Below are 115,343 nucleotides of genomic sequence, written 5' to 3'. Positions count from 1 at the left end.
CACCAGAGCCGCATTCGGGGCAGCGCGCTGTATGTCAAGCGCGGCGAGGACGCCATTATCCGTCTAAAAGACGGTACCTATACGACATGCGAGCCGGGCAGCAACTCATGGACCGTCAAGGGCAATAACGTTACGTTGAACCCGGCGACCGGCCTGGGCTATGCCACCAACGCGACCCTGCGTGTCAAGGACTTCCCAGTCCTCTATACACCATTCATTTATTTCCCAATCGACAATCGTCGTCAGTCAGGCTTCCTGCCGCCGACCATTGCCTCGTCGAGCGATAACGGTCTGACCGTCGTAACGCCCTACTACTTCAACCTGGCGCCCAATTACGACGCAACTCTGTACCCACGCTACATGACCAAGCGCGGCCTGATGATGGAAGGTGAGCTCCGTTATCTGACACGCAGCAGCGAAGGTCAGATCAGCGCGGCGTATCTGAACGATCAGGAAAATGATCATGAAGGCATGCCGGAAGCAACGGACAGGCGCTGGCTGTACGGTTGGAAAAACCGCACAGGCCTGGACTCCCGCTGGCTGGCAGAAGTCGACTACACCAAGATCAGCGATCCGTATTACTTCCAGGATCTGGATACCGATCTAGGCATCAGCAAACCCACCTACGTCAACCAGCAGGGCCAACTGACGTACCGTGGTGATACCTATACGGCGCGCTTGAACGCACAGGCTTACCAGCTCGCTACGGTATCCGACGTGACACCATATAACCGCCTGCCACAACTCACATTGGATGGGCGCCTGCCTTACAACCCAGGCGGTCTGCAGTTTACCTATGGCACCGAATTTGTTCGGTTCCAGCGCAGCTTGGATGACCAGATCTACTTCGACCTGGACGACAACGGTAATGAAATTAATCGTCGTCCTCGCCCTGATGCAAACCTGTTTGGTTTGACGCGAGCCGAAGGCAATCGTATCCATGCTGAGCCTGGTATTTCCCTGCCAATGAATGCCAGCTGGGGTTATTTAACTCCGTCTGTTCGGTATGCTTACACCCGTTACGACTTGGACCTTGACGCCCAAGGCAAAAGCGATTTGAGCTCTCCATTATCAGCTGGTCGCCGACAATTTTCTGGCTCCAGCCTACAAAGCTTTAATGACAGCCCAAGCCGCTCCGTCCCGATCATCAGCATCGATAGTGGTCTTTATTTTGATCGTGAGTCCAATCTGTTCGGTGAGGGTGGCAAGCAAACCTTGGAGCCTCGTGCCAAATACTTGTACGTTCCGTACAAGGATCAGGACGACATTCCAGTATTTGATACCAGCGAGTACACCTTCAGCTATGATTACCTGTGGCGTGACAATCGCTTTACCGGTAAGGACCGGATTGGCGATGCCAATCAGTTAGCACTGGGCGCAACATCTCGATTCATCGAGCCAAGTGGATTCGAACGAGCCAATGTCAGCTTTGGTCAGCTATTCTACTTCCGCGACCGCCGCGTACAGCTGCCAGGTTTGACGGAAGATGATATTGCCTACGCCCGCAGCCTTGGTCAGGACGTCGACAATCCTCAGGCTGACTCCTGGCGCTCGCCTTATGCGTTGGCCGGTATGTACCGCTTTAATCGTGATTGGCGCGTCAATGGTGAATTCAATTGGGATCCGACCATTAACCACACGGACTCTGGCAGCGTAATGTTCCATTACCAGCCAGAAAGCGATCCCCGGAAGATCGTCAACGCAGGCTATCGCTACAGAAGCAATACACGCGTCTATGATCCAAACCTGGGCCGTTTCGCTTATAACAGCAGCGACTACAAAATCGACCAGCATGACTTTTCAGTTATCTGGCCGATCGTTCCGCAGTGGTCCGCCATTGCCCGCTGGCAGTTCGACTACAACAAGAGCCGTACGCTTGAGGCCTTTGGCGGCTTCGAATATGACAGCTGCTGCTGGAAGCTTCGTCTGATCAACCGTTACTGGGTCGATACGGATGACGATGCCTTCTACAGCTCACAAACGTCCAAGTCTGACCGCGGCGTCTTCCTGCAGATCGTCCTGAAAGGGCTCGGCAACGTCTTTGGTGGTAAGACCGAAGGCTTCCTGGATAAAGGCATTCAAGGCTATCGTGAACGTGAAGACCAAGCTATGTAACGCCATGCGCCCACTTGCTCTAGGTGTGGCGCTGACTATCAGCTCAATGGCCCATGCTGCCGTGGTACCGCTGGACCGAGTGGTTGCCATTGTAGACAACGATGTGGTGATGGAGAGTCAGCTCAGGCAGCGTCTGACCGAGGTGAAGCAGAACATTGCCAAGCGGGGCGGCGAAGTACCGCCCGACAGTGCTGTAGAAAATCAGGTACTGGAGCGGCTGATTCTGGAAGACATACAGCTGCAGATCGCTGAGCGTAGCGGCATTCGTATCTCGGAAGACGAGCTAAACCAGGCGGTTGCCACAATCGCTCAGCGCAACGGACTGAGCGTGGCTCAGTTTCGTCAGGCGCTGGCTCAGGATGGCCTGACCTATGACGATGTGCGCGACCAGGTACGTCGTGAGTTAACTATCAGTCGCGTACGGCAGCGTCAGGTAGCCCAGCGCATTCAAATCAGTCAGCAGGAAGTGCAGAACTTCCTGAACTCCGACCTGGGCCGCATTCAGCTATCAGAAGAATACCGCTTGGCCAATATTCTGATTCCTGTAGCGGATAGCGCTTCTTCCAGTGAAATCCAGGCTGCTGGCCAAAAGGCCATGCAGATCTATAACAAGGCTCGTCAGGGTGCTGACTTTGGCGAACTTGCCATTGCCAACTCGGCTGGCGATAACGCCTTGGATGGCGGTGAGATAGGCTGGCGGAAAGCCGCCCAGCTTCCACCTCCCTTCGATCAGATGATCAGCTCGATGAAGCCAGGTGACGTCACTGAGCCTGCTCGTGTCCCGGGCGGTATTATCATCCTCAAGGTTGAGGAGAAGCGTGGCGGCGAAAGCTCGGTGGTTGACGAAGTTCATGTTCGCCATATCCTGCTAAAGCCAAACGAAATTCGCAGCGACGAGGAGACACGTCGTCTAGCGGAACGCCTGCGTGAGCGCATCGAAGGTGGTGAAGACTTTGCCGAACTGGCCAAGAGCTTTTCGGAAGATCCCGGTTCGGCACTTAACGGTGGCGACCTGAACTGGATCAACCCGGAGTCTCTGGTACCTGAGTTCCGCGAGGTCATGAACAGCACCTCTGCTGGCCAGCTGTCTCAGCCTTTCCGTACGCAATATGGCTGGCACATTTTGGAAGTCCTGGGTCGTCGTGCTACGGACAACAGCGAGCAGGTTCGTCAACAGCAAGCCCTCAACCTTCTGCGTAACCGCAAATACGATCAGGAGCTGCAGCTGTGGCTGCGCCAGATCCGCGACGAGGCTTACGTGGAAATCAAAAAGTGATAGGGCCAAAGCGCTTTGCTTTGACGCCCGGGGAGCCAGCAGGCATCGGTCCGGACCTTTGCCTGCTGCTTGCTCAGCATCCTCAGCCCTACCCTCTTATTGCTATTGCCAGCCAGTCTCTACTTGCCGAGCGAGCCCAGCAGCTCGGCCTCTCAATTTCCCTTATCAGCGTTACGCCATCTGACTGGCCTGTAGAGCCCACTAACGCCGGGGCGCTTTATGTATGGGACACACCACTAGGCGCACCCGTGGTGGCTGGCCAATTGAGCCCTGCCAATGGTCACTATGTTCTGGAAACCCTGACTCGGGCCGCGCAGGGCTGCCTCAATGGCCACTTTGCCGGCATGATTACCGCACCGGTTCACAAGGGCGTGATCAATGAAGCAGGCGTTGCGTTCTCCGGACATACCGAATTTCTTGCCGACCTGACCCATACTCCGCAGGTTGTCATGATGTTGGCAACAAGGGGCCTGCGCGTGGCTCTTGTCACTACGCACTTGCCCTTACGTGAAGTGGCGGACGCCATCACTGGCGAGCGTGTCCAGCGTGTAGCGCGGATACTTCAGGCTGACCTGCAAGAGAAATTTGGTATTCCGAAGCCGCGAATTCTGGTCTGTGGCCTCAATCCCCACGCCGGCGAAGGCGGACACCTGGGCCGGGAAGAGATCGAGATCATCGAGCCTGCACTTGAGCAGTTGCGTGAAGAAGGCCTTGAACTGATAGGCCCTTTGCCAGCTGATACACTATTCACACCCAAATACCTCGATCACTGCGACGCCGTGCTCGCCATGTATCACGACCAGGGCCTGCCTGTGCTCAAGCACAAAGGCTTTGGTGCCGCGGTCAATATTACCTTAGGCCTACCGATCATTCGTACATCGGTCGACCATGGTACCGCCCTAGATCTGGCCGGAACGGGCCAAGTCGATACCGGCAGCCTGAGCGTTGCCCTGGAGACGGCCTATCAAATGGCCGAAACACATATCAATGACTGAGCTTTATCAACACAAGGCGCGCAAGCGTTTTGGACAGAATTTTCTTCATGATGCCGGCGTCATCCACCGCATCCTGCGCGCCATCAATGGAAAGGCAGGTGAACATCTGCTGGAAATCGGCCCTGGCCAAGGGGCGCTCACGGAAGGACTGCTGTCCAGTGGCGCAACGCTGGATGTCATAGAGCTTGACCAGGATCTTATCCCCCTGCTCAAGCTAAAGTTTGGCCTGAACCCTCAGTTCACCCTCCATCAGGGTGATGCCCTCAAGTTCAATTTTGCCGAACTGGTTAGTGGCGAGAAGCTGCGTGTCGTGGGCAACCTGCCCTACAACATTTCCACCCCATTGATCTTCCATCTTTTGGACCATGCAGACGTTATCTCCGACATGCACTTCATGCTGCAGAAGGAAGTCGTCGAGCGGCTGGCAGCAGAGCCAGGCGGCGGCGATTGGGGACGTCTGTCAATCATGGTTCAATACCATTGCCGCGTTGAGCACCTGTTCAATGTAGGCCCTGGTGCATTCAATCCTCCACCCAAGGTGGATTCGGCCATTGTGCGCCTTGTTCCACATACCGAACGTCCGTATACCGCTAAAAATCCAAAGATGCTTGAGCGAGTCGTACGTGAAGCGTTCAATCAGCGTCGCAAGACTCTGCGCAATACACTCAAGAGTCTCATGAACAGTGATGCCATCGAGGCTGCCGGCGTTGAGCCGGGTCTACGCCCCGAGCAACTCGATATCGCAGCCTTTGTCCGCTTGGCCAATGCCTTGGCAGATCAGCCACAGAGCAACTAAGGTCATCTGAATAACCTGAATATTTAAGAGGTCAGCCTCAGTGTCCGACCCACGCTATTCCATTAAAGTGGCTGTTTCCACACGCTACCTGCCGGAGCAGTCTCAGGAGGCGCAGAATCGCTTCGCCTTCGCCTATGACGTCACCATTACCAATGAGGGCAGCCTGCCGGCACAGCTGCATGCACGCCACTGGATCATTACCGATGGCAATGGTCGGACCCAGGAGGTACGCGGTGCTGGCGTGGTAGGCGAACAGCCTGTACTCGCACCAGGAGCGACGCACCAATACAGCAGCGGTACGGTGCTCGAAACCCGCGTAGGCAGTATGCGTGGCAGTTATCAGATGGAGGCCAGTGACGGCCATACCTTCGATGCCGTTATTGCGCCCTTCCGCCTCGCTGTTCCAGGTTCCTTACACTGATGACGCTTTATGCCGTTGGCGACTTGCAAGGTTGCCTTGACCCGCTCAAGTGCCTGCTCGAAGAAGTAGACTTCGATCCTGCGCAGGACCGTCTCTGGCTGGTTGGTGACCTGGTCAACCGTGGCCCGCAATCACTGGAAACGCTGCGTTTCCTGTATGACATGCGGGAATCCATCGTCACCGTACTGGGCAACCATGACCTTCATCTTCTGGCGGTTTCGCTCCATCCCGAACGCATGAAGAAAAGCGATACGCTGCGCAAGATCCTCAAGGCGTCAGACTGCGACGAGCTGCTCTCCTGGCTTCGCCAGCAGCCGCTTCTTCATTACGATGAGCCGCGCGATACGATTCTGGTTCATGCTGGTCTGCCGCCGCAGTGGACGCTGGAAAAGGCACTCTCCCTGGCCAAGGAAGTAGAAGCTGTCCTACGGGATGATGAGCGCTTTCCACAATTCATAGACGGCATGTACGGCAATGAGCCGGCACTCTGGGAAGACAGCCTGGAAGGGGCCACTCGCTGGCGTGTTATTACCAACTACCTGACGCGCATGCGTTTCTGCGCACCGGACGGCACGCTGGAGTTGAAAACCAAGGAAGCCTCCGGCAGTGCGCCTGACGGCTATGCCCCCTGGTTCAGCCATGCTGGTCGTCTGACGCGTCAGCATCGGCTGATCTTTGGCCATTGGGCGGCACTTGAAGGCCGCTGCGATGAGCCGGGCGTGTTTGCGCTGGATACCGGCTGTGTCTGGGGCAACAAAATGACCTTAATGAATGTCGATACCGGCGAGCGCCACAGTTGCGCCTGCCAGGAAGGAGGCTAAAGATGAGCGAGTTTCACTGCATTGATCCTGAACAGGCGCTGGAGCTGCGCCAGCGTGGCGCAACAGTTGTGGATATCCGCGATCCTCATAGCTACGCCACTCTGCATATTGCGGGCTCTCAGCGGATCGATAACCAGACCCTGCCCGACTTCATGGCCCAGGCCGATATGGATCAGCCGCTGGTTGTTGTGTGCTATCACGGTCATTCAAGCCAGAGCGCTGCCGCCTTTTTTTCCCAGCAGGGCTTCAGTGAAGTCTACAGCCTCGATGGCGGCTTCGAAGTCTGGCGAAGCGTATATCCCGACGAGACGGAAAGCGGCTCGTTTTGATTGATCCTTCAAGTGCTTAGCACACGCTTTTGACGATCCCGTTACACATAAGTCTAAAGAGGGGCTTCCACATCTCCATAATCGGACTATTCTTGGATTAGGCCTTCCCATTCAGGGAGCCGGATTTCCGGCGGGCCATCGGTACGACCATTAGGTGTTCGGGGGAATTCCAAACGGTTGCTCCGTCGACTGTTGCTGTTTTCCGTGCACGCGTACGACCGATCCCAGCCGGCTCGAGGGTATCCAGCGAGGAGACGTCATGAGCATTTTCAGTCACTTCCAGGGGCGTTTCGAAGCGACTCGTCAGGAAGAATATTCCCTTCAGGAATATCTTGAGATCTGCAAGAAGGACCGTACTGCCTATGCCAGTGCCGCTGAGCGCATGCTCATGGCTATTGGTGAACCGGAGCTGGTAGATACCGCCAGCGACCCGCGCCTTTCGCGCATCTTTTCCAACAAGGTGATCCGTCGTTACCCTGCTTTTGCAGACTTCCACGGGATGGAAGATTGCATTGAGCAGATCGTTTCGTATTTTCGGCACGCAGCCCAAGGCCTCGAAGAGAAAAAGCAAATTCTTTATCTCCTGGGTCCTGTAGGGGGCGGTAAATCGTCATTGGCGGAAAAGCTCAAGCAGCTGATCGAGCGTATTCCGTTCTATGCCATCAAGGACTCTCCGGTCTTTGAATCTCCGCTGGGCCTATTCAATCCTGATGAAGATGGCCAGATTCTTGAAGAAGACTATGGCATTCCTCGCCACTACCTGCGCAGCATCATGTCGCCTTGGGCAGCCAAGCGATTGCAGGAGTTCGGCGGAGATATCAGCAAGTTCCGCGTTGTAAAGCTGCACCCCTCCATCCTTAACCAGATCGCTATCGCCAAGACCGAGCCAGGCGATGAGAACAATCAGGATATTTCTGCACTTGTCGGCAAGGTCGATATTCGCAAGCTTGAGGAATATCCGCAAAACGATGCAGACGCCTACAGCTACTCAGGCGCTTTATGCCGAGCCAACCAAGGCTTGATGGAATTTGTGGAAATGTTCAAGGCACCTATCAAGGTGCTGCACCCACTCCTGACCGCGACTCAGGAAGGCAACTACAACAGTACCGAGGGTCTGGGTGCCCTGCCCTACAGTGGGATCATCCTGGCGCACTCCAACGAATCAGAATGGCATACCTTCCGTAACAACAAGAATAACGAGGCCTTCATCGACCGTATCTACATCGTCAAGGTCCCGTATTGCCTGCGTGTTTCGGATGAGATGAAGATCTACGACAAGCTCCTCATCAACAGCTCTCTATCCAAAGCTCATTGCGCGCCCGATACGCTCAAAATGCTGGCGCAGTTCTCTGTACTTTCACGCCTGAAAGAGCCTGAGAACTCGAATATCTACTCCAAGATGCGAGTGTACGACGGTGAAAACCTGAAGGACACCGACCCCAAGGCCAAATCGATTCAGGAGTATCGCGACACAGCAGGTGTCGATGAAGGCATGAACGGTTTGTCGACCCGTTTTGCCTTTAAGATTCTTTCACGTGTCTTCAACTTCGATGCCAACGAGATTGCAGCCAACCCTGTTCATTTGCTGTATGTGCTTGAGCAGCAGATCGAGCAGGAGCAGTTTCCGGCAGAAGTCCGCGAGCGCTACATGCGCTTTATCAAGGAATACTTGGCACCTCGTTATGTCGAGTTCATCGGCAAAGAGATTCAAACCGCCTACCTTGAATCGTACAGCGAATACGGACAGAACATTTTTGACCGCTACGTGTTGTACGCCGATTTCTGGATTCAGGATCAGGAATACCGTGACCCGGAAACGGGTGAAATTCTCAATCGCGCGGCGCTGAACGAGGAGCTGGAGAAGATCGAGAAGCCGGCAGGCATCAGCAATCCAAAAGACTTCCGCAACGAGATCGTCAACTTTGTGCTGCGCGCGCGTGCCAATAACAACGGCAAGAATCCCAGCTGGCTCTCTTACGAGAAGCTGCGCACGGTCATCGAGAAGAAGATGTTCTCGAACACCGAGGATCTCCTGCCGGTTATCAGCTTCAACGCCAAGGCAAGCAAGGAGGACCAACAAAAACACAACGACTTTGTGACTCGCATGGTCGAGCGTGGCTATACCGAGAAGCAAGTGCGGTTGCTGTCCGAGTGGTATCTGCGGGTACGGAAATCGCAGTAAAGAACGCAGTCGTATCGTCACAGGCAGAGGCGGCGTGACCGTGCTCTGCCGTGACCTGTCCGGCGGTAGGCAAATCGCAATATGCCAAGCCTATCGTAGGACCGCGGACTGCTCCATTTCCGAGCCCGGAGGGCGTCTATGAGTTATGTCATCGACCGGCGTTTGAATGGCAAGAATAAGAGCACGGTAAACCGTACACGTTTTCTGCGGCGTTACCGCGAGCACATCAAGAAGGCGGTCGAAGAGGCCGTGAGCCGCCGTTCCATTACCGATATGGAGCATGGCGAGCAAATCAGTATTCCTGGCCGCGACATTGATGAGCCCGTGCTGCATCACGGTCGGGGCGGCAAGCAAACGACCGTTCATCCCGGTAACAAGGAGTTTTCTTCAGGAGACCGCATTCCCCGCCCCCAAGGAGGCGGTGGTGGTGGCGCAGGCCAAGGCAAGGCCAGCAACAGTGGCGAAGGTATGGATGACTTCGTGTTCCAGATCACCCAGGACGAATTTCTCGACTTCATGTTCGAGGATCTTGAACTGCCGAATCTGGTGAAAAAACAGCTGACCGGCAGCGACACGTTCAAGACGGTACGTGCTGGTATCAGCAGCGAAGGGAATCCGTCGCGCATCAATATCATCCGGACTTTACGCTCCGCTCATGCCCGGCGAATTGCTCTGTCGGGCGGGAGCCGCAACAAGCTGCGCGAAGTCAAGGCAGAGCTTGCACGCCTGCGTGTCGAGGAGCCGGACAACATCACTGATATCCAGACGCTCGAAGCCGAGATTGTGCGTCTGCGCGCCCGGATCGATAAGGTCCCGTTCCTGGATACCTTTGACCTCAAGTACAACCTGTTGAGCAAACAGCCTACGCCAAGCTCAAAGGCAGTGATGTTCTGTCTGATGGACGTTTCCGGCTCGATGACTCAGGCGACCAAGGACATCGCCAAGCGCTTTTTCATCCTGCTCTATCTGTTTCTCAAGCGTAATTACGAGCGAATCGATGTGGTGTTTATTCGTCACCACACCAGCGCACGTGAAGTGGATGAAGAGGAGTTTTTCTATTCCCGTGAAACGGGCGGCACGATTGTATCCAGTGCATTGAAGCTCATGCAGGAAATCATGGCGGAGCGGTACCCCATCAACGAGTGGAACCTGTATGCCGCGCAGGCCTCGGACGGTGACAACTGGAATGACGACTCGCCTATCTGCAGGGATATCCTAGTCCGCCAGATACTGCCGTTCATGCAGTACTACACCTATGTAGAGATCACGCCACGGGAACATCAGGCCTTGTGGTACGAATACGAACAGGTGCGCGGGGCGTTTCCCGAGTCCTTTTCGCAACAGCAGATCGTATCGGCTGCCGATATTTACCCGGTGTTTCGTGAACTGTTCCAGCGGAGGCTTGTGTCATGAAGCGTCAGCCTATTTCCACCGGCTCGGAATGGACATTTGAGCTTGTACAGACGTATGACCGGGAAATCGGTCGTATCGCTAAGCGCTATGCCCTGGATACCTATCCCAACCAAATTGAAATTATCACAGCCGAGCAGATGATGGACGCTTACGCGTCTGTTGGCATGCCTATCGGCTATAACCATTGGTCTTATGGTAAGCACTTCCTGCATACCGAAAAGCATTATAAGCGCGGGCAGATGGGCCTGGCCTATGAAATCGTGATCAATTCAGATCCTTGCATCGCCTATCTGATGGAGGAAAACACCATCACGATGCAGGCCCTCGTAATTGCCCACGCCTGTTATGGGCATAACAGCTTCTTCAAGGGCAATTACCTGTTCCGGACCTGGACAGACGCCAGCTCCATCATCGATTATTTGGTGTTCGCCAAGCAGTACATCACACAATGCGAAGAACGCCATGGCATTGATGCGGTAGAGGACCTCCTCGACTCCTGCCATGCACTGATGAATTATGGCGTGGATCGCTACAAGCGGCCCTATCCCATTTCCGCTGAAGAGGAGCGCCGTCGGCAAAAAGAGCGTGAAGAACTCCTGCAGCGCCAAGTAAATGACCTCTGGCGCACCATCCCCAAGATGGGCGACAAGGATAAACACGAAGAGGATGCGCGTTTCCCCTCCGAGCCTCAGGAAAATATTCTCTATTTCCTTGAGAAACATGCCCCGTTGCTAGAGCCCTGGCAGCGTGAAGTTATCCGGATCGTGCGCAAGATCGCTCAGTACTTCTATCCGCAGCGGCAAACGCAGGTAATGAATGAAGGCTGGGCAACCTTCTGGCATTACACCTTGCTCAACGATCTCTACGATGAAGGCCTCGTAACCGATGGCTTCATGTTCGAGTTCCTGCAGTCTCACTCAGGCGTGATCTACCAGCCAAGCTTCGACAGCCCCTATTACAGCGGCATCAACCCTTACACCCTGGGCTTTTCCATGTTCCGCGATATTCGCCGGATCTGTGAGAATCCTACCGAAGAAGACAAGCGCTGGTTTCCGGATATCGCAGGCAGCGACTGGCTCTCTACCGTTACGTTCGCGATGAAGAGCTTCAAGGACGAAAGCTTTATTCTTCAATTCTTGTCGCCCAAGGTTATCCGGGATCTCAAGCTGTTCAGCATTCTGGACGATGATCACCGTGATGAGCTGGAAGTCGCGGCAATTCATGATGATCGGGGTTATCGCCTGATTCGTGAGCAGCTGGCAGCCCAGTACAACCTGGGCAATCGTGAGCCTAATATCCAGATCTGGAATATTAACCGTCGCGGTGATCGCTCGCTCACGTTGCGGCATACCCAGCATGATCGCAAACCCCTGGGCGATTCTACCGAGGAGGTACTCAAGCACTTGCATCGCTTATGGGGCTTTGACATTCACCTTGAAACCGCTCAGGGCGATCAGATCGTCAGCACCCAGCACGTTCCGCCCCGGGACGGCCACCGGGACCTTGACTCTCGGCGTACCGACATCGCTATCTCACCCATCTAAATCCAAGGCCTCCTGTGAGGCCTTGTTTCTTTACATCCTTTTTGGCGTTTACCTACTTCATCGTTATCCTGCTGCCTTCAGGAGGTGAAGCATGCAGATATACAAGGTGGGTGGCGCGGTCCGGGATCGATTGCTAGGGCAGCCCGTTACGGAAGTCGATTGGGTTGTTGTCGGAGGTACCGCTGAAGAGCTTACCGCTCAGGGTTTTCGCCCCGTCGGTGCGGACTTTCCCGTCTTCCTTCATCTCAAGACCGGTGAGGAATACGCCCTGGCGCGCACTGAACGTAAAAGCGGTCGTGGCTATGGCGGCTTCACCTTTTTTGCAGACCCGGACGTCACCCTGGAAGACGATCTCATCCGCCGCGATCTGACCATCAACGCAATGGCAGAAGACGAAGCGGGCCACGTGATTGATCCCTATGGCGGCCTGAAGGATCTACATGCACGTCTGCTGCGCCATGTGTCCCCAGCGTTCATGGAAGACCCATTGCGGGTGCTGCGCGTAGCTCGTTTTGCGGCCCGCTATGCTCCGCTTGGGTTCAATGTCGCTCCGGAGACCCTTGAGCTGATGCAGCGCATGGCGGCCAGCGGTGAACTGGACGCCCTGACACCCGAGCGCATGTGGAAAGAAATCTCTCGGGCGCTGATGGAGTCAAGGCCGGATGTTTTCATTCAGACCCTGCATGTCTGTGGTGCGCTGGCTGTACTGATACCCGAGATCGACTCCCTGCTCAAAGCCGATGCCGATCCGTCTACCAGCCATACCTTGCGGGTACTGCGCCAATGCGCCAGTCATAAGCAACCCCTTCCCATACGCTGGTCATGTCTACTCATGCAGGTGAAGGGCGATCAGCACGAGCCAAACCAGGTTACCGACACGATCGAAGCCATCAATAACCGCTTCAAGTTGCCGCGTGACTGTAGTGAGCTGGCGTTATTGGTCAGCCAGTATCACCCGCACGTCCAGCGTGCATCCGAGCTGAGCTCAACAGCGCTCCTGGCGCTATTCCAGTGCTTCGACCTGTTCCGTCGGCCGGCTCGCTTCGAGGAATTCCTTCAAGCCTGTGAAATGGACCACTATGACGCAGCACTCCCCTATGCGCAGGCAAATTACATGCGCTCGGTTGCGCAGGCTGCACGCGCAGTAACAGTACAACCTTTATTGGAGAGAGGATTTAAAGGCGCCGAACTTGGAGAGGCTTTGAAGCAGTCGCGCCTCGAGGCCATCGAGGCGTATTGCCGTGACTACTCAGCTGGAAAGGCCTGACACAACGTGGCTGGCGTCAATGACTGTCCACGCCATGTAAACGGTACCGGCCATAAACGCTGGACCTTGGGCATCGCAGCCCAAAGAGAAGCGTAATCACGGCCATCGACAGGATGCCTGACTGTGGCGGCCAATAACGAGAGCGGCCAAAGCACGAAGGCATTCTTGAGAATTTCTGCCCGCGGCAGAATCAGCCCATCCAGGTTTCCTACGAGATCGCCATAGGTCAGAATGTCGATATCAAGCGGCAAACCTGTACGATCTGCCGCGTATCGGCCATTGTCAGCTTCGATGTGCTTTAAGCGAACACTCAAGTCAGCCAGGGACAATTCTGTCTGGACCTTGACGACCAGGTTGAAGAACGGCTCGCTCTTGATACCCACGGCCTCGCTTTCAAAGACGGGAGAGCATGCCAGCTCTCCGCATAAGGCGGACAAGGCCTCCAATGCCGCCGTCAGATGCTGCTCACGCGCGGTATTACTACCAAGGCCCAGGTATACCGTGGTCAGAGACATCCGCGCTCGATCTCCACACCAACCCCTGCCGCCGTCGGTACGGCACCCGGCTTGGTAATTTTCAGCCGCAACCCGGGCAATTGAAACTCCTGCATCAAGAGACTGGCCAGACGCTCGGCAAACGTCTCGACCAACTGGAAGCTCGACTGCTGGGCGAACGCTGTAATACGTTCTGCCACCGCGGCGTAATTCAACGTCTTGTCCAGTTCATCGCTCTCGGCGGAAGAACGAATGTCCCACGCCATGGTGACATCCAGACGCAAGCACTGACGAATTTCGCGTTCCCAGTCATACACACCAATAACGGTGTCAACTTCCAGTCCCTCGATGAATACCTTGTCCACGACCCTCTCCAGCGCCCATATGCGCATTATTTGAAAAGCCCAGCCACCGTATCGCGGTCAGACGAAGATTCCCATTAGAATCTGAAGGGACTGCCCCTCCGGGAACATCATCATGGTTTGGTTGCTGGCCACTTTTGCCTACCTGCTCGGCTCCGTATCGTTTGCCGTCCTGCTCAGCCGCGCCTTTGGCCTTAACGATCCCAGAACCAGTGGATCAGGCAATCCCGGTGCAACCAACATGTTTCGTCTTGGTGGCAAGCGCCTTGCCATCCTGACATTACTAGGCGACCTGAGCAAAAGCCTCGTCCCTATTCTCCTGGCACGTACCCTGGGCCTGTCAGAGGTCGAGCAGGCCTGGATCGGTCTGGCAGCAGTACTGGGCCATGTCTATCCGCTCTACTTTCAGTTTCGCGGCGGCAAAGGCGTCGCCACAGCGGCCGGTATGTTGCTAGGCCTGTATCCCTGGGCTGCATTGCTGGCGGCTGGCATCTGGGGAATCGTCTTCGCAATGACCCGTATCAGCTCCCTGGCTGCACTGGCCGCCACGTTGCTGTGCCTGCCGCTTATCGCCTGGCAACAACATGCCGCGTTATTGCCTCTGCTCGCGCTGACCATCCTTATCGTGCTTCGCCACCGTGCCAATCTCAAAGCCTTGCTGGCAGGACGAGAACGTCACTTCTAGAGAGCGTGACAGCTTTTGTCCCAAAAGATTTGCCAGACCACGCCCTTGACGTTACTCAGACCGCCGGTAACTGCTCCATTGGCCAACGTGCCTGCACCTGAATGGCGGGGCCATCCTGCTGACCGGCCAGCAGACGCTGGCAACCGGCATACGCAATCATGGCGCCGTTGTCCGTACAGAAACGTGGGCGGGCATAAAAGACATGCCCACGTAGCTCCTTGAGCATGGTCTCCAACGAGGTTCTCAGCGCAGTATTGGCGCTGACACCGCCAGCAATTACCAGAGACTTGAGGCCTGTTTGCTTAAGGGCACGCTTGCACTTGATCGTCAGCGTCTCGACGACCGCACGCTGAAAGGCCAAGGCGATATCGCAACGCGTCTGCTCACTGTTATCCCCTGCCGCCTCGCATTGCTGCCAGGTGTTGAGAGCAAAAGTCTTTAAACCGCTGAAGCTGAAATCCAGACCAGGCCGGTCTGTCATCGGACGCGGAAAGACAAAGCGATCAGGATTGCCATTGAGCGCAAGTCGAGCAATCTCCGGCCCGCCTGGATAACCGAGCCCCAGGAGCTTGGCAGTCTTGTCAAAGGCTTCCCCTGCGGCATCGTCTACCGACTCGCCCAGGAGCTGATAACGGCCGATACCGTCCACCCGTACAAGCTGCGTATGGCCACCAGACACCAACAAGGCGACGAACGGAAACTCCGGTGGCTGCTCCTCCAGCATGGGGGCCAGCAGATGGCCCTCCATATGGTGAACTCCCAACGCCGGAACGCCCCATGCCAGACTCAGCGCCTGGGCAAAGGAGGCGCCTACCAGCAGCGCACCGACCAGGCCCGGACCGGCCGTATAGGCAATGGCATCAACGTCGGCTGGCTTGCTACCAGCCTCAGCCAATACCTGATTAATAAGAGGAAGCATTCGTTTTACATGGTCACGGGAGGCCAATTCAGGCACTACCCCACCATAAACACGATGCAAATCGATTTGACTGAATAGCGCATCGGACAAAAGTCCACGTTCGCTGTCAAAGAGTGCGACACCTGTTTCGTCGCAGGACGTTTCGAGTCCCAGAACACGCATGGGCAGATGGCCTTCGGCCTGACAATGAATGAAGACAGGCATGATAATCCCACCCATTTGCTCAGACCAGTGCTTTCGTCCGGAAGCTTTGCATTTACCCCGGCGAAGCGTTACTATCCGCAACCCTTAAAAACCGACGCTTTATATGGCTAAGGCCTCAAGCGTTGAATCAACCCCCGGTAAACATTGAAGGTACGACCTGGATGCCCGCCGTCAAAGTCAAAGAAAACGAACCCTTCGACGTAGCCCTGCGTCGTTTCAAGCGCTCTTGCGAAAAAGCCGGTGTTCTGGCTGAAGTTCGCAGCCGCGAGTTCTATGAGAAGCCTACTTCCGAGCGTAAGCGCAAGGCAGCTGCTGCTGTTAAGCGTCATGCCAAGAAAGTGCAGCGCGAACAGCGCCGCCGCGAGCGTCTGTACTGATCAGACGCCTGCAAGGCTAACGGCTCCGCCCGACCACTGGTCGGGCTGAACGTCTGTGATCTGCCAATTCCGCACCACCTGTCAAGCATATCCCATGCCTGGCGCATTCCTGTTGAACATCCTTTCGCAACGTGCGTTAGTATGCTCAAGCTCGATAATCGAGTACGTAATTCAAGCAAGCGACCTGCGCATGGAAGCAACTGTTTTTCATCGCGTATGCTAATGGCCCTCCCTGAGCCGAATGCACCATGGCCGGATTGATCCCTCAGAGCTTTATCGACGACCTACTCAACCGCACCGACATTGTCGAAGTGGTAGGGTCACGCATCAAGCTAAAAAAGACCGGCAAGAATTTTAGTGCGCTCTGCCCTTTTCATAACGAAAAGAGTCCCTCGTTTAGCGTAAGCCCGGATAAACAGTTCTATTACTGCTTCGGCTGCGGCGCAGGCGGAAATGCCCTCGGCTTTGTCATGGATCATGACAATCTGGAGTTTCCCGAAGCTGTTGAAGAGCTAGCCAGAAAAGCTGGCCTTGATGTTCCCCGAGAAGAAAGCAGCAGTGGCGGCCCACGCAAGCCGCGACAGATGGTCGACTCCCCGCTGTATGCGCTACTGGCTGATGCAGCCACGTTCTATCGTCAGTCGCTCAAGAGTCATCCCCAGCGTAAAGCCGCAGTGGATTACCTGAAGAAACGCGGCCTGACCGGCGAGATCGCACGCGATTACGGCCTGGGGTTCGCACCGCCTGGCTGGGATAATCTGCTCAAGCATCTGGCAGGTGACGAGCTTCAGCAAAAAGCCATGATCGAGGCTGGTTTACTGATTGAAAATACCGAAAACGGCAAACGCTACGATCGTTTCCGTGATCGGGTCATTTTTCCGATCAAGGACAGCCGTGGGCGCGTTATCGCGTTTGGTGGCCGAGTCCTGGGCGATGAGAAACCCAAGTACCTTAACTCTCCGGAAACGCCTGTTTTCCATAAGGGTCAAGAGCTGTACGGGCTGTTCGAGGCTCGCCGAGCCAACCGCGATCTTGACGAGATCATTGTCGTGGAAGGCTATATGGACGTGATTGCCCTGGCGCAGCAAGGCATACGAAATGCTGTTGCCACCCTGGGTACGTCTACTAGCGAGGAGCACATCAAGCGCTTGTTTCGTCTGGTGCCTCAGATCCTGTTCTGCTTTGATGGCGACAAGGCCGGTCGTAGCGCAGCATGGCGCGCACTGGAATCAGCGCTCCCCACCCTACAGGACGGCCGCAAGATCCGCTTTCTCTTTCTTCCCGAAGGCGAAGATCCAGATTCTCTCGTCAGATCAGAGGGCCCGGACGCGTTTCAGGCACGTTTCGTCCAGCAGGCGCTGCCACTGGCCGAGTATTTCTTTCAGCAACTGGCAGCCGAGGCTGACCCGTCTACTCTGGAGGGAAAGGCGCACCTGGCGACATTGGCCATACCGCTGATTGAAAAGGTCCCGGGAAATAACCTGAAAGCGCTCATGCGCCTGCGCCTGACCGAGCTGACCGGGCTCAACAACGAGTCGCTCAATCAGTTTGCCAGCGCACCAGCCGCGACACCACGGCCTACGGACGAGCCTTACTACGAGCAGGATGCCTATTACGATAGCGGCTATGACTCACCTGCGCCTGCCGCGCCCTATCCGAGCAGTCGCACAGGCAAGCCCTCGTATGGAGGGAAAAATGGGTTCCGCGGCAAGAAGTCGTTCGGCTTCAAAGGTGACCCTGCCATGCGTGCCCCACGCGAGCCGGTAAAGGTTGAACCGCCTACGCTTGCCGCATTACGCAGCCTGGTACACCGCCCTTCGCTGGCCTTGCAGGTTCAGGATGCAAAGAACATTGCCGAAGAAAATGACCAATACGCACAGCTTCTTGTTGCCCTGGTTGATGCCTTGCAGAAGAAGCCCGAACAGAGCACGTTGCAGCTGCTGGCACGCTGGCACGGCACTGAACAAGGCAAACTATTACGTGTTTTAGCCGAAAAAGAGTGGTTGATTTCAGGTGATAACCTTGAACAACAGTTTTTCGACACCATTACTAGGCTTGCAGCAAGCCAGCGTGAACGCAGCCTTGAACAGCTGCTCCGCAAGGCGCGCCAAAGCGAACTCAGCATTGAAGAGAAGGACCGTCTGCGCGAGCTTCTTAGCCGCCCAGCTGTGCCATCAACCTGATTCTGGCAAGAAAGCCGCCTGATCGGCTATAATACTCAGCTTATTTTTGCCCGCCTATGCCTTCGTGGAAGGGTGTTTATGTCCGGAAAAGCGCAACAGCAATCTCGTCTTAAAGAGTTGATCGCCCGCGGTCGCGAGCAGGGTTACCTGACGTACTCGGAAGTCAACGATCACCTGCCGGAGGATATCTCCGATCCAGAACAGGTGGAAGACATCATCCGCATGATCAACGACATGGGGATCAACGTATTCGAAACAGCTCCGGATGCGGATACCCTACTGCTCGCAGAAGCGGATACCGATGAAGCCGCCGCTGAAGAAGCCGCCGCCGCACTGGCAGCAGTTGAAAGCGATGTTGGTCGTACCACCGATCCCGTGCGCATGTACATGCGTGAGATGGGTACCGTTGAACTCTTGACCCGTGAAGGCGAAATCGAAATCGCCAAGCGTATCGAGGAAGGTATCCGTGAAGTCATGAGCGCTATCGCTCACTTCCCGGGCTCGGTTGAATACATTCTCAGCGAATATGATCGGGTTACATCCGAAGGTGGTCGCCTGTCTGACGTTCTCAGCGGCTACATCGATCCCGATGACGGCACGCTGCCTGAGAGCGAAAGCGATGACATTCCTGTGCCCAAGGCTAAGGATGCCGCTGCAGCCCAGAGCGACGACGAAGAAGAAAGCGAGAGCGATGACTCCGAGGAAGAGACCGAAAGCGGTCCGGACCCGGAAGAAGCTCGTCAACGCTTCGCAGCCGTAGCCGAACAACTGGAGAAAACCCAAAAGGCGCTCCAGAAGCATGGCCGTAGCAGCGATCAGGCCATTGAAGAGCTGGTGGCCCTGGCCACGCTGTTCATGCCGATCAAGCTGGTACCCAAGCAGTACGAGATACTGGTAGGCCGCGTTCGCGAGTCGCTGGATCGTGTTCGTGCCCAGGAACGCGCCATCATGCAGCTGTGTGTACGTGATGCACGTATGCCCCGCGCTGATTTCCTGCGTTCGTTCCCGAGCAACGAAACCAACCTTGAGTGGGTAGACAAGGTTCTCAAGAACAAGCCCAAGTATGCCGAGGCGATTGAGCGCCTGCGTCCTGATATCCAGCGCAACCAGGAAAAGCTGATTGCCCTGCAAAAGGAGCTTGATCTGACAGTTGCTGAGATCAAGGAGATCAACCGCAACATGTCCATCGGCGAAGCCAAGGCTCGTCGGGCGAAAAAAGAGATGGTTGAGGCCAACCTGCGTCTCGTGATCTCGATCGCCAAGAAATATACAAACCGCGGCTTGCAGTTCCTTGATCTGATCCAGGAAGGCAACATCGGTCTGATGAAGGCTGTAGACAAGTTCGAATACCGCCGCGGCTACAAGTTCTCCACCTATGCGACCTGGTGGATTCGTCAGGCGATTACCCGTTCCATTGCGGACCAGGCACGGACCATCCGTATTCCGGTTCACATGATCGAGACGATCAACAAGCTCAATCGTATTTCCCGCCAGATGTTGCAGGAAATGGGTCGCGAGCCGACGCCGGAAGAGCTGGGCGAGCGTATGGATATGCCTGAGGACAAGATCCGTAAGGTATTGAAGATCGCTAAAGAGCCAATCTCCATGGAAACACCGATTGGTGATGATGAAGATTCGCACCTGGGTGATTTCATCGAAGATTCCACCATGCAGTCTCCGATCGAGGTAGCGACCAGCGAAAGCCTGAAGGAAGCGACTCGCGATGTACTGGCAGGACTGACAGCTCGTGAAGCCAAGGTACTGCGCATGCGTTTCGGCATCGATATGAATACTGACCATACGCTTGAAGAGGTCGGTAAGCAGTTCGATGTAACACGCGAGCGTATTCGTCAGATCGAAGCCAAGGCCTTGCGTAAGCTGCGTCATCCGTCCCGTAGCGAGCATCTTCGCTCGTTCCTCGACGAGTAAATGAAAAACCGGAGCAAACGCTCCGGTTTTTTTATGCGCTTTATTTTGCCATTTGCTTCTATATGGGTATAATGCGCCCCTCTCGTAGGGCCTGTAGCTCAGTCGGTTAGAGCAGAGGACTCATAATCCTTTGGTCGAGAGTTCGAGTCTCTCCGGGCCCACCAGAAATTCGAAAGTATTACAGGGGCGTCGCCAAGCGGTAAGGCAGCAGGTTTTGATCCTGCCATGCGTTGGTTCGAATCCAGCCGCCCCTGCCATATCTCAGCGCCAAGCGCGCAATAAAAAGGCTTACCTCGGTAAGCCTTTTTATTTCTGCTCTCCTTACGCCTTCAGACCTGACGATCCAGAGGCCGAGCCCTGCGCGGAATGCACGCCTGTCTCTACCAGGGCCAGCCTCGGCTTAGCCGATTCAGTCGCCGTCGACTCGCTGAGAGGAAGCGTCACGCTGAACGTAGCCCCCTGCCCTTCGATGCTGCTGACACCTATCTTGCCACGGTGCGCCTTGACGATCTGATCGGCGATATAAAGTCCCAAGCCCAGCCCTGCAACGCCTTCGCTTCCACTAGCGCGCTCAAACTGGCGGAAAATACGCTCCTGATTCTCAGGCGAGATACCGATACCAAAGTCCCGTACGCTAAGTACAGCACAGCCGTCCTTGACATCCAGTTTCACATGAACAGGCTTGCCTGCACCGTAGCGCATGGCATTGGTAAGCAGATTGGCAACAACCTGCTCGATTCGGAATTCGTCCCACTCCCCTTCGATGTATTCGGGAAGCTCTACCGTGACGTCACAGCCAGTCGCGTTGAGTTGCGGCATGAAATTTTCGACGATACTGGAAACCAGTTTCACCAGATCGAAACGGGAAGGTCGGATAGACAACTTGCCCGTCCGGATACGGGATACGTCGAGCATGTCATCGATCAGACGTACCAACTTCTGTACCTGACGCTCGTCCCGCTCGACCATCTCCATCAGCTTTTCAGGCGTAAACGCTGCCATGTTGTTCTTGCCCAGGTAGATTTTGCGCAGCTGGGCTTCGAGAATCAGGGTATTGAGCGGGGTCTTCAGCTCATGAGAAACGATAGACATGAAATCGTCGCGCATCCGCACCGCATGCTGCAATTCAACTTGCGTCTGGCGCAGCTCGGCCAGCAGCACCTCCTGCTCCTGGCGGCTACGCTCAAGCGCCTCAAGCTGATGCCGCATGCCCTTGCGGTGCCGGTACAGGTCCACGAATACGCTTACCTTACTCTTGACCGCATGGATGTCGAGCGGCTTGTAAAGAAAGTCTACAGCTCCGCTCTCATAGCCTTTGAAGGCATAGTTGCGGTCATGACCGGCAGCACTGACAAAGACAATTGGAATATGTTTGGTCTTCTCAGTACTTCGCATCATTTCGGCAAGCTCGAAGCCGTTCATGACCGGCATCTGCACGTCCAGAATGGCAAGCGCAAATTCGTGCACGAGCAATAGCTCAAGCGCAGCCTCGGCAGAACCGGCCTTGAATACAGAAAGGTCCTCGTGTTTCAACAACGCCTCAAGTGCCAAAAGATTCTCTGGAAGATCGTCAACGATGAGAATCTTTGCTGTATTCACTTCTTTAAGCATTGTTCTGTTCCAGCTCGACGAGCAATGTATTAATGTCTCTGACAGGCAAAATGAAATCAGGAGTAAACAATCTGAGAGCAGCTTCCGGCATCGTAGGCACGAAGGCTTCAGCCGGATCCTGAACAACGGTCAACCCACCGGCACGGTGGATCGCTCTCAAGCCTGCCGCGCCGTCCTCATTGGCTCCGGTCAGTAGAACACCACAAAGGTGCTCGCCAAATACGTCTGCAGCACTTTCGAACAATACGTCGATTGAAGGCCGCGAAAAGTGCACACGCTCTTCCCGGCTCAGGGAGAGCGTTTTGTCCTGTTCGATCAGCAGATGGTACCCAGGCGGCGCAAAGTACAGCGTGCCAGGGTGCAGCGGTTCCTTTTCATCTGCTTCCTTGACGTCTATCTCCAGACGCAGCCGGAAAATTTCCGCTAGTTTACTGTCCTTATCCTCGGGCATGTGTACTACCACGACGATAGGCAGGCGAAAAGTTTCGACCAAGCCGACCAATAGTACACTAAGTGCTTGTAGCCCACCCGCAGAAGCGCCTACAACAATTGCTTCAATTTGCCGCTGCGGCAGCGAAAAGAGGGTATCCGGCCCTTGTTTCATGACGATTATAACCGCCTGAAAAGTCGTTCTTTTTTGACGACCGGTTCGAAATGACCCGCATAGGCAGAGAAATCGAGCGACTCCTTGCTGCCAAGTCCGAGAAAGCCCCGGTGGCACAGCGACTCATGAAACAAACCGAACGCGCGATTCTGCAAGCCCTTATTGAAATAGATCAGGACATTTCGGCAAGAGATGAAATGTGTCTCGGAAAACACCATGTCCGTAGCCAGGCTATGGTCGGCAAAGGTGACATTGGCCATCAGTGACTTATCAAACAGCGCCCCATCATAGGCGGCTGTGTAATAGTCGGAAAAGGAGCTCTTGCCGCCGGCCTGCTGATAGCTTTGTGTGTATTTACGCACCCGCTCCAGCGGAAAGACGCCCTGCCGGGCACGATCCAGCGATTGTGGATTGATATCGGTAGCGTAAATCAACGTACGGTCCAGCAGCCCCTCTTCCTTGAAGAGGATGGCCATGGAATAGACTTCTTCCCCCGTACTGCAACCGGCAATCCAGATCTTGAGCGATGGATAGGTCTTTAGCACAGGGACTACGTGCTCTCGAATGGCCAGATAATAGGTGGGGTCACGAAACATCTCGCTGACCGGAATTGTCAGAAACTGGAGCAGCTCGCTGAACAGCTGCGGATCATGCAGCACGCGAGCCTGCAGCTCTGAAATGGTTTCGCATTCAAACTTCGACAGCGCATGGAGCACTCGGCGCTTGAGCGAAGCGCCGGAATAGTCCCGAAAGTCGTAGCTGTATTTGAAATAGATACCCTCGATGAGCAAGCGCAGCTCAATATCCAGGGTACGGTCGGGACACATGGTTACAGCTTCTCCAGTGACGGCATCCATACCCTGATTAATGAGAACAGCCGGTTCAGATCGACAGGCTTGGCCAGATAGTCATTGGCACCGGCACGCAGACAACGCTCCTGGTCGTCCTTCATGGCCTTGGCAGTAATGGCAATAATGGGTAGTTTTTGCAGGTAAGGAATCTTGCGAATTTCCTGCATGGCCTGATAGCCGTCCATCATTGGCATCATGATGTCCATGAGTACAAGGTCGATACCCTCGATTGTTTGTACCTTCTCCACCGCCTCAAGACCATTGCGGGCGATTTCGACGATTGCTCCCTTCTGCTCGAGCGCACTGGTCAGGGCGAAGATATTGCGTACGTCGTCATCTACCAACAGGAGCTTGCGACCTTCGAATGCCTTGTCGCGGCTGCGGGCAGTCTTGAGCATTTTCTGGCGCTCAGGCGGCATGTCGGCTTCGATTTTGTGCAGGAAGAGTGTGACCTCATCCAGCAGACGCTCGGGCGAACGGGCTCCCTTGATGATGATCGAACGCGAGTACTTCATCAGGTTCGCTTCTTCGTCACGGGTCAGACTGCGCCCGGTATAGACAATGACCGGCGGGAAGGAGCAGATTTCCTCATTGGCCATGCGCTCAAGCAGCTCGTTGCCTTCCATATCGGGCAGCTTGAGGTCGATTACCATGCAGTCGTAGATATTGTTGCGCAGCAGCTCAAGCGCTTCCTGGCCAAGCTCTACTGCCGTGATTTCCACATCAGAATCACCGATGAGCTTGGTAATGCTGTCGCGCTGTAGCGCATCGTCTTCGACCAGGAGAATGCGCTTCATCTTCTGCGAAAACTTGGCTTCGAGTCGACTGAAGACGGTCTTGAGTTCATCACGGGTGGTGGGCTTCATGGCATAGCCAACGGCCCCCATATGCATGGCTGCTTCGACTCGATCCTCGACCGACACCACATGCACCGGAATATGCCGTGTATGGGGGTTTTCCTTGAGCCGCTCAAGCACGGTAAGGCCTGAATGGTCGGGCAGGCGCATGTCCAGCAGGATGGCATCCGGCGTGAACTCGGTTGCGATGTCAAAGCCTTCATCAGCTCCGTGCGCCACTAGGCAGCTGTACTTCAGTTCATGGGCCAGATCGTAAAGAATACGCGCGAATTGCGGCTCGTCTTCAATCACCAGTACCTTGCGATCCGGGAAGGGGAAGCTTTCGCGGTCGTCCGGGAATGGTCTCGGTCGGGCCGGGCTTATTTCGTCAGCCGTCACTGGCGCCGATGACGGCGCGGCAGCAACGGATGCAGCAACCGCGACTGGAGCTGGCGCCTCGCTGGCAGAACGCGGTGCGGGAGCGGCCTGAACACGGGAAGCAGGTGCGTCGGCAATGAGTGGCTGCTCATATTGCAGGGGTAGGCGCAAGGTGAAGGTACTGCCCTGCTGCGGAACGCTCTGCACTTCAATAGAGCCCCCCAGCAGCTTGGCCAAGTCGCGGGAAATGGAAAGTCCCAGACCGGTACCGCCGTAACGACGGGTCGTTGCGCCATCGGCCTGACGGAAGGCTTCAAAGATGACTTCCTGCTGATCTGGCGCAATCCCAATGCCCGAGTCGGTGACCGCGAACGCGACCTGATTCTGGTCGAGCGTCACCTTGAGCGTGACGCCGCCTCGCTCGGTAAACTTGAATGCATTGGAAAGCAGGTTTTTGAGAATCTGTTCGATACGCTGCCGATCCGAGTACACAAAGCCAGGCAGATCGTCGGCAAGATCCACCGTGAAAGACAGCTCACGGCTATCGGCCACGGGATTGAACGAGTTTTTCAGGGTGTCGACAACACGCTTGACAGACACCTGCTCAGGCCTGATTTCCAGCATGCCTGCCTCGACCTTGGAAATGTCGAGGATATCGTTGATCAGGTTGAGCAGGTCATTGCCAGCAGAATAGATGGACTCTGCAAAGCGGACCTGCTCGGCAGTAAGGTTCGCATCCGTGTTATCGGCCAGCAGCTTGGCCAGGATAAGCGAGCTGTTAAGCGGTGTCCGTAGTTCATGGGACATGTTGGCCAGGAATTCGGACTTGTACTGGCTGGCACGCTCAAGCTCGCGGGCCCGCTCTTCCAGCTCAGTCTGCGCTGCATTGAGCAGGCTGTTGCGCTCGTCGAGCATGTCGCGCTGCTGTTGCAGCTCATGGGTCTGCTCGGAGAGCTGCTCGTTGGTCTGTTCAAGCTCCGCCTGCTGCTGCTCGAGGTGCGCCTGAGATTCCTTGAGCGCACGGGACTGCTCTTCGAGCTCTTCATTGGCGGTGCGGAGTTCTTCCTGCTGTACCTGCAATTCTTCGTTGAGCTGCTGGGTTTCAGCCAATAGCTTTTGCAGGCGCTGACGGTATTTACCGGACTCGATGGAGGAACCAATCGCCGAGGAGACAAGCTTGAGCAACTCGGTATCCCGCGCTTCCAGACTGCGGGTAAAGCCGAGCTCCACCACACCATTGACCATACCATCACTTTCAATCGGTACGATGAGGGCCGCTGCAGCAGTAGTCTCGCCAACAGCCGAGCTGACCTTCAGATAATCACGCGGCAGATCCTTTAGCTCAATGATGCGCGACTCCAGAGCCGCTTGTCCCACCAGGCTTTCACCCAGGGCCAGCGTGCGTCTCGTGGAAAGGTTCTCTTCGCTCAACGCATATTCGGCTACGCGTTCCAGCTTGCGGTTATCGTCCTGGACGATATAGATCGCTCCCGCAGAAGCGCCCAGATAACGGGCCAGGAATTGTAGGATGCTTTGCCCTAGCAGAGGCAGTGTCTGCTGGCCAATTACCTGTTCGGAGAGCTGCATCTGTCCAGCACGGTACCAAGCCTGCCGTTGCATTTGCTCGGTATGATCAAGCTGCTGATCCAGCGCTGTGGTGTAGGTATTAGACAAGCGCGTCAGTTCACGGCGCCCCAAGAAGGCCAGCAGACCGCTCAGCAAGAGGCTAACACACAGAAATGACGCAACAATGATGATGGTGGCCTGACTGGCCGTTGAACTACGCTCGGCTCGTTGCTGCTGCTCGAATGCAATGAAATCATTGAAGTCGCGACGGATAGCATCAATCAAGTCTTTGCCTTCGCCGTCGCGTACGTGCTTCATGAAGTCGCCGTTCTGCTGATTCAACGCGATCATTCGTGTTGCATATTCGCGCCAGGAACGATGCAAGCTTTCAATGCGCTCAAGCCGACGTAGCTGGACTTCGTTATCTGACACCAGACTTTTCAGCTCATCCAACTGAGGCTGAAACGTAGCCTGTGCACGCTGGTAGGGCTCAAGAAAGGATTGATCATCACTTAGCAGATAACCCCGCATACCTGTTTCCAGATCTACCGCGAGCCTGAATACATTGTTACTGCTACTGATAACCCGATCGGTATGCTCGATCCACTGGTTTACAGAAAGAAGGTAATAAACGACAGCAACAAAGAACGCCGAAGTAAGAAAACCGATTCCTAATGGCAGAGTCAGGTTACGGCTCAGGATTCGACGAAAGCTTTGCTGATCGACAGGCGACTCACGATTCATGCGTTACTCAATATCAGTCATGAATGAAAAAGCGGCCACCTGCTGCAAGGCAGCCGCAGTACGGCAAGCATGCACGAAAAAACGAAAAGCGAAGCGGCCCGCGTTAAATTAATTCAATCGCGGGCCGAATTATCCATTGCTTGGACTAGCGCCGAGCGATGATCCAGACAGCATGAATAATGCCTGGAATATAGCCCAAAATGGTCAGCAGGATGTTCAACCAGAAAGCGCCTCCGAGACCAACTTGGAGGAAAACGCCTAGGGGCGGAAGGATGATGGCGCAGATGATTCTGATCAGGTCCATTTGCAAGCTCCTCGTAACAGGCCGTCGAAACAGCTATAGGACCTATTGCACGGGAGTCGGTTCCTCGAATGCCAGGCAGAAAAAACCCCGCCGTAGCGGGGCTTTGCAGACTATGGAGGATTTCCGTATCGGGCACCGTCCTGGTGCAGTCCTCTAACTCCCTGTTTTAACTTGGGCGCTTCCTGCGCTGAACTCGATAGCTGAATGATATTCCCTATAAATGTAGGGTTAATAGAGCCAAGTCATGCAACATCCTGTAAGTATTTGCTTACATCAGAACTGTGCGGCCTCCAGCTCATACAGCACGCCGCTGCCTGCCCTTACCGAAGCCGTCAACGAATGAATGCGAGGCAGCAGTCGGGCAAAGTAGAACCGCGCCGTTGCGACCTTGCTATTGCGCAGCTCGGCATGATCACTTTTCAATGCGGCTTCAGCCATGCGTGCCCACAGGTAGGCATAGGCGGTATAACCCAACACATGCAGGTACTCCACCGATGCTGCACCTATCTCGTTCGGATTGGTTTTGGCCTCGTTCATGACCCACTCGGTCAGGGCGTCCAGGTTATCCAGCGCTGCTCGCAACGGTTCGGCAAACTCGGACGATTTGCTATTCAGTGTTTCGATATAGGCTCTGACCTCTTCCGAGAAAGGCCGATACAGGCTTCCCGCCGAACCTACAACCTTGCGCCCCATCAGATCCAGCGCCTGGATACCGTTGGTGCCCTCGTATATCTGGGTAATACGAACGTCTCGTACCAACTGCTCCTGTCCCCATTCACGAATGTACCCATGCCCACCAAAGATCTGCTGGCCATGCACGCAAATCTCGAGCCCCAGATCTGTCAGGAAAGCCTTGGCTACAGGAGTCAATAGCGCCACCATGCCTTCGGCACGTGAGCGCGCCTGAGCATCGTTGCTGAACTTGGCGATATCGAGCTGCATCGCAACATAGGTAGAAAATGCACGACCGCCTTCGTTCAGAGCCTTCATGGTCAATAGCATGCGACGCACATCAGGATGAACGATGATAGGGTCAGCCGCCTTATCGGGCGCAGACGGGCCGGTTGCCGCGCGGCTTTGCAGGCGTTCACGGGCGTACTCAACGGCACTCTGATAGGAACGCTCCCCTGCTCCCAGCCCTTGAATACCTACACCCAAGCGTTCGTAATTCATCATAGTGAACATGGCAGCCAGCCCTTTATTGAGCTCACCGACCAGATAACCCTTGGCGCCATCAAAGTTCATCACGCAGGTACTGGAGCCGTGAATACCCATCTTGTGCTCAATGGAGCCGCACGCCAGGGTATTGCGCTCGCCAAGGCTGCCGTCCTCATTGACCAAGACCTTTGGAACGAGGAAAAGTGAAATGCCTCTGGAGCCGGCGGGTGCGTCCGGAAGCTTCGCAAGCACCAAGTGGATGATGTTTTCCGTCAGGTCATGCTCACCGGCTGTAATAAAGATCTTCGTACCGGTAATGGCATAACTGCCATCCGCCTGCGGTTCGGCACGGGTGCGGATGATGCCCAGGTCTGTGCCGGCATGGGGCTCGGTCAGGCACATGGAGCCTGCCCATACACCGGAATAGAGGTTGGGCAGGTACCTCGTTTTCAGCTCTTCGCTGGCATGGGCATGGATGGCTAGGCAACCGCCCGCTGTGAGCATGGGGTACAGGCCAAAGGATAGATTGGCCGCATGGACCATTTCCTCGACCTGAGCAGAAATCACTTTGGGCATGCCCATACCACCGTACTCGGGGTCACCGCCTACGCCTACCCAACCGCCTTCGGCATAGACGGTATACGCCTCCCGGAAGCCTTTTGGCGTAATCACCTTGCCCCCTTCCCAACGGCAGCCCTCTTCATCCCCATTGCGGTTGAGTGGAGACAGGGTGCGGGCAGCCACCTTGGCCGCTTCTTCCAGGATGGCGTCGGCCGTCTCGGTATCGACCCGTTCCGCCAGCTCAGGTAACTGCTGCCACGCCTCCTGCACCCTGAACACATCGTTGAGCAGGAAACGGATATCACGTAGGGGAGCTTGGTAGTCAGCCATGGGGCAATCCTCCAGCAGAGGCGCAGGGTATCCGGCGCTTTTTTGTGAGTATTCCCTGAGTGTAGCGAACACGCTAAAAGAGCCATAGGTTCATGATGCGACCAGACAGTCAGCTTCGGTCACCCACCTGATCCTTGCTTGAGCCAACGAAAAAGGGACGCTGTTAGCGTCCCTTTTCAAGGCTTTTACAAGCCTGCCTTGGCTTTCAATCGCCACTCGTGAAGCAGCGGCTCGGTGTAACCGTTAGGCTGTTCGCGTCCCTTTAGAACCAAGTCCCGGGCGGCCCGGAAGGCATAGGACGTTTCGAAGTTGGGCGCCATGGGGCGATACAGGGAGTCACCTGCGTTTTGCTCATCCACGATACGGGCCATCCGCTGCAACGTTTCGATCACCTGTGCCTGATTAGTTACGCCGTGGCGCAACCAGTTGGCAATATGCTGGCTAGAGATACGCAGTGTGGCGCGGTCTTCCATCAGGCCGACGTTATGGATATCCGGCACCTTGGAGCAGCCGACACCCTGGTCTACCCAGCGCACGACATAACCCAGAATGCCTTGGGCGTTGTTGTCCAGCTCCTGCTGAATCTCCTCGGCAGACCAGTTGGCAGACTCGACAACCGGAATGGTCAACAGATCGTTCAGGATGCTGTCACGAGCGGCGTTGACATCGACCTGCTCCAGTTCTTGCTGGATCGCCTGCACATCGACCTGATGGTAATGCAGCGCATGCAGGGTCGCAGCCGTAGGCGATGGCACCCAGGCGGTATTGGCGCCTGCTTTGGGATGACCAATCTTTTGCTCCAGCATGGCGGCCATGAGGTCAGGCATGGCCCACATGCCCTTACCGATCTGGGCGCGGCCACGCAGCCCGCAGGACAAACCAACCAGGACGTTGTTGCGCTCGTAGGCGGCGATCCACTTGCTTCCTTTCATGTCGCCCTTGCGCAGCATCGCACCCGCTTCCATGCTGGTGTGCATCTCGTCACCGGTGCGATCCAGGAAACCTGTATTGATAAAGGCCACGCGGGAAGCCGCCTCGGCAATACAGGCCTTGAGGTTGACGCTGGTACGGCGCTCCTCATCCATAATACCCATCTTGATCGTGTCGGCAGGCAGTCCCAGCATGGACTCGACCCGTCCAAACAATTCAGCCGCAAAAGCCACTTCCTTCGGTCCGTGCATCTTTGGCTTCACGATATAAATGGAGCCGGTACGGGAATTGCCACGGCGCGCCAGATCATGCAGGGCGATGGTCACGGTCATCACCGCATCCATGATGCCTTCAGGAATCTCCTGACCATCGGCATACAGAATGGCCGGGTTGGTCATCAGGTGACCGACATTACGTACGAACAGAAGCGAGCGGCCGTGCAGCGACAGGCTCTCACCGTTGGCCGCCGTATACTCACGGTCCGGGTTGAGCGTACGCGTGAAACGCTTGTCACCCTTGGTCACTTCTTCAGCCAGATCGCCCTTCATCAGGCCCAGCCAGTTACGGTAAGCCAGGACCTTGTCCTGTGCATCCACAGCAGTAATCGAGTCCTCCAAATCCATGATGGTGCTGACGGCCGACTCCATCAGGATGTCCTTCACACCAGCACAGTCGGTCTGGCCGATCTGGGAGTGGCGATCGATCTGAATTTCAAAATGCAGGCCGTTGTGCTTGAGCAGAATGGCCGATGGTTCGGACGCATCGCCCTGATAGCCGACAAAGGCGGACGGGTCGGCCAGCTCGCAGGCACCATTTTTCATGTCTACCACGAGACGGCCGCCGTCGACCCGGTAGCACGTAGCCTCTTTATGGGAGCCTTTGGCCAGCGGAACGGTCCGGTCCAGGAAGTCGCGGGCGTAAGCGATGACCTTGGCTCCCCGCGCGGGGTTATAGCCCTTGGTCTTCTCGGCGCCTTCGTCCTCTGGAATGGCGTCGGTGCCGTAGACTGCATCGTAAAGTGAGCCCCAGCGCGCATTCGCAGCGTTTAGGGCATAACGCGCATTGAGCACCGGTACAACCAGTTGCGGACCAGCCTGCTGCGCGATTTCAGTATCGACATTGGCTGTGATCGCCTGGACCTTCTCCGGCTGCGGCAGCAGGTAGCCAATCGACTCCAGAAAGCGGCGGTAGGTTGCCATGTCCTTGATTGGGCCAGGATTGGCACGATGCCAGTCATCCAGCTTTGCCTGGATCTGATCACGCTCGGCCAGCAGTGCCTGGTTACGCGGTGCCAGGTCATGCACCAGAGCATCGAAGCCCTGCCAGAAAGCAGCGCTATCGATTCCCGTACCGGGCAACACTTGCTCCTCGACAAAGCGATGCAAGGAGGTGGCTACCTGTAAGCGATGGCAAGAAGTGCGTTGAGTCATGTCGTAATCCCTGTGTTCTTCTTATCAGTTCAACCCAAAACAGCCGCAGCACCCGCTTTGGCCACCTGTGCATCCTGATCGGCCTTGACGCCTGAAACGCCTACCGCGCCGACAACCTGTCCCTCGACCATGACCGGTACACCACCCTCCAGCATGCCAGCCAACACCGGCGCGGACAGAAAAGCGGTGCGTCCGCCATTGATCATGTCTTCAAACCCTTTGGACTCACGGCGCCCCAGGGCTGCGGTCCGGGCTTTTTCCGTAGAGATGTAGCCGCTGGTTGGCGCGGCATTGTCGAGCCTGAGCAGCGCCAGCGGATGTCCGCCATCGTCCACTACCGCAATGGAGACGGCCCACTGGTTGCGCTCGGCCTCGGCGCGTGCGGCCTCCAGGATGCGATTCACTTCAGTGACGGTCAGGACGGCTTTGCTTTGCATGCAGATTCTCCACGTGAGGATGGTAGGGTTCGGAATTCAGAGCGGCATCGACAATCTCGATCCAATGTCGGACCGGTGTACGACTAACACCGCCCAGATGGGTCTGGCAACCAATATTGGCAGTAACGATCAGATCGGGCTGCCCACTCTCGAGCGCGGCGAGCTTGTTGTCTCGCAGCTGACGAGACAGCTCCGGCTGAGTGAGCGAATAGGTGCCGGCAGAGCCGCAGCACAGATGGGCGTCCGGCACTGGCGCCAGCGTATAGCCCAGACGCTGCAAGACCTCCTCTACAGCGCCGCCCAGCTTCTGGGCATGTTGCAGGGTACAGGGGCAATGAAAGGCCAACCGGTGATCCGCATTCACCACCAGCCGCTCCAACGGCTCGGCACGAACCACCTCGACGATATCCTTTGCCAGTTCGGATACCCGGCGGGCCTTGGCGGCATAGGCGGGATCATCCTTCAGCAGATGACCGTAATCCTTGACGAATGCGCCGCAACCGCTGGCCGTCTGTACAATTGCCTCCGCGCCTGCTTCCACAGCAGGCCACCAGGCATCGATATTGCGGCGGGCACGGTCAAGCCCGTCATGCTGGGCATTAAGGTGAAACTCAACGGCGCCGCAGCATCCTGCTCGCGGCGCATCGACCACGCTAATCCCCAAGCGATCCAGCACCCGCGCCGTTGCAGCGTTGGTGTTGGGCGATAGTCCTGGTTGAACACAGCCCTCCAGCATCAACACATGTCGCTCATGACGTACCGCCGGACGCTCTCCCGCGGGGAGCGGATCGGCAGGAAGCTTGCTCTTTAGCGCATCCGGTAAGAGTGGGCGCAGTGTTTGCCCTGCGCCCGCCAGTGCCTTGAATAACGCAGGACGCGGCAGCACGGTGCGCAAGCTGGCACGCAGGAGGCGCTCACTCATGGGGCGAGGCACGCGGCGCTCCAGCTCGGCACGACCGATATCCAGCAGATTGTGATAAGTCACGCCGGACGGACAGGTCGTCTCACAGTTGCGACAGGTCAGACAGCGGTCCAAGTGCAGTTGTGTTTTCGTTGTTACGGGTCCGCCCTCCAGCATCTGCTTGATCAGGTAGATACGTCCGCGAGGCCCATCCAGCTCATCGCCCAACAGTTGATAGGTCGGGCAGGTCGCGTTGCAGAAGCCGCAGTGTACGCAGCTACGCAGTACACGTTCGGCCTCCGCTGCCTGCGGTAGGCGACGTGCTTCTTCACTTAGTATTGTTTGCATTACAGCTCCGCATACAGTCGACCAGGATTGAACAGCCCATGCGGGTCCATTTGCTGCTTGAGCTGACGCTGATATTTGAGAAGCGCAGGTGCCAGTGGGTGGAATGGCTCGCGCGTGATATCAGGCGTGAAACAGGTGGCATGCCCCCCGACCTGCTCGACAAGAGGCCTGAGCGTGGCGGCATCCATATCGCTTTTCAGCCACCGCTGGGCACCGCCCCAATCCATCAGGACCGAGCCGGGCAGCTCCAATACGGGGATGTGATTGGGTAGCGACAGGCGCCACAGTGGACGTGGATCAGCGAAAAATTCCAGTCGGTGCTCGCGCAGATCCGTCCAGTACGCAACGGACAGGTCTTCACCTCCAATGCGATCCCGAGCGGCCGCGACAGAACCCTCACCGCCCTCCAGACGAATATGTAATGCGCGGCCATCATGGCAGGCCCCTGCCAGCGGAATGGCCTGGCGCTCCCACTCGGCCAGCTTGCTCAGCGCGCGCGGGGCATCCAGCTCCACCCTTAGACGGGTACACGTCCGCGGCTTGGGCAGAACCTTGAGAGACACCTCGGTGATCAGCCCCAGACAACCAAAACTCCCGGCCAGCAGACGAGACAGGTCATAGCCCGCCACGTTCTTCATGACTTCACCGCCAAAGCGCAGGTGCTTGCCCTCGCCTGTGATGACCCGGGTCCCCAGAACGAAATCCCGTACCGAGCCTACCCAAGGCCGACGCGGGCCGGAAAAGCCCGTCGCAATCATGCCGCCTACCGTCGCGCCCGGTCCGAAATGCGGCGGCTCGCAGGGCAGCATCTGGCCGTTGGCTTCCAGCGCAGCCTCCAACTCAGCCAGTGGAGTGCCCGCCCGTACCGTTACTACAAGCTCAGTGGGATCATAGGTAACGATGCCTCGGTGGGCGCGCACATCGATTTCCATACCGTCTACCGGTCGGCCCAGGTGACGCTTGCTGTCGCCGCCCCGGATGCGTAGCGGCTGACGTTGCTCAATAGCCTGCAGCACTTCGTCCTGAAGCGTCTGAGAAGCATCATGGGAAGCAGTCATGGCGTCCATCAAAAGCGCTCCAGTTCAGGAAAAGGCAGCTTGCCGTGATGTACATGCATGCCGCCAAACTCAGCGCAGCGGTGCAGCGTCGGCACGTTCTTGCCCGGGTTGAGCAATCCCTTCTCATCAAAGGCTTTCTTGACGGCGTGAAATAACGTCAATTCATCAGGCTTGAACTGCGTACACATGGAGTTGATCTTTTCTCGCCCTACGCCGTGCTCACCGGTGATGCTGCCACCTACCTCCACACACAGGTCGAGGATCTTGCCGCCCAGCTCTTCTGCGCGCTCAAGTTCGCCCGGCTGATTGGCATCAAACAGGATCAGCGGATGCATGTTGCCGTCCCCGGCATGGAAGACGTTGGCAACCCGCAGGCCGTAGTGCTCGGACAGATCCGCAATTCCCTTGAGAACGCCCGGCAATGCACGGCGGGGAATGGTGCCGTCCATGCAGTAGTAATCGGGAGAAATCCGGCCTACTGCCGGGAATGCGTTTTTGCGGCCTGCCCAGAATTTCTGCCGCTCGGCCTCGTCCCGGGCTAGCCGAATCTCGGTGGCCCCGGCCCGAGCCAGGACATCACGAACGCAATCGCAGTCAGCATGAACGTCAGACTCCACCCCATCCAGCTCACACAGGAGGATAGCCTCGGCGTCCACCGGATAGCCTGCATGGATGAAATCTTCCGCCGCTCGAATGGAAAGGTTATCCATCATTTCCAGACCGCCAGGAATGATGCCTGCAGCGATGATATCGCCGACTGCTCGACCGGCTTTTTCAATATTGTCGAAGCTGGCCATCAACACCTTGGCCGTTTGTGGCTTGGGCAGAAGCTTGACGGTCACCTCCACCACCACACCTAGAAGCCCTTCCGAACCTGTGAACAAGGCCAGCAGATCAAATCCGGGCGTGTCGAGCGCCTCACTACCCAGGGTCAGACGTTCTCCCTCAATGGTCACGACGTCGACCTTCAGGATGTTATGAACCGTAAGGCCATATTTCAGACAGTGCACGCCCCCTGCGTTCTCAGCCACATTGCCGCCAATGGAACAGGCGATCTGGGAGGACGGGTCCGGGGCGTAATACAGCCCGTAAGGATTGGCTGCCTGGGAAATCGCCAGGTTGCGCACGCCGGGCTGAACCCGTGCACGGCGCGCATCCGGGTCAACCTCAAGGATCCGATTGAATTTCGCCATGACCAGCAGCACGCCCTGCTCCAGCGGTAGAGCACCACCGGAAAGCCCCGTCCCTGCTCCCCGCGCAACGACCGGGACGTTACGCTCATGGCAGAGCCGCATTAAGGTCTGCACCTGCTCAATGGTATTCGGGAGCACGACGGCCATGGGCGTCGTGCGGTATGCCGACAAGCCATCGCACTCGTAGGGTTTCAGGTCTTCGCGTGCGTGGAGGATCTGAACGCCAGGCAGCGCTGCCTCCAGTGCCTTAATCAGACTGGCCTTGTCGACCTTGGGCAGTACGCCATCGACGCGTTCGTCATACAGGATATTCATTGCCAGAGTACCGATCTTGTTGTTTTTGTGCCGGAGGGCCTGGGCCTTTCAAGGCTACGTGCTTTTCTTTTACTCTCCGTTTGCCAAGACGTCTATGCCACTAAAAGCTGGTCAGACCAGTTTTTCAATACTCAGCCTTAGCCGAAAGTCTTAGCCCCACAGGCGCCATGCACCTTGACGAAAGACCAGGCACTCATGCCCACTAAGCCTTTACCAACTGGTCAGACCAGAGCCATGAGCACTCTTGAAGTCACCAAGCGAAGACAGGTTGCCGATGCTGTAAGCGAGCAAATCGAACGGTTGATCGTCGATGGCGTATTAAAGGTCGGGCAAGCCCTGCCCTCCGAGCGTCGCCTGTGCGACAAGCTGGGGGTTTCGCGGGCGGCCCTGCGTGAAGGACTCGGTGTGCTGAGAGCAAGGGGCATCATTGAAACCAGCCAGGGCCGCGGCTCCTTTGTAGCTCGCCTCAGCGCCTCGAATGACACCAGCCCACTGCTGCACCTGTTTGGCAGTCAACCCCGTACGCTCTTCGACCTGCTCGAAGTGCGCGCCCTGCTCGAAGGAGAAGCCGCCCGGTTGGCAGCCTTGCGCGGTACGGAGGCGGACTTTGTGTTGATTGGCCGACGTTATCAGGCGCTGTGCGAGGCTTGTGAAAACCCGGAAGCGTTGGACGCAGATACTCATGCCCGATTGGACCATGCGTTTCATCTCGCCATCAGCGAGGCGTCACACAATCCCGTCCTGGTGCATACCCTCCAGTCGTTGAATGATCTGCTGCTCGGATCGGTGTTTGCCTGTATCGCCAACCTCTATCACCGCCCGCCGCAACGCAGGCAGATCGACCGCCAGCACACCCGCCTCTATCAGACTGTTACCCAGCGTTTGCCCGATCAGGCCCGTCGCGCGGCGCTCGACCATATCCACAGTATTCGTGACAATCTGCGGGAGATCGAACAGGAAGAGCAACGTCTGGTTCGCGCAACAATGCGGCTGGAGGGATGGGTCTAACCATTCGGGCAGGTTTATTGCCCTATAGCCATTATTGCGACACAGCTCACGGTAATGTATGGTCTAGTTCGGCACTCTCCGCGCCCTGTTCTTCAAGGAAAGAAGGCTCAGCAGGATGCTGGACGCAAATGAAAGCCATATCACCCTTTCGCTCGAAGGCCTGTCGACAGACCTGCAGGTCCTGAGCTTTGAAGGCCACGAAGCCCTCAATCAGACGTATCGTTTCGATATCGAGCTTGTCAGCGAACAGCCTGATCTCGATCTGGAAAGCCTGCTGCACAAGCCGGCCTACCTTGCTTTTGGCCCTAGCGGCTTCGGTGTTCACGGGCTGGTCTACCGCGCCGCTCAAGGCAACTCAGGCAAGCGCCTGATGCGCTACCGTGTCAGCCTTGTGCCTCAACTGGCCTACCTGGCGCACCGCGTTAATCAGCGCATTTTCCAGCAGCTTACCGCCCCCAAGATCATCGAAGCGATCCTCAAGGAGCATGGCTTGTTTGAAGGAGCCTACCGCTTCCAGCTTGGCAAGACGGTCTATCCACCGAGGGACTACTGTGTTCAATACGATGAGAGCGACCTACATTTCATCCAGCGTCTCTGTGAAGAAGAAGGCCTGAGCTACCACTTTCAGCACAGCAGCAGCGGTCATGTGCTCGTTTTTGGAGATGATCAAACGGTCTTCCCCAAGCTCTCATCTGTGCCTTATCAGCAAGACTCTGGCTTAGCGGCTCAGCATGAAGTCGTTCGCCGTTTCGGTGTGCGCCTGGCGACGCGAACCAGCCGGGTTACACGCCGCGATTACAACTTCGAGAAGCCACGCCTGTTGATGGAGGCAGCCTACCAGGGTCCGTCCTCCCCTGATCTGGAGGACTATGACTATCCGGGCCGCTTTACCGATCGTACCCGGGGCAAACACCTTGCCCAACGCGCATTGGAGCGCCATCAGGCTGATTCACAACTCGCAGAGGGACAAAGCGACGCGGGCTTGGTCAGCGGATACTTTCTCCCGTTGAGCAACCACCCACGCACGTCCTGGAATGCCCTCTGGCTTATCCAGGAAGTCTTCCATGAAGGTCGCCAACCTCAGGTATTGGAAGAGTCCGTCATCAGTGATGTCTCCAAAGAGGATGGTTTCACCCAGGGCTACCGCAACCGCTTTACCGCTACCCCATGGGATATCCCCTACCGCCCGGCTCTTGAGCATCCCAAGCCCGCTGTTTTGGGAAGTCAGACGGCCGTCGTGACAGGTCCCCAAGGCGAAGAAATCCATTGCGATGAATACGGTCGCGTAAAGGTCCAGTTTCATTGGGACCGCGAAGGCCAAGCCAACGAGCAGACCAGCTGCTGGCTTCGTGTAGCCAGTAATTGGGCCGGTGACCGCTACGGTGGCATCGCCATTCCCCGTATTGGGATGGAAGTGCTGGTGACGTTTCTTGAGGCTAACCCTGATCAGCCCTTGATCACCGGCTGCCTGTATCACAAGGAAAACGTCATCCCATACGACCTGCCCGCTAACAAGACACGCACCGTCTTCAAAACACTCAGCACACCGGGCGGTGGTGGGTATAACGAACTGCGCATCGAAGACAAGAAAGGTCAGGAACAGATTTATATCTACGCCCAGCGAGACTGGGACGAGAACATTGAGCACGACCAGAAAATTCGCGTCGGCCATGAGCGCCACGACCGTATCGAGGCGAATAGCTACACGGAGTTCAAGGCTGAAGAGCACCACACAACAGACCTGGACCGTAAAACCGAGATCAAGGCTAATGACCACCTCACGGTGGGCCAGACCCAGCACATCAAACTGGGCAATGGGCAATACATCGAGACCGGTAATGAAATCCACCTGTATGCCGGAAGCAAAGTCGTCATCGAAGCAGGCCTTGAACTGACCGCCAAGGCAGGCGGCGCCTTTATAAAGCTGGATCCTAGTGGCGTTACGTTGATGGGGGCAGCGGTAAACATCAACTCAGGCGGAAGCCCTGGTGTTGGCTCCGGCATTCAGATCCTGGGGCCGCTTGTTCCATGGGCAGCGGATAGTAATAAGGCGGGGAAACCACCCAAGCTAGCACTAGCCAATGTACAACTGCAAATGGCTATAAGGGCCCGGCAGTTAGGTGCAAGCCGTTGCCCAATATGCGAGGCATGTCGTGAAGGTGTATGTGATATAGGACATTCAGCAAGATGAGCCCCGTCTATTCGTGGATCCAAACCCAAACAAATAAGCAGCGATCGCTTTATTTAATTATTGACTCATTAGCCGAACCTAACCCTATACCGGAGCTATTCGGCTCAGGGGCCATCAAGGAATACGCCAATCTTTACCAGGGTACGCCTTATGAAGAGCTTTCTGCCATCGCGCCTTGGCTAATCAGAATTGAAGACATGGGCAACGTAGCTATTCAACGTCTAATTCAACATCCAGAAAGGGACTGGGGTTGGTTAGCCTGTACAGAATTTCATGAATTTTCTGCTATAAAAAAACACTTACAGGCCAGGATAGAAATACATGAAGATGAGCAAATATCCCTTTACCGTTTTCAAGACCCCCGCGTAATAGCTAGAAGCCTCGCCTATTTGAAACGTGAACAAGCTCCTTATCTTCTAGGACCCTTTGAAAGTGTTTTATATTGGCACTTGGAAAAATGGAAAGAATATAACAATCCAAACCCTAGCCTCTCTCAGTTACCAGAAGCGCCTTTCCCTTGGCTCTACTCCGAACCAGACGAGATAAAGCAAGAAATTAATATCCTAAACCTGGAACAGTGGCTATGGGAAAACCAACCAGCCGAAACAACTGAGCTGGCCAAGAAACTACATATACGCACATGGCTGAAAGACTGTTTAACTAAAGTTGAAATCTACCAATGGAAAGATGCATATCAGCTATTTTTCCTGCTTATGCACAACAGATTAAACCAACTCAATCACCCAGCCTGGGAGCCCCTACCAGACGAGCTTCCCTTAGCACACTTTAATCGCTGCCAGAGTTTCTTCAGGCCTCAAGAAAAATGAAAAATTTTATTCTACTTTTAATTCTATCAGCCCTTACATCTTGCTCTTGGGTTGGCACTTTCATAAAGGAAGGCGCTATTAGTAGTGTCAGTTATTCTAGTAGCAAGCACTTTGATCTAACAGGCAAAATCCCTGAAAACTACTCTTTTCAAACTACTGCCTACTACCAACAGAGCGAACCAGCCACCTGCACTTTTTATAGTGTGGGAATGGGTGGCTATGTTCCTCGCACTCACATTGAGCAACATCGAGCAGAATACAAAGACAAGCCACAGGACTTTAGCTATCGGATACCACTGTCGTATCACGAGGCCGGATGCGAAATGAAGTTGGTGAATGTAGATCTAACCGTGTTCGCTAAATACAGTCCCAAAGATGGGGATTTTGGTCGCGATGGTGGACGAATAGGTGTTTATACAAATTTGCCGGAAACAGCTAAGCATTTTCCTGCCAGCGGAAGGCTGAGTTTAAAGGGAAAGTGCATGTGGCTATTTCGGCTAATGGGTAAAAACGACGTATTCACTAAAGGCCTTGTATGTCATGGCGCTGACGAAAACTGGCAAGTACCTGACGACTATGACAAACGTGACGGCGTAGGCACTTCGGTAAGACGCGATGAGCTTGACGGAAAAACCATTAATGTTGAAATCCAAAACTCTAAAGAAGAGCGTCCATTTTTCAGAGGATCTTGGTTAAAAACAGAATCTGGTTGGAAGCCCTGTATTGAAACAAAGAAATATATAAGATGCCAAACCCCTCCCACTTTTAGGGAATTCATTATGGACGGCCGCGTGTGTACGGTCTATCCGAACTGCACGGAATAAAACTCATGGATGAGACATTCAATAAAGCTTTTAATAGCCAAAGACAAAGCTGCCCCCGAAAAAATAATTGGGTTAGCTTCCGTTTGGTTGATGAATTTGGACAAAGCGACCCTTACGCAAACCTATCCTATTCTCTAATAGATAGCCAGGGCCAGGAATACACTGGGACTCTTGATGAGAAAGGATATGCTAAGATTAGTAATATTTACTGTGGACCTTCTATCCTCAGATTCCCTGAAAAATACAAAGGAGACATTGATAGCTGGTACGACAAAATAACAACCCGTGAAAATTTCTCTCTTCCTATTACACAACTACAAGCTGCAGCAGAGCAAACCCAAAGGCGAAACAGCAATCAATTAAGTACAAACCCTAAGTTGGCAGTCAAGGAGAATGCTGACTTTTATCGAGTAGAAGTACGTGACTTAGTGGAGATTACTAGTCATCTCCCCCCTGCATCTAATATATTAGCACCACGCCCTTCAATCAGACTTGCATCTAATTCAAATCAGCATGACGGTAAATCTTTTGGCATTGGTCTTGCACCTAATAAACATCACCTATTAGAAATCAAAGCTTTAACAGCTCGCCGACCATTACTCTCTCTAACATCAGAATTCTCAGCGCTTGATGCCTATCAACTCTCACTGCTTACTACTCTAGCTTATTCAGATTTTGGAGAGAAATATGCTGAAGGCCAAGATATGCCTCCAACTTATCCTTTCCCTGGCAGCATTGGCTATATCTTAAACAGCAGACTAGCACACATCGAAACTGGCGCATTAAATGAAGAGCCTGCGCGCTTTAAAGACGTTACTCCTTACCATCTTATTTTAGAAGAAGTTCCCTACTCCAAAAGGTTAGAAATCATTCCCTTCGACCCACTCTATTACACAAAAGAAAATGAACAAAAAAAACCTTGGCAGTTGCACAGTCTAAACGACACAAACACTAATACCCAAGCGTATATTAGCCATGATGATCGAATGATTTTAATTGGTATCAGGGGTACGCAAGAGTGGCCAGACTTCGCGCGCGATATAGATGCTAAACAAGTCCCTTATGAAGAAGGCATAGGGCAGGCGCATCGCGGATTTTATAAGGCCTTCCTTGCGGTTAAAGAATTTGTAAAGCCTTACCTATTCAACTTTTATTCTGGTCAAAAGATTGTCGTAAACGGCCATAGTTTAGGGGGGGCCATTGCACTTTTATTAGCTGAATGGCTACGTCGAGAGGAACGTAATTATGATGTATTATTGTACACCTACGGCGCACCTCGCGCTGGCGATAGAAAATTTGTCGAAGGTGCATCCGAACTAATCCATCATCGGCTTGTTAACCATAACGATCCTATTCCAAGTCTACCTGCAACATGGATGGACACAGACCAGCGAATATTTATCCCTGGAATAGCGGCACTTATTACAGGGGCGACAGGGATAGGCGGCGCGGCATTTTTGGCGGGTGTTGTCAATCTAAAAGGTGACAGCTATCAGCACCACGGGACACTCCATCACTTTCTACCGCTCCCTATTGGCAAAGGGGAAACTACCTCAGTGCTTTGGCAACCGGAATGTTCAGGAATTGAAGAAGCCGGGTGTACTTATTATGCAGCCAACATTAAAAATGATATGCCTGACAGAGCGTTATTCGTTGCACAGCTAGCTTCCATGTCGCAACACTTTACAGTGGCTGGATATGTTCCGGCTTGTCATGCAACGCTGTTACGCTGGAAAGCTAGCGCTGCGCAGGGAGGTCAAAGCTTGACCAAACGCGAGCAAGAATGGTTAGAAAAGGAAATCTATAGTTATCAAAAAAACTTAGAGTTATGGGAAAAGCAAGCCTGGCAAAAATATGACGCCCTACACCGACACCAAGAAGTTTCCTTAAGTCTACGCAGGCAGCAATTCGAACAAGCTATTAGCTTCGCCGCTGCCGAAAGGAGACGCTTACCCCGTACCTTAGGCCGTATCAGGGAGCTAGCTCAAAAGCCTATTTCGCTTGAAAATGTATACGGATCTCAAATAAACAATCCTATGCTTTTAAGCCTAATAAGCCGATGGCAACAACACGATGAAAACCTACCGTCCAAAACACCTCAACTAGCCTCTATACCTAGAACATATAAACCCAGTTACGTCTAGTTGACCTACAAAAGGCTTAAGCTAACCGCTTCATAAGTGCGGTTAGCGGCCAATTTCTTAGAAGACATATCTCTAACATCAAAAACATCAAAAACATCAAAAACATCAAAAACATCAAAAACATCAAAACACCAACTTAATGTAAAACTTAAAGGTCAAAAATCAGGCAATTTAAATATTTCTAACCGACAAACGATAAAATAATTTGCATCTAAATACTTACATGAAATTAACTATAGGCGAAATTACAACCAACCATCTACATCAAAATTTACTTCTCCCATAGCTTAAATAAAAATTTGATAGATTCATAATCCTTATGCTCCTCTCGATCATTCGAGCAGCCTACCAATACGCCATGTGAGGCCTGCTACTAAAAATACGCTCCTAAAAGTCACATGAATGCCGCATCTAATTATAGATGAAATGGAGTCAGGACTTTACTAAATAGCATTAGCAAAAAGATATGGAAACCCAACTAATCTTTGCGGAGCCGTAGCAAATGCAAGCTCGACAAATTTTCTTGATCTCACCATATTACGAAAACATGAGAAATTATTTATTAGAAGATATCGAACTCTTAAAAATCACCAAACCGCAAGCGGATACGCCTGAAGAAGCCGAGTCAGTTGCAACTATGCTAATAGCTCGAAATGAGTTTATGGCCTGGATTCTTGATTATACAGCTGGACAGCAAATACAGCAGATCGAAGACTCTTTCGAAAAAGTAATTTCTGCCTACGAGAACTATCAACTAGCTCTCGGGCGTTATGAAAATGAACCCAGGATGTCGCCTCTAGGTCTTGACCAACTTGAAGATTATGAAGATTGCCTCCAACTGATCGGAATAGCTGTATTACTTAATCGCAAGGATCTCCTAGAGCGTATTACTAAAATTGTTGATCCAGGATATGCAGCTGAAGATACGCTTTATGAAGAGCTTGTAGGAAGTGTACTACCCAATCGTGCAGAAATTGATGAATGGTACCATGATAAGCCTTACACTACCTTGATACATGCAATGTATGCCGAAACTAAAGATGAGGCCTCAAAACTTCTAAATCAGTATTGTAAAGAATGGTATCCGTCATTCAAACGTACAACGTGGCATGATACCCATCTTAGTATGACCTCAACCGAAGGTGCTTACTTCGGTTACTGGGCTTTCGAAGCCGGCGCTGTAGCCTATCTTTATGGCATAGATGACAGCCAAATCAGTCACATGGTGTATCCCAAAGATTTGGTCGCTTATGCTCGCAACCAAAAAATAGGTCAATGAACCATAATTCAAGGCTTATGCAGGAGAAACCTTCTTCTGACCAGACTCTTGATCTTTAATACCAGGCAAACTCATTACAAGGTTTCTGCCTAATTATTAAAGGATCAAACAGAGGCAACGATCTAATAAATTATCCTAAGAAAAAGCGCTGTAGCTAAAGCAGGACCGTATGAAGGCACATCTGGCGGTAAATACAGCCTCCTATCTGAGATATCCAAGAAGTATGTAGACACACACGGTGTACCTTATGGCTCTTGGTAAATAACTTTTTAATACGCAAATAAAATTAAGTCGTTCAAATTAAAGATGCCCACCCATTTAGGTGGGCAATCTTGTTAGCACTCCATATAAACCACCTGCGTATGGGTGTATTCATACAACCCATGCTTTCCATCCGCGCCGCCAATCCCTGACTTGCGTACGCCTGCATGGAAGCCTTGCATGGCTTCGAAGTTTTCGCGGTTGATGTAGGTTTCGCCAAAGTCGATTTCGCGGCAGGCTTGCATGGCTTTGCTCAGGCTGCGGGTATAGACGGATGAGGTGAGGCCGTATTCGGAGTTGTTTGCCAGGGCGATTGCCTCGTCCAGGCTGTCAACGATCTGGATTGGCAGGACGGGACCAAAAATTTCCTCACGCATGATCGCCATATCCGCTCGGCAACCGGCCAGCACGGTAGGCTCGTAGTGGAAGCCTTGGGGAATATCTGCGACCTTGCCACCGGAGACGACCGTAGCGCCCTGACTGACTGCCGTACGCACACGTTCGGCAACTTTATCGAGCCCGGCCTGATTGATTAGCGGGCCCATTTCTACCGAGGGGTCGGCAAGCGGATCTCCGTAGCGCGTTTCACTCATGGCAGCACTGACACGTGAGATGAATTCATCGGCTACGCCACGCTCGACGTATACGCGCTCGGCACAGTTACAGACCTGTCCGGTATTGATGATGCGTGAGCCGCGGATGGCGCGGACGGCGAGATCTAAATCAGCGTCGGCCAGCACGATAGCCGGTGCCTTGCCGCCGAGTTCAAGGTTGAGCTTGGTGAGGTTGGGTGCAGCCGACGCCATGATGCGGGCACCCGTAGCCACACTGCCGGTAAAGCTGATCATGTCGACACCAGCATGGGCGCTGAGCGTTCCCCCGACCTCCCCTGCCCCACTGACGACATTGAACACGCCAGGAGGCAAGTCCGTTTCGGCGACCAGTTTGGCAAATTCGAAACAGTTGATCGGCGTCTCTTCGCTGGGTTTGATGACGATGGTGTTGCCCGTTACTAAAGCTGGAGCCATCTTGCGGGCAATGAGAAAGAACGGGAAATTCCAAGGCAGGATGCCGGCGACCACACCCAAGGGCTTACGGAACAGAAAAATGTTTTCGTTGGGCCGGTCGCTGGTGATGATTTCACCTTCAATGCGGCGTGCCCACTCGGCCATGTAGTCAATGTAATCAGCCGTGAAGTTGACTTCGACTTCAGCCAAGCCGCTGACCTTGCCCTGCTCCTCAGTGAGGATGCGCGCCAGCCGAGGCGCATGCTCGCGGATCTTGGCGGAGATTTTGCGCAAGTACCCAGCGCGCTCTATAGCGGGCTTTTTTGCCCAGGCTTTTTGAGCAGCGCGTGCGGCCTCAATGGCACGGTTTACATCATCGCCATTAGAGGCAGGCACGTCGGTCAAGCGTGCACCATTGGCGGGATTGAAAACCCCTAAGTGTTCGCTGCTAGCCTGAAAGGCACCGTTGATGAAATTCTGATACGGTTGGGTCATGGCCGAGTCCTCTTGTTTTAATAGGTTCGCGAAGGCGCGCTGACGGCCGGGCCTTCCTTGTAACGACGCAGATTATCCAGGGCTGCCTGACGCATCAGGCTGATATCGATGCCCACGGCAATGAACTGGCAGCCCCAGCTCTGGTAGCGGCGAGCGTCATCCTCTTGAGGGGCAAGAATGCCGCTGATTTTGCCCGCGCCGCGGGTGGCATCGATGGCGTGCCGGATCTTGGCCTGCACATCGGGATGACCCGGGTTGCCGGGATAGCCCAACCCCGAGGACAGGTCAGCTGGACCGACAAAGACCGCGTCGACCCCTTCTACCGCGGCAATCGCTTCGACGTTCTCGACCCCCTTGGCCGACTCTACCTGTACGATCAGGCAAAGCTCCTCATGGGCAGTAGCCAAGTAATCCGGTACGCCGTCCCAACGGGTTGCACGGGCCAGCCCACCGCCAACCCCACGAATACCATGGGGTGGATAACGCATGGCCCGGACCAACTCACGCGCCTGCTCGGCTGTTTCCACCATAGGCACCATCAGGGTCTGGACGCCGATATCGAGTAGCTGCTTGATCAGCACGCTGTCACCGGTTACGGCCCGTACCACGGGCTGAGTGGCATAGGGTGCGACGGCCTGGAGCTGCGCCAGGATCGTGGGCACGGTATTGGGTGCGTGCTCACCGTCAATGAGCATCCAGTCGTAGCCAAGGCTGGCAATGATTTCCGCCGCGTAGCCTGTAGCAAAGCCGGCCCAGATGCCGTAGGTGGTCTGGTCTTTCTTGAGCGCTGCCTTGAAGGCGTTATGTGGCATCTGCATAAGAAGTCCTGTTGTGTTGAACGTTAAGGGATCAGCGAGAAGCCAGATGGCCTCCTTTTTCAGGAAGCTTGACGACAAAGAAGTAACTTGCGGCGCCGAGCAGTGCGATCAGGGCTGCGATGACCAGGGCGAGTGTGAACGAGCCGGTCTGCTGCACGACCATACCGGTCACGACTGGAGCAAAGGCACCGCCAAAATAGCCGCCAAAGTTCTGGATGCTGGCGAGGGAGGCCACCATGCGTGACGGTACTGCCACGCTGACGAGGGACCATGTGCCGGCTACTGCTACATTCAGGCAGAACAGTGCCGCACTGAATAACGCCATGACCGGGACGACGCCCTGGGCATAGGCGCCAAGGACCGTGAAGAAGCCTGCGCCGATCAGGCCGCCGCAGATCGGCCATTTACGGCTGCGGCTGACGCTGGCGCCGCCACGGATCACGCGGTCAACCAGGAGCCCTCCGCTGATCACACCCGCCGCTCCGGCGAGGAACGGAATACTGGCGACCCAACCTGCGCTGGCAAGGGACAGATGATGGGTCCGCTCCAGATACGCAGGCAGCCAGGTCAGGTACAACGACAGCATGTAGATGATGCCGACGTAGCCAAACACGATGCCCCAGGTCACACGCAGCTTGAAGAGTCCACGCCATTCAGCAAAGGTCATACGGCCCGTGCTTTCACCCTTGGCCATGCCTTCGTCGAGATAGTGTTGTTCCTGCGCGGTAAGGCTGACCTCATCACGGTTGCGATAGACGGTGTACCAGACGATTGCCACGCCCACACCCATGACGCCCATGGCGATGAACATCGCCCGCCAGCCCAGGCCCAGAAGCAGCGCGGCGAGAATCGGCTGGGCAATTGCCGGCCCGAGGGAGGATGCCATGTTGAAGATGCCAGACGGCAGCCCTCGCTCCTTGATGTTGAACCACTCGCTGACAACCTTAGCGCCGGCCGGAAATTGAGGGGCCTCACCGATACCCAGGCCGATACGCGCCAGGATCATGTGGTTCAGGCTACTGAGTAATCCCAGCATGCCTTGCGCAATCGACCAGAGGCAGATTCCCAGGCCCAAGGTGAGACGGGCGCCGAAACGGTCAAGAATGCCGCCGATGGGCAACTGCGCGACGGCATACGCCCAAGAGAAGACAGAAAGTAAAAGCCCCATTTCGGTAGGGGTAAAGGACAGCTCTTGGCTGATCGTCTGATTGGCAATCGCTAATGTGCTGCGGTCAAGGTAATTGACGAAACCCGACAGCACTAGAAGCGCCAGTGCCACCCACTGGATGCGCTTGAGCCGGGCGCTTTTGACCGGGATGGCCGCTTCCCTTGCAGGAGGCGCATTCGCCGCTACACCCGTTGTTGCACCCGCTGTTGCCTGCATATTGTTGTTATTCATAAGGCATCTCCAAGGATCGAATTGGAGCAATGCTCCGCATGAGATTGCTACTGCAGATTCACGAACATGCCTCCATCTACCAGTAAGGAAGCGCCAGTGACGTACCTGGCCATGTCCGATGCGAGGAATACGACCGGGCCAGCCAGATCGCCCGGCTCCCCTAGGCGGCCAAGAGGTGTCCGTTTAATCATGTAGTCGCGCTTCTCCTGATCGGCCAGGTCGTCTTTATTGATATCGGTCTCGATAGTGCCCGGCAGTACGGCATTGCAGCGTATACCGTACGGGCCAAGGGCAATGGCACAAGACTGCATGAGTGACAGCAGCCCGGCCTTGGTGGGTGTGTAGTGCGTCTGCATCGCGCCGCCCACCAATGCGCTGATCGAGCTGACGGCAATGATCGAGCCTCCCCTTCCTTGCTCCTTCATTTGATTGGCCGCTGCCTGTACGGCGAAATAGGCACCATTAAGATTGGTGTCTACGGTCTTGTAATAGACCTCGCGTGGCATATCGAGAAAGGCATGAAAGGGACAGATGCCCGCGTTGTTGACGAATACATCCACACTGCCAAATGCCTCCACTGCCGCCTTGACGAGCTTGCTGCCGGTGTCCGGGTTGGCGGCATCGGCCCCTACGTCGACCGCACGGCTACCGGCCTGCTCGATTTCCTGAATCAACGAGGCCACCTGCGGTTTGCTGGAATCGCTACCGCTGTGCCCGATGACGACTTTACCGCCTTGGCGAGCGCACTCCAGTGCAATGGCACGGCCTATCCCACGGGAGGCGCCGGTAATGATGACGGTCTTGTCTGCGAGCAGCATGGTTATCTCCTTGGGTTCGATAAAGTCAGGGCCGAGTCGTCTCTACTTCAAATAGTTGCCATACCCCACCATAGCAATCGAAGCCAGAATGACCACGATACCTGCCAGCAGGATGCGCTTGTTACGTGCCGAGGTGCCGTGCCATTCACGGAAATACAGCCCCCACAGGTTCGACACGACAATGATGAAAGACATGTGCAGCACCCAGGAGCTGGCGTCGTTGTTGAGCCGACTCTCGCCCATGCCATAGAAGAAAAACTGCAGAAACCAAATCGTGCCGGCGCTGGCTGCCAAGAGGTAATTGCGCAGGAGCGGCGTCCGCGAGTCAGTGTAGTTGTAGAACGAGCGATTACGCCGATTGAGCAGCAAGCACCAGATGGCATTGGTGGTCAGCCCGCCCCACATGATCAGCATGAAGGTGATGTTGTTCTGGAACAGGCTGTTGGTGCCCTGCGCCACGGCCGCCTCGGCGAGAGGTCGACCGGCCGAGATTCCGTAGCTGAAACAGGCACTGAGCACGCCCGAAATGATGGCAACGGTCCACCCCTTGGCCAGGGAAAACTCCGCCACACTCGCCTGCTTGGTCGCCTCGGAGACCTCGCGCTCCTTGATGACACCCGCCCGCCCACAGATGGCAATGCCCACAAGCGAAATGGCAACGCCCGCCAGCACCCAATGCCCGCCAGCGCTGGCGACCAGTTCGGTAAAGGAGCCTCGGGTTTCGTCGGTAAACAGGTCCTTGTAGATCGCAGGCATCAGGGCGCCCAGCGCGGAGGTCAGGCCCATGATGATGGACATGCCCAGCGAAAGCCCCAAATAACGCATGGTTAGGCCAAACGTCAGACCACCAATCCCCCACAGCACACCGAAGGTATAGGTCCAGAGCAACGTGGACGTATCGGCCTCGGCGATGATGTGCGTGAAGTTGGGGACAGTCAGCACGGCCGCCACTAATGGTACGAACAGCCAGGAGAACAGGCCGCCAATGATCCAGTAGCTCTCCCAGGCCCAGCCCTGCACTTTCTTGTAAGGGATGTAAAAGCTGCCGGAAGCAAAGCCGCCGATAAAATGCAGGATGACACCCAGCAGGATGACCTCCATCACGCGTCTCCTGCCGTCAGTGTAAAGACTGGCAAGAGCGGCACGCTCACCGGTGACTCGTCCGGGTTCGTTGCCATAATGTCTGCCATGTAATGCCACCAGCGCTTCATCACTGGCAAGTTGGGCAAGTCATCTAAAGCATGCTCACTGCGGTGCGTCAGTACGGCGTAGAGTGCATGCGTCTCAGGGTCAAGAAAGATGCGGTAGTCCTCGACCCCGGCGGCCAGCAGCGCGTCGACCAGCTCAGGCCAGATCTCATCGTGCCGGCGCTGGTACTCCTCAGCCTGCCCGGGATGCAAGGTCATACGGAACGCTTTTGTTGGCATTATGGCGGTTCCTTGTCTGGCGGCGCGGTTCCTCCGCGCCGCGCTCCTTTATCAGTGATCGTAGGGTCGATGTAGCTGGCACTCGGGGTTTAGCCGTACCCCAAAGCCGGGCTTGTCCAACACGGAGGCTTTCATGCGGCCATTGACCGGAATCGGCTCATCCAGGAGCTGCGGGTTGAACATCGGCACCACCTTGTCCGCCTTGGGAGCCATCATCAGGAATTCCGAGAATGGGCTGTTGGTGCGGGTAATGACGAAGTGGTAGCTGTAGACGGAAGAGCCATGGGGCACTACCAGCGCGTTGTGTGCATCAGCCAGCGCCGATATCTTGATAAGCTCGGTAATCCCGCCACACCAGCCCACGTCCGGCTGGATAATGTCGCAACAGCCCATCTCCAAGAGCATACGGAAGCCCCAGCGGGTCGCTTCGTGTTCTCCCGTAGTGACCAGCATCCCGCTCGGCACTTGCTGACGGAGGGCGGCGTAGCCCCAGTAATCATCCGGCGGCAGTGCCTCTTCGATCCACTTGAGGCCAAACTCGCTTGCCGCGTTGGCCAGGCGGGTAGCGTAGTTGAGGTCAAGGCTCATCCAGCAGTCGAACATCAGCCAGAAGTCGTCTCCCACCCGCTCACGCATGGTGGCCAGCGTTTCGATGTTCTTGCGCAGCCCTTCTTCACCTTCAGCGGGGCCGTGCTGAAGCGCCAGCTTGCCGCCGATAAAACCCATCTCTTTGGCAAGGTCGGGTCGGGCACCGGTCGCGTAGAATTGCAGCTCATCCCGTACGGGACCGCCCAAGAGCTGGTGAACAGGCTCCTGACGAATCTTGCCGAGCAAATCCCACAAAGCCAGGTCCACGCCAGAAATGGTATTGAGAACGATGCCCTTGCGCCCGTAGTAGAGGGTTGCGTTGAACATCTGGTCCCAGATCTTTTCGATGTCCGTTACCTTGGCGCCTTCGATGAAGCGCGCCAAATGCTTCTCGACGATAAAGGCGCCCAACTCACCACCCGTGGTAACAGCAAAGCCTACCGTCCCGTCGCTGGCCTCCACTTCCACCACCAGAGTACCTAGTACGTTAATGCCAAAGCTGCGGCGGCTCTGCCGGTACTCGGGATACTTTGCCATGGGCGTAGAGATATGGTCGTCGATCCAATGACCATCGCCTTGGTCGTGATAATCCGCACCGCCGCCCCGTAGAGTGAAGGCACGGACGTGTTTAATGGTGGGCATGCTCATGGGCGTCTCCTGGCAACGGATTGAGGGGCGTAGCGGCGCGTTTAATGGGCGTCGAAGGACTGAAGCGGTGAATAGCAAGAATCAGCAAACCGGCCAGGAGGCTGGCACCGGCAAGGAAGTAGAGGCCGGCAGCGGTCGAGTCAAAGGCCGTCTCGGCCCAGCGCTTGAGGTTGGGTGCCATAAAGCCGCCCAGCGCGCCGATAGAGTTGATCAGGGCGATGCTGCCCGCCGCCGCGCTACCGGCGAGGTAGGCTGAGGGAAACGTCCAGAAGATCGGCTGGACGGCAATGAACCCAGAGGCGGCAAAACACAGAGCGACCAGCGCCAGCAGCGGCGAGCCGAACGCTACCGAGGCGGCAATACCTAATCCGCCCATAGCGACGGTAAGCGCCGCGGTTGCACGGCGATTACCGGTGCGATCCGAATAAGCAGGTATTAGGTAGGCTGCTGCAAGCGCACAGACCCAGGGAATGGAGGTCACCAGTCCGACCATAAAGCCGACCTTCTGCCCTAGCAGTCCCGCCACTTGAGTCGGCAGGTAAAACACCACACCATAAACACTGGTCTGGATCAGGAAATAGATCAGGCACAAGTACAGAACGCCGGGATGCGTCAGCACCTTGAGCAGGCTCTTGCCGTGGGCGAGCTTTTCGCGGTCCTCACGGTCAAGCGTCTCCTGCAGCGCCCGACGCTCTTCGCCGGTCAGCCACTTGGCATCGCTCGGGCGATTGTCCAGATACCAGTAGGCCCAGACACCTACAATGGTTGCCAGGAGTCCTTCCACCATGAACAGCCATTGCCAACCGTGTAGCCCCACCATGCCATCGAACTCAAGCAGCAGGCCGGAGAGTGGGCTTCCGAAGATAAATGCCAGCGGTGCGCCAAAATAAAAGAACCCCATAGCCCTGGCGCGGGCCTGATGGGGAAACCAGTACGTCAGGTAGAGAATCACACCCGGGAAGAAACCGGCCTCAGCGACACCCAACAAGAAGCGCAGCACATAAAAGGTCATCTCGTTGTGGGCAAACATCATTGCCGCCGAGATCAGACCCCACGTCACCATGATGCGGCACATCCAGAGCCGAGCACCGACCTTGTGCATGATCAGGTTACTGGGCACCTCCAGAAAGGCGTAGCCGAGAAAGAAAATTCCCGCGCCAAAAGCAAAGGCTGCATCGGAGATGCCGGTGTCGGCTTGAAAAGCCGCCTTGGCAAAGCCCACGTTGGCACGGTCCAGGAACGCGAGCACGTACATGAGCAGCAGAAACGGCAGGAGCCGCCAGAAGACTTTTTTGATGATGTGCGGAGACAATGTGTTCACGCCAGTTTCCTCTTGGAATTGTTATGGGGCGTGGAGCAACGTACGAAACGGCAAACCCTAGCGCGCAGGTAATGGCTGTCGATGGCGTAGAGCGCTAGGAAAAGAAAAACGAGTGCGGATGTGACGGCAGTTGCGTGCAGAATCGACATGAAGCAAGCGAGTCATGACGTTCACCTTGTTTTTGTTGTAGGTGCCTTGAATCTAAGCGTAGAAGTGATGCCTGACTAATCGAAATAAATTTACATTCGATACCCTTTATGCATCGGTCATGATTGCTGTGCCTGTCGTGACTTCCAGCGATAGGCCTGCCTGGAGTTGAGATAAAACACTTTCTCCTGAGCTACCGATGTTTTTGTAGCCAGGTAGGCCTGCGTCAGGCCAATGGTTTTATCCAGCGAGACGAGGTGATCGCTGTTGGGCCAGTCACTGCCAAACAGGATGCGATCTTCGCCGAATAACGACCACAATCGGTCCAGGTGCTCCTGGTAATACGCAACGTCCAGCCCCGCTGTTCCTTGTATACGCTGCGGCACCTCGGAGAGTTTCATGAAGACCGTTGGTCGGGCAGCGAACGTCTCCAGGTCTCGCCAGTACGCGCGCTCTTCAGCAGGAGGGACCTGGGCATTAGGCAAGTGATCCGCCACGATACGAAGGTCTGGGACAGCATCACTTACCTTGAGCAGCGCAGCGATCAGGGGTGGCGTCGGGTTGGCACTGTCCAGTGCTCTGCCGCTTTGAGCCAAAAGGCGTAACCCCTCGATAAAGCCAGGCTTTCGAAGGTCTTCTGTTAGATCACGATCCCATAGGTTGCCGTAGCGCATCCCCAGAAAGAGGGGCTCGGCTGCCAGCCGGTCGAGGTCAGCCGCAAAGCGTTGATCGTTTGGCACCAGATTGCCAACAAAGCCCACCATGCCAGTATGGTGCCGTACGGCCTCAAGCAGCCAGTCGTTATCCTTTCGCCAGGGGCTGGCCTCTACGGCAATCGCACCCACGACGCCCAAGGGCGCTGCCTGGGCGAAATATTCGTCCGGCAATGTGCGTCGATAGATAGTATCGCCTGGTTCAGGCCACGGAATACCCTCCGGGCGGTGCGGATCGAACAGATGAATGTGGGCATCAAGTCGTGGTCCCTGGTAAACCGCAAGGGTTTCGCGAGCCTGTGCGAATGCCTGTAGAGCAGGTGCCGCCATGGCTGCTAAGCCTCCAATCAGAAAGGGTCGTCTTCGCATAACGAAGCGTTAGTGTGCGTCGTAGCTACAACGGATAGATGACGTAGCCGGCAGGTGAGAGAAAGGAGGTATGCATGGTGAATTCCTTTTTTATTGTTGGAGTCCACTCTTTAGCTGTGATGGCGCGTGATTACCAATAATAATTAGGTCAACACCGATACCCAGGCGGCATCGTTCGCTAAGGAAGAACAACAATGAACGTATCCGCATCCGCGCGCGCCCTGTTCAATCGGCTGCGTTACAAGCACCTGCTTATGCTGGTCACGTTGGGCAATAGCCAGAACTTGCATCGCGCCGCGCAGGCCCTGAACATGTCGCAACCGGCGACCACTCGCATGCTGCAGGAAATCGAAGATGCCTTTGGCTGCGAGCTGTTTGAGCGCCAGACGCGGGGCATGAAGCCTAATGCGCTGGGCGAAGAAGTCCTGCGCTTTGCCCGCACCGCCCTAACGCAGCTCGACCGCTGCGCCGAAGACATCACCGATCGCCAGCAAGGCGGCTATGGGTATCTCTCCATCGGCACCATCATGGGCGCAGCGCCCGATCTGGTCGTTCAGTCCATCGCTAACATGAAGCGTCAGTACCCTCGCCTCAAGCTGCGGATCATGGGAGACACCAGCGATCAGCTCATCGAACTACTGGACCAGGGCACCATTGACCTCGCTGTAGCACGTCAAAATGCGGAGAGTGACCGGAGCCGCTATCAGTTCGAGCCGCTGGGTAACGAGCATCTGGTCGTAGCCGTACGGGCCGATCATCCCTTGGCGGGACGCGACCAAATCGACCTGAGCGAGCTGGTCAGCCAATGGCCCTGGATCCTCCAGCCGTCCTCCAGTCCGGCCCGCATGGCACTGGAGCGAGCCTTCGAGCGGCTTTCGCTACCCTCGCCGCGAGACGTGATCGAATGCAGTTCGGTCTTTGCCATGCTGCAGCTGGTGCAGATGACCGAGGCCATTCTGGTGCTGTCCGAAACGGTAGTCTCGGATTATCTGCGGACCGGACTCGTCGTGCCGCTTCCACTCGAAATCGAGGAAGAGATGGCGCCCTATGGCGTGCTGCTGCGCAAGAACGAACCCCTGAGCCAGGAGTTGGAGACCTTTCTCCAGCTCCTGCGCCGACGTGCCAATAGCCTTGGCCTCAGGCCATAACCCTTCGCCCGGCTGTTAAGCTATGAGCCTTCTATGGACTGGTCACCTGACATGACGCCCCGCTCTCCCCTCTGGCAAACCTCAGCGCATCTACACGGCCCGGCTCCTCGTGAATGGCTGTTCGAAGACGATGGCTCTCTGACCCAACGCCTGACGCAACTCAGCGAAGGTCGTTTTGAAGTGGAAGTCGTCGCAGAAGGATGGCAACCGCTAAGGGCAGATGAATGCAAGGCCCTGGACGCGCCGCCGGAGACGCTCGGCTGGGTACGCGAGGTTTTCCTGTTAGGTACGCAGACCCGCTGGGTGTTTGCCCGCAGCGTGGCAACGCGCGAGGCGCTCGAGGCCTCAGGGTTTGAGCTGGCTCAACTGGGCCAACGCCCACTAGGCGCTCTGCTGTTCAGCGATAACGCGTTTAACCGCGGCCCGCTGGAGGCCACGCGTTACCCTGCTGGCTGGCTTCCACAGGAAGAAGTGCAGGATCAGAAGCCGCTCTGGGCTCGGCGTTCGGTCTTTCGCCGGGACGGCCTTGGCGTATTGGTTGCCGAGGTGTTTCTGCCGGCGTTCTGGCAGTTCCTGAAAGATCAGAGGCTATAATCGGCCAGCCCGCCGTAAAACGGCTCGGGCTTTCGTTCATTCCGATACGGCGCCGCAATGAAAAAGAACCGCTCCCGTAAAAAGCCACAGCCCGCTGCCTCGCTCGCTACCGCCGCCCCGCAGAAAATCATCGGGACCACCCGGCCTAGCAGCCGCATCAAAGACTTCGTCCAACTGACGCGACTGGACAAGCCTATCGGCATCTACCTGTTGCTCTGGCCAACACTCTGGGCCTTGTGGATTGCGGGCGAAGGCCGCCCGAGCGTGAAGAACGTTATTATTTTCGTGCTGGGTGTCGCCCTGATGCGCTCGGCGGGGTGTGTAATCAATGACTTTGCCGATCGAAACTTCGACGGTCACGTCAGTCGTACCAAGGCGCGCCCGCTGGCGACCGGCAGGATAACAACCAAGGAAGCTCTGATTGCCTTTGCCGTGCTGGTTGGGCTCAGCTTCGTGCTGGTGCTGTTTACCAACGCCATCACCATCTGGATGTCCTTTGGCGCCCTGGGTATCGCTGCGCTGTATCCCTTCATGAAGCGCTACACCTATTACCCACAGGTGGTACTGGGCGCAGCCTTCTCCTGGGGAATGCCGATGGCCTTTACCGCCGAAACCGGCTCGCTTCCGCCTGAGGCCTGGCTATTATTCATCGCCAACGTGATCTGGACGGTGGGATACGACACCTATTACGCCATGGCGGATCGGGAAGACGATCTGAAGATCGGCGTGAAATCCACCGCCATCCTGTTTGGCGATGCAGACCGCATTATCATCGCGACGCTGCAGGGCCTTACTCTGCTCTGCCTGATCCTCGCCGGTGCGCGCTTTCACATGGGCACGTGGTTTTATCTGGGCCTTGTGGTAGCGCTAGGGTGTTTTGTCTGGGAATTCCTGAGTACACGGGACCGGGACCCCATGAAATGCTTCAAGGCTTTTTTGCATAATCACTGGGCGGGCCTGGCAATCTGGATAGGGATTGTGGTGGATTATTTGGTGCGCTGATCAGGCGGCTTCAGCTTTTTCCCATGCCTTCGGCGCTTCACGTTCTCTGCACACTTACAGAGAACGTGAAGCCAGGGCGCAGCGCCTATTAGATACCGGAACAAGCGGTTCTGGTGACTTTACGGCGGCTTTCACGAATGACTCGCTTACCGCCTCCCTGGCACAGGCGATCACTCAGTCGGGCTTGATGAGACCCTGACCCAATCAATCTGCAGTGTTTCACCGCTTCCCATCCGCTGCAAATGATCAGCGACCACCCCTTCCATCCGCTCCAGCTCTTCAGCAGGAAACTCGATCTTTGCCAATAGCACGTCGCCTTGCGCCTCAAGGTGACAGGTTCCCGCCGGGAACTGAATAAAGCCCTTTCCGTCATCGAATTCCACCTGGAATTTATGCCCCCAGTGCTTGCATAACCGTGTGATGTAGCGGCCTGGACTGGCCGTGGCGATACGGGATTCGGACGATGCCATAATCGATCTCCTTGAAGAGGTGATGGGTTTGCGTGCACGCCGCTGTTGCCAGGCGACAGCCAGCCCGCTGAGGCTGATGATTGTCATACCGACCAGGGCGCCCTCGTCAGGTACATGACCGAAGAAAATGAATCCCATCAACCCTGCACAGATAATCTGTCCGTAGCTGAAGGGTGCGAGCAACGCGGGCGGCGCATAGCGGAATGCCTGGGTCAGCAACAAGTGTCCGCCCATTCCACATGCGCCTAACCCTATCATCAAAATGGCATGCGTCCAGCTCGGCGGCTCCCAGAAGAAGGGCAACAGTGATGTCATGATCAAGCTGTTCACCAGTCCGGCGATGAAATTGCTGGTGGTGGGGCTGTCAGTCGAGGAAAGAATGCGGGTCAGGATCTGGTAGATACCAAACATCACTGCGGACCCCAGCGGTAGCAGAACAGCTGGCGTAAACAGCGAGCTACCGGGGCGAATGATGATCAGAACACCAACAAAGCCGGTCACCACAGCGATCCACTGCGGCCGGGTCACCCGCTCTTTCAATAGGGGCACCGACAGAGCCGTTACGATCAGCGGAGCGAGGAAGTTGACCGCCGTGGCTTCTGCCAGTGGTAGATAACGCAGCCCGGCCGTAAAGAACAGGCTGGTCCCGATCAGGCACAACGCCCTGGCGATCTGCAGTCCGGGCCGCCGTGTGCGGATCACTCCCATCCCCATGCGAGGCCCGAAGACGCCCAGCATCAACACCGTATGGGAAACGTAACGGGCCCAGACGACCATCACGATCGGGTAGAAACCCGACAGGTATTTGGACATCGTGTCATGGCTGGCAAACAAGAGTATCGCGAGACAAATCAGCCCGATGCCCTTGAGCGGTTGCTCGGCAAGGCCGGAAGACGACTGAGGGCTCATTTATTGTCCTGATCGAGCACTACTGATTAGCAGGCTAAGCACTTGATCGCATAAAGGCTTGGCCCGCATGGGTAAGCCCAGTATTGAACAGATGAGCCGGGAAAGAAAAGCAGAAACAGCCCTGGGCAAGCATAACCAGGGCCTAAGGGAATCAGGCCGGCTGCACCTGACGGGCGCCGCTACAGGCATTGCGCAGGCTGAACTCACGCAGCTCGTGCTCTTCAGCTTCTAGAACGCCGGGCAGTCGCTCACGCAGGAACGCCACGAACGTCTTGATCTTGGCGTCCAGGTACTGGCGGGACGGATACAAGGCGTACACGTTCAATTGTTGCAGTTGATACTGCGGCAGGACACGAACCAGCGAGCCGTCACGCAACCCTTCGATGGCGGAGTAAATTGGCAGGATTCCAATGCCCAGGCCCGCCTGAATCGCTTCAGTCATGGCATCGCCCACATTGACCTGGAACGAGGTTGTGCCGATGGTGACCATCTCCTGACCGTTGGGTCCGTCGAAAACCCATTTTTCCAGCGGCACGACCGGACTCACCAGTCTCATACAGTCATGACTTGGCAGATCCGATGGGCTGCGAGGCAGGCCTCGTGCTTCGACATAGGCAGGCGACGCACACAGGATGCTGTAGGTATGGCCGATGTTCTGGGAAACAAAGCCGGAATCCGGCAGCTCCGTCGCGACCACAATCGCCACATCGTAGCCTTCATCGAGCAGGTCTGGCATCCGGTTAGCCATGGTGAGGTCAAAGTTGACCTCAGGAAACTGCTGACGATAGCCCGCAATCGCCTTGATCATGTAATGCTGACCGATTCCGGTCATGGAATGGATACGCAGCTTGCCGGCCGGCCGCGCATGAGCATCGCTGGCTTCGGCTTCGGCCTCTTCAACATAGGCCAGGATCTGCTCGCAACGCAGCAGGTAACGCTGCCCCGCCTCGGTCAGGGCGATCCGGCGGGTGGTTCGATGGAGCAGGCGGGTACGCAGATGCGCTTCCAGGCTCGCCACGGCCCGGGAAACATGCGCGGTGGTGGTGCTCAGCACTTGCGCCGCGCTGGTAAAGCTGCCGCTTTCGGCAACACAGGCGAAAACGCGCATATTGTGCAATGTGTCCATGATGCCCCTCATTAGTTAGCAAATAAATTTTGCCATGAACGCAAGAGGACCATTATTACAAAATGTGAGATAAACATTCACAAACCAGCCGGCTTATCTCAAGACAAGGGGTTTCCTAGAATTCACGTAGGTTTGAGCGACTCTCCCCTCGAATATCTGGACGCCTTCTGTGTCATTCCCCTGTAAGAATTCGCTGCTTGGCATAAGCTTTTTTGTTCTGACTTCAACAATCTCCGGCTGTATCAGCACCCACGGTATCGCGCCGGAGGCTCAACGTATCGATGCCGACACCCTGGCTACGGACGATGCCATCCGTGCGGCCAAGCTGGACGCCCAATGGCCGGCCAGCCAGTGGTGGCGCGCCTACCGTGACCCCCAGCTGGACCGGTGGATCGCTGAAGCCCTAACCAGCAATCCGTCACTGGCAGCCGCAGCGGCACGGGTACGCTCGGCCAAGGCAATGGCCGGACTGGTGGAATCCGCCGAGGCGCCCCACGTAAACGGCAGCGTTGACCTGCGCCGTTACACCTGGCCTACGGATAACTTCTATGGCCCGGGCGAGTTGGCCGACCGTACCACCTGGAACAACACCGCCTCCCTGGGGCTCAGCTATAAGCTCGACTTCTGGGGACGCGAGCATGATGACAGCGAGCGTGCCCTGGATCGTGCCCACCAGGCAGCTGCCGAAGAACGTGTTGCGGTGCTCGAGCTGACAACCAACATCGTGCGAGCCTACATCCAGTTATCGTTGCAATATGCGCAACGTGATGTAGCCCAAGCGACCCTGGATCAGCAGGAGCAGATCGCCAAACTGGCGAAGCGTCAGCTGGAAGGCGGCATCGGCACCCAATTCGAGGTCAGCCAGGCCGAAGCATTGCTGCCGGAAACGCATCGACAGATCGAAGCTCTGGACGAAGCCATTGCGCTTTCGCGTAATCAGTTGGCCGCATTGGCCGGCAAAGGCCCTGGCGACGCCGCCTCGCTGACACGTCCGCAGCTGCAACTGGGCGCCATGCCAACCCTGCCCTCCCGCTTGCCACTGGAGCTGGTGGGTCATCGTCCCGACGTGGTTGCCAGCCGTTGGCAGGTTGCCATGAACGCCAAGGGTGTCGATGTAGCCCGCGCCGACTTCTACCCCAACATTGATCTGATGGCGAGCATTGGTCAGTCGATGACCATGGGCACCTTCAAGGAATTGTTCACGGCCAAAAAGACGGGTTACTCCTTTGGACCGGCTATCTCGCTGCCCATCTTCGATGGCGGTGAGCGCCGCTCGCAGCTTGGTATCGCATCGGCAGGCTATGACGCTGCGGTTGCACATTACAACCAGACCATTATCGAAGCGCTGAAGGACATCTCCGATAACCTGATTCGTCTCGACTCGGCCAACAAGCAGGCCGACATGGCCCGTGAGTCCGTGGAAGCGGCGCAGCGCACCTACGACATTGCCCGCAAGGCCTTCGAGCGCGGCCTGACCGATTACCTGCATGTACTGGACGCCCAGACCCGTCTGTTTGCCCAGCAGCGGGTGGAGCAACAGGTCCAGGCCATGCGTCTGAGCGCCCAGGCCGGCCTGATTACCGCTCTGGGTGGCGGTGCCATCGCGCCTGAAGACGGCCCGGACGAAAAGGACCTGAAACCGGCACGTGTCGATATTGCCAAAAAGCCCTAAGGCCCTCATGAAAGCAGAAACGACTTCCACCCCCACCACCAGCGCGTTTCGCCAGGCGCTTAACGCCTGGGCGAGAAGTGACGGTGTCATGTGGATCTACTTGTTCAAGGTACTGATCGCAGCTGGCCTGACCCTCTGGCTTGCCATGCGCCTCCAGTTGCCGCACCCATCCTCGGCGGTCATCACCGTTTTCATCGTGATGCAGCCGCAGAGCGGCCAGGTATTTGCCAAAAGCGTCTATCGGTTGCTGGGCACGGTAGCAGGCCTGATCGCCATGCTGGCGCTGGTTGCCCTGTTTGCCCAGGAGCGGGTGCCCTTCCTGATCTGCATGTCAGTCTGGATTGGCCTGTGCACGGCCGGCGCCATGCGCTATCGCGATATGCGCAGCTACGGCTGTGTGCTGGCAGGCTATACCGCAGCGCTGATCGGTATTCCCGCTGTCATGAGCCCTGAAGGTGCTTTTATGTCAGCGGTTATGCGGGTGCTGGCGATTTCGCTCGCCATTATCTGCAGCGGTATCGTCTCGGCAGCCCTTTTTCCGCAGACCACAGGCGCAGCCATGCGCAACGCCTTATACAACCGCTTTGGCACCTTTGCAGGCTACGTAGCCGATGTGCTGCGTGGCAAGCTGGAGCGGCATGTCGTGGAGAGCGGTGGAGTGCGCTATGCCGCCGAGGCCGTCGGGCTTGAAAACATGCGCAGCGCCACAGCCTTTGAAGATCCGCACATGCGCATGCGCAGCGGTCGTCTCTCGCGGCTGAACAGTGAGTTCATGACCATGACGACCCGTCTGCATGCCTTGAGTCGACTGCTTCTACGGTTGCGCCAGCGTCAGGCTGACGTTGTACTGTCGGCATTCGACATGGCGCAGGCTGCATTTCTGGAGCTCCTGGACAGCGTGCGTGGTCAGCCGCTGACACCACCGGACGCGGCAGCAGTCGCTGAACGTCTCTCGGCCTTGAGCGACCATACCCGCGTACGCATTCGGGAAGCCCGTGCTTCGCTACTTGCCAACGCGCCCTCCGAAGAAGATCGGCTGGACTTCGAGACGGCTGCCGAGCTGCTCTTCCGTTTGGTAGACGATCTGCACAACTACGTCCAGACCCACGCGTCCCTGGCCGCTCCGCACCATGTACGCGAGCAATGGAAGGCACGCTTCGTGGCCAAGGCCAATGCCATGGCATCAACCGTGGCAGGCGTACGAACTGCTCTCATGGTGCTGCTGCTCAGCCTGTTCTGGATCATGACAGCCTGGCCCTATGGCGGCATGTTCGCCTCCAACGCGGCTGCCGTGGCCGCCCTCGCCTCGTCCAGTCCGATGCCCCACAAGACCGCCCAACAGATGGCCATCGGTGCATTTTTCGGCGTTACCGTAGGCTTTTTCATGAACTTCTTCGTCTTCACCCAACTGGATGGATACTGGATGCTCATGTTCGCCCTGGCACCCGTCTTCATGCTGGGCAGCTTTGTGGCCTTGCGTCCGGGTTATATGGGTTACGGGCTGGGTAGCATGGTGTTTTTCTGCTTTACCTCGATTCCCGACAACCCACCGGTGTATGACCCGTCAAACTTCATCAACAACGGTATCGCCGTGCTGCTGTCCATGGCGACTACAGCCGCGATTTCCTCGATCCTGCTCCCACCCAACAGCGCTTGGCTCTGGCGACGCCTGGAGCGTGACCTGCGCCGTCAGGTCGTTCGTGTAACGAGTGACCCGCTGCCAGGGCTTTCGAGCCGGTTCGAAAGCGCCACGCGCGACCTGCTCAATCAGGCCTACGGTTTGGCCAATGGCCGTCCGCAGGTGCAGAAGGCGCTGTTGGGCTGGACCTTTACGGTCCAGGAAGTCGGTCAGGCCATCATTGAGCTGCGTCAGGAGCAGGAGCGCCTACCGGCCGAGCCTCGATTTGCCGAAGCGTCCCCTTGGCGTCAGTCGATCCGCGCCATGGGACGTGCCCTGGCCCGCCTGTTCCTCAAGCCAAGCCAGACCAATCTGCAACGTGCGCTCACCGCGGTGGACCAGGCCATTGCCTGCGTTGAAGCGCAGCGTGAGCCCTATAGCCAGCATTTCGATGAGTCGCCGCTGCGTCGCATCCAGAGCTTCCTGCATTTCATTCGAACCTCCCTGCTCGACCCGCACGCGCCCCTGGCGCAATACGCTGCGCCGAGCGAGCCCGCCACAGGAATCGCCCATGCCTCGTGAGATTGCTTTCCACGGTGTGTACCTGCCCACCGTTACCGTGCTGTTCATTGTTGGCCTGCTGGTGATGTGGGTCGTTGATCGCCTGTTCGCCAGCATTGGGCTGTATCGCTTTACCTGGCACCCCTCCCTGTTCCGCCTGAGCCTGTTCGCCTGCATCTATGGCGTCATGGCGCTGACCGTCTATCGTTGAGAGCCTTGTTCCATGACCTTGAAGAACCTTTTTAGCGTATTGGCGACCCTGATCGTCGTGGTAGCCGCACTGGTGATAGGCCGGCTGCTCTGGGTGCATTACATGAACGATCCGTGGACGCGGGACGGACGCGTGCGCGCCGATGTCATCAACATCGCACCGGATGTGTCGGGCCTTGTGGTCAACGTGCCGGTGCATGACAACCAGCTGGTCAAGAAAGGCGACCTGCTCCTGCAGATCGATCCGTCTCATTACGAGATTGCCGTGCATCAGGCCGAAGCCCTGGTCGCTTCGCGCAAGGCAACGCTGGACATGCGCCTGCAAAACGCCAAGCGCCGCGCCGATATCGACAGCCTGGTCGTTTCCAAGGAGAGCCGTGAAGACGCTAGCAGCATTGCCGCGTCGGCCGAGGCAGATTACAAGCAGGCCCTGGCTCAGCTTGAGGCGGCCCGCCTGAACCTGTCCCGCACCCGCGTGGTGGCGCCGGTGGATGGTTATGTCACCAACCTCCTGGTCTATCGTGGCGATTATGCTTCGGCCGGTGCACCCAAGCTTGCGATCATCGACAAGAATTCCTACTGGGTTTATGGCTACTTTGAAGAAACCAAACTGCCCCACGTGAAGATCGGCGCACCTGCCGAAATGCGAATGATGAGCGGCATGGTGCTCAAGGGCCATGTAGAGAGCATTGCCCGGGGTATTTATGATCGGGACAACCCGCAGAGCCGCGAGCTGATCGCCGATGTGAACCCGGTATTTAACTGGGTGCGCCTGGCGCAGCGAATTCCGGTGCGCATTGCCATCGATGAAGTGCCTGAAGGCATGGAGCTGTCTGCTGGTACCACCTGTACGGTCGTGCTCGACGACGGTACAGGTCATGACCACCACAATTGGCTGGGCTTTGCCGACTGATACCGACTGCCTTAACAATCGACCAATAAAAAAGGGCTGCACCGAGAGGTGCAGCCCTTTTGGTTTTCAGCCCTGGCGAATCAATAACCCAGAGCGAAATCCTCTTCCGCCACATCCATCAGGCTGCCAGCCCCTGCCAGCATCGCTTCGGCATGCATGCGGGTACGTGGCAGCAGGCGCTGATAATAGAAACGCGCGGTCTGCAGCTTGGCCTTGTAGAACGCAGCCTCATCGGTTCCGGCAGCAAGCCTCTCGCTGGCTACACGAGCCATATCGGCCCAGAAGTACGCCAGGCAGACATAGCCGGAGTACATCAGGTAATCCACCGCCGCAGCGCCTACTTCCTCACGGTCCTTCATGGCCGCCATGCCGACCTTGAGGGTAACGTCGCCCCATTCCTTGTTCAGCTTGGCCAGCGGCTCGATAAACTCCTTGAGCTCAGCATTGCCTTCCTGCGCTTGGCAGAACTTGTGAACGATCTTGGTAAAGCCCTTGAGCGACTCACCCTGAGTCATCAGTACCTTACGGCCTAACAGGTCAATGGCCTGAATACCGGTAGTACCTTCGTACATCATGGCAATACGGCTATCACGCAGGTTCTGCTCCATGCCCCATTCGGAAATGTAGCCGTGACCGCCATAGATCTGCATGCCATGGCTAGCGGCTTCGAAGCCCACCTCAGTCATGAAGGCCTTGGCAATCGGCGTGATGAAGGCCAACAGCGCATCGGCTTTCTTTCGCTCTTCCTCATCCTGGCTGTAACGGGTCACATCTACCAGCTTGGCAGCAAAGTAGATCATGGCACGGTTGCCTTCAGCGAAGGCCTTCATCGTCAGCAGCATGCGGCGGACGTCTGGGTGAACAATGATAGGGTCAGCAGCCTTTTCAGGCGCCTTTGGCCCGGTCAGGGAACGCATTTGCAAGCGTTCACGGGCATAACGGATACCACCCTGGAATGCGATCTCCGCATGGGCCAGACCTTGCAGTGCCGTCCCAACACGCGCCGTGTTCATAAAGGTGAACATGCAGTTCAGGCCTTTGTTGGGCGGGCCGATCAGGAAGCCTTTGGCACTATCGAAGTTCATGACACAAGTGGCGTTACCGTGGATACCCATCTTGTGCTCGATGGAGCCGCAGGTCACACCGTTGCGCTCGCCTATGCCACCTTCGGCATTGGGCAGGAACTTGGGTACGATGAACAGTGAGATACCCTTGGTACCCGCCGGTGCGTCAGGTAGGCGGGCCAGCACGATATGCACGATGTTGTCGGTCAGGTCGTGTTCACCGGCAGAGATAAATATCTTGGTTCCGCTAATCGCGTAGCTACCGTCAGCCTGCGGCTCGGCACGGGTACGCAGCATACCCAGGTCGGAGCCGCAATGAGGCTCGGTCAGGCACATGGTGCCTGTCCATTCGCCGGAAACCAGTTTGGTCAGGTAGGTGTGCTTCTGCTCGTCGGTACCATGGCTTTCAATAGTGTTCATCGCGCCATGGGAAAGGCCTGGATACATGCCCCAGGACCAGTTGGCCTGGCCGATCATTTCCGACAAGGCAATACCCAGCGACTCAGGCAGACCCTGGCCGCCATGAGCAGGATCATGAGGCAGACTTGGCCAGCCACCTTCTACGAATTGCTGATAAGCCTGCTTGAAGCCTGTCGGCGTCTTCACGCCCGACTCGCTCCATACGCAGCCTTCCTTGTCACCGACACGGTTCAGCGGCGACAGGACCTGCTCGCAGAACTTGGCGCCTTCCTCAAGAATGGCGGCAACCATATCCGGGGTAGCATCCTGGCAGCCGGGCAAGCTCTGGTAATGCGCGTCATAACCCAGCAGTTCGTCACGGACAAAGCGGATATCACGCAAGGGAGCCTTGTAGTCAGGCATGACTGTTACCTCTGGAATGCATTTTTATGGGAAGGCGCCGCAGGGATCTCCTGATCGGCGTTAAACAGTTGTTTGAAACTTATGTTTTCCTCTGAGGCCTGTCAAGCGTGTCTGACCACAGGCGACACCTGGATACAAAAACGCCGCGAGTGGTTATCCACCCGCGGCGCTTGTGTTATACCTTCTCCCCCTGGAGGGAACAGAGGTCAGGCGTAGGTATCGATAAGGCTTCCCAATGTTGCACTGGCTGCCTGGATAACTCGAGAGCCCGCCAGGGCCTCGCGCTTACCCGCTTGCAACTCGACCAGCTGTGCGGCCTTATCTGCCTGATTCTGAGAAGCTCCATCGACGCTGCGAACCTGGTCGACACGTGTCTGCGCATCATTCGGCAGGCTGCTGGCCGCAATGGCTGCGCCGGCCTGATCGACACGGGACTGGCCCGCCTGATAGGCCGCCACCCCGTAAGTGAAACTGTTTCCGGAAATATTCATAAGCCGCTCCCTTTAACTGCTTGAGGCGTTTGGCCATTGAAGCAGATTCCGGCATCGAACCCTATGATTAAAACGTCATGCTTGCCGCTTCGCTTAGCGTCAGTTCGAATAACCAGGGGAACGGTATCAGCCGGGCAACGCCTTCTTGTTAATCTTGCGCGCCCGCCTCTGGTTGGCGCCGAGGAAAAGCCTGGACATCCACTGGTGACTGTGTGGGTCACCATAATGCAGCAGGACCGTTGCGCGCAGTGTATTAGGATCACAAGGCTCATTGGCATGTATGCTTCTATATCCCCAGAAGATATAAAGATTGCCAGGAACAAGTTTTATTTTGATGGGCTTGAGCAGGTTGTACTTGATCAATAACGCTATAAACTTCTGACTTAATGGATTTTGAATAAGTGCTTTCTCGATAATATTGATGGCCACACTGCTCCTAATACGGCGGGCATTGGGAAACATAATAAAATCGCCACACTGGTCAGTATCATTTGGGATGAAAACAGGCACGAGCGCCGTTAGTGCCGTGGCGTCATAATGAAAATAGTTGGACTCTTTAAGACCGGTTTTACCTTGCAGGCAACGCACGGCCGGAAAGATCTCTTCCTCTTCCGGTACCCGCCTGCCCAGACCGGCTTCCTGAACATCCGCCAGCATTTTCCTGAACCTCACCGAGGTGCTCAGCGCCTCGAAAAGACTGCCGGTTACCGACTTTATGCCATGTAGCGCAAAATATTCGGAGTTATGTTTGTGAGTTTCCCGCAGAACATAGTCACGTGCACTTTCAAGTTGTTCCGTTGAAAGAAAGTGTTCAATAACGGCATAGCCTTGCCTCTCGATGTCGAGCGCTAGCCGAGAAACGTCTTGAGCATCAATACGCTTGAAGACAGGCATACAAAATCCTTTTTCCATTCTTGATATTGTTATAAAACTGGAACTACCACCAACGTCTGAACACCATGAGCAACTATCGGTAAGTCGTATAGCAATAAAGATTAAAGGCATACAGTCACGCGCCATGCCGCAATCAATCATTAAGAAGTGATTGACAGGCATAGCGAACAAACAGAAAGCACTCATAACCGCGACGAGAACATCTCTTTTAGATGAGGCGGGAAAGAGATCAATCGAGGCAAATGGACTATATGCGAAGCCGGAAAAAGCTGCGCAAAATTAAAGTAATCGCTGAAAAACTTTGTAATAAATAATATCTATTCTGATATTAAAGTGCCTTATCACGAGCAGTCAGATACCAAAGGCGCATTAACGCGCCAATTGGCTTAAATCCAGATAATCCGCAACGGCCGCCGGCGTGGCTTCAGCCAGATAAGGAACAGTGCCCAGGCAAGGTGCAGGCAGGCGCTCATGAAGCGTGGCGAGGTTATCCTCCAGGCGTGATGTCTGCGGATCGACAATATTGGCAACCCAGCCGGCCAGGTTGAGCCCATCCTGCGCAATGGCTTCAGCAGTCAGCACCGCATGGTTGATACAACCCAACCGTACACCCACCACCAGGATGACGGGAAAACCAACGGCCCTGGCTACATCTGACAGGTTCGCCTGCCCTTCCAGCGGCACGCGCCAGCCACCTGCACCTTCGACCAGCATGAAGTCGGCCTGTTTGGCCCGCATGGCCTGAATGGGCGCGACCAGGGCATCGACTGTCAAGGATGTTCCTACCTCACGGGCCGCCAGATGTGGAGCAATAGCAGGCGCAAAGGCCAGCGGATTAACCTCGGCGTAACTCAACGGCAACGAACACTCGCCCCAGAGCGACAACGCGTCGCTGTTACGCAGCCCCTCGGGCGTCATCTCGCAACCAGACGCCACAGGTTTGACCGCTGCCGTGGAAAGCCCCGCAAGGCGGGCTGCATGCAGCAGGCCGGAAGCAATAGTGGTCTTGCCGATTTCGGTATCGGTGCCGGTAATGAAGTAAGCAGACATAAGATCAGGATTCTTTCTGGAAAATGCCGTAAACCACGCGATAGCAGGCCGGGAGACCTTGGGGCTGGCGGAAGCGCTCATACGCTTGCGCCAGGGCATTCAGGCGGGCGCGTCCGGTCAAGCCAGTAGCGCGGCCAGGGTTTACGTTATGGGCGCCGAGCGCCTTGAGTTCATGGGTCAGGCTGCGGACATCCGGAAAATGCAGAACGCGTGTTTCGACGTCCAGCACCTTCTGCTTGAGTCCACTGCCCGCACAGACCCGCTGATAGTCTTCAAACTGGCGGAAACGGTTAACGTGAACGAAACCATCCACTGCCTGCCAGCTGTCCCGCAACTCCTGCAGTGTACCGGTACACAGGCTGGTGAATGCAAACAGCCCACCGGGCCGCAGGATACGCTGGGCCTCGGATAATACCGCCGAAAGGTCGCCACACCATTGAATGGCAAGGCTGGTAAACAGCAGATCGCACGCCTGGCCCTTGAGCGGCAGCCGTTCGGCATCACCCGCCACAAAGTGCTCGGCCCCGCCGAGTGGACGTGCATGGCGCAGCATGCCTTCCGCCAGGTCAACGGCGATACCTTGCGCGTTGGGATAACGGGCTGCCAGCGCCCGGGTGAAGTAGCCTGTACCGCAGCCCAGGTCGACCCAGCGCTCTACAGCCTGCTCGGGCATACGCGCCAGAAGCGCTTCGCCGACATCACGCTGCAGGCTGGCAACACCGTCATAGCTGGCCGCCGCCCGGGAGAACGAAGCCGCCACTTGCCTTTTATCCGGCAAGGAGGCGCCCTCCTGCGTTATTACAGGTAAAGCATCAGCCATCACGGCCCTCATAAATGAAACGTTCAATCGCTGCGGCAATTTCGTCCGGACGCTCCAGCGGCAGGCCATGGCTGGCCGGCTCGAAGACATGAACTTCGATGTCGGGTATCTCATCCATCAAGGCTTGCGCAGCCGATACCGGTACCAGTGCATCGTTTGACGCAAACAGGTGAAGTTGCGGACCGCTATACGCCTGAAGCGCCTCGCGTGTGTCCAGTTGCGCCAGCAGCTCAAGCCCGGCCACTGCGACTTCACCGGACGTCTCTGGCAAGGCCACCTGCAGCAGGCGTGCAAGCGTCTTGCGGTCCCGAGCCCCCTGGCTGACCAGATGGGTAAAGCGTTTGAGCGTCAGCTCCGCATCGAGCGTGCAGGCCTCGTAAAAATCGGTGAAGACACTGCGTGACATTGCGCTTTGCCAACCATGACGGGCGACAAAGCAGGGATTGCTGGCCATAGTGATCAACCCCAGGGTACGGTCGCCCCGCCGCCGGGTAAGCTCACTGGCGATCATGCCACCCAATGACCAGCCACCCAGCCAGACGTTATCCGGCAGCCGGGCGTCGATATCATCGAACCAGCCACTGGCATCGGCCATGTCCGGCAAGGGTTCGATCAGTACATCCAGATATGGTGCTATTTCGAGGAGCTCATCACGCAGCGGCTCCAAAGGGGCCGTGCCCAGACCCCACCCGGGCAGCAGCACTAAAGTGTCACGCATGTTCCGTTCCTTTCAATTCCGACCAAGCTTCGGCAAGTGCGGCGAGCAGACGATCGACGTGCTGCTCGCTGTGTGCGGCCGACAGAGTAACCCGCAACCGGGCACTATTGTTCGGAACCGTAGGGGGACGGATCGCCGTGACGAGAATTCCATGGCGTTTCAGGGCAGCCGAAAAAGCCAATGCCTGCTCGCTACTGCCGACCAGGATCGGTTGGATCGGTGTAAAGCTGTCCATCAGCGAAAGGCCGATAACCTGCGCCCCAGAGCGGAATCGCTGGATCAGTGCATTCAAATGCTCGCGCCGCCAGGACTCTGCCTGGAGCAGCTCTAGTGCCTTCAAGGAGGCGCAGGCCACTGCTGGCGGCTGGCTGGTAGTATAAATGTAAGGACGTGCGAACTGGATCAAGGTTTCGATCAGCTCATCGCTGCCTGCTACAAAGGCGCCTGCAGTACCAAAAGCCTTGCCCAGCGTACCGACCAGTACCGGAACCTCATCCATGCCCAGTCCGAAATACTCGGCTACGCCGCCTCCCTGCCTGCCCAACGGGCCAAAGCCGTGGGCGTCATCGACCATCAGCCAGGCGCCCCGGTTACGTGTCACTTCAACCAGGGCTGGCAGGTCGGCCACATTGCCGTCCATGCTGAATACGCCGTCCGTTACAACCAACGTATTGCCTTCGGCCTTGTCGAGCCGGCTGGCCAGGCTTGCTGCATCGTTATGCAGATAGCGGGAGAAGCGCGCACCGGACAGCAGCCCCGCATCCAGCAGAGACGCATGGTTGAGCCGGTCTTCAAGGACCGTATCACCACGGCCAACCAGGGCTGTCACGGCCGCAATGTTGGCCATGTAACCCGTGGAGAACAGCAGTGCCCGAGGGCGCCCGGTAAACTCAGCCAGCGCCTCTTCCAAGGCATGATGGGGGCCGCTATGGCCGATCACCAGATGCGAAGCGCCCCCGCCTACGCCCCAACGCTCGGCACCCTTTTGCAGTGCCGCGATGACGTCTGGATGATTGGCAAGGCCAAGGTAGTCGTTGTTGCAGAACGCCAGGAGCGGCTGTCCGTCGACCACTACTTCAGGTCCTTGCGGGCCTTCCAGCAATGGTCGCTGACGGTACAGGGCTTGCTCGCGGCGCTCGGCGAGGCGTCTGGCCAGGTCGAACGGCATGATCAGGCAGAAGCAGCGTCGTAGAATAGTGCAGAATTCTTCTGCTCGATCAGGGCCTGCTCAATCGCGGCCTGATGCACCTCATCATCGTGCTCTTCGCGCTCTTCCGGCTTGATGCCCAGACGCTTGAACAGGAGCATGTCCTTCTCGGCCTGCGGGTTGGTGGTCGTCAGCAGTTTCTCGCCGTAGAAGATGGAGTTCGCACCGGCAAAGAAGGCCAGGGATTGCATCTGCTCGTTCATCTGCTCACGACCGGCCGACAACCGCACATGGGATTTAGGCATCATGATCCGGGCAACAGCAAGGGTACGGATGAAGTCGAACGGATCGACGTCCTTCTCCTGCTCCAGCGGGGTGCCCTTCACCTTGACCAACATATTGATCGGGACGGACTCCGGATGCTCCGGCAGGTTGGCCAGTTGAATCAACAGACCGGCACGGTCATCCACGGATTCACCCATGCCCAGGATGCCACCGGAGCAGATCTTCATGCCCGCATCACGCACATAGGACAGCGTTTCCAGACGGTCTGCATAGGTACGCGTCGTAATGATGTTGCCGTAGTATTCCGGCGAGGTGTCCAGGTTGTGGTTGTAGTAGTCCAGTCCGGCTTCAGCCAGGGCCTGGGTCTGGTCACGGTCGAGCTTGCCCAATGTCATGCAGGTTTCCAGGCCCAGGGCCTTTACACCCTTGACCATCTGCAGCACGTAGGGCATGTCCTTGGCGGACGGATGCTTCCACGCCGCGCCCATGCAGAAGCGGGTCGACCCGATAGCCTTGGCCTCGGCAGCCGCCTTGAGCACCTTCTCCACTTCCATCAGCTTTTCTTTTTCAAGACCCGTGTTGTAGTGGCCGGACTGAGGGCAATATTTACAGTCCTCAGGGCAGGCACCGGTCTTGATGGAAAGCAACGTCGAGACCTGAACGCGGTTGGGGTCGAAATGCTGACGGTGAACCGTCTGTGCCTGGAACAGCAGGTCATTGAACGGCAGTTCAAACAGGGCGCGGACATCGGCAAGGGTCCAGTCGTGACGCGTAGCGGTAGCGCTCATGGCTCAATCCTTCGGTATAAAAGACGGCTGCTCAGGCAGCACACGAATAATTGCCGTCAACTTTATTCGATACGAAGGTTTACATCTGATCAAAAAACAATCAATAGCCCTATTTATTTAAGGTTTTTTGATGACTGGCCCCTTCAATAAGAGAGACTACGGCAGAGTATGAAACTGTGAGCAGGATCGCTCGCTTGATTGAACCCATCGCTGGCAACGAACCCAACGGCATTTACAGGTTCCAAGCGACAACATGAGGACAAGGAAAGAAACATGCGTACAGAAGGGTTCTTCGACTGGCTTGGCCAAGCCCTGGGTCAGGTCATCCGCTTCATCATCGATCTGTTCAGCACCGTACTCAACGGGATTGGCGATGCCGTCCATGACTTCCTACAAGGCATGGCTCGCGCCATCGGCATGGATGACTCCTACATCAGCTTCGTGGTGCTGATCGTCGGACTGATCCTGCTCTATGCCGCGGTTCGTGCTTTCATGCGCCGCTCCATCATTGGCGGCATCATCTGGCTGGTATTGGGCCTGATGGTCATGAGCTGGCTGATTCGCTGAGCCTCTTGCACGCCAAGGAGCGGCGTGCCTGATCCCAATTGATCGACACTGGCAAGGATGCCTATGAATCGCTTGAATACCCTGCTTGCTTACCGTCCTGTCTGGCTCAAGCCTCGCACGAACTGCGGGTTCTGCGGAGCAGGTGTAGAGTCCAGCCTGCCGCTGTGCCTTGGCTGCGAGACCGACCTGCCCTGGCTCATGGGGCATTGCCTTCATTGTGCGATTCCGCTGCCTGACGAGGGGCTGATCTGCGGGGCGTGCCTGAAAAGGCCTCCGTCTTTTGATCATGTCGTAGCGCTCTGGCACTACGGATTCCCCATTGCCAGTGCCATCAATCGATTCAAGCATCAAAAGCAATGGCCGCTGGGACGGCTGATGGCGGATCTGCAGGCTCGCCATTTGATGCATGCCTTTGACGAGGGATTGCCTCGGCCTGACCTTCTGCTTCCTATCCCGATGGCACTGAAGCGCCAACGCGAGCGTGGCTACAATCAAGCTGCCATGCTGGCGCGCTGGCTAGGAAAGTCGCTCACGCTGTCTGTAGCAGACGATGTCATTCAACGAGTGCTGGAAACCCCGGCGCAACAAGGCCTCGATGCCGCCCAGCGTCACAAGAACCTGCTCAACGCCTTTGCCCTCACCACTGCCAAGGCCGTACGTGGTCGCTCGATAGCGCTCATCGATGACGTCCTGACCACCGGAGCAACCGCCGAGGCCCTTGCCAGTCTGCTTAAGCGTGCAGGCGCCCTGCGGGTCGATGTGTACTGCTTGGCTCGCACGCCCAGGCCTGGCGACTAAACGTTCTTTTCACCTTGCCATGGGAACGGGCCGGCTCGTACACTGCTCTATCGTTATATACTTTTTTATACTCCGACCTATGCTCAGTCACCTGACTCATCACATGACCCGCCGTCCCCAGCGGTTTGCGCTGCTGGAACAGGTCGCCGTCCAAGGCTCCATTACAAAGGCTGCCAAGGCTGCAGGGCTGAGCTACAAGGCCGCCTGGGATGCCATTGATGAACTCAACAACCTTGCCGGCCAACCCCTCGTCGAGCGCAGTGTCGGTGGCAAAGGCGGAGGCGGCGCACGCCTGACCCAGGAAGGCGCACGGTTGCTGGCCTTGTATCACCGCCTTGAAGCACTTCGCGAAAAGGTGATCGAAAGTGCCGAGCACGTCGAGGACCTGGAGCGACTGGAGCGGTTGATGCTGCAAACCAGCGCGCGGAATCAGCTGCATGGGGAGGTTGTTGCTGTAGAACCCAAAGGGCACAGCGATCTGATCACGATCCGGCTGCCCGGTGGCCTTCAGGTGCTGGCACAAATCACCCGTGAAAGCACCGAGCGATTGGGCCTTGCATCGGGTCGCAGCGTTATCGTGCTGATCAAAGCATCCTGGCTAAGCCTCCATGAACACGCTCCTGTGGATGCGGCCAATGCACTTGAAGGCCGAGTCGACACTGTTACCCCCGCCTCCTCCGGACCTGCCGAAATTCGCCTGAACTTGCCCAATGGGCAAACGCTCTGCGTGCTGCTGCCAGCAGAAGCCGAGCTGTCTCCTGCTCCCGGTCAGACCGTGTTTGCCTGCTTTGAGCCCGACCAGGTCTTGCTGGGGGCGCCCCTGTGAAGAAGGAATCCTTGATGAACAAACGGCTTTTGGCTGCCGCGGCGCTTGCCACGCTCTTTACCGGCGCCACTGCTCAAGCAGCTGATCACCTGCGCATTGCTGTGGCGGCCAATCTGCTGCCTGTCATGCAGACCATCGCCAACGATTACGAAAAGCAGACCGGCGCCAAGGTGGAACTGGCTGGCGGCTCCAGTGGTGCATTTTTCGAGCAGATTCAGCGTGGCGCACCGTTCGACCTGTTCTACTCGGCAGACGCGATCCGCCCGGACAAACTGGCAGACGCCAGCAAGGGCACTGAAAGCCGGACTTATGCGTGTGGTCAGCTGGCGCTCTGGCAAACCAGCGGCAAGCCCGATATTCACAATCTGCCATTCAAGCGTGTAGTGCTGGCGAATCCCGATACGGCACCTTATGGCGCCGCAGCCCTGCAGGCGCTGGACCGCAGCGGTGTACTGGAAACCGTCAAGCCGCGCCTGGCGTATGGACAGGACATTGGACAAACCTACAACTTCGTTAAAACCGGCAATTCACCCGCTGGCTTTGTAGCTCTCAGTCAGGTCAAAGCGGGGAATGTGCCGCCCGCGCAATACACGATTGTCGATGCCACGCTGTACGATCCCCTGACGCAAAAGCGCGTCATCCTGGCGAAAGGCGAGCAACTCGACGTCGCCAAGCGCTTCGTGGCGTTCTTCGATAACCAGAAAGAGACGTTGCACCAGGCAGGTTATTCTCTTCCAGGCGAGACGGGCTGTGCTGCTCAGTGAAGGAGACTGGCAGGCCCTGGCGCTGACGCTCAAGCTGGCTGTGCTATCCACGGCCCTGCTTCTGCTGATCGGTCTGCCGTTGGCGGCTTGGCGAGTGCGTAAGCAGACCCGCCTGCGCCAGATCCTGGATGCCGTGATCGCACTCCCTCTGGTGCTCCCACCCACCGTGCTGGGCTTTTACCTGCTGGTGGTGTTTGCGCCAGACTCGATGCTGGGCAGCGCCTGGGAAACAGTGTTCGGTCACCCGCTGCCCTTCAGCTTTGCGGGCCTGGTCATGGGGTCCATGATCTACTCGATCCCCTTCGTGGTGCAGCCTCTTACGGTTGCCTTCCGCGAGCTGAATCCACGCCTGTTCGAGGCCGCAGCAACGTTGGGATGTGGCCGTATCGAGCGCTTCTTTCGCGTTACCCTGCCCTTGCTCAAGCGCGGCCTGCTGGTGGCTGCAAGCCTTGCATTCGCCCATACCCTGGGCGAGTTTGGCGTAGTGCTCATGCTGGGCGGTAGTATTCCGGGGCAGACCCAAGTGGTTTCCATCGCCATCTTCCAGCACGTGGAAGCCCTTCATTATGCCGAGGCCCACCGGCTGGCCGGCTTTCTTCTGGTGCTGTCGTTCCTGATCCTGCTGTTCGTCTACGGCAATGGCGATACACGGTCTTATTCGGCCCTGCGCGTCACCAGCCGCCGCTAATCGCGGCTGGCGGCCGAATCGCTTCTGACACGAAACGTTCCCGAACCGACAGAGCAGCATTTGTTACCAAATGTAACCTGCAACACCGCCGTCACAATGCCTCACTACCTTCGCCACGACCGTCCAAACCAGCCACGAAACCTGTTTCGACGACGCGACGTGAGCCGGCAGCCTGATTATTTCAAAACAAGGTCTGCGGGGTTCGTTGTACTCGCTCTCGCCTGGGGTTTTGCGCCTGCTACATCCTGTGAGGAGCGCCTTGATGAGCCTGCAAAACGAACAACACCTGAATAGTGATCTGCTTGATGACGATACCCCGACTGATCTGGAACGCATCGTCAATCTGAAGCGCCGCAGCTTTATTGGTGCCGGTGCGCTATGTGGCGCGGCCTTCTTCCTGGGCGGCAACCTACTGTCCAACAACGCACTGGCGGGTCAGGTATCCGAAGCGGCTCGCTGGGGCAGCGCTGGACGTCCTTCACGTCCGCTGTTGGGCTTCAAGAACGTGCCCGCCTCAACGGCTGACCAGGTCATTCTGCCGCCCGGCTATGAGTTCCGTACGCTGATCAGCTGGGGCGAGCCGCTGTTTTCCAACGTACCGGACTTCAAGCATGACGGTACGAATACCTCCGAAGACCAGGAGCTGCAGTTCGGGGATAACAACGATGGCATGTGCTTCTTCCCGTTCTACAACAAGTTCGGCCGTATCGATCCTGATCGTGCCCTGATCGCCATCAACAACGAATACACCAACTACGAGTACCTGTTCTCCGATGGCCGTCAGCCATCCTCCCCGGACGATGTACGCAAGGCGCTGGCTGCAGAAGGCGTCTCGGTGATTGAAGTTCGCCGTCGCGCGGGCCGTTGGGTCTTCAAGCGCGATTCCCGCTACAACCGTCGCGTACATGGCAACGTGATGATGGACATCAAGGGTCCGGCCGCCGGCCATGACCTGCTGCGCACCTCCATCGAGCTGAGCGGCAAACGTGCCCGTGGCACCTTCCAGAACTGCTCCAGCGGCCAGACGCCATGGGGCACTTACCTGACGTGTGAAGAAAACTTCAATGGCTGCTTTGGCAGCACCGACAAGAACATCAAGCTCAACGCCGCGCAGAAACGTTACGGTTTGTCGGCCAATAGTGATAACAACTGGTACCCCTATAACGAGCGCTTCGATCTCGCCAAGCATCCGAATGAAGCCAACCACTTTGGCTGGATCGTGGAGATCGACCCGTTCAACCCGGACTCCACACCGGTCAAGCGCACCGCGCTGGGCCGCTTCAAGCATGAAAACGCTGCCGTAACCACGACCCAGGATGGCCGTGTTGTGGTGTACATGGGCGATGACGAGCGTGGCGAGTTCATCTACAAGTTTGTCAGCGACCGTCGTTACAACCCGAACACGCCCCTGGCGAACCGTGACATCCTCGACCACGGTACGCTGTACGTCGCCAAGTTCGACGATGGCGACGGTGATGTGAATCATCCCAAAGGCCGCGGCCAGTGGATCGAGCTGACCTATGGCAAGAACGGGTTGACCAAGGCCAACGGCTTCAACAGCCAGGCCGAAATCCTGATCCATGCTCGTCTGGCAGGCTCACAAGTTGGCGCTACCCGTATGGACCGCCCGGAATGGATCGCGGTGAGCCCCATCAACGGACAGGTCTTCTGCACCCTGACCAACAACAGCAAGCGTGGCAGCGCCGACATGCCGGTCAACGGGCCGAACCCGCGCGCCAATAACATCTACGGCCAGATCCTGCGTTGGGAAGAGCCAAACCCGGCCGCACTGACCTTTGACTGGGACCTGTTCATCGTGGCGGGCAACCCGGTTGTGCATCCGGAAGATCCATACGATGGCTCGGAAAACATCAACGCCGACAACATGTTCAACAGCCCCGACGGCCTGGGCTTTGACGAAGCCGGTCGTTTGTGGATTCAGACCGATGGTGAAGACAGCAACGAAGGTGATTATGCCGGCATGGGTAACAACCAGATGCTGTGCGCTGACCCGAACACCGGTGAGATCCGCCGTTTCCTGGTAGGGCCGACTGGGTGTGAGGTCACAGGCCTGTCCTTTGCGCCGGACTATCGGACGATGTTCGTCGGCTTCCAGCATCCCACCGGCGGCTTCCCGGACTATCTGCCTGACGGGCGTCCTCGCTCCACCGTCATTGCCATTACCCGCAAGGACGGCGGGATCATTGGGGAATAACATCTCCCTGCATAAAACCGGCAGCTAACCCTGCCGGTTTTTTTATGCCTGTTGATTGATGATCACTGGCACATGCATTGACATGATTTCGTCATACAAGCGCGTTAGCGTCGCGCCATCGCATACAAGGAGTCTGTTATGCATCCTGATACCCCTACCGATCTGGAACGTCTGGCCGGCCTGACCCGTCGCCGCTTCATTGGGGCTGGTGCGCTGTGCGGTGCTGCCCTCTTTCTTGGCGGCCAGCTCATTCCGCGGAGCGTACTGGCACAAAGCGTGTCGCAAGCCACCGGCAGTGCCCTGCTGGGCTTTGAGAGCATTCCGATTTCCACAGCCGATACCGTAATCGTCCCGTCGGGTTATAGGGCGTCGGTACTTATCAGCTGGGGTGAACCGCTGTTTTCCGATGTACCGGCTTTCAAGCATGACGGCACCGGCACAGCAGAAGCCCAGGAGCGCCAGTTTGGTGACAACAACGACGGCATGAGCTTTTTCCCGTTCCCGAACGATCCCGACCGGGCGCTCATGGCCATCAATAACGAATACACTAATTATCGCTACCTGCTGGCCCAAGGCAAGGTGCCTCAATCGGCCGAGGACGTGCACAAGGCCCTGGCAGCTGAGGGGGTCTCGGTTATCGAGGTGCGCCGTATTGACGGACAATGGCATTTTGCGCGTGATTCCGAGTTCAACCGTCGTATCCACGGCAACGCGCCGATTCGATTCAGCGGCCCGGCGGCTGGACATGACCTGCTCAAGACCGAAGCCGATTCAAGCGGCACGCATGTATTGGGCACCTTCCAGAACTGTGCGAACGGCAAGACGCCTTGGGGCACTTACCTGACCTGCGAAGAGAATTTTACGGATTGCTTTGGCAGTACTGATGCAACAATCAAATTCGACACTGCCCAGAAACGTTATGGCGTGACGGTCGAAAGCAAGGGCAACGACTGGCACAAATACAATCCGCGCTTTGACATGGCCAAGAACCCCAACGAGCTGAACCGGCACGGCTGGGTAGTCGAGATCGATCCGTTCGATCCCAAGTCAGAACCCGTCAAACGCACCGCGCTGGGTCGTTTCAAACATGAGAACGCTGCGCTTGCCCTCACTGCGGACAACCATGTCGTGGTGTACATGGGCGACGACGAACGTGGCGAATTCATCTACAAGTTCATCAGCCGCGATCGCTATGATGCCGCCAACCCCAAGGCCAACCGCGAGCTGCTGGACCACGGCACACTATACGTGGCGAAATTTGATGACGGTGACGGCAATCCCGATCATCCCAAGGGACGTGGCCAGTGGATCGAGCTGACCCATGGCAAGAACGGCCTGACCACCGAGAACGGCTTCAACAATCAGGCCGAAGTGCTCATTCATGCCCGCCTGGCCGGAACCCAGGTAGGTGCGACGCGCATGGACCGCCCCGAGTGGATTGCCGTCAGTCCCAAGGATGGTCAGGTGTATTGCACGTTGACCAACAACAGCAAACGCGGCAGCGAAGGCCAGCCCGTAGGCGGGCCAAACCCTCGCGCCAACAACATCTATGGTCAGATCCTGCGCTGGAGCGAGCACGGCAATGATGCCGCTGCCATGGCCTTTGACTGGGATCTGTTTGTCATTGCCGGCAATCCTGAGGTGCACAAGGAGACTGCCAACGGTGGCTCGCACAACATCAACGCCCACAACATGTTCAACAGTCCCGACGGCCTCGGGTTTGATGATGCCGGTCGCCTGTGGATCTTGACCGACGGGGATTACAGCAACAAGGGTGATTTCGCTGGCATGGGCAATAACCAGATGCTATGCGCCGACCCGAATACCGGCGAAATCCGCCGTTTCATGGTGGGACCGATCGGTTGCGAGGTCACAGGCATTACCTTCTCACCGGATCAGCGCAGCCTGTTCGTCAATATCCAGCACCCTGGCGAAGAAGGCGGCTCGACCTTTCCGGAACACCTGGCCAACGGTCGGCCACGTTCTTCCGTCATGGTCATTACTCGCGATGACGGTGGCGTGATCGGCGCCTGATGACAAGGCTCTAATACGCGGGTACGGCCCTTGAGGCAGTATCCGCGTAGCGCCACTCCCTCTGTGACGGGACCTTTTTCCTCTGCACCGTCAGGCGTTCCAGTACGTACGGCATCGCACCTTCGTCACGCCCAGGCATCCAACCTGCTAGCATTCCGATTCAGAACCGGCATATGGCCGCTTCCAGATGCGTTGTAGGAGGATATCCATGTCACACCCGTTCGATACACTCAGCCCTGACGTGGTGATCGACGCCGTGGAAAGCCTCGGCTATCTCAGCGATGCGCGTATCTTAGCGCTTAACAGTTATGAAAACCGGGTTTATCAGGTGGGCATCGAAGACGAACAGCCCCTGATTGCCAAGTTCTACCGCCCACAGCGTTGGACGGATGCCGCGATTCGCGAGGAGCACACCTTCTCTTTTGAGCTGGTGGAGCATGAAGTACCTGTCGTGGCGCCCCTGTCGCGTGACGGTGAAACCCTGTTCGAGCACGCCGGCTTTCGCTTTGCCCTGTTTCCCCGCCGCGGCGGCCGGGCGCCCGAGCCTGGTAACCTTGAGCAGCTGTACCGCCTGGGTCAGCTCCTGGGTCGCCTGCATGCCATTGGCGCCAGTCGCCCGTTCGAGCACCGCGAGACGCTTGATGTACAGAGCTTTGGCCATGCATCGCTGGATACGCTGCTGAGCGGCGGTTTCATCCCCAAGAGTTTGCTGCCTGCGTATGAATCCGTGGCACGTGACCTGATCAAGAAACTGGATACGTTATTTAATTCGGTTAAATACACGAATATCCGCGTCCATGGAGACTGCCATCCGGGCAACCTGCTCTACCGTGACGAGACCTTCCACATGGTAGATCTCGATGACTGCCGCATGGCACCGGCGGTGCAGGACCTGTGGATGATGCTGGCCGGGGATCGGCAGGAGCGCCTGTCGCAGCTTTCCGAGTTGATGGACGGGTATCAGGAGTTCCATGACTTTGCACCCCGTGAACTGGCGTTGATCGAGGGGCTGCGCTCCCTGCGTCTGTTGCAATACAGCGCCTGGCTGGCCCGCCGCTGGGATGATCCGGCCTTCCCGAAGAGCTTTTCCTTTTTCGGGACCGAGCGCTATTGGGGCGACCAGGTTCTGATGTTGCGCGAGCAACTTTCAGCGCTTGATGAAGAACCGCTGCGGCTGTTTTGATCCCCAAAGACACCAGGGCCGCCACAAACCGGGCGGCCCTGGTGTTCAGGCTCAATGACCGTTACGGGTCAAGCCGATCAGCGTATCGGCGACGTCCTTGGTCCGCCGTGAAGTACTTGCTGTTGCGCTGCTGGAACCTTCCAGCGCACCCAACAGTTCAGTCAGGGCATTTACATCCTGAGACTGTACTTCGATCTGCTGTGCAACCTGACGGATTTCCTCAGCCAGCTTGTCGATATCCGTGCCGATTTCGCCAGCGTTCTGCTGAGTCTTTTCCGCCAGCTTGCGTACCTCGTCTGCTACTACAGCAAACCCACGCCCCTGCTCACCCGCACGAGCAGCCTCGATGGCAGCGTTGAGTGCCAGCAGGTTGGTCTGCCCGGCGATCTGCTGAATCATCTGCACAATGGACTGGATCTTCAGGCTCGATTGCGCCAAGTCATTAGCACTGCGTACTACATTTTCAGCCTGACTGGACAGACTCTTGACGGTGCCACCCGCCTGATCGATCACGCTGCCCTGCTGATTGATGGTTGAGCTAAGATCATCCATCGATACGTGCAGCTCACCGGCATAGTGATTTAACTGCTGAGCAATTTGCTCCTGGTTCTGATCCGCCTGATGCAACACTGCACCCAAATCTTCAAGACCACGGAAAACCGGTTTGATGTGGTCATCCAGGCCGTTGCTGTCGATGTAACTGGCAAAGTTCTTGCGCTTGAATTCATCGATCTGCTTGACCACAACCTGGCTCAAGCCCGCCAGTTTCTTGATCTGCCGACGCAGGAAGAACGCCTTGAATTCGCCGTAATGCGCGGTGAAGTTGTCGATGTACTCATCGCGGAACGGCGCGCCTTCCGGGGTACGGAAGAAAAATACCGCGGTCAGCGTCTGGTTCAGGTTGAGGCCCAGGATCTCGCCAAAGGTAGAAAAGCCCACCACAGGAATATCATCAAACGCTTCTTTCATGCGGCTCAGGTCGTTGCCATTGTTCAAGCGACGCAGGATGCAGTCGTTGAGTAGCCCGCCTACCGGTTTGCCGGACTTGCCTTGCAGGAAACGTTGAAGGTCTTTACGGGTGGCCTCAAGAATAGGCGTACGCTTGACCATCACCAGCTCTTCGCCCGGCGCCACGTCACAGAAAAGGTGGATACGCTCCTTGTCATAGTCGATCTGGGCAATGGAGCGAACAAACAGCTCCTCACCCACACGAATAGCAAACGAGTAATTGGCCAGACGCTTTTCCAGGTCCTTGGGCTCGCAGTTCAGCGATTCGCACAGGGCGGCCACCATCGAGCGGACATTGCCCTTGGAGTCGATCACCTGACTGATGTAGCGCTCTTCCAGCGACGCGGTGAGCACGCTCAGGCTAACTGATGTCGGCTCGAAGTTCTGGCTTTTGAACACACCGAAGCGGGCATTACGGGCGCATTTCAGAAATACGATCTGTACGTGGTTTTCGTAGCTGCGCTTGCCGTCATGGATCAAGGTTTTAACGAAGTCGGTCTTGCCACCAGCAGAGCCGCCTACGAATAGGCAGGGAAAACGGCCCGACTCGTAAAGAGCTTCCATGAAGAACGATTCGGATGCCGACAGGCCGTCAAACGTGACGTAAGCCAAGGTATCGCGATGGTCGATAGTCGTGTTGACACGCAGCCGCTTAATCGACTCGATCAGCTTGGCGATTCGCTGCTGCATGGACATACGTGGCCCTCGGGCGCGGATGTCCTGGCTTTCCAACGGCACATAAACGGTTTCGGCCGAGGCGATAATGCTGGCATCAAACATCTGCAGAACCACGCGATCCCACTGATTGCCTGTGGCGCAATAAAGCTGATTATTCTGGCTGCACAGCTCACCGGACGTTGTACACAAGGTGATGGCAGCCTGCGGGAAACGCTCCGCCACTGCACGTGCTATACGGTCCAGATCAACATGGGGAGATACGAACCCAGCGATATAGGTCGGCTCAAAGCGAAGTGCTCTCAGATCCTGCTGGATATTCCCAGAAGAGCTGAGCACGCTGAGAACACCACCAGACTGGGCGCTAGCGGGCTTGAAACGGGAGAATAGATTCATCGTAAGGGCTACCTGATACAACAGTAGTTGGCCAGATGGACAAGCCCAAACCTAGCGCCGAGGGAAACAGTCGTCTGTGTTTGGTTTGCCATCCCTGCAGCAATAAGTATTTAGAAGCTGAACAGGATTTCGACCTGCCCTGGAGTAACTGAAGGCCATTTGTCATAGCAATTACGTATAAGGCCTATGGAGTGTTGCAAGCTTTTTCCTGAACACCAGTTATGATTCAAGGTTTCTCCATAAAAAGTAGATATGTGTTATGTCCACATCCCCGCGCCAGGGTTACGTCTTAGGCCTTACCGCCTATGCGCTCTGGGGACTATTCCCGCTGTACTTCAAACTGCTTGCCAGCATTCCTCCCGTCGAAATCCTGATCCAGCGTATCTTCTGGTCGGCCCTGATCGGGGTCTTGCTGCTTCTGATCTGGAAACATCAGGGCTGGTGGCGCGATTTGCGTGCCAATCCCTCCCGGATTGCCCGGTTATGGCTGAGTGGCCTGCTGGTGGGCGGCAACTGGCTGACCTACATCTGGGCGGTCAACAGTAACCATGTAATCGAAGCCAGCCTTGGGTATTACATCAACCCGCTCATCAATGTGCTGCTAGGCATGGTGGTGCTGGGCGAGCGGTTAAGGCCCCTGCAGTGGCTGGCCGTGGGAATGGCTGCCCTAGGCGTTGCCCAGCAGATCTGGACGCTTGGCCAGCTGCCCTGGGTATCCCTGGTGCTGGCCTTCAGCTTTGCTTTTTACGGACTGGTGCGCAAGGGCACCCAGGTGGCTGCCCTACCAGGCATGGTGGTCGAAACCTGGCTGCTGGTCCCGCTGGCTGCAATTGCACTCCCCCTGTTGACCCAGCAGGTCAGCCTGGACCCGGCACTCTGGCAATCACCGATGGCCATCGTACTGATCCTGTCCGGCCCCGTTACGCTGGTTCCCCTGCTCTGCTTCAACGCAGCGGCGCGCAAATTGCCCTATTCGACATTGGGCTTCCTGCAGTACCTGGCCCCTACGCTGGTGCTGATACAGGCAGTCTTCCTGTTCCACGAGCCCTTCCCTATGGAGCGGATGGCCGCCTTCCTGTGTATCTGGGCAGGCCTTGCCGTGTTCAGCTTTGACGCCTGGCGCTCCCTGCGTCGTTACGCAGCTCCTGCTTCACGCACCTGACCGTCGTGGTTGTCACGGTAGACTGCCAGCTCGACCATCAAATCGTCCGCCAGGGTCTCCAGACTCTGGCGGAGCGTATCCAGCTCGAGGGCGGGCGGCAGGGCCAGCAGCGCCGTAGTGTGGAACAACTGTTCGCTGCTCATCGGCGCCGCCCGCACATCGGTACTGAGCCGCTCGACATTGACGCCTAGCCGGGTGAGCTGACGGGTAATGTCCCGAACGATCCCGGGACGGTCATTGCCCAGCAGATCCAGCTGGATGAGCTGAGGCTTGGGTGCCTGCTCTACCCGGCTTTCCGCTACCAGCACACGCATGCCCCTCACATCTAACCCTTTCAGCTGGGCAACCAGGGCTTCGCGTTGTTCCGGCGCGACACTGACGCTCAGGATTCCAGCGAACTGACCTGCCATACGTGACATGCGGCTTTCCAGCCAGTTGCCGCCCCGCTCGGCAACACAGTCGGCTAACTGCTCGACCAGACCCGGCTGATCCGGGGCAATGATGGTAAGGACCAGAACATCCACGGTAGCACTCCTTTTGGTTGATCATCTCTCCAGCGTAGAACAGTCAGCCAACCTTGCCGACCCACTTTTCATGAACGGACCTGCCATCGTTTTGCCTGTGGCAGACACTTTTCCAGCGAGGCCTAGTCACATGGCCAGATAGCCACCGAATGTCGGCGCGTCGTGCAGCCAAGCGAGGCGAACAATGAGTAGAAGAAAAACCATCGGCGGCCTGCAGATAGCCACCGCCCTTCATGAGTTCGTAAAGACTCAGGCGATTCCAGGCACAGGCATCGATATGGACCATTTCTGGCGTGGTCTGGAAAAGCTGCTGGATGAGTTCGCCCCGCGGAATCGAGCGCTTCTGGAAACCCGCAGCCAGCTCCAGGCCCGTATCGATCAATGGCATCTGGCGCATGCCGGACAGCCACACGATGCGCACGCCTACCGCACCTTTCTTGAAGAGATCGGCTACCTGCTCCCCGAGCCGGACGAGGTCAGCGTCACGACAGCTAATGTCGACCCGGAAATTGCCCAGCTCGCCGGGCCGCAACTGGTCGTGCCGGTCACGAATGCCCGTTTTGCGCTCAATGCCGCCAACGCACGCTGGGGTTCGCTATACGATGCGCTCTATGGCAGTGACGCGATCCCTGAAGACAGCACGGTTGAAATCTGCGATAGCTATAACCCGCTCCGGGGCGAAAAGGTTGTGGCCTATGCCCGGGGATTCCTCGACGAAGCCGTGCCGCTTGCTGAATACTCCCATGGCAATGTCAGAGGCTACAGTGTCCAGCGTGGCGAACTCATGGCCGAGATTGGCGACAGTCGCTACGTTTGCCTGGCCGAGCCGGACGCCTTTATCGGCTATCGCGGGCAGGCTTCGCAGCCGGAGGCCATTCTGCTCAGGCACCATGGGCTGCATATCGAAATCCAGATTGACCGCAACAACCCGATCGGCCAAGCCGATGCGGCAGGCGTGAGCGATATTCTGCTCGAATCGGCCCTGACGACCATCATGGACTGCGAAGACTCCGTCGCAGCGGTAGACGCCGAAGACAAGGTACAGGTCTACCGCAACTGGCTGGGCTTGATGAAAGGTGACCTCTCCCAAGACATCACCAAGAACGACAAGGCCTTTACCCGGATCATGAACCCGGATCGGCCCTACATCGCTGCTGATGGCAACGAGTTGGTCCTGCCGGGCCGTTCACTGCTGTTTGTCCGCAATGTCGGCCTTTTGATGACGACAGACGCCATCCTGGACCGCGACGGCAACGAGGTTCCCGAAGGCATACTGGACGCCGTCTTTACCAGCCTGTGCGCCCTGCACAACCTGAACGGCAACACGTCGCGCCCCAACTCGCGCACGGGCTCGGTGTATATCGTCAAGCCCAAGCTGCACGGGCCGGAAGAGGTAGCCTTTACCGGCGCGCTGTTCGGGCAGGTCGAGGACCTCCTTGGCCTACCGCGCCATACGCTCAAGATCGGTATCATGGACGAAGAGCGGCGGACCAGCGTCAACCTCAAGGCCTGTATTGCTGCGGTGAAGGAACGGATCGTGTTTATCAACACCGGCTTTCTTGATCGCACCGGCGATGAGATCCATACCTCGATGGAGGCCGGCCCTCTCATCCGCAAGGCTCTCATGAAGCGTGCCACCTGGTTCAAAGCTTACGAGGACAACAATGTGGACGTCGGGCTGGCTTGCGGTCTGCGTGGCCGTGCGCAGATTGGCAAGGGCGTGTGGGCCATGCCGGACATGATGGCCGCCATGCTCGAACAAAAAATCGCCCACCCCCAGAGCGGAGCCAGTACGGCCTGGGTACCCTCGCCTACGGCCGCTACGCTCCACGCTATCCACTACCATCAGGTCGATGTGGCGGCACGGCAGGTCGAGTTGGCCAAGCGTACGCCGGCCGCACGAGAGGATCTATTGAGCATTCCGCTGGTTGATGTCACCGAACTCAACGCTGAAGAGATCCAGGAAGAGCTGGACAGTAATGTCCAGAGCATCCTGGGCTATGTGGTGCGGTGGATTGATCAGGGGATCGGCTGCTCCAAGGTGCCGGACCTCGATGATGTGGGACTCATGGAAGACCGTGCCACACTGCGTATTTCGAGCCAATTGCTTGCGAATTGGTTACATCATGGTGTGATTAATAGGGAACAAACGATCGAAGCTTTCCGTCGCATGGCTCTAGTGGTGGATCAGCAAAATGCAGGCGATCCCCATTACCGCGCCATGGAGCCTGATTTCGATAGCAATATCGCTTTTCGGGCTGCCCTGGACCTCGTTCTGGAGGGAGCGAAGCAGCCCAGCGGCTATACCGAGCCGATCCTCCATCGTAGACGTCGTGAGGCCAAGGCGCGGAGGCAATGAACAGGTCTCGCTGATACGCCTTTGCAGTAGCGGCTGACGGGACCTATGGAACGCATCACCAACTATATAAAAGGCGTTACCCATGACCAATCTTCGTCCCCTGTACGCTTCAGCGCTTGCTATTGCCCTGGCCGGATGTGGCGAGCCGTCCAAGCTTGGCCCAGATGCCGCCTATGGCCCCAAGCCGCAACTTCCCGAGCCCAAGACCAGCCTTATCCCTCTGGTCAACGTAGCGCCCGCCACCGGCTGGCCGGAAGGCGGTAAACCCACTGCTGCCCAGGGCCTTCAAGTCAACGCCTTTGCCACCGGCCTTGATCATCCCCGCTGGATCTATGTATTGCCCAACGGTGACGTTCTGGTCGCCGAATCGAACAAGCCCACACAAGAGCCGGCGGGCTTCAATATCCGCAAGCAGGTCCAGGGCATGATGATGAGCAAGGCCGGAGCCGGTGTGCCCAGCGCCAACCGCATCACCCTGTTGCGCGATGCTGACCACGATGGCGTGGCCGAAACCCGGACGACCTTTCTGGAGGGTCTGCACTCGCCCTTCGGCATGACCCTGGTCGGCAATGACTTCTACGTGGCCAATGCCGATGCACTGGTGCGCTTCCCTTACAAGGAAGGCGATACGACTATCCAGGACAAAGGCACCAAGGTGGTCGACCTGCCAGCCGGCATCAATCACCACTGGACCAAGAACGTGATCGCAAGCCAGGATGGCAGCAAGCTGTACATCACGGTTGGCTCCAACAGCAACGTCGGTGAGAACGGTATGGACATCGAAGAAGGCCGTGCGGCCATCTGGGAGCTGGACCGCGCCACCAGCAAAATGCGGCTGTACGGCACAGGTCTGCGTAATCCCAATGGCATGGATTGGGAGCCGCAAACCGGCAAGCTCTGGACAACAGTAAACGAGCGTGACGAGATTGGCAGTGACCTCGTACCTGACTATGCCACCTCGGTTCAGGACGGCGGTTTCTATGGCTGGCCCTACAGCTATTATGGCCAGCATGTAGACGAGCGCGTCAAATCGCAGCGCCCGGACCTGGTCGCCAAAGCCATAGTGCCTGACTATGCCCTTGGCACCCACACCGCCTCGCTGGGCCTGACCTTCTCCAAGGGCGATGCCTTGCCGGAGCAGTACCGTTATGGGATGTTCATCGGCCAGCACGGCTCCTGGAACCGCAAACCCAAGAGCGGCTACAAGGTGGTCTTCATCCCCTTCCAGGACGGTAAGCCCAACGGCGCACCCCAGGATGTACTGACCGGCTTTTTGAATCAGAAGGAAGAAGCCCAGGGCCGCCCGGTTGGGGTCATCAATGACAAGCAGGGTGATCTGCTGGTTGCGGATGATGTGGGTAACGTTATCTGGCGAGTAACCGCGGCCAAGTAAGTAGGCCACCGTGCCTGTGGCTGCTCTAAGCAGCCCAGGCACTTGCCTTAATGCTTTTCTAAACGGGCAATGGCTATAAAAACCGCAGCGGTTGTCACCACGCCCCATAGGACAGGCCCTATCATAGGAATAGGGCGCAACAGGAAAAAGCCTGCCACAGCAACCGCCAAGGCAATCAGAAGTCCTGGGGCGAAGCCTCTGGTGATCTTGAAGGCGTTACGGCATGCCTTGCAATACCGAGCACCGCCGGGCTTGGCAGGCCCCAGGATTGCAGGTGAGAAGAAACTAATGGAGGCGGAGCAATGCGGGCATTTCATGGGCAATTCCTTATGCTAGGCGTCGATTTCACGAGCCAGCATAACGTCTTCCAAACCGGTCCCTTGTGCTATGGTCGGCACGTCTGAACAGGCTTTACCGTCACATAGCTGAAACATGAAACGGAGCGCACTCCAAAGGCGCCCACTATCCTCTGCGTTGTCACTCAAGCGCTAATCGCTTGCTCATCAATAGAGTCTGGCTACAGTTTCAGGAAGACAGGGATGAAGATCATACTTATGCGACATGGACAGCCAACATTGAAACCATTGTCCAGGCAAAGTCTCGCCCTCTGATATGCACCGTTGGATCAGTGATTACAACCTGTCCGAGGTCATGGATGATCCTGCTCCGCCAACAACGCGTGAGCTGACAGCTCAGGCGAAATATATCATCAGCAGCACAATGCCCAGGGCACTGACTTCACTCGACAGGCTAGGGCTGAAACCCTTTCAAACCGATACGCTATTTAGCGAAGCGGAGCTTCCTTTCCTGCACTGGCCTGGCCCCAGGCTCTCTCCGCTTACGTGGGCGTTTGTTTTTCGAATGCTTTGGCTCTGCGGTTATTCACGTGGCGTCGAGTCGTTTTCAGAAGCACGCGAGCGGGCCCAGCGAGCTGCTCAGCGACTCATCTCGCTGGCCGAAGAAGGGACGGTACTGTTGCTGGGCCATGGCATCATGAACCGCCTTATTGCCAGACAATTACTCGCTCACGGCTGGAAGAGCGAGACGCGCCATGGGAATAAATATTGGAGCGCCTCGTTCTATATGCTGCCTGCCAGGACCTCGCAGGATTAGTGTTCACTGCTGCCCTTTTGCATAAAGTGTTACAGGCGAAAGTAGCCTTGCATGAACCCAAGAGCGGCTTGTATTTATCAGGAAGCCCCTAATGCCTCCTTTAATTGCTGCATGTTGAAGGGTTTAGGCAGTGACATTGATTGTATGTTTGCGGATACAGTCCCTTCCCCTGACATGAAAATGACTCGCAGCCCAGGTTGCTGGCGTACAGCTTCATACGCAAGATCGATTCCGGACATACCCGGCAAGTTGACGTCTGCCAGCAGGATGTCAAACCTCAATCGCCCCAAGACCTCAAGTGCTTTTTCAGCAGTTTCACAACCTTTGGCTGCGTACCCCAGCATTTCGACCATCTCACAGGTCATGGAAAGCAGGTCGGTCTGGTCGTCCAGTATCAAAACCTGCTGTGTACCGACAGCTTTTTCGATAGGCGCAGGCACCAGAACGTTTTCATCTATCCGTACCGGCTTATGGCTGGCCAGTAGCTGTCTAATCTTGCGTGCCAGATCATGCAGCCGATAGGGCTTGCTCAACAGCTCGACACCGGGATCAAGCCGCCCTCCGTGAACGATGGCGTTCTGGGTGTAGCCTGACGTAAACAGCACGGCAATGTCAGGCAACAACTGCTTGGCCTGACGTGCAAGCTCAGGGCTGCGCAGAGGACCCGGCATTACAACATCGGTAAACAGCAGATCGATATGTAGCCCGCTCTGCAAGATGCTGAGTGCACTCTGTGCATCATTGGCGCGTAGTACCTTGTAGCCAAGCCCGCTTAGCAGGTCGATGACCGTGGCTTGAACAGCCAGATCGTCCTCAACCACCAGAATCGTTTCATCGCCGCCGATAACCGTGCCGCCAACAGCTGCAGGCGAAGCAATCTCGATCTCATGAGTCCGGGGCAGGTATAGCTTGATTGTCGTGCCACTGCCCAGCTCGCTGTAAATGCGGATATGACCACCACTCTGCTTGGCAAAGCCATATGCCATACTCAAGCCCAGTCCGGTTCCCTGGCCCTCAGGTTTGGTCGTGAAGAAAGGCTCGAAGGCATGCTCCATCACATCAGGCGACATGCCTGATCCCGTATCGGATACCGCCAGCATGACGTACTGCCCTGGCGCAACGTCAGCCTGTGACTGGGCGTAATGGTCATCCAGCATGGCATTACTAAGTTCGAGAGTAAGCCTGCCATTGCCTTGCATGGCGTCACGGGCATTAATGGCTAGATTGAGAATGACATTTTCCAGCTGATTAGGGTCGACCATGGTCGTCCACAAACCGCCCGCAATGATTGTCTCGATCTGAACGCTCTCTCCCAGGGCGCGACGAAGCAGGTCGTCCATGCTGCGCAGCAAGCGGCTCAGATTGGTCGGAACAGGCTTTAGTGGCTGTCGACGTGCGAAGGCTAATAGCTGCGAGGATAGTTTTGCGCCACGGCTAACGGCCGCTACGGCTGCATCCAGCTTGGCCATGCCGCTGCTACTGTTTCCTAATGCAGGTCTTAATAGCTCAAGATTGCCTTCAATAATCTGCAGGACGTTATTGAAGTCATGGGCAACGCCGCCGGTCAGCTTGCCGATCGCCTCAAGCTTCTGGGATTGATGCAGCGCCAGCTGGCTCCGCTCCAGTTCCCGGGTACGCTCCTCTACCAGCATCTGCAGGTTTTCCCGGGAACGTTGCAATTCCTCCTGGGCGAGTTTCTGAGCCGTAACGTCATGTCCTTGGAAGAAGATGCCGCTTACCAGCCCGTTCTCAGCAATGACCGGCTGGAAAACAAAATCGATGTAACGTGTTTCTGCCGGTGCATCCGGCACACGCTGCACATAGACTGCCATGCTACGCCCCGTGTGGGGCCGCTTGGTGGAATACACCCGATCCAGCCACTCCAAGAGGGCTTGATCCTTGAGTCGAGGAAATGCCTCCGAAGCGGGTTTGCCGATGATATCGCGATGACCAACCAGTTGATAAAAAGCCCGGTTAGCCAGTTCAACCAGATGCTGCGGGCCTTGGGTGACTATTACAAACCCCGGCGCCTGTTCGAACAGCTGTTGTAAATGCTGCCGTTCCTGCCGGATGACGCGTCCAAATTCCTCATGGGCCAGTCGCTCAGCGACCAGTGCCGAAACATCGCGAATGGTTACTGATACGCCAATCAGCGTACCTGACTCATCGCGAACACCCGACAGCATCACTTCAAGAACGGCTTCGGCATCACATACCATGCAGTGATACTCGATCACATGCATCTTTTTGCCTGCCATCACCTGCTCAACTGACTCGTCCAATACGGGTGCCCAAAATGGCAGAGCTCGGATATTACGGCCTACCGTCTCGTCGGCACTTAGACCAAACAGCTCTTCAGCACCTGCGCTCCAATACAGTACATCCAGCCGCACATCGACACCGATGATGGCTTCCTGCGCCGCATTGATGAAATTAGCCAGGTAATAATCAGCAGCTCGCAAGCGACGATACTCATGATCGTCTACGGATCGCGTAGCACTTAAGCTGACATTGGCCTGATCCAGAGTAGTACGCAGCTTGATCCGACGCCGCGCCCGACTGGCGGCCTGGGCGGCTTGAAGGGCAAGCGTCCCTGGAACCAGCTCGGCAATGGACCAGTGTGATCCCAGCATGGGTGCCAGCCCCAGGTTTTTCCTAAACGCATCACCTTGTTCAGGTGCACGAACAAAAATCAGCTCGCACTGAGACCAGACAGCTCTCACTGCCTTGGCCACTGCAGCCGGTTTGATGAGCGACGGCATAAGAATGACAACAGCGGGCTCATCGCTTGCGATAAGCCCGTTTGAAACGTCTGTATCCAGGCAGTAACGAACGTCTAATGCCTGCGATTGGAGCGCCGCGCCAAGCATGGACAACTCATTACCAGCACGGGGTTCGTCTGGCGCAATGATGACAGCGGTCTGAAATATCACAACAGGTACTCAAAGCAAGGGAAGACCGAGCAGACTTCTGCCCGTCCATAATTTCAAAAGATCCGTCGTGGGTGACATGACATGGCTGGCGCGGGCATCACGGAGCATCTGAGACACTCGGCTGTTCTCCCGATAAGCCGCGCCGCCGCAGATGGTCATCGCTTCGTTAGCCAGCATAACAGCGGTATCACCTGCATCCGCCTTGCAGGCCAGGATGAAAGGCAGGGCATTCGGGTCTCCCAGATCGCCTAATCGGGCCGCCTCGCGAACCAGTGATCGGGTCTTTTCCAAAGCAATCCACATGCTGCCATAGCGACTCTGCAAGGTTTCGATATCCCGCAGCGTTTCACCTGAATGCGCATAACTGCGCGTACGCAAGTGCTCACCGGCCGCATCCAACGCGGATTGAGCGATACCCAGATAGGTACCCGCCATGGCCATCAGAAAAAACGGGGCAACCACTTCGAAGACGTACCACACCTGATCACCTGGCTCACCCAGAAGATTTTTGGCAGGCACACGCACGTTGTTCAACCCTAACGCTCGAGAAGAATTGCCACGCATTCCAAAACCGTTCCAGGGCGCCTGCCACTCCAGGCCTTGCGCAGTGCTGTCCACGATCAAACAGCTGAAATCGCCTTCCTCGTTATCTTCCTCGCTTGCCACTGTAGAAACTACGTACGAATCGGCATGACCACCATTGGTGACAAACTGCTTAATGCCATTCACAACAAACTCATCGCCAACCGTGGCGATCTGAGTTGCAGGCAGATAAAAATGAGCGCCTGAGCCACTTTCAGAAAGCGCTAAGGTTGTGAGGTGACGGCCGGCAGCAATCGCCTCCAGATAATGCTCTTTCTGATATGAAGTGGCTTTGGCCGCAATGACAGCGGTCCCGACACAGTGCATACCAAAACAAAGCGCAGAAGAAGGACACGCTTTACCAATGGTTTCAGTAATCACGCTTAAGGCCAGTAGTCCCTGACCGTGGCCACCCTGGGCCACAGGAACCTGGAGGCCCATGAGGCCAGCTTCGGACAAGGCCTCTATCGAATGAGCAGGCCATAAGCAATTCTGGTCCACCTGACTCGCAAGCGGAGCAATAGCCTGATCAACAACCTCTTCAACGGTTGATTTCAGTGCGGTGAGCTTAGACGACAAATGATAATCCATCGCTTGTATCACCTTTAAAAGAGACAAGTAGCCATCATGCCTGAATTCAAGCCTCAGCGATCACTACTTCATACTGAGTAATAAGTGATGAGATAGTGCCCCAGTGGCTACCCTGACCACCTTTTATGCTTGAAAACAGACGCTTCGTTATCCATTTCGTCGAAACGACGAAAAAGCCCCTTCATAAAAGACGTTTTGCGCCTTATGACCAACAGCACGCCTCCCTAAGCTGATGCCATCTCCACACAACAACAAGGAATGGTCATGAACATCACGCTTCTCGGGGCTGGCCATATTGGCTACACCATCAGTCAACTGCTGCAGGACTCCGGGGATTACCGGGTGATTGTGGCTGACCGTGATCCCAACGCCCTGGCGCGGCTGGCCGCGCTGGGCATCGAGACACGGGAAGTGAGCCCGGACGGCAATGACCTGGAGCAGGTACTTGAAGGCAGCGACGCGGTACTCAACGCCCTGCCCTACCACATGGCCATTTCGGTAGCCCGTGCCGCCAAGACCACAGGCACCCATTATTTTGACCTGACCGAAGACGTCCATGCTACCAAGACGATCCGTGATCTGGCAGAGGACTCATCCACAGCCTTCATGCCGCAGTGTGGCCTGGCTCCTGGCTTTATCGGCATTGCAGCGCATACCCTGGCGTCGCGCTTCGACAGCGTGCGCGAGGTGAAGATGCGCGTAGGTGCATTGCCCGAGTTTCCCACCAACTCACTCAAGTACAACCTGACCTGGAGCGTGGACGGGCTGATCAACGAATACTGCCACCCCTGTGAGGCGGTTCGTCACGGCACGCTGAACCTCGTGCAGCCACTGGAAGGCTTGGAGCATTTCTCGCTGGACGGCGTGGAATACGAGGCCTTCAACACCTCGGGCGGCCTGGGCACCTTATGTGAAACCTGGAGTGGTCGCGTCGAAACCCTGGATTACAAAACCGTCCGCTATCCAGGCCATCGGAACTTGATGAAATTCCTGCTCGAAGAGCTGCGTCTGGCAGGTGATCAGGAAACGCTGAAACGCATCATGCGCGACTCGGTGCCCACGACGATGCAGGACGTGGTACTGGTCTTCGTGACCGTGAACGGCATGCGCGACGGCAAACTGGTGCAGGAGGTATTCAGCCGCAAGATCTTTGCGGCCGAACAGCGAGGCAAGCTGACCAGTGCCATTCAAATCACCACAGCGGCCGGTATCTGTACCGCACTGGATCTGTTCCGCGAGAAGAAACTGCCGCAGTCAGGCTTTATCCGCCAGGAAGAAATCGACCTGAACGTCTTTTTAAGCAACCGCTTCGGCCGCGTTTACGGCGAACCGGCCTAAGCCTCTGCCGCCATGGGCCGTCGGCTACCGGGACGGCTCACTGCGGCGGTCGATCTTGCGGGTCAGAATGATGGAGGTCTGGGTCTGCTTGACCCCATCAATAGCACCGATCCGATCGAGCAGCTCATCGAGCTGCTCATGCCGTTCACAGCAGATAAAGGCCAGGTAATCGAACGCGCCGCTCACGGCCGACACCTCCTCTACTTCCGGCATCGAGGCCAGTGCCTTGATCACCTGCGCCGCGCTCCGGGGCAATACGCTAATGCTGCAATAGGCCCTGACCGCACCCGCCTCCACCGAGGCCCCCAAACGCACGCCATAACCTGCGATTACACCCTCGCGCTCTAGCCGGGCCAGCCGTGAAACCACTGTCGTCCTCGCCAGATTGAGCTTGCGGGCCAGCGTGGCCGTAGACTCGCGGGCGTTGGCCTGAAGCAGACGGATCAGTTGCCAATCGGTAGCATCGACTTTCGGATACATGAAGAACACGCGCCAGGGTTCGGAAAAGCGGAGCCTAGGAGGCTCTGCAGCCAGCGTCAATGCCCGGCTCCGCTTAACCCGGGTCTTATACTCTGCGCCTCTTCGCGCCCAGGCCACCGAATGGTTGTCAGCGGCTCGCCCAGCAATAGACGATCACCCAGATGCCCAGGCCGGTGCCAGCTAGAACCACATCATTACGCGAGCCGCCGCTACCAGCGCCGCGCTGCCGCCAGAGCACCGGCAAGACAACCAGCTCAGTCCCCACAGGGACCGCCAATGATTAAACCGGCTTCGGGTGCAAACGGCTTAGTCATCCTCTTAGCTCTTGGCGACAATGACCGGGATGCCCATGACCTCAGGCACGTCCTAGTCGACTTACCACGCAGGGGCACGAGCAAGGCTGGTGCCAGAAAGGTGAAAAATACCGTAAAGGAGGGGATGCAGACATGCGCCAGGAGTAGGCAATACCGCACCAGATACATGCAGCTATGTATTTAAAAAATGGCAGCCTTCCTTGGCTACCCAACGTCCGGACTGAGCGCAGGTAAGAGGTGGAGCTCTCTACCTGCGCTCGTTAAGCGCGCCGGATCACGCGGTACGGCTTACGCCGAGAGAAATCGTCTTGGGAGGTTTGTTGCAGTAGTAGATACCCAGCAGAACCAGACCCCCGCCCACAATCATCAAAGGGGTGAGCTGCTCGCCCAGAATCACCACGCCCATCAGGACAGCAGACACCGGATTCAGGGCGATGAAGACACCCGACTGGGTAGCCCCGATCCGCTTGATGCCGTCGTAGTACCAGATATACGCCAATGCCGAGCCAATCACGCCCAGATAAGCCAGGCTGAAGCACTGAGCCTTGGTCAGGCTGGCAACAACGCTCCAGTTCAGATCACCCGTGCCGATCGACACACATAGCAGCAGTACCGTCCCGCACAACACCGAGAAGGTCACGGTATGCAGCGGGCCGATCTCGCGAACCAGAGGCCGCGAAAACACGCTGTAGATCACCCAGCTGACCACACAGCCAAAGATCACAAGATTACCCAACCAGCTACCGCCTGCGGCTTCAAGCACCGAGGCGTCTTTGCTGACGATGACCGTTGCGGCGCCCAGGATGCAGGCCGCAATGCCACCGGTCTTGACCAGCCCCAGCCGCTCGCGATCAACAAAGAAGGTCGTCAACGCAATCATGGCTGGATTCAGTGCCACAATCAGTGAGGCCTGTGAGGCGCTGATCAGGTGCAACCCGTAAAAAAAGCACAGGTTGTACGTGAAGATGCCAAAGAACCCGAGCCAGAAAAGATGAATCACCTGTTTCACGCTGAGCCTGACAAACAGGCGTCGGGTGACTGCCAGCACAAGCACCAGGGTGAGGCTGGCCAGCAGAAAGCGCAGGCCGGCAGATGCCAGCGGCGGCACCCCAGCCGACAGATAACGCCCGGCCACGAAGGTTCCACCCCAGATCACCGAGACCGCCGTCAGTTTCATATACACCAGGAGCTTGTCATCTGGCTGCGCCAGGGCTGTTGCGTCCGACATTCAAATCACCTTTGCCTACATCAACATCAGTCGCTCAAGCTCGGCTTGAGACTGTACGTGGGCCTTGCAGAAGTTCAGGGTCAGGTCGAGCAGCTTCCGTTGCGCACGACTGCCGCCCAGGCTCGTCCATTGATGTCGACTGGCGGCAAGAAGGTAGTAACACTCTTCGTAGTGGCCTCGGGCAAACAGGGCAATGGCCCTAATAATGTCCAGCCCGGCGAGATGCGTGTCAGGCTCGATACCAAAGCCGTCACTCTCGGCCATCATTTTCTCGATAAGCAGAGGCTGGTTGGCGCCGGCAAAGGCAAAGGCTGCGTGCATATTGTGAAAATGAGAGGTCGAGGTGGCGATGCTGCCAGACCAGAGAATGGCCAGCTCCTTCCAGACCTCATCGAACTCATGGCTGTTGACATCCTCAAGCTTGAAGCGCCAGAGAAAGCCCACCGCATCCAGATCCTGCTTGGAAAAGCGGTCGTTCTTGAGCGCATAGAACTCCAGAAACGCCATCTTTGCCGCCGCGTGATTGCCCAGCTGCTTGTAGGTAATCGCAAGATGCCAGTACACGTGCATACGCATGCCCGGGTTGCGAATCCACTCTTCCTTGGAGTCTTCCAGGAAGTCACGCAGCTCTACCCACATACCCTTTTCGTGCAAGGCATGAGCAACGGCGTGGATGCCGTAGATATTGGCGGAGCAGTACCGCACTGACTCCAGCCCCGTCGCCAGAGACTCATCGAATAGCCCGCATTCGCACAGCACGAATGACTTGATCGACAGGTAGAACGAGTACAGCGGATGCGATTCCTCCATGTACTCGTCACACAAGGCAAACAGCGGCTTCAACTCGGCGGTTCTGCCGGTGCAGAAGTCCAGCATGTGAATAAAGAAGAGCGCCTGCACATCCGTGGGATACGCGTGAAGGTGCGCCTGAAAGAGCGAGCGTGCCCCAACGTAGTCGAATTCGACCCATTTGCGAAAGGCGCGCACCACATTGACCAGCTCGGCAGGCATATCCTCCGAGATCGCATTGAGGTAACGGGCAAACTTGTAGATATCCTTGAGTTCGCAACCGGTAATGGCATCAAAGCCTTTGAGCAGCGAACGAAAGATGGCCTGGGTAGGCTCTTGGGCAATGACCGCCTCGGGCACGCCTTTGAGCGACAGGAACGGCACGTTGATTTCGGGCCATATGGACGAACAGCCGTCGGTTAGCAGACAGCCATTGAAACACCTGACATTAGCACTCATACCCGCCCCTCTATATCCCTATGCCGAGTAAGAAAAAGCTCTGGATAGCGTTAACCGGATAGCACCTGCTGTTGTCGCTCTTATCGTGCGTGGTGTCGGCTGCCGGTGCGTTACAGGGCAAGCCGTCGTTCTATCCAAAGCGCCTATAACCCCATCAGGCAGTGCGCAGGACATGTTGTCGTTGTGGGTAAGTCCTGAACGATGCGTATAATTCCACTAATCCTTACTCATAGAAAAATGAGTATTTACTCATGAGGCCAGCGAGGCGCCATGACCTTTACCCAGCTTGAAATCTTTGTGCTTGTGGCAGAGCTGAAAGGCTTCACTTCGGCAGCTTCGCGGCTGTCCATCACTCAGTCGGCGGTGTCCCATGCGATCAAGGCGCTAGAGGCCGAGCTGGGTGTCGAGCTGATCAACCGGCACCAGTCGGCCCTGGAGCTGACGGCAGTAGGTGAGCGCCTCGTACTACGTGCCCGTGGCATTCTCGGGCTGGCCGAAACGATGCGGCAGGAGGCCGGCGATGCGCGCGGCATGAAGCGAGGCACGCTGCGCATCGGCTCCTTCGGCCCGACCTCTTCGGTCAAACTGCTGCCTGTCATTCTGGATGCGTATCGCCAGGCCTATCCGGGCATCGAGGTGCATATCGACGAAGGTCGGGACCGGGAGGTGGTCCAGTGGCTGCAGGATCGTCGTATCGACATCGGCTTTGTCGTCCTGCCCGATGAGCGCTTCGACACCTTCCCCATCGCCGAAGATCAGATGGTCGCCCTGGTGCCCATTCACCACGCACTAGCCAGCAAAGCTGACGTCACGCTCAAGGAGCTTTGCCCCGATCCCTTCATCATGACCGAAGCAGGCTCTGCGCATCTGGTCGCTCATATGTTCAATGCCGCCAAGCTGGTCCCCAATACGCGCTACCACAGCACCCAGCTGCTCAGCACCTTGTCCATGGTCGAACGGGGCGATGGCGTGACCATCCTGGCGGAACTGGCGCTGCCGGCGGAACGCGGCCACGAGGGCTACGTGAAAAAGCCCCTGCGACCACGGGTCAAGCGCAGTGTCGGATTGGCCCTGCTCGATGAGCGCCAGGCGTCGCCCGCCACTCAGGCCTTTATCAAGATTGCCCAGAAACTCAAGCGCCAGGGCCTGCTTCGGTTTAATGCAGACGCCTGAACTGCCCTACAGGCATGCTCAAGTGTCTGTAGGCGTTCGATACAACCGCGCAGCGAATCACCATCACATTTTCGCGGCTCACCCTGAACCAAATGACATTTGGCGCCTCTGTTTGAGCCACTTACTTAACCGGCCCAGCCTAAAGGCGCTGGGATGCACAGTGACGCTCCGTGCACTGTGCCAAAATAGCTCATACCTCAGGATTGGAAGACCGTCATGGATACACTTTCGGATTTGCGAGCTGGCAAGCTGGCCGGCGCGACACGACTGGACCTGTCGTGCGGACTCACGGAATTTCCCCGCGAGATCTTCGAACTGGCCGACTCCCTGGAGATTCTCAACCTCTCCGGCAACCAGCTCAGCCACTTGCCGGATGATCTGGGACGGTTCAAGAAACTGCGTATCCTGTTCTGCTCCGACAACCCGTTCACGCATCTGCCCGAAGTGCTGAGTGAATGCCCTCAGCTGAGCATGGTGGGCTTCAAGGCCAATCAGATCCGCCATGTGCCGGCAGCAGCGCTGTCACCTTCGCTACGCTGGCTCATCCTGACGAACAACCAGATCGAAACCCTGCCCGACTCGCTGGGTCAGTGCAGCGGCATGCAAAAGCTCATGCTGGCAGGCAATCGCCTGCAGGCACTTCCAGAAACCATGATCGACTGTCATAAGCTGGAACTGCTCCGTATCTCCTCCAACCGCTTTGCCGCCCTGCCGGACTGGCTGTTGTCGCTGCCGCGGCTGACCTGGCTTGCCTACGCCGACAATCCTCTGAGCGAGGCACGCGAAGCGGCCAACGTTTCTCCCAGTGCACCCATCAACCGGATCGACTGGAAGGACCTTGCACTCCAGCACAAGCTGGGCGAAGGCGCCTCGGGCCTCATCTACCAGGCGGATTGGAAACAGCCTTCCGGCCCCTCAAAGACCGTGGCGGTCAAGCTGTTCAAGGGCAGCATGACCAGCGACGGTACACCGCAAAGCGAAATGGCTGCCTCGATTGCTGTAGGCGCTCACCCGAACGTGATCGACGTAGAGGGCAAGCTAGTCAACCATCCTGATGGTACGGATGGCCTCGTTATGCAATTGATTGATCCACACTTCCAGAACCTGGCCGGCCCGCCCAGCTTTGCTACCTGCACCCGTGACGTTTACCCTGCCGAGACACGCTTCTCACTGCGGGTAGCACTGCGTATGGCCCAAGGCATTGCCTCGGCCACCGAGCACCTGCATGAGCACGGTATCGTGCATGGCGACCTGTACGCTCACAATATCCTGTGGACTGAACAGGGCGAGGTGCTGCTAAGTGATTTTGGCGGCGCGTCCTTCCTACCCGCCGATAATCCGACGCAACAGAAGGCTTTGGAGCGCCTTGAAACCCGCGCGTTTGGTTGCCTGCTGGAAGAGCTGCTGGAACGCTGTGAGCCTGCCGCGGGCGAAGAAGCGACCCATGCGGCGCTGTCTGACCTGCTCGCGCGCTGCCTGAGCACACAAGTAATGTCCCGTCCAAGCCTGAGCGAGGTTCATGCGCAGCTGGCAGCACTCCAGCAGCACTGGAATTAAGCAGAGAAAAGCCCTTCCCCGGTCAGGCAGGAAGGGCTTTGTACACCGGTTGGCCTTTACAGCCGGAACTGCTGCGCCAATCCATTAAGCGATACCGCCAGTTGCGACAAGTCATTCGAAGCAGCTGCCGTTTGATGGGCGCCAGAGCCTGTCTGCATGGACAGATCGCGAATGCTGACCAGGCTGCGGTCCACTTCCCGCGCCACCTGTGCCTGCTCTTCAGAAGCCGTGGCGATCAGGAGGTTGCGCTCGTTGATCTCGGCAATGGAGCTGTTGATCGTGGTCAGCGCCTCGCCTGCCGCGCGGGCAATGTCCAGGGTTCCCTGAGCGCGGCTGCTGCTCTGGGCCATGGACTGCACGGCTTTGTCCGTACCCGCCTGAATCGAGCCGATCATGCTCTCGATTTCTCGGGTAGACTCCTGCGTCCGATGGGCCAAACCACGCACCTCATCGGCCACCACCGCAAACCCACGCCCGGCATCCCCCGCACGCGCCGCCTCGATGGCAGCATTGAGTGCCAGCAGGTTGGTCTGCTCTGCCACTCCGCGGATCACGTCCAGCACCTTGCTGATATCCTGTGTCATGACGGCCAGACCCTGAACCTCTCCAGCCGTCGCTTCCACGCTGTCGTACAGCTCGTTGATGGCCTCAAGCGTTTGGGACACCTTCAGCTGCCCGGTTGTGGCCGCCTGGCTGGAACTCAACGCCGCCTCGGACGCTGACGCCGCGTTGCGAGCGACCTCATCTACCGCGGCGCTCATCTGGTTGACCGCCGTAGCCGCCTGCTCGATTTCATCATTCTGGCGCATCACGCCACGGGTCGTTTCCTCAGTGACCGCGGACATCTCCTCGGAAGTCGACGCCAGCTGAGCGGACGAATCACTGATATGACCCAGTGTTTCACGCAGGTTCGACTGCATCACGGCCAATGCCTTGAGCAGACGGGCCGGTTCATCGTTACCATGGCTCTCAATCGCAACACTGAAATCCCGGTTGGCAATGCGCTGGGCAACCTGCAGGGACTGATGAATCGGTGCGACCAAGCTGTGCGTGAGTCGCCAGGCGAGCAGTACGGTAGCCAGCAACGCGGCCACTACGATGATGCCTGTCATCATCCGGGTGCTGCCATATACCTCATCGGCATGCAGCCCTGCATTGCTGGCCTTTACATCAGCTTCCTGTTTGAGCGTGGTGATAGCGTTCTTGACCGCCTCAGCGGCGGCAAACATCTCACCGCTGGAAAGCGCCACGGCCTCCGTCAGCTTGCCGTTGGTCAACAGATCCAGATAGCGCTGATGGATACTGAGGTAATCGCTCAGGCCTTTGGAGAGCGCATTGAACGTATCATGGCCTGCCTTGGTCACGATCACCTTGCCGAGTTGGTCGACGTAACCCAGCAGCTCCATACGGGCGATCTGGATATCCTTCAGGGCATCAGCCTTCTTGGATGCAGGATCGCTTTCCACACGCAGCCGGGAGTTATCCAGACGAATGCGCATCAGGGTCGTATCGATCTGGCCGAGCACCTTGAGCGTTGGCAGGACATTGAGTTCGACCATTTTTTCCGCTTCATTCATCGAAGCGGATTGCTTGAGTGAATAGACGCCTTGAAAGAGGATAAGCAAGGCAAAGAGCGCAAAACAGATCGCGGAGCGCGGCGCGATATTCAATGAACGAAAGCCCATAAAGCACCTGAAATAGATTGTTACTATTGGGCTTATCGCTGCATTTACGGGCAACTTTAATTACCCGGCTAGCCATTAGTCGGACAATCAACTACCACTTGAAACCAAACAATCTGCGAGGTGTGTTCCAGAGCACTTGCCGCCTTGCACCCGGACTTGGGATCAGATTCTCAATCAGCTTGAGGAGCAGTCCGTAATCAATCCGCTCCGGTGAATTTAGAAAAGGCCAGTCCGATCCCCACAGGCAGGCCTCGGGGCCGAAGGTTTCGAGAAGCGCATGAACGTAGGAATGGGTATCAACGTAGGGATAGGCCTCGGCGGAAAACTGCGAAAGCCCTGATAGCTTGACGTACACACGTCCAGTTCCTGCCAGCGACAGCAGGCTCTGGAATCCGGGTTGCGCGATGCCTGCCGCCACATCAGGTCTGCCACAATGATCAATGATGAGCCGGGTCCGGGTGCGCTCGATCAATGGCATCAGTTCGCTTAGCTGCGCCTTTTCGACGTGCAGCTGGGCCAGCATCTCCAGCTCAGCCAACTGATTGAATAGCTCTTCCGCTTTCAGGCAGGCCGACACACTATTCGTGACCACATCGAGCAGGACGCCTGCTACACCGGCCTCCTTGAGCCGCTTGAGCTCTCGGGTACTCGTGCGAGGCCCGACCACGGCAATGCCCTTCCAACGACCAAACCCCAGGGCAAGCCCATCGAGCAGGCAGCGGTTGTTCTCGCCATAAATGGCCGGTGGCGTGACTACAACGGCGTGACGTACGCCATAAGCATTGAAGACATGCTGGAGTTGCGTCGAGGTCCCTACTTCCTGAGCGACGGGGGTATACACAGCATTATCGGCAATGGGAAAACGGGCGGGTTCTAGCAGGTGGGTATGGCAGTCGATCTTATACTCGCCGTAAATGCTCACTGCGGCTCCTTTTCGGTGGCGTGGCGTGCGGTCTGATAAGTCAGGGGTGGAGGCAGGATAGTCTACCGGGAAGCATTACCCGTCAGGCCGGCCGTACTCGTATAGCTAAGACTGGCGAACCCTCAAGCGGTTCAGGACGGGAAGACGGTCATCGGATGATGACCTCTACCCGGCGATTGCGCAGCTCTGCCGTATTGGGCGGCGTTTGGATCAGCAGGTTCTCCTCGCCATGGGAGGCGACTGTCAGATCCAGCAAGTCGAGATGCCGGGCCTGCAACTGGCGGGCAATCAGCTGGGCACGCTGCAAACCCACCTTTTCATTGATCGAGGCACTGCCCAGGGTATCGGTATGCCCGATAATGGAGACGGCCGCAGGCGTGCGTTTACGCAGCGTATCGACAATGCGCTGCAGCGTGTCCTGTGACTCATCAGTGAGCCGGTTGCTGGCACCCTCAAAATACAGCGTGTAATACACCGGAAGCGTCGGCTGAGCTGCCAGCGCGGGGGTAAAGTCCATCAGGATCTGCTTGGGCGGCAGGGTAAAGGTCCGCCCCGGCGCCTCCTTGTCCAGGCTGACAGCCTGCTGGGTTCTGTCGATCTGGGTCGTGCCTGTGGGCGTCGTGACCGTGACATCTCGCGTCTGGCCATAAGGGCTATCCACCAGCACTACATAGGACTTGGAACTACACCCTGCCAGCCACACGGCCAACAACAACCACACAGCTTGGCGAAACGCTTTACTCATGGTCAACCTTGGCCATGAACTGGGCGCTGCGCGAGGCAATGGTTCCGTGAGGCGTGAGAATCTCGACCGCCTCGGGCTTGAGCCTGGCAATGCTCCCTGCCACGTAATTCAATGTGCCTTGCTTGAGTCTTGCAGCCAGCTTCAAGGCCCCCTTGGCTGGAGCAAACGCAAAGGCCTCGAGCGTGAACGTCGATTGCGGCCCGAACGACATGACAGACCCGTCCTCAAGTGTAATCCCGAAGGAGCCGTCGTCTCCGGCCTCGAAGGTGCTACCCACGTTCACCGGTGTGCCCACCTTGATCGCGACAGGCTTTCCCTTGAGAGTGGTGGTCACGCTGCCCTGTACGGTCATGACATAACCTACCGGCCTGGGCGCGCCGTGGGCAGGCCATGCCGCCAAAAAGCCCGAAAGGCAGAGAGCGAGCCACGCATTCTTATTCATGAGCGTTGACCTTGAAGTCCGTATCGCACCACGCCTGGCCTTGGCGTCCTTTCTCTGCTCCGTTTCCCTGAGCGTTCCGTGCAATCGCTGTATACATACCGATAACCGTTACGTTAGTTCAAAACGTGCGGGCCATCGGACTAAAAATGCGATGCAGTCCAAACTGCCAGATACTGCCCCTCCTCCAGTGCCCGACAGGTATTACAGGTTGTGCAGCAGCTGCCAGAGCGAGACGCCAATGCCCGTAATGCTTTCCCCTGCAATCAGGCCTGCTGCCGCTGCAATGGCAAACCGTTCGGTCAGTCCGCGCCAGCGCAGTCCGGCAGTCCAGGTCAGGATTGCGCCCAGGGCCATCATCAAGGAGATCGAAGCCGGCAGAATAAACGCCAACCCCAGCGCCGCGGCACTGGGCAGGTAACGCGCCAGCCGATCCTTGGCACAGGCATCCAATACGCCCAGGGCCACGCCTGCAACGGCAGCTATCAGCATGGCCCACTGAATGCTGGCAGAAAGTGAGTCCAGGCCCGAGGTCAGCGTCTGCGCTACGGCCTTCCAGGTCGCCACGGCCGGAGCAGGCCATTCCTGCGTGAGCAACATGGTTTGCGGATCTGGAATAAGCGTCTGGTAGACCAGCACCCCGACCACACTGCCTATCGCAATCCCTAGGCATTGAGCGATCACCTGCTTGGAGGGAGTCGCCCCGATGGCATGGCCTACCTTGAAGTCATTCATCAAGTCCGTGCATTGTCCGGCTGCGCCACCGGCCGTGTTGGCACTCATCAGGTTGATAGGCACCTGCCCCGGCGCCACGATGCCAAAGCTCAGCTGCGACAGCTGCCCGATGGCACCGATTGGAGGAATGCCGGTTGCTCCCACGACACGTGCAGCCACAGCTGCCAGGCACAGCGCCAGCGGAATGGTCAGCAAGGCCATGAACCAATCAATGCCAAACAGGGCCGCCTGTAGCACGATGATCAATCCGATGGCTAACGCCAGACCTGCCAGCGGGCCGGGTTTTGGCCGCTGCCAGACAGTGGAGGTCTCTGCCGAACGGGATTTCCCCAACGTTCTTACCTGCAGTACACGCAAGGCTAGAGACGACAAGGTCGAAGTCACCATGATCGTCACCCCAGGCCACACCAGCCATTCCACCAGCGTTGCGAACTGCGGCCCCTCGCTGCCAGGCGCAAGCTCTACCAACCCGTGCGCCAGCAGCCACGGCGCTATGCCACCCCAGGCCAGGGCCGCGCCCAGAAGAAGCGTCAACCCGACGCGCAGCCCGATAATGCCGCCAAAACCGACCAGTAGCAGCGACGGATCGAAGGTAAAGGTCAGTCGCTCCAAATGCGCCGTGGGCGACCAGCGAGGAAAGGTCCAGTAAAACGTATCGACAGCCTTGACCAGTCCAGAGAACACGGCCGTTCCAAACAGCACCCACAGGCGCCGCATGGCTTCCTGTCCGTGGGTATAGATATGGGTCATGGTTTCCAGCGTGGCCATGCCTTCAGGAAACTTGAGATTGCCATCGGTAATCAGTGATGGCCTTAAATACCAGGCGATCCATATGCCCAGAAAGCTGACCGAAAAGACCCAGGCCATCATCGGAACGGCATCCAGCTGCTCGCCGGTCAGCAGTGTGTAGGCTGGAATCGGCGCTACCAGTCCACCTGAAATAATGGACGCCGCCGCCGAGGCGACGGTCTGGTTGATATTGCTCTCATGCAATGTCCAGGCAGGCCAGTGCCGGTTACGGACCAGCAGCCCCTGCCAGAAGCCAAAGCCCACCAGCAGCGCGATGATCGACATGTTGAATGACCAGCCGATCTTGAGCCCGGCATAGACATTGGAGGGAGTTAGCACGATGCCTAACACCAGGCCGGTCAAGACAGCACGCAGGCTCAGCTCGCGCTCTACCTTCATGGGCACTCCCCGGCAGGCGCTGCTCGCTGATCGATGCATAAAAAGGAGCTATCAACAGGAGGAAAATTCGAAGCAATCACACCAGATCCTTATTGTATTGGGTGGGGTGTGCAGCACTTTGTCCCTCGGAATCGCCAAAGCGCTCAAAACAACGACCATGAAAAACCTATCAAGGTCCCTGCCCGCTCCCAAATTGGCCGTCACGGGCACCTTGTATATGGATTGCTCACTTAAATTATCCTGTTCAAGGCAAGATCCGTGCTTTTCGCTGGTCTTTACCGCGGCTCGCCTGATCTTTAGAATACGTGAGAACGGTTCTCATTTTTCCATTTGCGGAAATGTTCATGACGACGGGCGAAATAAAGGCAGCTCCTGGGTTGAACGTGCTGTACCGCGACCACGGCGACTGGCTGACAGGCTGGCTGCGCAGGCAGACAGGGTGTAGCCAGCGGGCTGAAGACCTGCGGCAGGACACCTTCGTACGGCTGCTGACCAGGCCTGAACTGCCTGCCATGCGCGAACCGCGGGCTTTTCTGACCCAGATTGCCAAAGGCCTCCTGATTGATCATTACCGCCGCGCCAGCCTTGAGCGCAGCTATCTTGAGGCCCTGTCCACACTGGCAGACGAGCATTACCCCTCCGCTGAAGCCCTGGCTTCGATTACCGAGGCCTTGGCGGAGCTTGATCGCCTGCTCGGCAAACTTTCCAGCAAGGCTCGAGCGGCCTTTCTATATAATCGCCTCGACGGCTTGACCCACTCTGAAATTGCCGAGCGCCTGGGCGTATCGGTTCCACGGGTTCGCCAATATATTGCTCAAGGGCTACGGCAATGCTATGTGGCCCTCTACGGGGAACCTGTGTGAATGTAAGACCTGTGAGCCGTCAGGTTCTGGATCAGGCGATAGACTGGCAAGTACGTCTGGAAATGGGAGAAACCAGCCAGGAGCAGCTAAACGCCCTGCAGACCTGGCTTGCCGAGCATGCTGAACACCGCCGTGCCTGGGAGCAGCTGAACGGCATCAATCAGCGTCTGCGCATTGCAGAACAACCCGCTGCGCGAAATGCCCTGTTGCAGCCCTCTGCCAACGGGCGGCGGCGCCTGGGTCGCAGCACGTTAGTCATTGCCCTTGCGGGCCTTCTGAGCCTTATTGCGGTAAACCGTCATATCCCGGTGCGTTACGCCCTGGCTGACAACGTAACCGCCACGGGAGAACAGCGCACGCTGATGCTGCCTGATCACACCCGCATCGTGCTGGCGGGTCGTAGTGCCTTGAATGTTCGCTTCGATGAGCAGGAGCGCCGGGTAATTCTCCTGGCAGGAGAAGCCTTTATCGAAACCGGGCACGACACCGCCAGTCGTCCGTTTATCGTGGAAACCCAGGCCGGACGAATGCGGGCGCTGGGTACGCGTTTTCTCGTGGAAGAGGAATCACGCGGCTCGCGTTTGACGGTCCTGCAATCGGCTGTGGCGGCACAGCCGCGCTTTGGCCTTGGCGAGGCGGTCATTCCTCAAGGCGAGCAGGTCCTCATGATGGCGGACCGGCTGGATGAGCTCAAAGATGCACCAGCCAATGCCGACGCCTGGACTCACGGCATGCTGGTGGTCGATAACCAACCCCTGAGCGATGTCGTGGCGGCATTGAGTCACGAGCGCACCGGACTCATCACCCTTGATCCGGCCATTGCCACGTTACGGGTAACGGGCACCTTTCCTCTGCACGATGCTGACCAGGCTCTGCGTGCCCTCGCCCTCAATACACCGATACGAATCGAGCAACACACGCGCTGGTGGCTAGCCGTCAAACCCCGTTAACCAACGGGGTTTCAGCACAACACCCTCGTTTACTGCGTTTTTCTATCTCCGTTATTCAAAAATATTCCAAGACAGCTCTATCACTTTGCCATTCTCATTCGGCAATGAAACGAATTCGCATTCGCCTCTTGGAGAGAGCCATGTCGTCGCTTTTCCGTCCTTCCTTGCTTGCCGCTGCACTTGTCTTAGGTCATGTCACGTTAGTCCACGCCCAGACGACCACCGCTGAGCGCACCTACCAACTCCCCGCTGCGCCTCTGACCAGCACGCTGAACCGTATCGCCAGCGAAGCGGGTCTGACCCTGAGCCTTGACCCTTCGGTGGCCTCCGGGCGTACGTCGAATCCGGTCAACGGCCGCTACGCAGCGACCGAGGCCCTGCGCGAGGCCCTGCAGGGAACCGGGCTTGAGCTGACCGAACGCGAACCCGGCGTCTACACCGTACGCGTATTGCCAGCACCGGGCGACACCTTGAGCATGGCATCAACCACCATTACCGCCGGTGAGCTGGAAAATGCCTGGGGCCCTGCTGAAGGCTATGTGGCAACCCGCTCTGCTTCCGGCACCAAGACCGATACGCCAATTCTGGAAACGGCTCGCTCCATGTCGGTTGCCACCCGCGAGCAGATGCGCGACCGCGCCGTGCATAACATTGATGATGCCGTACGTTATATGCCTGGCATCGTAGCCAGCAGCTACGGCAGTGATACCCGGGCCGACTGGCTGCGGGTACGGGGCTTTGAGCCGACCCGATTCCTGGACGGGCTGCGCCTGCCGGACGGCGTCTATGTCGATCCCAAGCCTGAAACCTGGAACCTTGAACGCCTGACCCTCCTGCGCGGCCCCGCGTCCTCCATCTATGGGCAGACGCCGCCCGGTGGCCTAATAGACATGGTCAGTTTGCGTCCCCAGGCTGAAACCAGTCATGAAGTGCGTGCCGAAGTTGGCAGTGACAACCATCGCCAGATCAATTTCGACACCACCGGTGCGTTCGATGAAAACGCCACCGTGCTTTATCGCGTGAGCGGCGTGGTACGTGACAGCGACACGCAGATCGATCACATCGAAAACAAGCGCTACAACATCGCACCCAGCCTGACCTGGAATATCGATGACGACACGCACCTGACATTCCTGTCGCAGTACACGCGCGACGATACAGGCGCGACTAGCCAGTTCCTACCTCTTCAAGGCACCAAGATTGATGGCCCGTGGGGCAAGGTTTCTCACCACAAGAATCTGGGCGATCCGGATTGGGAATACTATGACCGCACCTATTACTCGCTAGGCTACGCGTTCGATCATCGTATCAACGATGTGTGGCAGTTCCGTCAGAATGCGCGATATACCAAGAGCGACCTGTCATTCCAGACGATTACAGTGGGAGGATACAACGGTGCTGTTAGTGAAGATGGTACGGTTCAAAGAAACACTAACATTGTAGATGAAGATATTAGCCAATTCGCGATAGATAATAACTTCCAGGGTGACTTCAAGACCGGAGCGTTACAACACACCCTTCTTCTAGGCTTGGACTATCAGCGTTCGAATAACAACTATCAGTATTTCTTTGGCCAGGCGCCTACTTCAAATATACATAGTCCTGTATATGGCCAGTACTTTGACCCAGCACAAGCAAGTCAATATACGCTTTATGACTATGACCAAAAAATCCACCAGACCGGTGCCTATATCCAAGATCAGATCGCACTCGGTAAGTGGCGGCTTACCCTTGGTGGACGCAAGGACTGGGTTACTACGGACACTGAGTTTTACAATAAGACAGGCCACCCCAGGGATCACGACACAGCCTTTACCGGAAACGCATCCCTAGGCTATGTCTTCGATTCTGGCCTTGCTCCTTATGTTTCCTATTCAGAGTCCTTCCAGCCCACTACTGGGGCGGATGTGAGTGCCACACAAGCGTTTAAACCTACAAAAGGAAAACAGTACGAAGTAGGGGTGAAGTATCAGCCCCCAGGCTCGGCTACTTTATTGACCGCTGCGGTATATGACCTGACACAAAAAAATGTCTCGGTTACAAATCAGGTGAATGGCGTTTCAGTTGCGAGCCAGACAGGTGAAGTCAGCGTCCGTGGCGTAGAGCTTGAAGCAACGTCAAGCGTCACTCAGAACCTTAAGATGATCGCCTCTTACTCCTACACCGATACGGAGGTTCAGGATGGACAGTACAAAGGCAACCGCCTGCAGCTCATCCCTGAACACCAAGCCTCGCTCTGGGCCGACTACACATGGCATACAGGCGTACTAGACGGCTTCGGTATTGGTGCAGGTGTCCGCTACGTAGGTGATACCTATGGCGACCAAGCCAATACCTGGCTGGGCCATGCTGGCTCCTACACCCTATATGACGCTGCCGCACACTACGATCTAGGCCGCCTCGATAGCCGTCTGAAGGGCGCTTCCGTAGGCGTGAATGCCACCAACCTGTTCAACAAGGACTATATTTCTACCTGTGATGGTTATTACTGCTACTACGGTGACCAGCGTAGCGTGATCGCCAACGTTACCTACAAGTGGTAATCGCGTAATGTTGTGACAAAGCCGGTGCCAGGCCGGCTTTATGTCCATCAGAAAGGGACCTGATGATTCGACACTAGTAGCATTGAGCATGCATAAGGCTTGCATAACAACCCATGCATCGCGGACGATCGCGGTTCAGCTTTTGTTAAGCTTTGATGAAGAGAGTGCGTGATGTCGATGATCCTCTATCACACCCCCGCATCCCCGTTCGGCCGCAAGGTCGTCGTGATGCTGCACGAGACCGACCTGATCGAGCAGGTTGAGCTGGAGATCGTCCAGCAGACGCCCCTCAATCCCAATCGTGATGTCATCGATGCCAACCCGTCAGGCAAGATTCCGGCGCTGCGCCTGGAAGATGGCACTACCCTGCATGACAGCCGCGTCATTCTGGATTACCTGGATACGCTGCATCAGCACACCCCCATGATTCCTCGGCGGGGCCCCGAGCGCTGGCGGCGAATGACACTGGCCTCCCTGGCCGATGCCATGACCGAATCGGCCGTACAGATCCGCTACGAGACTTTCATGCGGCCACCGGGCATGCAGTGGAAGCTCTGGCTAGATAACCAGCATGAGAAGATTGCCCGTTCGCTGGATTATTTTGAGCAGACGGCATTGCCCGAGCTTGAAGGCCACTTCGATATGGCCTGCATTGGACTGGCCTGCCTGCTGGGCTATCTGGACCTGCGTGTATCCAACTGGCACTGGCGCGGTGAGTATCCCAAGCTGGCGGCCTGGTACACCGAGGCGGATCAGCGTCCCTCGATGCAGGCAACCCGCCCCGAGGCACGCTAATCGTTTCCAGGCGCCAGCCCTGGCTGGCGCCTCCCAGCCTTAGCAGCGAGGCGACCCGGACACGTATTTTTCCCTGGGATCAACCGCGGCATCCAGCTTGCGCAAGGCCTTGGCTCCAATCAGCAGCGGATAGCGGAAGTGACTGCGGTCCGTCAGATTGACCTCGATGGTACGGGACACATCGCCTACACAGACTTCCATCTCGATGACCGGGCGTTGTGCACTGGACGGCGTATCATCATCACCGTCTTCATCGCCCTCATCCGAGCGGCTTTTGATCTTGCTGATTCGCGCCAGACGGTGCTCGAATACCGTATCGTCCGCCTTCTCCGTCGCCAGACGGAAGCTGACCCACTGGTCTCCGTCACGCTCGAACGTCTTGATGTCTTTGGCCGACAGCGAGGCGGTCCAGGCCCCGGTATCCATCTTGGCCGGCAAGGATACACCCAGCTCAGGTAGACGGAATGTCTCGTAGCGGCCGTAGAGCGTCGGCTCGGCCGTCGCTAGCACAGGCAGGCTCAAAAGGCCCAGCAGGGATAAAAAACGTTTCACTCAATCACTCCGGCAGGATCACGGATAGAAGTCTCCCGCGCCAAGGCCGCTATGTCCACAACGTACTGAGATTATCGAATCCCCAAGCCTCGGGCGACTCACGTCCAATGATGCGGTCGTAGCCTTTCAGGCGTGGCAAATCGATCACTTCATGCCCGATCGGCTTCTTGTGCCTTGCGTCATAAAAGACCTTTACGGTCGGTGTCAGCAGTGACTTGGGGTTCTGCTCCACCACCACCGCAAGGCGCTCGCTTTCCAGCTTTACCAGCGAGCCGACCGGGTAAATGCCGACCGCTTTGACAAATGCCTGAAAGACATGCGGATCGAAGTGCCCTTTCCATTCAGCCATTCGTTTGACGGACTCGGCCGGGTCCCAGCCTCTTTTGTAAGGGCGATCCGACGTTACCGCGTCATACACATCACATACCGTGGCGATGCGGGACATCAGGCTGATCTGCTCACCGGACAGCTTATCCGGATAACCACTGCCATCGTATTTCTCATGATGATGCAGGCAGACATCGATGGCTGTCTCATCAGCTTGCCACGCTGTGAGAATGCGCTCACCGGCCTTCGGATGGCCCTGCATGATGATGAACTCTTCATCCGTCAGCTTGCCCGGCTTGTTGAGCACTTCCAGCGGCATCGTCATCTTGCCAACATCATGGAGCAAACCAGCCAGACCTGCCTGTCGCGCTGCAGCCTCACCCAGGCCAAGCGTTCGAGTAACGGCAATCATCAGCGCCGACACGGCCACCGAATGCAGATAAGTATATTCGTCCGAGGTCTTGAGTCGCGCCAAGCTGATCAAGGCATTGGGATGGCGCAGCACCGAATTGGAGATTTCCTCGACCAGGCTGGCAGCATCGCTCACCTCGATGACCTGTCCCATTCGCGCATCTTCCAGCATGCCTTTAACGGCTGTCTTGGCGCTATCGCAGAGCACCTTGGCCCGCTCTATTTCTTCAGCCATCTCGACCTGAATGGCAACCCCGGCCCCATGCGCCTCCAGGGAGCAACCAACATGAGCCGGATCTACATCAGCCCCTTTGCTAACATCGATCCACAACCCGTCGATGTCGCTGTCCAGAATACGCTGCAACTCATTCGGCGAGCGAATGACGAAGTGCCCCTTCCAGAAGGGATGATCCACCCATGGTGCGCAAAATTCGCTCACATACATGCCCAGGCGGGCCTGCGAAACCGGAATACGCTTAAGCATAATGAACAATTACAGCCGTTATCAGTGTCCTAGATAATCCATAGACGCCATTGCTGCCTAAGCGGCCCGGTAGAGGCTCAGAATGTTTATGGCGCTAACGAAAAGAATAGTACTCAGGGAGACTTCATGCGTCATCTGATCGTCGGACTGACTAGCGGCATTTTGCTCTTGATCAATACCCTCATTTTGATTGGCCCCTTGATGCTGGTTGCGCTGCTCAAGCTGCTCTGCCCTTACAAGCCGTGGCGCGACGCCTGCTCGCGCGGGGTCATGACCATCGCCGAGACCTGGGCAGAAATCGACAAGGTCATCTTCGCGCTCTGCACCCCTACAGTCTGGGACATACGCGGTGCCGAGAACCTGCGTAAGGACCGCTCTTACCTGATCATCTCCAACCACCAATCCTGGGTCGATATTCCAGCTCTCGTGCAAACCTTCAATCGTCGGTCGCCCTACTTCAAATTCTTCCTGAAGAAGGAGCTGATCTGGGTCCCCTTCCTTGGACTGGCATTCTGGGCACTCGACTACCCGTTCATGAAGCGCTATTCGAAGGCCACGCTGGAAAAGCGCCCGGAACTCAAAGGGATCGACCTGGAAATCACGCGTAGGGCCTGCGAGAAATTTCGCGATCAGCCCGTTACGGTCGTGAATTACCTGGAGGGCACGCGGTTCACGCCAGCCAAACATGCCCAGCAGCAATCACCCTACCATCATCTACTCAAACCCAAGGCAGGTGGAATTGCCTTTGTACTAGCTTCACTGGGTAAGCAGCTCGATGCCATTCTGGATGTCACGATTCTCTATCCCGAAGGAAAACCGCCCGGCTTCTGGGCTTTGCTCAGTGGCCAGGTCAAGCGCGTCATTGTAGATATCCGCACTCTTCCTCTGGAGCCTTCACTGTGTGAGGGGGACTACCAGAATGATTCCGTTTTTCGTGAGCAAGTCCAGCAATGGGTCGGCGCATTATGGGCCGAGAAAGATCGGCGGATCGAGGCGCTGCAAAAAGAAATGCGCCAGGAATAATCCTGGCGCATCGGGAGGAACCGTACACAGGCACGGATCGAAATCCGCGCCCGGGCAGGTTTACTGCTTGGCGGCCTTG

The 115,343-nt window shown here is 56.7% G+C and carries 98 protein-coding genes, 2 tRNA genes and 1 pseudogene (2 of these 101 only partly in view); 50 read left to right on the top strand and 51 right to left on the bottom strand.

The genetic code is table 11. The annotated features are described in order from the left end of the window. From EAW52_RS03920 to EAW52_RS03870, 11 genes are all read left to right on the top strand, one after another. Window positions 1–2,115: the 3' portion of an LPS-assembly protein LptD gene (locus tag EAW52_RS03920; RefSeq protein WP_122041482.1), read on the top strand. Its footprint begins 699 nt before the window's first position; the window shows 2,115 of its 2,814 coding nt (coding positions 700–2,814); its start codon lies off the left edge, out of view; it ends in the stop codon at window positions 2,113–2,115. Next, window positions 2,096–3,391, top strand: coding sequence for a peptidylprolyl isomerase (locus EAW52_RS03915; protein WP_026004190.1), 1,296 nt, complete (start codon window positions 2,096–2,098; stop codon window positions 3,389–3,391). Before EAW52_RS03920 ends, EAW52_RS03915 begins: the two co-directional genes overlap by 20 nt. Further along, window positions 3,391–4,386: a 4-hydroxythreonine-4-phosphate dehydrogenase PdxA gene (gene pdxA, locus EAW52_RS03910; protein WP_122044713.1), complete on the top strand. Its 996-nt coding sequence runs from the start codon at window positions 3,391–3,393 to the stop codon at window positions 4,384–4,386. Before EAW52_RS03915 ends, pdxA begins: the two co-directional genes overlap by 1 nt. Further along, window positions 4,379–5,182: a 16S rRNA (adenine(1518)-N(6)/adenine(1519)-N(6))-dimethyltransferase RsmA gene (gene rsmA / locus EAW52_RS03905; RefSeq protein ID WP_074826840.1), complete on the top strand. Its 804-nt coding sequence runs from the start codon at window positions 4,379–4,381 to the stop codon at window positions 5,180–5,182. The genes pdxA and rsmA overlap by 8 nt, the downstream gene beginning before the upstream one ends. A gap of 40 nt (window positions 5,183–5,222) precedes the next feature. Further along, window positions 5,223–5,603, top strand: a complete 381-nt coding sequence (gene apaG / locus EAW52_RS03900) for a Co2+/Mg2+ efflux protein ApaG (RefSeq protein ID WP_010795978.1) — start codon at window positions 5,223–5,225, stop codon at window positions 5,601–5,603. Beyond that, the gene (locus EAW52_RS03895) at window positions 5,603–6,424 is read left to right on the top strand and encodes a symmetrical bis(5'-nucleosyl)-tetraphosphatase (RefSeq protein ID WP_122041481.1); all 822 of its coding nucleotides are present in this window, start codon (window positions 5,603–5,605) and stop codon (window positions 6,422–6,424) included. Before apaG ends, EAW52_RS03895 begins: the two co-directional genes overlap by 1 nt. A gap of 2 nt (window positions 6,425–6,426) precedes the next feature. Then, complete coding sequence (gene glpE / locus EAW52_RS03890) at window positions 6,427–6,753, top strand: thiosulfate sulfurtransferase GlpE (protein WP_010795980.1); 327 nt, start codon at window positions 6,427–6,429, stop codon at window positions 6,751–6,753. A 259-nt stretch (window positions 6,754–7,012) separates the two neighbouring features. Further along, window positions 7,013–8,935: a PrkA family serine protein kinase gene (locus EAW52_RS03885; protein ID WP_122041480.1), complete on the top strand. Its 1,923-nt coding sequence runs from the start codon at window positions 7,013–7,015 to the stop codon at window positions 8,933–8,935. A 138-nt stretch (window positions 8,936–9,073) separates the two neighbouring features. Then, window positions 9,074–10,348, top strand: coding sequence for a YeaH/YhbH family protein (locus EAW52_RS03880; RefSeq protein WP_122041479.1), 1,275 nt, complete (start codon window positions 9,074–9,076; stop codon window positions 10,346–10,348). Next, window positions 10,345–11,892 carry a SpoVR family protein gene (locus tag EAW52_RS03875; RefSeq protein ID WP_122041478.1) on the top strand — a complete coding sequence of 516 codons (1,548 nt, stop codon included), beginning with the start codon at window positions 10,345–10,347 and terminating at the stop codon, window positions 11,890–11,892. Before EAW52_RS03880 ends, EAW52_RS03875 begins: the two co-directional genes overlap by 4 nt. 91 nt (window positions 11,893–11,983) lie before the next feature. Next, entirely contained in the window at window positions 11,984–13,159 is a 1,176-nt protein-coding gene (locus tag EAW52_RS03870) for a multifunctional CCA addition/repair protein (RefSeq protein ID WP_122041477.1), read from the top strand. Here EAW52_RS03870 and folK read toward each other — a convergent pair. Beyond that, a complete protein-coding gene (folK, locus tag EAW52_RS03865; RefSeq protein WP_122041476.1) occupies window positions 13,138–13,674 on the bottom strand; it encodes a 2-amino-4-hydroxy-6-hydroxymethyldihydropteridine diphosphokinase in 537 nt (178 codons plus the stop codon). The genes EAW52_RS03870 and folK overlap by 22 nt on opposite strands. After that, window positions 13,665–14,018, bottom strand: coding sequence for a dihydroneopterin aldolase (gene folB, locus EAW52_RS03860; RefSeq protein ID WP_019367536.1), 354 nt, complete (start codon window positions 14,016–14,018; stop codon window positions 13,665–13,667). The genes folK and folB overlap by 10 nt, the downstream gene beginning before the upstream one ends. Window positions 14,019–14,130: 112 nt before the next feature. Between folB and plsY the strand changes: the two genes are divergently transcribed. Next, entirely contained in the window at window positions 14,131–14,700 is a 570-nt protein-coding gene (plsY, locus tag EAW52_RS03855) for a glycerol-3-phosphate 1-O-acyltransferase PlsY (RefSeq protein WP_010795987.1), read from the top strand. Window positions 14,701–14,755: 55 nt separating this feature from the next. Here the strand turns inward: plsY and tsaD are convergent, their stop codons facing one another. Continuing rightward, the gene (tsaD, locus tag EAW52_RS03850; RefSeq protein ID WP_026004189.1) at window positions 14,756–15,781 is read right to left on the bottom strand and encodes a tRNA (adenosine(37)-N6)-threonylcarbamoyltransferase complex transferase subunit TsaD; all 1,026 of its coding nucleotides are present in this window, start codon (window positions 15,779–15,781) and stop codon (window positions 14,756–14,758) included. Between the two features lie 203 nt (window positions 15,782–15,984). On the opposite strand from tsaD, the gene rpsU reads away from it, so the two are divergent. From rpsU to EAW52_RS03825, 5 genes are all read left to right on the top strand, one after another. Further along, window positions 15,985–16,200: a 30S ribosomal protein S21 gene (rpsU, locus tag EAW52_RS03845; RefSeq protein WP_010795989.1), complete on the top strand. Its 216-nt coding sequence runs from the start codon at window positions 15,985–15,987 to the stop codon at window positions 16,198–16,200. A 248-nt stretch (window positions 16,201–16,448) separates the two neighbouring features. Continuing rightward, complete coding sequence (gene dnaG, locus EAW52_RS03840; protein WP_122041475.1) at window positions 16,449–18,383, top strand: DNA primase; 1,935 nt, start codon at window positions 16,449–16,451, stop codon at window positions 18,381–18,383. 78 nt (window positions 18,384–18,461) lie between these two features. Next, on the top strand, window positions 18,462–20,312 hold the full coding sequence (gene rpoD / locus EAW52_RS03835; RefSeq protein WP_010795991.1) for an RNA polymerase sigma factor RpoD: 1,851 nt from the start codon (window positions 18,462–18,464) through the stop codon (window positions 20,310–20,312). An 87-nt stretch (window positions 20,313–20,399) separates the two neighbouring features. Then, a tRNA-Ile gene (locus EAW52_RS03830) sits at window positions 20,400–20,476 on the top strand. Window positions 20,477–20,494: 18 nt separating this feature from the next. Next, window positions 20,495–20,569 (top strand) — tRNA-Gln (locus EAW52_RS03825). A gap of 64 nt (window positions 20,570–20,633) precedes the next feature. Here EAW52_RS03825 and EAW52_RS03820 read toward each other — a convergent pair. The 11 genes from EAW52_RS03820 to glcD form a co-directional block, all read right to left on the bottom strand. Beyond that, window positions 20,634–21,923, bottom strand: coding sequence for a hybrid sensor histidine kinase/response regulator (locus EAW52_RS03820; protein WP_122041474.1), 1,290 nt, complete (start codon window positions 21,921–21,923; stop codon window positions 20,634–20,636). Continuing rightward, window positions 21,916–22,527, bottom strand: a complete 612-nt coding sequence (locus EAW52_RS03815) for a chemotaxis protein CheB (protein WP_122041473.1) — start codon at window positions 22,525–22,527, stop codon at window positions 21,916–21,918. Before EAW52_RS03815 ends, EAW52_RS03820 begins: the two co-directional genes overlap by 8 nt. Before the next feature lie 5 nt (window positions 22,528–22,532). Continuing rightward, on the bottom strand, window positions 22,533–23,354 hold the full coding sequence (locus EAW52_RS03810) for a protein-glutamate O-methyltransferase CheR (protein WP_074826865.1): 822 nt from the start codon (window positions 23,352–23,354) through the stop codon (window positions 22,533–22,535). 2 nt (window positions 23,355–23,356) lie between these two features. Next, entirely contained in the window at window positions 23,357–26,902 is a 3,546-nt protein-coding gene (locus tag EAW52_RS03805; RefSeq protein ID WP_122041472.1) for a response regulator, read from the bottom strand. A gap of 145 nt (window positions 26,903–27,047) precedes the next feature. Further along, window positions 27,048–27,206, bottom strand: a complete 159-nt coding sequence (locus EAW52_RS03800; protein WP_122041471.1) for a YqaE/Pmp3 family membrane protein — start codon at window positions 27,204–27,206, stop codon at window positions 27,048–27,050. A gap of 273 nt (window positions 27,207–27,479) precedes the next feature. Continuing rightward, window positions 27,480–29,255 (bottom strand): acyl-CoA dehydrogenase C-terminal domain-containing protein, encoded by a 1,776-nt coding sequence (locus EAW52_RS03795; protein ID WP_122041470.1) that lies wholly within the window; start codon window positions 29,253–29,255, stop codon window positions 27,480–27,482. A 185-nt stretch (window positions 29,256–29,440) separates the two neighbouring features. Then, a complete protein-coding gene (locus EAW52_RS03790; protein WP_122041469.1) occupies window positions 29,441–31,615 on the bottom strand; it encodes a malate synthase G in 2,175 nt (724 codons plus the stop codon). A 29-nt stretch (window positions 31,616–31,644) separates the two neighbouring features. After that, the gene (locus tag EAW52_RS03785; RefSeq protein WP_010795999.1) at window positions 31,645–32,052 is read right to left on the bottom strand and encodes a heme-binding protein; all 408 of its coding nucleotides are present in this window, start codon (window positions 32,050–32,052) and stop codon (window positions 31,645–31,647) included. Further along, a complete protein-coding gene (gene glcF, locus EAW52_RS03780) occupies window positions 32,021–33,301 on the bottom strand; it encodes a glycolate oxidase subunit GlcF (protein WP_122041468.1) in 1,281 nt (426 codons plus the stop codon). Before glcF ends, EAW52_RS03785 begins: the two co-directional genes overlap by 32 nt. Beyond that, on the bottom strand, window positions 33,301–34,359 hold the full coding sequence (gene glcE / locus EAW52_RS03775) for a glycolate oxidase subunit GlcE (protein WP_122044712.1): 1,059 nt from the start codon (window positions 34,357–34,359) through the stop codon (window positions 33,301–33,303). Before glcE ends, glcF begins: the two co-directional genes overlap by 1 nt. Before the next feature lie 8 nt (window positions 34,360–34,367). Then, window positions 34,368–35,867, bottom strand: coding sequence for a glycolate oxidase subunit GlcD (gene glcD, locus EAW52_RS03770; RefSeq protein WP_122041467.1), 1,500 nt, complete (start codon window positions 35,865–35,867; stop codon window positions 34,368–34,370). Window positions 35,868–36,101: 234 nt separating this feature from the next. On the opposite strand from glcD, the gene glcC reads away from it, so the two are divergent. The 6 genes from glcC to EAW52_RS03740 all read left to right on the top strand — a co-directional run bounded on the left by glcC (window position 36,102) and on the right by EAW52_RS03740 (window position 44,140). Then, window positions 36,102–36,875 (top strand): transcriptional regulator GlcC, encoded by a 774-nt coding sequence (gene glcC, locus EAW52_RS03765; protein WP_010796003.1) that lies wholly within the window; start codon window positions 36,102–36,104, stop codon window positions 36,873–36,875. Between the two features lie 115 nt (window positions 36,876–36,990). Beyond that, a complete protein-coding gene (locus tag EAW52_RS03760; RefSeq protein WP_122041466.1) occupies window positions 36,991–39,066 on the top strand; it encodes a type VI secretion system tip protein VgrG in 2,076 nt (691 codons plus the stop codon). Beyond that, the gene (locus tag EAW52_RS03755) at window positions 39,063–39,893 is read left to right on the top strand and encodes a DUF4123 domain-containing protein (protein ID WP_122041465.1); all 831 of its coding nucleotides are present in this window, start codon (window positions 39,063–39,065) and stop codon (window positions 39,891–39,893) included. The genes EAW52_RS03760 and EAW52_RS03755 overlap by 4 nt, the downstream gene beginning before the upstream one ends. Next, window positions 39,890–40,717, top strand: a complete 828-nt coding sequence (locus EAW52_RS03750) for a hypothetical protein (RefSeq protein ID WP_019364492.1) — start codon at window positions 39,890–39,892, stop codon at window positions 40,715–40,717. The genes EAW52_RS03755 and EAW52_RS03750 overlap by 4 nt, the downstream gene beginning before the upstream one ends. A 5-nt stretch (window positions 40,718–40,722) precedes the next feature. Then, entirely contained in the window at window positions 40,723–42,861 is a 2,139-nt protein-coding gene (locus tag EAW52_RS03745) for a lipase family protein (RefSeq protein ID WP_122041464.1), read from the top strand. Between the two features lie 502 nt (window positions 42,862–43,363). Beyond that, window positions 43,364–44,140: a PoNe immunity protein domain-containing protein gene (locus EAW52_RS03740; RefSeq protein WP_122041463.1), complete on the top strand. Its 777-nt coding sequence runs from the start codon at window positions 43,364–43,366 to the stop codon at window positions 44,138–44,140. A 335-nt stretch (window positions 44,141–44,475) separates the two neighbouring features. Here EAW52_RS03740 and aldA read toward each other — a convergent pair whose 3' ends face one another. The 9 genes from aldA to EAW52_RS03695 all read right to left on the bottom strand — a co-directional run bounded on the left by aldA (window position 44,476) and on the right by EAW52_RS03695 (window position 54,112). Continuing rightward, a complete protein-coding gene (aldA, locus tag EAW52_RS03735) occupies window positions 44,476–45,903 on the bottom strand; it encodes an aldehyde dehydrogenase (protein ID WP_122041462.1) in 1,428 nt (475 codons plus the stop codon). A gap of 17 nt (window positions 45,904–45,920) precedes the next feature. Next, complete coding sequence (locus EAW52_RS03730; protein WP_122041461.1) at window positions 45,921–46,721, bottom strand: HpcH/HpaI aldolase/citrate lyase family protein; 801 nt, start codon at window positions 46,719–46,721, stop codon at window positions 45,921–45,923. 31 nt (window positions 46,722–46,752) lie between these two features. Further along, window positions 46,753–48,120, bottom strand: coding sequence for an MFS transporter (locus EAW52_RS03725; protein ID WP_122041460.1), 1,368 nt, complete (start codon window positions 48,118–48,120; stop codon window positions 46,753–46,755). A 47-nt stretch (window positions 48,121–48,167) separates the two neighbouring features. Beyond that, on the bottom strand, window positions 48,168–48,938 hold the full coding sequence (locus EAW52_RS03720) for an SDR family NAD(P)-dependent oxidoreductase (protein WP_122041459.1): 771 nt from the start codon (window positions 48,936–48,938) through the stop codon (window positions 48,168–48,170). Window positions 48,939–48,980: 42 nt separating this feature from the next. Then, window positions 48,981–50,039: an L-rhamnose/proton symporter RhaT gene (rhaT, locus tag EAW52_RS03715; RefSeq protein WP_122041458.1), complete on the bottom strand. Its 1,059-nt coding sequence runs from the start codon at window positions 50,037–50,039 to the stop codon at window positions 48,981–48,983. Continuing rightward, window positions 50,039–50,365: an L-rhamnose mutarotase gene (gene rhaM, locus EAW52_RS03710; protein WP_177411890.1), complete on the bottom strand. Its 327-nt coding sequence runs from the start codon at window positions 50,363–50,365 to the stop codon at window positions 50,039–50,041. The genes rhaT and rhaM overlap by 1 nt, the downstream gene beginning before the upstream one ends. Window positions 50,366–50,416: 51 nt before the next feature. Beyond that, a complete protein-coding gene (gene rhmD, locus EAW52_RS03705; protein ID WP_122041457.1) occupies window positions 50,417–51,601 on the bottom strand; it encodes an L-rhamnonate dehydratase in 1,185 nt (394 codons plus the stop codon). After that, the gene (locus tag EAW52_RS03700; RefSeq protein WP_122041456.1) at window positions 51,582–52,922 is read right to left on the bottom strand and encodes an MFS transporter; all 1,341 of its coding nucleotides are present in this window, start codon (window positions 52,920–52,922) and stop codon (window positions 51,582–51,584) included. The genes rhmD and EAW52_RS03700 overlap by 20 nt, the downstream gene beginning before the upstream one ends. A gap of 266 nt (window positions 52,923–53,188) precedes the next feature. After that, entirely contained in the window at window positions 53,189–54,112 is a 924-nt protein-coding gene (locus EAW52_RS03695; RefSeq protein ID WP_177411889.1) for an amidohydrolase, read from the bottom strand. 233 nt (window positions 54,113–54,345) lie between these two features. Between EAW52_RS03695 and EAW52_RS03690 the strand changes: the two genes are divergently transcribed. The 3 genes from EAW52_RS03690 to ubiA are packed head-to-tail and all read left to right on the top strand — an operon-like array spanning window position 54,346 to window position 56,895. Beyond that, the gene (locus EAW52_RS03690; protein ID WP_122041454.1) at window positions 54,346–55,299 is read left to right on the top strand and encodes a LysR family transcriptional regulator; all 954 of its coding nucleotides are present in this window, start codon (window positions 54,346–54,348) and stop codon (window positions 55,297–55,299) included. A gap of 33 nt (window positions 55,300–55,332) precedes the next feature. Next, on the top strand, window positions 55,333–55,893 hold the full coding sequence (locus EAW52_RS03685) for a chorismate lyase (protein WP_372238882.1): 561 nt from the start codon (window positions 55,333–55,335) through the stop codon (window positions 55,891–55,893). 57 nt (window positions 55,894–55,950) lie between these two features. Next, window positions 55,951–56,895, top strand: coding sequence for a 4-hydroxybenzoate octaprenyltransferase (ubiA, locus tag EAW52_RS03680; protein ID WP_122041453.1), 945 nt, complete (start codon window positions 55,951–55,953; stop codon window positions 56,893–56,895). Window positions 56,896–57,065: 170 nt separating this feature from the next. On the opposite strand, the gene EAW52_RS26345 is transcribed toward ubiA, so the two are convergent. The 3 genes and pseudogenes from EAW52_RS26345 to EAW52_RS03670 form a co-directional block, all read right to left on the bottom strand. Next, window positions 57,066–57,365, bottom strand: a complete 300-nt coding sequence (locus EAW52_RS26345; RefSeq protein ID WP_167670396.1) for a DUF2218 domain-containing protein — start codon at window positions 57,363–57,365, stop codon at window positions 57,066–57,068. 36 nt (window positions 57,366–57,401) lie between these two features. After that, window positions 57,402–58,274: pseudogene (locus EAW52_RS03675) on the bottom strand (DMT family transporter); the annotation flags it as partial. A 151-nt stretch (window positions 58,275–58,425) separates the two neighbouring features. Further along, on the bottom strand, window positions 58,426–59,400 hold the full coding sequence (locus EAW52_RS03670) for a LysR family transcriptional regulator (protein ID WP_122041452.1): 975 nt from the start codon (window positions 59,398–59,400) through the stop codon (window positions 58,426–58,428). Window positions 59,401–59,569: 169 nt separating this feature from the next. Here EAW52_RS03670 and EAW52_RS03665 point away from each other — a divergent pair, with 169 nt between their 5' ends. Genes EAW52_RS03665 through EAW52_RS03650 form a run of 4 tightly spaced genes read left to right on the top strand, consistent with a single transcriptional unit; the run spans window position 59,570 to window position 64,374 of the window. Next, on the top strand, window positions 59,570–61,072 hold the full coding sequence (locus EAW52_RS03665; protein WP_122041451.1) for an efflux transporter outer membrane subunit: 1,503 nt from the start codon (window positions 59,570–59,572) through the stop codon (window positions 61,070–61,072). A gap of 7 nt (window positions 61,073–61,079) precedes the next feature. After that, window positions 61,080–63,272: an FUSC family protein gene (locus EAW52_RS03660; protein ID WP_162997580.1), complete on the top strand. Its 2,193-nt coding sequence runs from the start codon at window positions 61,080–61,082 to the stop codon at window positions 63,270–63,272. After that, window positions 63,262–63,462: a DUF1656 domain-containing protein gene (locus EAW52_RS03655; protein ID WP_010796023.1), complete on the top strand. Its 201-nt coding sequence runs from the start codon at window positions 63,262–63,264 to the stop codon at window positions 63,460–63,462. Before EAW52_RS03660 ends, EAW52_RS03655 begins: the two co-directional genes overlap by 11 nt. A 12-nt stretch (window positions 63,463–63,474) precedes the next feature. Continuing rightward, entirely contained in the window at window positions 63,475–64,374 is a 900-nt protein-coding gene (locus EAW52_RS03650; protein WP_019366673.1) for an HlyD family secretion protein, read from the top strand. Window positions 64,375–64,454: 80 nt separating this feature from the next. Here the strand turns inward: EAW52_RS03650 and EAW52_RS03645 are convergent, their stop codons facing one another. The 8 genes from EAW52_RS03645 to bioB all read right to left on the bottom strand — a co-directional run bounded on the left by EAW52_RS03645 (window position 64,455) and on the right by bioB (window position 72,453). Beyond that, window positions 64,455–66,260, bottom strand: a complete 1,806-nt coding sequence (locus EAW52_RS03645) for a phenylacyl-CoA dehydrogenase (RefSeq protein WP_122041449.1) — start codon at window positions 66,258–66,260, stop codon at window positions 64,455–64,457. A gap of 206 nt (window positions 66,261–66,466) precedes the next feature. Then, window positions 66,467–66,751 (bottom strand): hypothetical protein, encoded by a 285-nt coding sequence (locus EAW52_RS03640; protein WP_010796026.1) that lies wholly within the window; start codon window positions 66,749–66,751, stop codon window positions 66,467–66,469. A gap of 126 nt (window positions 66,752–66,877) precedes the next feature. After that, window positions 66,878–67,645: a hypothetical protein gene (locus EAW52_RS03635; protein ID WP_122041448.1), complete on the bottom strand. Its 768-nt coding sequence runs from the start codon at window positions 67,643–67,645 to the stop codon at window positions 66,878–66,880. A 369-nt stretch (window positions 67,646–68,014) separates the two neighbouring features. Beyond that, window positions 68,015–68,695, bottom strand: a complete 681-nt coding sequence (gene bioD, locus EAW52_RS03630; protein ID WP_122041447.1) for a dethiobiotin synthase — start codon at window positions 68,693–68,695, stop codon at window positions 68,015–68,017. A gap of 4 nt (window positions 68,696–68,699) precedes the next feature. Then, window positions 68,700–69,515, bottom strand: a complete 816-nt coding sequence (bioC, locus tag EAW52_RS03625) for a malonyl-ACP O-methyltransferase BioC (RefSeq protein ID WP_122041446.1) — start codon at window positions 69,513–69,515, stop codon at window positions 68,700–68,702. After that, window positions 69,508–70,233, bottom strand: a complete 726-nt coding sequence (locus EAW52_RS03620) for an alpha/beta fold hydrolase (protein WP_010796030.1) — start codon at window positions 70,231–70,233, stop codon at window positions 69,508–69,510. Before EAW52_RS03620 ends, bioC begins: the two co-directional genes overlap by 8 nt. Beyond that, window positions 70,226–71,401: an 8-amino-7-oxononanoate synthase gene (bioF, locus tag EAW52_RS03615; RefSeq protein ID WP_122041445.1), complete on the bottom strand. Its 1,176-nt coding sequence runs from the start codon at window positions 71,399–71,401 to the stop codon at window positions 70,226–70,228. Before bioF ends, EAW52_RS03620 begins: the two co-directional genes overlap by 8 nt. A 2-nt stretch (window positions 71,402–71,403) precedes the next feature. Further along, on the bottom strand, window positions 71,404–72,453 hold the full coding sequence (gene bioB, locus EAW52_RS03610) for a biotin synthase BioB (protein ID WP_122041444.1): 1,050 nt from the start codon (window positions 72,451–72,453) through the stop codon (window positions 71,404–71,406). 273 nt (window positions 72,454–72,726) lie between these two features. On the opposite strand from bioB, the gene EAW52_RS03605 reads away from it, so the two are divergent. From EAW52_RS03605 to EAW52_RS03570, 8 genes are all read left to right on the top strand, one after another. Next, complete coding sequence (locus EAW52_RS03605) at window positions 72,727–73,020, top strand: hypothetical protein (protein ID WP_010796033.1); 294 nt, start codon at window positions 72,727–72,729, stop codon at window positions 73,018–73,020. 63 nt (window positions 73,021–73,083) lie between these two features. Continuing rightward, a complete protein-coding gene (locus EAW52_RS03600) occupies window positions 73,084–73,818 on the top strand; it encodes a ComF family protein (RefSeq protein ID WP_122041443.1) in 735 nt (244 codons plus the stop codon). Window positions 73,819–73,921: 103 nt separating this feature from the next. After that, on the top strand, window positions 73,922–74,644 hold the full coding sequence (locus EAW52_RS03595) for a TOBE domain-containing protein (RefSeq protein ID WP_122041442.1): 723 nt from the start codon (window positions 73,922–73,924) through the stop codon (window positions 74,642–74,644). A 14-nt stretch (window positions 74,645–74,658) separates the two neighbouring features. Then, window positions 74,659–75,408 carry a molybdate ABC transporter substrate-binding protein gene (gene modA, locus EAW52_RS03590; RefSeq protein WP_122041441.1) on the top strand — a complete coding sequence of 250 codons (750 nt, stop codon included), beginning with the start codon at window positions 74,659–74,661 and terminating at the stop codon, window positions 75,406–75,408. Then, window positions 75,395–76,096: a molybdate ABC transporter permease subunit gene (gene modB, locus EAW52_RS03585; protein ID WP_122041440.1), complete on the top strand. Its 702-nt coding sequence runs from the start codon at window positions 75,395–75,397 to the stop codon at window positions 76,094–76,096. The genes modA and modB overlap by 14 nt, the downstream gene beginning before the upstream one ends. A gap of 262 nt (window positions 76,097–76,358) precedes the next feature. Then, window positions 76,359–78,311, top strand: coding sequence for a PhoX family phosphatase (locus EAW52_RS03580; protein WP_122041439.1), 1,953 nt, complete (start codon window positions 76,359–76,361; stop codon window positions 78,309–78,311). Window positions 78,312–78,449: 138 nt separating this feature from the next. Then, complete coding sequence (locus EAW52_RS03575; RefSeq protein ID WP_122041438.1) at window positions 78,450–80,345, top strand: PhoX family phosphatase; 1,896 nt, start codon at window positions 78,450–78,452, stop codon at window positions 80,343–80,345. A 208-nt stretch (window positions 80,346–80,553) separates the two neighbouring features. After that, entirely contained in the window at window positions 80,554–81,528 is a 975-nt protein-coding gene (locus EAW52_RS03570) for a serine/threonine protein kinase (protein ID WP_122041437.1), read from the top strand. A gap of 51 nt (window positions 81,529–81,579) precedes the next feature. Here EAW52_RS03570 and EAW52_RS03565 read toward each other — a convergent pair whose 3' ends face one another. Then, window positions 81,580–83,607, bottom strand: coding sequence for a methyl-accepting chemotaxis protein (locus tag EAW52_RS03565; RefSeq protein ID WP_122041436.1), 2,028 nt, complete (start codon window positions 83,605–83,607; stop codon window positions 81,580–81,582). 259 nt (window positions 83,608–83,866) lie between these two features. On the opposite strand from EAW52_RS03565, the gene rarD reads away from it, so the two are divergent. Then, on the top strand, window positions 83,867–84,769 hold the full coding sequence (gene rarD / locus EAW52_RS03560) for an EamA family transporter RarD (protein WP_122041435.1): 903 nt from the start codon (window positions 83,867–83,869) through the stop codon (window positions 84,767–84,769). On the opposite strand, the gene EAW52_RS03555 is transcribed toward rarD, so the two are convergent. Next, complete coding sequence (locus tag EAW52_RS03555; protein WP_122041434.1) at window positions 84,742–85,293, bottom strand: glycine cleavage system protein R; 552 nt, start codon at window positions 85,291–85,293, stop codon at window positions 84,742–84,744. The genes rarD and EAW52_RS03555 overlap by 28 nt on opposite strands. A 184-nt stretch (window positions 85,294–85,477) precedes the next feature. On the opposite strand from EAW52_RS03555, the gene EAW52_RS03550 reads away from it, so the two are divergent. Next, on the top strand, window positions 85,478–87,652 hold the full coding sequence (locus EAW52_RS03550) for a malate synthase G (RefSeq protein WP_122041433.1): 2,175 nt from the start codon (window positions 85,478–85,480) through the stop codon (window positions 87,650–87,652). Between the two features lie 82 nt (window positions 87,653–87,734). Next, the gene (locus tag EAW52_RS03545) at window positions 87,735–89,045 is read left to right on the top strand and encodes a sorbosone dehydrogenase family protein (protein WP_122041432.1); all 1,311 of its coding nucleotides are present in this window, start codon (window positions 87,735–87,737) and stop codon (window positions 89,043–89,045) included. A gap of 47 nt (window positions 89,046–89,092) precedes the next feature. On the opposite strand, the gene EAW52_RS03540 is transcribed toward EAW52_RS03545, so the two are convergent. Next, complete coding sequence (locus tag EAW52_RS03540) at window positions 89,093–89,362, bottom strand: hypothetical protein (RefSeq protein WP_122041431.1); 270 nt, start codon at window positions 89,360–89,362, stop codon at window positions 89,093–89,095. Window positions 89,363–89,657: 295 nt separating this feature from the next. On the opposite strand from EAW52_RS03540, the gene EAW52_RS03535 reads away from it, so the two are divergent. Further along, a complete protein-coding gene (locus tag EAW52_RS03535; RefSeq protein WP_372238881.1) occupies window positions 89,658–90,158 on the top strand; it encodes a histidine phosphatase family protein in 501 nt (166 codons plus the stop codon). Window positions 90,159–90,235: 77 nt separating this feature from the next. Here the strand turns inward: EAW52_RS03535 and EAW52_RS03530 are convergent, their stop codons facing one another. Together EAW52_RS03530 and EAW52_RS03525 are read right to left on the bottom strand one after the other, a co-directional pair. After that, window positions 90,236–93,091 carry a response regulator gene (locus EAW52_RS03530; RefSeq protein ID WP_122041430.1) on the bottom strand — a complete coding sequence of 952 codons (2,856 nt, stop codon included), beginning with the start codon at window positions 93,089–93,091 and terminating at the stop codon, window positions 90,236–90,238. Window positions 93,092–93,100: 9 nt separating this feature from the next. Further along, window positions 93,101–94,264, bottom strand: coding sequence for an acyl-CoA dehydrogenase family protein (locus tag EAW52_RS03525; protein WP_122041429.1), 1,164 nt, complete (start codon window positions 94,262–94,264; stop codon window positions 93,101–93,103). Window positions 94,265–94,528: 264 nt separating this feature from the next. Between EAW52_RS03525 and EAW52_RS03520 the strand changes: the two genes are divergently transcribed. Further along, on the top strand, window positions 94,529–95,602 hold the full coding sequence (locus EAW52_RS03520) for a saccharopine dehydrogenase family protein (RefSeq protein ID WP_122041428.1): 1,074 nt from the start codon (window positions 94,529–94,531) through the stop codon (window positions 95,600–95,602). A gap of 24 nt (window positions 95,603–95,626) precedes the next feature. Here EAW52_RS03520 and EAW52_RS03515 read toward each other — a convergent pair whose 3' ends face one another. The 4 genes from EAW52_RS03515 to EAW52_RS03500 all read right to left on the bottom strand — a co-directional run bounded on the left by EAW52_RS03515 (window position 95,627) and on the right by EAW52_RS03500 (window position 98,872). Next, window positions 95,627–96,082 carry an Lrp/AsnC family transcriptional regulator gene (locus tag EAW52_RS03515; RefSeq protein WP_026003906.1) on the bottom strand — a complete coding sequence of 152 codons (456 nt, stop codon included), beginning with the start codon at window positions 96,080–96,082 and terminating at the stop codon, window positions 95,627–95,629. Window positions 96,083–96,209: 127 nt separating this feature from the next. Continuing rightward, window positions 96,210–96,347 (bottom strand): hypothetical protein, encoded by a 138-nt coding sequence (locus EAW52_RS25840; protein WP_162997579.1) that lies wholly within the window; start codon window positions 96,345–96,347, stop codon window positions 96,210–96,212. A gap of 323 nt (window positions 96,348–96,670) precedes the next feature. Then, a complete protein-coding gene (locus tag EAW52_RS03505; RefSeq protein WP_122041426.1) occupies window positions 96,671–97,624 on the bottom strand; it encodes a DMT family transporter in 954 nt (317 codons plus the stop codon). A 15-nt stretch (window positions 97,625–97,639) separates the two neighbouring features. After that, window positions 97,640–98,872, bottom strand: a complete 1,233-nt coding sequence (locus tag EAW52_RS03500; RefSeq protein WP_122041425.1) for a tetratricopeptide repeat protein — start codon at window positions 98,870–98,872, stop codon at window positions 97,640–97,642. A gap of 270 nt (window positions 98,873–99,142) precedes the next feature. On the opposite strand from EAW52_RS03500, the gene EAW52_RS03495 reads away from it, so the two are divergent. Further along, window positions 99,143–100,045: a LysR family transcriptional regulator gene (locus EAW52_RS03495; RefSeq protein WP_010796055.1), complete on the top strand. Its 903-nt coding sequence runs from the start codon at window positions 99,143–99,145 to the stop codon at window positions 100,043–100,045. A gap of 216 nt (window positions 100,046–100,261) precedes the next feature. Further along, on the top strand, window positions 100,262–101,602 hold the full coding sequence (locus tag EAW52_RS03490) for a leucine-rich repeat-containing protein kinase family protein (protein WP_122041424.1): 1,341 nt from the start codon (window positions 100,262–100,264) through the stop codon (window positions 101,600–101,602). 56 nt (window positions 101,603–101,658) lie between these two features. On the opposite strand, the gene EAW52_RS03485 is transcribed toward EAW52_RS03490, so the two are convergent. From EAW52_RS03485 to EAW52_RS03465, 5 genes are all read right to left on the bottom strand, one after another. Beyond that, window positions 101,659–103,287: a methyl-accepting chemotaxis protein gene (locus tag EAW52_RS03485; RefSeq protein ID WP_122041423.1), complete on the bottom strand. Its 1,629-nt coding sequence runs from the start codon at window positions 103,285–103,287 to the stop codon at window positions 101,659–101,661. Between the two features lie 91 nt (window positions 103,288–103,378). After that, complete coding sequence (locus EAW52_RS03480) at window positions 103,379–104,209, bottom strand: amidohydrolase (RefSeq protein WP_122041422.1); 831 nt, start codon at window positions 104,207–104,209, stop codon at window positions 103,379–103,381. Window positions 104,210–104,357: 148 nt separating this feature from the next. Beyond that, complete coding sequence (locus tag EAW52_RS03475) at window positions 104,358–104,954, bottom strand: OmpA family protein (protein ID WP_074827007.1); 597 nt, start codon at window positions 104,952–104,954, stop codon at window positions 104,358–104,360. Continuing rightward, a complete protein-coding gene (locus EAW52_RS03470) occupies window positions 104,947–105,396 on the bottom strand; it encodes a FecR domain-containing protein (protein ID WP_122041421.1) in 450 nt (149 codons plus the stop codon). The genes EAW52_RS03475 and EAW52_RS03470 overlap by 8 nt, the downstream gene beginning before the upstream one ends. A 201-nt stretch (window positions 105,397–105,597) precedes the next feature. Then, window positions 105,598–107,316: an OPT family oligopeptide transporter gene (locus EAW52_RS03465; RefSeq protein WP_122041420.1), complete on the bottom strand. Its 1,719-nt coding sequence runs from the start codon at window positions 107,314–107,316 to the stop codon at window positions 105,598–105,600. A 344-nt stretch (window positions 107,317–107,660) separates the two neighbouring features. On the opposite strand from EAW52_RS03465, the gene EAW52_RS03460 reads away from it, so the two are divergent. From EAW52_RS03460 to EAW52_RS03445, 4 genes are all read left to right on the top strand, one after another. Then, on the top strand, window positions 107,661–108,179 hold the full coding sequence (locus tag EAW52_RS03460; RefSeq protein ID WP_122041419.1) for a sigma-70 family RNA polymerase sigma factor: 519 nt from the start codon (window positions 107,661–107,663) through the stop codon (window positions 108,177–108,179). Beyond that, complete coding sequence (locus EAW52_RS03455; RefSeq protein WP_122041418.1) at window positions 108,176–109,129, top strand: FecR family protein; 954 nt, start codon at window positions 108,176–108,178, stop codon at window positions 109,127–109,129. The genes EAW52_RS03460 and EAW52_RS03455 overlap by 4 nt, the downstream gene beginning before the upstream one ends. Window positions 109,130–109,257: 128 nt before the next feature. Next, window positions 109,258–111,672, top strand: a complete 2,415-nt coding sequence (locus EAW52_RS03450) for a TonB-dependent siderophore receptor (RefSeq protein ID WP_122044709.1) — start codon at window positions 109,258–109,260, stop codon at window positions 111,670–111,672. Window positions 111,673–111,843: 171 nt separating this feature from the next. After that, window positions 111,844–112,467 carry a glutathione S-transferase gene (locus EAW52_RS03445; protein ID WP_122041417.1) on the top strand — a complete coding sequence of 208 codons (624 nt, stop codon included), beginning with the start codon at window positions 111,844–111,846 and terminating at the stop codon, window positions 112,465–112,467. A 39-nt stretch (window positions 112,468–112,506) separates the two neighbouring features. Here EAW52_RS03445 and EAW52_RS03440 read toward each other — a convergent pair whose 3' ends face one another. Next, window positions 112,507–113,019, bottom strand: a complete 513-nt coding sequence (locus EAW52_RS03440; protein WP_122041416.1) for an ATP-dependent zinc protease — start codon at window positions 113,017–113,019, stop codon at window positions 112,507–112,509. A gap of 49 nt (window positions 113,020–113,068) precedes the next feature. Next, the gene (locus EAW52_RS03435; protein WP_122041415.1) at window positions 113,069–114,241 is read right to left on the bottom strand and encodes an HD-GYP domain-containing protein; all 1,173 of its coding nucleotides are present in this window, start codon (window positions 114,239–114,241) and stop codon (window positions 113,069–113,071) included. 126 nt (window positions 114,242–114,367) lie between these two features. On the opposite strand from EAW52_RS03435, the gene EAW52_RS03430 reads away from it, so the two are divergent. Further along, complete coding sequence (locus EAW52_RS03430; RefSeq protein ID WP_074827022.1) at window positions 114,368–115,264, top strand: acyltransferase; 897 nt, start codon at window positions 114,368–114,370, stop codon at window positions 115,262–115,264. Between the two features lie 60 nt (window positions 115,265–115,324). Here the strand turns inward: EAW52_RS03430 and EAW52_RS03425 are convergent, their stop codons facing one another. Continuing rightward, window positions 115,325–115,343, bottom strand: the final stretch of a protein-coding gene (locus tag EAW52_RS03425; RefSeq protein ID WP_122041414.1) for a glycoside hydrolase family 3 protein. It continues 2,657 nt past the right edge of the window; the window shows 19 of its 2,676 coding nt (coding positions 2,658–2,676); the start codon falls outside the window, past its right edge; it ends in the stop codon at window positions 115,325–115,327.

The organism is Pseudomonas sp. LTJR-52 (genome assembly GCF_003691465.1).
GTDB lineage: Bacteria > Pseudomonadota > Gammaproteobacteria > Pseudomonadales > Pseudomonadaceae > Chryseomonas > Chryseomonas luteola.
This window is presented reverse-complemented; position numbering and strand designations above follow the sequence as displayed.

Coding starts and splice junctions, on each gene's coding strand:
- rsmA (WP_074826840.1), top strand. CDS start 4,379: ATGACTGAGCTTTATCAACACAAGGCGCGCAAGCGTTTTGGACAGAAT.
- EAW52_RS03895 (WP_122041481.1), top strand. CDS start 5,603: ATGACGCTTTATGCCGTTGGCGACTTGCAAGGTTGCCTTGACCCGCTC.
- glpE (WP_010795980.1), top strand. CDS start 6,427: ATGAGCGAGTTTCACTGCATTGATCCTGAACAGGCGCTGGAGCTGCGC.
- EAW52_RS03885 (WP_122041480.1), top strand. CDS start 7,013: ATGAGCATTTTCAGTCACTTCCAGGGGCGTTTCGAAGCGACTCGTCAG.
- EAW52_RS03880 (WP_122041479.1), top strand. CDS start 9,074: ATGAGTTATGTCATCGACCGGCGTTTGAATGGCAAGAATAAGAGCACG.
- EAW52_RS03875 (WP_122041478.1), top strand. CDS start 10,345: ATGAAGCGTCAGCCTATTTCCACCGGCTCGGAATGGACATTTGAGCTT.
- EAW52_RS03870 (WP_122041477.1), top strand. CDS start 11,984: ATGCAGATATACAAGGTGGGTGGCGCGGTCCGGGATCGATTGCTAGGG.
- folK (WP_122041476.1), bottom strand. CDS start 13,674: ATGTCTCTGACCACGGTATACCTGGGCCTTGGTAGTAATACCGCGCGT.
- plsY (WP_010795987.1), top strand. CDS start 14,131: ATGGTTTGGTTGCTGGCCACTTTTGCCTACCTGCTCGGCTCCGTATCG.
- tsaD (WP_026004189.1), bottom strand. CDS start 15,781: ATGCGTGTTCTGGGACTCGAAACGTCCTGCGACGAAACAGGTGTCGCA.
- rpsU (WP_010795989.1), top strand. CDS start 15,985: ATGCCCGCCGTCAAAGTCAAAGAAAACGAACCCTTCGACGTAGCCCTG.
- dnaG (WP_122041475.1), top strand. CDS start 16,449: ATGGCCGGATTGATCCCTCAGAGCTTTATCGACGACCTACTCAACCGC.
- rpoD (WP_010795991.1), top strand. CDS start 18,462: ATGTCCGGAAAAGCGCAACAGCAATCTCGTCTTAAAGAGTTGATCGCC.
- EAW52_RS03820 (WP_122041474.1), bottom strand. CDS start 21,923: ATGCTTAAAGAAGTGAATACAGCAAAGATTCTCATCGTTGACGATCTT.
- EAW52_RS03815 (WP_122041473.1), bottom strand. CDS start 22,527: ATGAAACAAGGGCCGGATACCCTCTTTTCGCTGCCGCAGCGGCAAATT.
- EAW52_RS03810 (WP_074826865.1), bottom strand. CDS start 23,354: ATGTGTCCCGACCGTACCCTGGATATTGAGCTGCGCTTGCTCATCGAG.
- EAW52_RS03805 (WP_122041472.1), bottom strand. CDS start 26,902: ATGAATCGTGAGTCGCCTGTCGATCAGCAAAGCTTTCGTCGAATCCTG.
- EAW52_RS03800 (WP_122041471.1), bottom strand. CDS start 27,206: ATGGACCTGATCAGAATCATCTGCGCCATCATCCTTCCGCCCCTAGGC.
- EAW52_RS03795 (WP_122041470.1), bottom strand. CDS start 29,255: ATGGCTGACTACCAAGCTCCCCTACGTGATATCCGTTTCCTGCTCAAC.
- EAW52_RS03790 (WP_122041469.1), bottom strand. CDS start 31,615: ATGACTCAACGCACTTCTTGCCATCGCTTACAGGTAGCCACCTCCTTG.
- EAW52_RS03785 (WP_010795999.1), bottom strand. CDS start 32,052: ATGCAAAGCAAAGCCGTCCTGACCGTCACTGAAGTGAATCGCATCCTG.
- glcF (WP_122041468.1), bottom strand. CDS start 33,301: ATGCAAACAATACTAAGTGAAGAAGCACGTCGCCTACCGCAGGCAGCG.
- glcE (WP_122044712.1), bottom strand. CDS start 34,359: ATGACTGCTTCCCATGATGCTTCTCAGACGCTTCAGGACGAAGTGCTG.
- glcD (WP_122041467.1), bottom strand. CDS start 35,867: ATGAATATCCTGTATGACGAACGCGTCGATGGCGTACTGCCCAAGGTC.
- glcC (WP_010796003.1), top strand. CDS start 36,102: ATGAGCACTCTTGAAGTCACCAAGCGAAGACAGGTTGCCGATGCTGTA.
- EAW52_RS03760 (WP_122041466.1), top strand. CDS start 36,991: ATGCTGGACGCAAATGAAAGCCATATCACCCTTTCGCTCGAAGGCCTG.
- EAW52_RS03755 (WP_122041465.1), top strand. CDS start 39,063: ATGAGCCCCGTCTATTCGTGGATCCAAACCCAAACAAATAAGCAGCGA.
- EAW52_RS03750 (WP_019364492.1), top strand. CDS start 39,890: ATGAAAAATTTTATTCTACTTTTAATTCTATCAGCCCTTACATCTTGC.
- EAW52_RS03745 (WP_122041464.1), top strand. CDS start 40,723: ATGGATGAGACATTCAATAAAGCTTTTAATAGCCAAAGACAAAGCTGC.
- EAW52_RS03740 (WP_122041463.1), top strand. CDS start 43,364: ATGCAAGCTCGACAAATTTTCTTGATCTCACCATATTACGAAAACATG.
- aldA (WP_122041462.1), bottom strand. CDS start 45,903: ATGACCCAACCGTATCAGAATTTCATCAACGGTGCCTTTCAGGCTAGC.
- EAW52_RS03730 (WP_122041461.1), bottom strand. CDS start 46,721: ATGCAGATGCCACATAACGCCTTCAAGGCAGCGCTCAAGAAAGACCAG.
- EAW52_RS03725 (WP_122041460.1), bottom strand. CDS start 48,120: ATGAATAACAACAATATGCAGGCAACAGCGGGTGCAACAACGGGTGTA.
- EAW52_RS03720 (WP_122041459.1), bottom strand. CDS start 48,938: ATGCTGCTCGCAGACAAGACCGTCATCATTACCGGCGCCTCCCGTGGG.
- rhaT (WP_122041458.1), bottom strand. CDS start 50,039: ATGGAGGTCATCCTGCTGGGTGTCATCCTGCATTTTATCGGCGGCTTT.
- rhaM (WP_177411890.1), bottom strand. CDS start 50,365: ATGCCAACAAAAGCGTTCCGTATGACCTTGCATCCCGGGCAGGCTGAG.
- rhmD (WP_122041457.1), bottom strand. CDS start 51,601: ATGAGCATGCCCACCATTAAACACGTCCGTGCCTTCACTCTACGGGGC.
- EAW52_RS03695 (WP_177411889.1), bottom strand. CDS start 54,112: ATGGCGGCACCTGCTCTACAGGCATTCGCACAGGCTCGCGAAACCCTT.
- EAW52_RS03690 (WP_122041454.1), top strand. CDS start 54,346: ATGAACGTATCCGCATCCGCGCGCGCCCTGTTCAATCGGCTGCGTTAC.
- EAW52_RS03685 (WP_372238882.1), top strand. CDS start 55,333: ATGGACTGGTCACCTGACATGACGCCCCGCTCTCCCCTCTGGCAAACC.
- ubiA (WP_122041453.1), top strand. CDS start 55,951: ATGAAAAAGAACCGCTCCCGTAAAAAGCCACAGCCCGCTGCCTCGCTC.
- EAW52_RS26345 (WP_167670396.1), bottom strand. CDS start 57,365: ATGGCATCGTCCGAATCCCGTATCGCCACGGCCAGTCCAGGCCGCTAC.
- EAW52_RS03670 (WP_122041452.1), bottom strand. CDS start 59,400: ATGGACACATTGCACAATATGCGCGTTTTCGCCTGTGTTGCCGAAAGC.
- EAW52_RS03660 (WP_162997580.1), top strand. CDS start 61,080: ATGAAAGCAGAAACGACTTCCACCCCCACCACCAGCGCGTTTCGCCAG.
- EAW52_RS03655 (WP_010796023.1), top strand. CDS start 63,262: ATGCCTCGTGAGATTGCTTTCCACGGTGTGTACCTGCCCACCGTTACC.
- EAW52_RS03650 (WP_019366673.1), top strand. CDS start 63,475: ATGACCTTGAAGAACCTTTTTAGCGTATTGGCGACCCTGATCGTCGTG.
- EAW52_RS03645 (WP_122041449.1), bottom strand. CDS start 66,260: ATGCCTGACTACAAGGCTCCCTTGCGTGATATCCGCTTTGTCCGTGAC.
- EAW52_RS03640 (WP_010796026.1), bottom strand. CDS start 66,751: ATGAATATTTCCGGAAACAGTTTCACTTACGGGGTGGCGGCCTATCAG.
- EAW52_RS03635 (WP_122041448.1), bottom strand. CDS start 67,645: ATGCCTGTCTTCAAGCGTATTGATGCTCAAGACGTTTCTCGGCTAGCG.
- bioD (WP_122041447.1), bottom strand. CDS start 68,695: ATGTCTGCTTACTTCATTACCGGCACCGATACCGAAATCGGCAAGACC.
- bioC (WP_122041446.1), bottom strand. CDS start 69,515: ATGGCTGATGCTTTACCTGTAATAACGCAGGAGGGCGCCTCCTTGCCG.
- EAW52_RS03620 (WP_010796030.1), bottom strand. CDS start 70,233: ATGCGTGACACTTTAGTGCTGCTGCCCGGGTGGGGTCTGGGCACGGCC.
- bioF (WP_122041445.1), bottom strand. CDS start 71,401: ATGCCGTTCGACCTGGCCAGACGCCTCGCCGAGCGCCGCGAGCAAGCC.
- bioB (WP_122041444.1), bottom strand. CDS start 72,453: ATGAGCGCTACCGCTACGCGTCACGACTGGACCCTTGCCGATGTCCGC.
- EAW52_RS03605 (WP_010796033.1), top strand. CDS start 72,727: ATGCGTACAGAAGGGTTCTTCGACTGGCTTGGCCAAGCCCTGGGTCAG.
- EAW52_RS03600 (WP_122041443.1), top strand. CDS start 73,084: ATGAATCGCTTGAATACCCTGCTTGCTTACCGTCCTGTCTGGCTCAAG.
- EAW52_RS03595 (WP_122041442.1), top strand. CDS start 73,922: ATGACCCGCCGTCCCCAGCGGTTTGCGCTGCTGGAACAGGTCGCCGTC.
- modA (WP_122041441.1), top strand. CDS start 74,659: ATGAACAAACGGCTTTTGGCTGCCGCGGCGCTTGCCACGCTCTTTACC.
- EAW52_RS03580 (WP_122041439.1), top strand. CDS start 76,359: ATGAGCCTGCAAAACGAACAACACCTGAATAGTGATCTGCTTGATGAC.
- EAW52_RS03575 (WP_122041438.1), top strand. CDS start 78,450: ATGCATCCTGATACCCCTACCGATCTGGAACGTCTGGCCGGCCTGACC.
- EAW52_RS03570 (WP_122041437.1), top strand. CDS start 80,554: ATGTCACACCCGTTCGATACACTCAGCCCTGACGTGGTGATCGACGCC.
- EAW52_RS03565 (WP_122041436.1), bottom strand. CDS start 83,607: ATGAATCTATTCTCCCGTTTCAAGCCCGCTAGCGCCCAGTCTGGTGGT.
- rarD (WP_122041435.1), top strand. CDS start 83,867: ATGTCCACATCCCCGCGCCAGGGTTACGTCTTAGGCCTTACCGCCTAT.
- EAW52_RS03550 (WP_122041433.1), top strand. CDS start 85,478: ATGAGTAGAAGAAAAACCATCGGCGGCCTGCAGATAGCCACCGCCCTT.
- EAW52_RS03545 (WP_122041432.1), top strand. CDS start 87,735: ATGACCAATCTTCGTCCCCTGTACGCTTCAGCGCTTGCTATTGCCCTG.
- EAW52_RS03540 (WP_122041431.1), bottom strand. CDS start 89,362: ATGAAATGCCCGCATTGCTCCGCCTCCATTAGTTTCTTCTCACCTGCA.
- EAW52_RS03535 (WP_372238881.1), top strand. CDS start 89,658: ATGCACCGTTGGATCAGTGATTACAACCTGTCCGAGGTCATGGATGAT.
- EAW52_RS03525 (WP_122041429.1), bottom strand. CDS start 94,264: ATGGATTATCATTTGTCGTCTAAGCTCACCGCACTGAAATCAACCGTT.
- EAW52_RS03520 (WP_122041428.1), top strand. CDS start 94,529: ATGAACATCACGCTTCTCGGGGCTGGCCATATTGGCTACACCATCAGT.
- EAW52_RS03515 (WP_026003906.1), bottom strand. CDS start 96,082: ATGTATCCGAAAGTCGATGCTACCGATTGGCAACTGATCCGTCTGCTT.
- EAW52_RS03505 (WP_122041426.1), bottom strand. CDS start 97,624: ATGTCGGACGCAACAGCCCTGGCGCAGCCAGATGACAAGCTCCTGGTG.
- EAW52_RS03500 (WP_122041425.1), bottom strand. CDS start 98,872: ATGAGTGCTAATGTCAGGTGTTTCAATGGCTGTCTGCTAACCGACGGC.
- EAW52_RS03495 (WP_010796055.1), top strand. CDS start 99,143: ATGACCTTTACCCAGCTTGAAATCTTTGTGCTTGTGGCAGAGCTGAAA.
- EAW52_RS03490 (WP_122041424.1), top strand. CDS start 100,262: ATGGATACACTTTCGGATTTGCGAGCTGGCAAGCTGGCCGGCGCGACA.
- EAW52_RS03485 (WP_122041423.1), bottom strand. CDS start 103,287: ATGGGCTTTCGTTCATTGAATATCGCGCCGCGCTCCGCGATCTGTTTT.
- EAW52_RS03475 (WP_074827007.1), bottom strand. CDS start 104,954: ATGAGTAAAGCGTTTCGCCAAGCTGTGTGGTTGTTGTTGGCCGTGTGG.
- EAW52_RS03470 (WP_122041421.1), bottom strand. CDS start 105,396: ATGAATAAGAATGCGTGGCTCGCTCTCTGCCTTTCGGGCTTTTTGGCG.
- EAW52_RS03465 (WP_122041420.1), bottom strand. CDS start 107,316: ATGAAGGTAGAGCGCGAGCTGAGCCTGCGTGCTGTCTTGACCGGCCTG.
- EAW52_RS03460 (WP_122041419.1), top strand. CDS start 107,661: ATGACGACGGGCGAAATAAAGGCAGCTCCTGGGTTGAACGTGCTGTAC.
- EAW52_RS03445 (WP_122041417.1), top strand. CDS start 111,844: ATGTCGATGATCCTCTATCACACCCCCGCATCCCCGTTCGGCCGCAAG.
- EAW52_RS03435 (WP_122041415.1), bottom strand. CDS start 114,241: ATGCTTAAGCGTATTCCGGTTTCGCAGGCCCGCCTGGGCATGTATGTG.
- EAW52_RS03430 (WP_074827022.1), top strand. CDS start 114,368: ATGCGTCATCTGATCGTCGGACTGACTAGCGGCATTTTGCTCTTGATC.